This window comes from Hymenobacter siberiensis, from assembly GCF_018967865.2.
Taxonomy (GTDB): domain Bacteria; phylum Bacteroidota; class Bacteroidia; order Cytophagales; family Hymenobacteraceae; genus Hymenobacter; species Hymenobacter siberiensis.
Genome location: NZ_JAHLZY020000001.1, coordinates 3,616,479 through 3,731,821, shown reverse-complemented (window position 1 = coordinate 3,731,821; position 115,343 = coordinate 3,616,479). Strand labels below are relative to the sequence as shown.

At 61.5% G+C, this 115,343-nt stretch carries 101 protein-coding genes, 1 tRNA gene and 4 pseudogenes (2 of these 106 cut by a window edge); 72 read left to right on the top strand and 34 right to left on the bottom strand.

Annotated elements, in window-relative coordinates; translation table 11 throughout:
• Positions 1-2,244, bottom strand: the 5' portion of a protein-coding gene (locus tag KQ659_RS16540) for a PAS domain S-box protein (protein WP_216688189.1). The gene continues 573 nt to the left of window position 1, outside the view; 2,244 of the gene's 2,817 nt are visible here — the first part of the coding sequence; its start codon is at positions 2,242-2,244; the stop codon falls past the left edge of the window.
• A gap of 167 nt (positions 2,245-2,411) precedes the next feature.
• Positions 2,412-3,770, bottom strand: a complete 1,359-nt coding sequence (locus KQ659_RS16535; RefSeq protein WP_216688190.1) for a sigma-54-dependent transcriptional regulator — start codon at positions 3,768-3,770, stop codon at positions 2,412-2,414.
• Positions 3,771-4,181: 411 nt separating this feature from the next.
• Here KQ659_RS16535 and KQ659_RS16530 point away from each other — a divergent pair, with 411 nt between their 5' ends.
• From KQ659_RS16530 to KQ659_RS16450, 17 genes are all read left to right on the top strand, one after another.
• Entirely contained in the window at positions 4,182-4,385 is a 204-nt protein-coding gene (locus KQ659_RS16530; RefSeq protein ID WP_216680052.1) for a hypothetical protein, read from the top strand.
• A gap of 144 nt (positions 4,386-4,529) precedes the next feature.
• Positions 4,530-4,934, top strand: coding sequence for a T9SS type A sorting domain-containing protein (locus tag KQ659_RS16525; RefSeq protein ID WP_216688191.1), 405 nt, complete (start codon positions 4,530-4,532; stop codon positions 4,932-4,934).
• Positions 4,935-5,141: 207 nt separating this feature from the next.
• Complete coding sequence (locus KQ659_RS16520; protein ID WP_216680054.1) at positions 5,142-6,029, top strand: DNA/RNA non-specific endonuclease; 888 nt, start codon at positions 5,142-5,144, stop codon at positions 6,027-6,029.
• A gap of 356 nt (positions 6,030-6,385) precedes the next feature.
• A complete protein-coding gene (locus KQ659_RS16515; protein WP_216680055.1) occupies positions 6,386-6,595 on the top strand; it encodes a hypothetical protein in 210 nt (69 codons plus the stop codon).
• Positions 6,596-6,622: 27 nt separating this feature from the next.
• Entirely contained in the window at positions 6,623-7,660 is a 1,038-nt protein-coding gene (locus KQ659_RS16510; RefSeq protein ID WP_216688192.1) for an amino acid--tRNA ligase-related protein, read from the top strand.
• A gap of 117 nt (positions 7,661-7,777) precedes the next feature.
• Entirely contained in the window at positions 7,778-8,626 is an 849-nt protein-coding gene (locus KQ659_RS16505; RefSeq protein WP_216680057.1) for a dihydroorotate dehydrogenase, read from the top strand.
• Between the two features lie 174 nt (positions 8,627-8,800).
• Positions 8,801-9,580, top strand: coding sequence for an orotidine-5'-phosphate decarboxylase (gene pyrF, locus KQ659_RS16500; RefSeq protein ID WP_216688193.1), 780 nt, complete (start codon positions 8,801-8,803; stop codon positions 9,578-9,580).
• Between the two features lie 52 nt (positions 9,581-9,632).
• Positions 9,633-10,259, top strand: a complete 627-nt coding sequence (gene pyrE, locus KQ659_RS16495; RefSeq protein WP_216680059.1) for an orotate phosphoribosyltransferase — start codon at positions 9,633-9,635, stop codon at positions 10,257-10,259.
• Positions 10,260-10,415: 156 nt separating this feature from the next.
• Positions 10,416-13,457 (top strand): AIR synthase-related protein, encoded by a 3,042-nt coding sequence (locus KQ659_RS16490; protein ID WP_216688194.1) that lies wholly within the window; start codon positions 10,416-10,418, stop codon positions 13,455-13,457.
• A 4-nt stretch (positions 13,458-13,461) separates the two neighbouring features.
• On the top strand, positions 13,462-14,322 hold the full coding sequence (locus tag KQ659_RS16485; RefSeq protein ID WP_216680061.1) for a phosphoribosylformylglycinamidine synthase subunit PurQ: 861 nt from the start codon (positions 13,462-13,464) through the stop codon (positions 14,320-14,322).
• A gap of 21 nt (positions 14,323-14,343) precedes the next feature.
• The gene (gene purC, locus KQ659_RS16480; protein ID WP_216688195.1) at positions 14,344-15,762 is read left to right on the top strand and encodes a phosphoribosylaminoimidazolesuccinocarboxamide synthase; all 1,419 of its coding nucleotides are present in this window, start codon (positions 14,344-14,346) and stop codon (positions 15,760-15,762) included.
• A gap of 68 nt (positions 15,763-15,830) precedes the next feature.
• Positions 15,831-17,120, top strand: coding sequence for a phosphoribosylamine--glycine ligase (gene purD / locus KQ659_RS16475; RefSeq protein ID WP_216688196.1), 1,290 nt, complete (start codon positions 15,831-15,833; stop codon positions 17,118-17,120).
• Between the two features lie 31 nt (positions 17,121-17,151).
• Positions 17,152-17,835, top strand: coding sequence for a phosphoribosylglycinamide formyltransferase (gene purN / locus KQ659_RS16470; protein ID WP_226930013.1), 684 nt, complete (start codon positions 17,152-17,154; stop codon positions 17,833-17,835).
• Between the two features lie 92 nt (positions 17,836-17,927).
• Positions 17,928-19,427: an amidophosphoribosyltransferase gene (gene purF, locus KQ659_RS16465; RefSeq protein WP_216680065.1), complete on the top strand. Its 1,500-nt coding sequence runs from the start codon at positions 17,928-17,930 to the stop codon at positions 19,425-19,427.
• Between the two features lie 147 nt (positions 19,428-19,574).
• The gene (locus KQ659_RS16460) at positions 19,575-20,672 is read left to right on the top strand and encodes an AIR synthase-related protein (protein WP_216688197.1); all 1,098 of its coding nucleotides are present in this window, start codon (positions 19,575-19,577) and stop codon (positions 20,670-20,672) included.
• An 84-nt stretch (positions 20,673-20,756) separates the two neighbouring features.
• The gene (locus KQ659_RS16455) at positions 20,757-21,461 is read left to right on the top strand and encodes a DUF4262 domain-containing protein (protein ID WP_216680067.1); all 705 of its coding nucleotides are present in this window, start codon (positions 20,757-20,759) and stop codon (positions 21,459-21,461) included.
• An 80-nt stretch (positions 21,462-21,541) separates the two neighbouring features.
• Positions 21,542-22,372: an IS5 family transposase gene (locus KQ659_RS16450; protein ID WP_216678791.1), complete on the top strand. Its 831-nt coding sequence runs from the start codon at positions 21,542-21,544 to the stop codon at positions 22,370-22,372.
• A gap of 45 nt (positions 22,373-22,417) precedes the next feature.
• Here KQ659_RS16450 and KQ659_RS16445 read toward each other — a convergent pair whose 3' ends face one another.
• Complete coding sequence (locus KQ659_RS16445) at positions 22,418-23,908, bottom strand: nicotinate phosphoribosyltransferase (RefSeq protein WP_216680068.1); 1,491 nt, start codon at positions 23,906-23,908, stop codon at positions 22,418-22,420.
• Between the two features lie 109 nt (positions 23,909-24,017).
• Here KQ659_RS16445 and KQ659_RS16440 point away from each other — a divergent pair, with 109 nt between their 5' ends.
• Positions 24,018-24,734: a DUF1345 domain-containing protein gene (locus KQ659_RS16440; RefSeq protein WP_216680069.1), complete on the top strand. Its 717-nt coding sequence runs from the start codon at positions 24,018-24,020 to the stop codon at positions 24,732-24,734.
• 74 nt (positions 24,735-24,808) lie between these two features.
• Here the strand turns inward: KQ659_RS16440 and KQ659_RS16435 are convergent, their stop codons facing one another.
• Entirely contained in the window at positions 24,809-25,465 is a 657-nt protein-coding gene (locus KQ659_RS16435) for a response regulator (RefSeq protein ID WP_216680070.1), read from the bottom strand.
• Between the two features lie 419 nt (positions 25,466-25,884).
• Here KQ659_RS16435 and KQ659_RS16430 point away from each other — a divergent pair, with 419 nt between their 5' ends.
• Positions 25,885-26,517 (top strand): response regulator, encoded by a 633-nt coding sequence (locus tag KQ659_RS16430; RefSeq protein WP_216688198.1) that lies wholly within the window; start codon positions 25,885-25,887, stop codon positions 26,515-26,517.
• Here KQ659_RS16430 and KQ659_RS16425 read toward each other — a convergent pair.
• Complete coding sequence (locus KQ659_RS16425; protein WP_216680072.1) at positions 26,439-26,942, bottom strand: KdsC family phosphatase; 504 nt, start codon at positions 26,940-26,942, stop codon at positions 26,439-26,441. The genes KQ659_RS16430 and KQ659_RS16425 overlap by 79 nt on opposite strands.
• 221 nt (positions 26,943-27,163) lie before the next feature.
• Here KQ659_RS16425 and KQ659_RS16420 point away from each other — a divergent pair, with 221 nt between their 5' ends.
• From KQ659_RS16420 to KQ659_RS16405, 4 genes are all read left to right on the top strand, one after another.
• Positions 27,164-28,066, top strand: a complete 903-nt coding sequence (locus KQ659_RS16420) for a Cif family virulence factor (protein WP_216686068.1) — start codon at positions 27,164-27,166, stop codon at positions 28,064-28,066.
• Between the two features lie 248 nt (positions 28,067-28,314).
• A complete protein-coding gene (locus KQ659_RS16415) occupies positions 28,315-29,016 on the top strand; it encodes a DUF1223 domain-containing protein (RefSeq protein WP_226930011.1) in 702 nt (233 codons plus the stop codon).
• An 86-nt stretch (positions 29,017-29,102) separates the two neighbouring features.
• Positions 29,103-29,681 carry a sigma-70 family RNA polymerase sigma factor gene (locus KQ659_RS16410; protein WP_216688200.1) on the top strand — a complete coding sequence of 193 codons (579 nt, stop codon included), beginning with the start codon at positions 29,103-29,105 and terminating at the stop codon, positions 29,679-29,681.
• 9 nt (positions 29,682-29,690) lie between these two features.
• Complete coding sequence (locus KQ659_RS16405) at positions 29,691-29,945, top strand: anti-sigma factor family protein (protein WP_216680076.1); 255 nt, start codon at positions 29,691-29,693, stop codon at positions 29,943-29,945.
• A gap of 74 nt (positions 29,946-30,019) precedes the next feature.
• On the opposite strand, the gene KQ659_RS16400 is transcribed toward KQ659_RS16405, so the two are convergent.
• Both KQ659_RS16400 and KQ659_RS16395 read right to left on the bottom strand, forming a co-directional pair.
• Complete coding sequence (locus tag KQ659_RS16400) at positions 30,020-30,346, bottom strand: 2Fe-2S iron-sulfur cluster-binding protein (protein ID WP_216688201.1); 327 nt, start codon at positions 30,344-30,346, stop codon at positions 30,020-30,022.
• Positions 30,347-30,452: 106 nt separating this feature from the next.
• Complete coding sequence (locus KQ659_RS16395) at positions 30,453-31,469, bottom strand: NAD(P)/FAD-dependent oxidoreductase (RefSeq protein ID WP_216680078.1); 1,017 nt, start codon at positions 31,467-31,469, stop codon at positions 30,453-30,455.
• 524 nt (positions 31,470-31,993) lie between these two features.
• On the opposite strand from KQ659_RS16395, the gene KQ659_RS16390 reads away from it, so the two are divergent.
• The 7 genes from KQ659_RS16390 to KQ659_RS16360 all read left to right on the top strand — a co-directional run bounded on the left by KQ659_RS16390 (position 31,994) and on the right by KQ659_RS16360 (position 42,409).
• The gene (locus tag KQ659_RS16390) at positions 31,994-33,184 is read left to right on the top strand and encodes a hypothetical protein (RefSeq protein ID WP_216680079.1); all 1,191 of its coding nucleotides are present in this window, start codon (positions 31,994-31,996) and stop codon (positions 33,182-33,184) included.
• 75 nt (positions 33,185-33,259) lie between these two features.
• Positions 33,260-33,721 carry a hypothetical protein gene (locus tag KQ659_RS16385; RefSeq protein ID WP_216680080.1) on the top strand — a complete coding sequence of 154 codons (462 nt, stop codon included), beginning with the start codon at positions 33,260-33,262 and terminating at the stop codon, positions 33,719-33,721.
• An 82-nt stretch (positions 33,722-33,803) separates the two neighbouring features.
• On the top strand, positions 33,804-35,279 hold the full coding sequence (locus tag KQ659_RS16380) for a hypothetical protein (RefSeq protein WP_216688202.1): 1,476 nt from the start codon (positions 33,804-33,806) through the stop codon (positions 35,277-35,279).
• 51 nt (positions 35,280-35,330) lie between these two features.
• The gene (locus KQ659_RS16375; RefSeq protein ID WP_216680082.1) at positions 35,331-38,990 is read left to right on the top strand and encodes a hypothetical protein; all 3,660 of its coding nucleotides are present in this window, start codon (positions 35,331-35,333) and stop codon (positions 38,988-38,990) included.
• Between the two features lie 25 nt (positions 38,991-39,015).
• Complete coding sequence (locus KQ659_RS16370) at positions 39,016-40,233, top strand: hypothetical protein (protein WP_216688203.1); 1,218 nt, start codon at positions 39,016-39,018, stop codon at positions 40,231-40,233.
• A 12-nt stretch (positions 40,234-40,245) separates the two neighbouring features.
• On the top strand, positions 40,246-41,670 hold the full coding sequence (locus KQ659_RS16365) for a hypothetical protein (RefSeq protein WP_216688204.1): 1,425 nt from the start codon (positions 40,246-40,248) through the stop codon (positions 41,668-41,670).
• A gap of 7 nt (positions 41,671-41,677) precedes the next feature.
• Positions 41,678-42,409: a hypothetical protein gene (locus KQ659_RS16360; RefSeq protein ID WP_216680085.1), complete on the top strand. Its 732-nt coding sequence runs from the start codon at positions 41,678-41,680 to the stop codon at positions 42,407-42,409.
• Positions 42,410-42,422: 13 nt separating this feature from the next.
• Here KQ659_RS16360 and KQ659_RS16355 read toward each other — a convergent pair whose 3' ends face one another.
• The 4 genes and pseudogenes from KQ659_RS16355 to KQ659_RS16340 form a co-directional block, all read right to left on the bottom strand.
• The gene (locus KQ659_RS16355) at positions 42,423-43,235 is read right to left on the bottom strand and encodes a RodZ family helix-turn-helix domain-containing protein (protein WP_216688205.1); all 813 of its coding nucleotides are present in this window, start codon (positions 43,233-43,235) and stop codon (positions 42,423-42,425) included.
• Positions 43,236-43,783: 548 nt separating this feature from the next.
• Positions 43,784-44,734, bottom strand: a pseudogene (gene mgrA, locus KQ659_RS16350) (L-glyceraldehyde 3-phosphate reductase).
• A gap of 296 nt (positions 44,735-45,030) precedes the next feature.
• Positions 45,031-46,116 (bottom strand): class II fructose-bisphosphate aldolase, encoded by a 1,086-nt coding sequence (fbaA, locus tag KQ659_RS16345; RefSeq protein ID WP_216680087.1) that lies wholly within the window; start codon positions 46,114-46,116, stop codon positions 45,031-45,033.
• A 225-nt stretch (positions 46,117-46,341) separates the two neighbouring features.
• Complete coding sequence (locus KQ659_RS16340; RefSeq protein WP_216680088.1) at positions 46,342-46,755, bottom strand: T9SS type A sorting domain-containing protein; 414 nt, start codon at positions 46,753-46,755, stop codon at positions 46,342-46,344.
• A 345-nt stretch (positions 46,756-47,100) separates the two neighbouring features.
• On the opposite strand from KQ659_RS16340, the gene KQ659_RS16335 reads away from it, so the two are divergent.
• The 4 genes from KQ659_RS16335 to KQ659_RS16325 are packed head-to-tail and all read left to right on the top strand — an operon-like array spanning position 47,101 to position 47,992.
• A complete protein-coding gene (locus KQ659_RS16335) occupies positions 47,101-47,280 on the top strand; it encodes a hypothetical protein (protein ID WP_216688206.1) in 180 nt (59 codons plus the stop codon).
• A 54-nt stretch (positions 47,281-47,334) separates the two neighbouring features.
• Positions 47,335-47,523: a hypothetical protein gene (locus KQ659_RS16330; protein ID WP_216688207.1), complete on the top strand. Its 189-nt coding sequence runs from the start codon at positions 47,335-47,337 to the stop codon at positions 47,521-47,523.
• A gap of 45 nt (positions 47,524-47,568) precedes the next feature.
• Positions 47,569-47,700: a hypothetical protein gene (locus tag KQ659_RS21570; protein WP_262905497.1), complete on the top strand. Its 132-nt coding sequence runs from the start codon at positions 47,569-47,571 to the stop codon at positions 47,698-47,700.
• 55 nt (positions 47,701-47,755) lie between these two features.
• On the top strand, positions 47,756-47,992 hold the full coding sequence (locus tag KQ659_RS16325; protein ID WP_216680092.1) for a hypothetical protein: 237 nt from the start codon (positions 47,756-47,758) through the stop codon (positions 47,990-47,992).
• A gap of 8 nt (positions 47,993-48,000) precedes the next feature.
• Here KQ659_RS16325 and KQ659_RS16320 read toward each other — a convergent pair whose 3' ends face one another.
• From KQ659_RS16320 to KQ659_RS16275, 9 genes are all read right to left on the bottom strand, one after another.
• Entirely contained in the window at positions 48,001-48,609 is a 609-nt protein-coding gene (locus KQ659_RS16320; protein ID WP_216680093.1) for a tetratricopeptide repeat protein, read from the bottom strand.
• Positions 48,597-49,781 (bottom strand): tetratricopeptide repeat protein, encoded by a 1,185-nt coding sequence (locus tag KQ659_RS16315; RefSeq protein WP_216680094.1) that lies wholly within the window; start codon positions 49,779-49,781, stop codon positions 48,597-48,599. The genes KQ659_RS16320 and KQ659_RS16315 overlap by 13 nt, the downstream gene beginning before the upstream one ends.
• Entirely contained in the window at positions 49,778-52,171 is a 2,394-nt protein-coding gene (locus tag KQ659_RS21690) for an urea transporter (RefSeq protein ID WP_216688208.1), read from the bottom strand. Before KQ659_RS21690 ends, KQ659_RS16315 begins: the two co-directional genes overlap by 4 nt.
• Before the next feature lie 142 nt (positions 52,172-52,313).
• Positions 52,314-53,660, bottom strand: a complete 1,347-nt coding sequence (locus KQ659_RS16300; protein WP_216680096.1) for a type III PLP-dependent enzyme domain-containing protein — start codon at positions 53,658-53,660, stop codon at positions 52,314-52,316.
• A 237-nt stretch (positions 53,661-53,897) separates the two neighbouring features.
• Positions 53,898-54,977: an ATP-grasp domain-containing protein gene (locus KQ659_RS16295; RefSeq protein ID WP_216680097.1), complete on the bottom strand. Its 1,080-nt coding sequence runs from the start codon at positions 54,975-54,977 to the stop codon at positions 53,898-53,900.
• A gap of 9 nt (positions 54,978-54,986) precedes the next feature.
• Positions 54,987-55,265 carry a PqqD family protein gene (locus tag KQ659_RS16290; RefSeq protein ID WP_216688209.1) on the bottom strand — a complete coding sequence of 93 codons (279 nt, stop codon included), beginning with the start codon at positions 55,263-55,265 and terminating at the stop codon, positions 54,987-54,989.
• A 120-nt stretch (positions 55,266-55,385) separates the two neighbouring features.
• The gene (locus KQ659_RS16285; RefSeq protein ID WP_216688210.1) at positions 55,386-57,299 is read right to left on the bottom strand and encodes a T9SS type B sorting domain-containing protein; all 1,914 of its coding nucleotides are present in this window, start codon (positions 57,297-57,299) and stop codon (positions 55,386-55,388) included.
• Positions 57,300-57,457: 158 nt separating this feature from the next.
• Entirely contained in the window at positions 57,458-57,643 is a 186-nt protein-coding gene (locus KQ659_RS16280) for a hypothetical protein (protein WP_216680100.1), read from the bottom strand.
• A 53-nt stretch (positions 57,644-57,696) separates the two neighbouring features.
• Positions 57,697-58,875 (bottom strand): cytochrome-c peroxidase, encoded by a 1,179-nt coding sequence (locus KQ659_RS16275; protein WP_226930009.1) that lies wholly within the window; start codon positions 58,873-58,875, stop codon positions 57,697-57,699.
• A gap of 387 nt (positions 58,876-59,262) precedes the next feature.
• Between KQ659_RS16275 and KQ659_RS16270 the strand changes: the two genes are divergently transcribed.
• From KQ659_RS16270 to KQ659_RS16250, 5 genes are all read left to right on the top strand, one after another.
• Positions 59,263-60,375, top strand: a complete 1,113-nt coding sequence (locus KQ659_RS16270) for a sensor histidine kinase (protein ID WP_216688211.1) — start codon at positions 59,263-59,265, stop codon at positions 60,373-60,375.
• Entirely contained in the window at positions 60,354-61,151 is a 798-nt protein-coding gene (locus tag KQ659_RS16265) for a LytR/AlgR family response regulator transcription factor (protein ID WP_216680102.1), read from the top strand. Before KQ659_RS16270 ends, KQ659_RS16265 begins: the two co-directional genes overlap by 22 nt.
• 74 nt (positions 61,152-61,225) lie before the next feature.
• Positions 61,226-61,450 (top strand): DUF1153 domain-containing protein, encoded by a 225-nt coding sequence (locus tag KQ659_RS16260; RefSeq protein WP_216686085.1) that lies wholly within the window; start codon positions 61,226-61,228, stop codon positions 61,448-61,450.
• Positions 61,451-61,574: 124 nt separating this feature from the next.
• Complete coding sequence (locus KQ659_RS16255) at positions 61,575-61,757, top strand: transposase (RefSeq protein ID WP_216680104.1); 183 nt, start codon at positions 61,575-61,577, stop codon at positions 61,755-61,757.
• Positions 61,758-61,861: 104 nt separating this feature from the next.
• Positions 61,862-62,149 (top strand): IS3 family transposase, encoded by a 288-nt coding sequence (locus KQ659_RS16250; protein ID WP_216680105.1) that lies wholly within the window; start codon positions 61,862-61,864, stop codon positions 62,147-62,149.
• On the opposite strand, the gene KQ659_RS16245 is transcribed toward KQ659_RS16250, so the two are convergent.
• The 7 genes and pseudogenes from KQ659_RS16245 to KQ659_RS16215 all read right to left on the bottom strand — a co-directional run bounded on the left by KQ659_RS16245 (position 62,146) and on the right by KQ659_RS16215 (position 67,143).
• Positions 62,146-62,796 (bottom strand): IS630 family transposase, encoded by a 651-nt coding sequence (locus tag KQ659_RS16245; protein ID WP_216680106.1) that lies wholly within the window; start codon positions 62,794-62,796, stop codon positions 62,146-62,148. The two genes, KQ659_RS16250 and KQ659_RS16245, sit on opposite strands and share 4 nt — an antisense overlap.
• On the bottom strand, positions 62,793-63,257 hold the full coding sequence (locus KQ659_RS16240; protein ID WP_216688212.1) for a helix-turn-helix domain-containing protein: 465 nt from the start codon (positions 63,255-63,257) through the stop codon (positions 62,793-62,795). The genes KQ659_RS16245 and KQ659_RS16240 overlap by 4 nt, the downstream gene beginning before the upstream one ends.
• A gap of 66 nt (positions 63,258-63,323) precedes the next feature.
• Positions 63,324-64,565 (bottom strand): FG-GAP-like repeat-containing protein, encoded by a 1,242-nt coding sequence (locus KQ659_RS16235; RefSeq protein WP_226915914.1) that lies wholly within the window; start codon positions 64,563-64,565, stop codon positions 63,324-63,326.
• A 90-nt stretch (positions 64,566-64,655) separates the two neighbouring features.
• Positions 64,656-65,033, bottom strand: a pseudogene (locus KQ659_RS22155) (Ig-like domain-containing protein); the annotation flags it as partial.
• Between the two features lie 216 nt (positions 65,034-65,249).
• A tRNA-Arg gene (locus tag KQ659_RS16225) sits at positions 65,250-65,323 on the bottom strand.
• Positions 65,324-65,446: 123 nt separating this feature from the next.
• On the bottom strand, positions 65,447-66,163 hold the full coding sequence (locus tag KQ659_RS16220) for a TVP38/TMEM64 family protein (protein ID WP_216680109.1): 717 nt from the start codon (positions 66,161-66,163) through the stop codon (positions 65,447-65,449).
• Between the two features lie 80 nt (positions 66,164-66,243).
• The gene (locus KQ659_RS16215; protein WP_216688213.1) at positions 66,244-67,143 is read right to left on the bottom strand and encodes a DUF2167 domain-containing protein; all 900 of its coding nucleotides are present in this window, start codon (positions 67,141-67,143) and stop codon (positions 66,244-66,246) included.
• A 197-nt stretch (positions 67,144-67,340) separates the two neighbouring features.
• Between KQ659_RS16215 and KQ659_RS16210 the strand changes: the two genes are divergently transcribed.
• From KQ659_RS16210 to KQ659_RS16200, 3 genes are all read left to right on the top strand, one after another.
• Entirely contained in the window at positions 67,341-68,480 is a 1,140-nt protein-coding gene (locus tag KQ659_RS16210) for a cystathionine gamma-synthase (RefSeq protein ID WP_216680111.1), read from the top strand.
• Positions 68,480-69,004, top strand: a complete 525-nt coding sequence (locus KQ659_RS16205; protein WP_216688214.1) for a hypothetical protein — start codon at positions 68,480-68,482, stop codon at positions 69,002-69,004. The genes KQ659_RS16210 and KQ659_RS16205 overlap by 1 nt, the downstream gene beginning before the upstream one ends.
• A gap of 221 nt (positions 69,005-69,225) precedes the next feature.
• Positions 69,226-69,804: a maleylpyruvate isomerase N-terminal domain-containing protein gene (locus KQ659_RS16200; protein WP_216688215.1), complete on the top strand. Its 579-nt coding sequence runs from the start codon at positions 69,226-69,228 to the stop codon at positions 69,802-69,804.
• A gap of 66 nt (positions 69,805-69,870) precedes the next feature.
• Here the strand turns inward: KQ659_RS16200 and KQ659_RS16195 are convergent, their stop codons facing one another.
• Complete coding sequence (locus tag KQ659_RS16195) at positions 69,871-70,188, bottom strand: hypothetical protein (RefSeq protein WP_216688216.1); 318 nt, start codon at positions 70,186-70,188, stop codon at positions 69,871-69,873.
• Here KQ659_RS16195 and KQ659_RS16190 point away from each other — a divergent pair.
• The 7 genes from KQ659_RS16190 (at position 70,187) to KQ659_RS16160 (ending at position 79,804) form a co-directional block, all read left to right on the top strand.
• On the top strand, positions 70,187-70,402 hold the full coding sequence (locus KQ659_RS16190; protein ID WP_216680115.1) for a hypothetical protein: 216 nt from the start codon (positions 70,187-70,189) through the stop codon (positions 70,400-70,402). The two genes, KQ659_RS16195 and KQ659_RS16190, sit on opposite strands and share 2 nt — an antisense overlap.
• Positions 70,403-70,502: 100 nt before the next feature.
• Complete coding sequence (locus KQ659_RS16185) at positions 70,503-71,333, top strand: metallophosphoesterase family protein (RefSeq protein WP_216688217.1); 831 nt, start codon at positions 70,503-70,505, stop codon at positions 71,331-71,333.
• On the top strand, positions 71,333-71,968 hold the full coding sequence (locus KQ659_RS16180; protein WP_216680117.1) for a hypothetical protein: 636 nt from the start codon (positions 71,333-71,335) through the stop codon (positions 71,966-71,968). Before KQ659_RS16185 ends, KQ659_RS16180 begins: the two co-directional genes overlap by 1 nt.
• Positions 71,969-72,150: 182 nt before the next feature.
• Positions 72,151-72,375: a hypothetical protein gene (locus tag KQ659_RS16175; protein ID WP_216680118.1), complete on the top strand. Its 225-nt coding sequence runs from the start codon at positions 72,151-72,153 to the stop codon at positions 72,373-72,375.
• Positions 72,376-73,158 carry an MBL fold metallo-hydrolase gene (locus KQ659_RS16170; RefSeq protein ID WP_262905602.1) on the top strand — a complete coding sequence of 261 codons (783 nt, stop codon included), beginning with the start codon at positions 72,376-72,378 and terminating at the stop codon, positions 73,156-73,158.
• A gap of 684 nt (positions 73,159-73,842) precedes the next feature.
• Entirely contained in the window at positions 73,843-76,614 is a 2,772-nt protein-coding gene (locus tag KQ659_RS16165) for a TonB-dependent receptor (RefSeq protein ID WP_216688219.1), read from the top strand.
• 382 nt (positions 76,615-76,996) lie between these two features.
• Positions 76,997-79,804, top strand: coding sequence for a TonB-dependent receptor (locus KQ659_RS16160; RefSeq protein WP_216688220.1), 2,808 nt, complete (start codon positions 76,997-76,999; stop codon positions 79,802-79,804).
• 204 nt (positions 79,805-80,008) lie between these two features.
• Here the strand turns inward: KQ659_RS16160 and KQ659_RS16155 are convergent, their stop codons facing one another.
• Positions 80,009-81,025, bottom strand: coding sequence for an OmpA family protein (locus KQ659_RS16155; RefSeq protein WP_226915762.1), 1,017 nt, complete (start codon positions 81,023-81,025; stop codon positions 80,009-80,011).
• A gap of 375 nt (positions 81,026-81,400) precedes the next feature.
• Between KQ659_RS16155 and accD the strand changes: the two genes are divergently transcribed.
• The 7 genes from accD to KQ659_RS16120 all read left to right on the top strand — a co-directional run bounded on the left by accD (position 81,401) and on the right by KQ659_RS16120 (position 87,154).
• Positions 81,401-82,309, top strand: a complete 909-nt coding sequence (gene accD, locus KQ659_RS16150) for an acetyl-CoA carboxylase, carboxyltransferase subunit beta (RefSeq protein WP_216680122.1) — start codon at positions 81,401-81,403, stop codon at positions 82,307-82,309.
• Positions 82,310-82,421: 112 nt separating this feature from the next.
• The gene (locus KQ659_RS16145) at positions 82,422-83,168 is read left to right on the top strand and encodes an OmpA family protein (RefSeq protein WP_216688221.1); all 747 of its coding nucleotides are present in this window, start codon (positions 82,422-82,424) and stop codon (positions 83,166-83,168) included.
• Positions 83,169-83,351: 183 nt separating this feature from the next.
• Positions 83,352-83,630, top strand: coding sequence for a YMGG-like glycine zipper-containing protein (locus KQ659_RS16140; protein WP_216680124.1), 279 nt, complete (start codon positions 83,352-83,354; stop codon positions 83,628-83,630).
• A gap of 218 nt (positions 83,631-83,848) precedes the next feature.
• Complete coding sequence (locus tag KQ659_RS16135) at positions 83,849-84,565, top strand: OmpA family protein (RefSeq protein WP_216680125.1); 717 nt, start codon at positions 83,849-83,851, stop codon at positions 84,563-84,565.
• A 155-nt stretch (positions 84,566-84,720) separates the two neighbouring features.
• A complete protein-coding gene (locus KQ659_RS16130; protein ID WP_226915763.1) occupies positions 84,721-85,497 on the top strand; it encodes an endonuclease III domain-containing protein in 777 nt (258 codons plus the stop codon).
• 101 nt (positions 85,498-85,598) lie between these two features.
• A complete protein-coding gene (locus KQ659_RS16125) occupies positions 85,599-86,582 on the top strand; it encodes a radical SAM protein (protein ID WP_168671952.1) in 984 nt (327 codons plus the stop codon).
• Positions 86,583-86,638: 56 nt separating this feature from the next.
• Positions 86,639-87,154, top strand: a complete 516-nt coding sequence (locus KQ659_RS16120) for a gamma carbonic anhydrase family protein (protein WP_216680126.1) — start codon at positions 86,639-86,641, stop codon at positions 87,152-87,154.
• Between the two features lie 58 nt (positions 87,155-87,212).
• Here KQ659_RS16120 and KQ659_RS16115 read toward each other — a convergent pair whose 3' ends face one another.
• Positions 87,213-88,547 (bottom strand): hemolysin family protein, encoded by a 1,335-nt coding sequence (locus KQ659_RS16115; RefSeq protein ID WP_216680127.1) that lies wholly within the window; start codon positions 88,545-88,547, stop codon positions 87,213-87,215.
• 265 nt (positions 88,548-88,812) lie between these two features.
• Between KQ659_RS16115 and KQ659_RS16110 the strand changes: the two genes are divergently transcribed.
• The 14 genes and pseudogenes from KQ659_RS16110 to trxA all read left to right on the top strand — a co-directional run bounded on the left by KQ659_RS16110 (position 88,813) and on the right by trxA (position 109,277).
• Positions 88,813-91,032 carry a protein-disulfide reductase DsbD family protein gene (locus KQ659_RS16110; RefSeq protein WP_216686096.1) on the top strand — a complete coding sequence of 740 codons (2,220 nt, stop codon included), beginning with the start codon at positions 88,813-88,815 and terminating at the stop codon, positions 91,030-91,032.
• Between the two features lie 406 nt (positions 91,033-91,438).
• Positions 91,439-91,903: an Lrp/AsnC ligand binding domain-containing protein gene (locus KQ659_RS16105; RefSeq protein ID WP_168671949.1), complete on the top strand. Its 465-nt coding sequence runs from the start codon at positions 91,439-91,441 to the stop codon at positions 91,901-91,903.
• A 165-nt stretch (positions 91,904-92,068) separates the two neighbouring features.
• Complete coding sequence (locus tag KQ659_RS16100) at positions 92,069-93,172, top strand: glycosyltransferase family 9 protein (protein ID WP_226915764.1); 1,104 nt, start codon at positions 92,069-92,071, stop codon at positions 93,170-93,172.
• Positions 93,173-93,209: 37 nt separating this feature from the next.
• Entirely contained in the window at positions 93,210-94,448 is a 1,239-nt protein-coding gene (locus tag KQ659_RS16095; protein ID WP_216680129.1) for a M16 family metallopeptidase, read from the top strand.
• Positions 94,449-94,451: 3 nt separating this feature from the next.
• Complete coding sequence (locus KQ659_RS16090; RefSeq protein ID WP_216690634.1) at positions 94,452-94,898, top strand: YDG/SRA domain-containing protein; 447 nt, start codon at positions 94,452-94,454, stop codon at positions 94,896-94,898.
• Between the two features lie 85 nt (positions 94,899-94,983).
• Positions 94,984-95,619: an O-methyltransferase gene (locus KQ659_RS16085; protein ID WP_216680130.1), complete on the top strand. Its 636-nt coding sequence runs from the start codon at positions 94,984-94,986 to the stop codon at positions 95,617-95,619.
• Positions 95,620-95,707: 88 nt separating this feature from the next.
• Positions 95,708-98,632 (top strand): TonB-dependent receptor, encoded by a 2,925-nt coding sequence (locus tag KQ659_RS16080; RefSeq protein ID WP_216688222.1) that lies wholly within the window; start codon positions 95,708-95,710, stop codon positions 98,630-98,632.
• A gap of 230 nt (positions 98,633-98,862) precedes the next feature.
• A complete protein-coding gene (locus KQ659_RS16075; RefSeq protein ID WP_216680132.1) occupies positions 98,863-101,229 on the top strand; it encodes a LysM peptidoglycan-binding domain-containing protein in 2,367 nt (788 codons plus the stop codon).
• Positions 101,230-101,495: 266 nt separating this feature from the next.
• Positions 101,496-103,970 (top strand): annotated as a pseudogene (locus tag KQ659_RS16070) (DNA polymerase III subunit alpha); the annotation flags it as partial.
• Positions 103,971-103,982: 12 nt separating this feature from the next.
• A pseudogene (locus KQ659_RS21560) lies at positions 103,983-105,275 on the top strand (LAGLIDADG family homing endonuclease); the annotation flags it as partial.
• Between the two features lie 75 nt (positions 105,276-105,350).
• Positions 105,351-106,517 (top strand): helix-hairpin-helix domain-containing protein, encoded by a 1,167-nt coding sequence (locus tag KQ659_RS16065; protein ID WP_332875086.1) that lies wholly within the window; start codon positions 105,351-105,353, stop codon positions 106,515-106,517.
• Between the two features lie 58 nt (positions 106,518-106,575).
• On the top strand, positions 106,576-107,109 hold the full coding sequence (locus KQ659_RS16060) for a hypothetical protein (protein ID WP_216680134.1): 534 nt from the start codon (positions 106,576-106,578) through the stop codon (positions 107,107-107,109).
• A gap of 1,452 nt (positions 107,110-108,561) precedes the next feature.
• Positions 108,562-108,822 carry a T9SS type A sorting domain-containing protein gene (locus KQ659_RS22150; RefSeq protein WP_226915765.1) on the top strand — a complete coding sequence of 87 codons (261 nt, stop codon included), beginning with the start codon at positions 108,562-108,564 and terminating at the stop codon, positions 108,820-108,822.
• A gap of 125 nt (positions 108,823-108,947) precedes the next feature.
• A complete protein-coding gene (trxA, locus tag KQ659_RS16050; RefSeq protein WP_216680136.1) occupies positions 108,948-109,277 on the top strand; it encodes a thioredoxin in 330 nt (109 codons plus the stop codon).
• Between the two features lie 1,019 nt (positions 109,278-110,296).
• On the opposite strand, the gene KQ659_RS16045 is transcribed toward trxA, so the two are convergent.
• Both KQ659_RS16045 and KQ659_RS16040 read right to left on the bottom strand, forming a co-directional pair.
• On the bottom strand, positions 110,297-110,692 hold the full coding sequence (locus tag KQ659_RS16045; protein WP_216680137.1) for a hypothetical protein: 396 nt from the start codon (positions 110,690-110,692) through the stop codon (positions 110,297-110,299).
• Positions 110,693-110,868: 176 nt separating this feature from the next.
• On the bottom strand, positions 110,869-111,207 hold the full coding sequence (locus KQ659_RS16040; protein WP_216680138.1) for a hypothetical protein: 339 nt from the start codon (positions 111,205-111,207) through the stop codon (positions 110,869-110,871).
• Between the two features lie 199 nt (positions 111,208-111,406).
• On the opposite strand from KQ659_RS16040, the gene KQ659_RS16035 reads away from it, so the two are divergent.
• Complete coding sequence (locus KQ659_RS16035; RefSeq protein WP_216680139.1) at positions 111,407-111,862, top strand: hypothetical protein; 456 nt, start codon at positions 111,407-111,409, stop codon at positions 111,860-111,862.
• A gap of 152 nt (positions 111,863-112,014) precedes the next feature.
• A complete protein-coding gene (locus KQ659_RS16030) occupies positions 112,015-113,304 on the top strand; it encodes an aminopeptidase P N-terminal domain-containing protein (RefSeq protein WP_216680140.1) in 1,290 nt (429 codons plus the stop codon).
• Between the two features lie 203 nt (positions 113,305-113,507).
• On the opposite strand, the gene KQ659_RS16025 is transcribed toward KQ659_RS16030, so the two are convergent.
• On the bottom strand, positions 113,508-114,062 hold the full coding sequence (locus KQ659_RS16025; RefSeq protein ID WP_216680141.1) for a DUF4252 domain-containing protein: 555 nt from the start codon (positions 114,060-114,062) through the stop codon (positions 113,508-113,510).
• 159 nt (positions 114,063-114,221) lie between these two features.
• A protein-coding gene (locus KQ659_RS16020; RefSeq protein ID WP_216680142.1) for a hypothetical protein crosses the window boundary here: on the bottom strand, positions 114,222-115,343 show its 3' portion. The gene runs 474 nt beyond the window's last position; the window shows 1,122 of its 1,596 coding nt (coding positions 475-1,596); the start codon falls outside the window, past its right edge; its stop codon occupies positions 114,222-114,224.

The following is a 115,343-nucleotide window of genomic DNA, read 5'->3' as shown; positions in this document are numbered from 1 at the left end:
GTGTTGGCGCAGGGCGCGGGCGGCGGTTTCGCCATCCATGCCCGGCATCTGAATATCCATTAATACCAGGTCGAAGGTCCGGTGTTTAAAAAGGTTGATGGCGGCCAGTCCACTGGCTGCGGTGGTTACCTGCCAGCCCCAGTTGCGCAGCACGGTTTCGGCCAGCAGGCTATTCACCAGGTTGTCTTCTACCAGCAAAATGCGGCCGGCATCGGCCAGGGCAGGGGCCTCGGCCGGCGTTTTAGGTTCTGCCGGGCGGGCGGCGGCTACCGGCTGGAAGGCCAGCGTGAAGGCAAACGTACTGCCCTGGTTCACCTCGCTGGACACCTGCAGCACACCGCCCATGAGTTTCACCAGGCCTTCCGAAATACTCAGGCCCAGGCCCGTGCCGCCGTACTCGCGGTCGGTGCTGGCGGTGGCCTGGGTGAAGGGCTCGAAGATTTTATCCAGTGTTTCGGGCGCAATGCCCAGGCCGGTGTCGCTCACCATGAATTGCAGCCACACCGTGCCCGCAGGCTCGGTGTGCTGGCGGGGGCCGGGCACCACCCGGCAGCGCAGGTGGATGGTGCCGGTTTCGGTGAACTTGATGGCGTTGCTGACCAGGTTGAGCAGCACCTGGCGCAGGCGGTGCGCGTCGCCCAGCACGGGGCCGGGCAGCGTGGGCTTCTCGATGCGTAGGTGCAGGCCCTTTTCCCGGGCGCGGGGCCGCAGCAGAGCCGCGCAGCCGCGCAGCAGCTCTATGGGAGCAAAAGATATGGCCTCGGGCTGCAGCTTGCCCGCGCCGAGGCGGGCGGTGGTGAGCACGTCGTTCAGCACATTGAGTAGGTGCTCGGCCGATTCGCCCAGCAGCCGCAGGTAATCGTGCTGGCTGCGGCTGAGGGTGGTTTTCACCAGCACCCCCGTCAGGCCCAGAATGCCGTGCAGCGGCGTGCGGATTTCGTGGCTCATGTTGGCCAGGAAATCCTCCTTGGCCTGGGCATCAACCTGGGCTGTCGCAATGGCACCCTCTAGGGCCTGCTGGGTGCTTTTTAGCTCGGTAATGTTGCTGTCCACGCCCAGCACCTGGGCCGTGCCGTCGTCCTGCACAAACAGTCGCTTCACGCTGCTAAACCAGTTGACCCGGCCATCGGGGTTCGTGAAGCACTCCTCCTGCGTCAGGTCCTGGCCGGTGGTGAGCACCTGCAGGTCCTGCTGCCGGTAGCGGGCGGCGTCTTCCGTGGTTGGAATGTCTGGCTTGCCGGCGCGCACCAGCTCATCGGGCGTCATATTATACAAAGCGGCCAGCGACTTGTTGGCCAGCAGGTAATTGCCGTGCTCATCCTTTAGGTAGATGGGGTGGGGCAGGGCATCAATCACCTGCCGGAACAGGCGGTGCTGCTCAGTGAGCCGGGCGGTGGCAAGGCGGTGCTGCTCGTCGTCGGCCCGCTGCTCGCTAATATCCTCGGTCACGCTGATAACGCTGGTGGTTCGGCCCTGGGCATCGCGTCCAAAGGGCGCGTGGGCGCTGTGCAGCCAGCGGGTGGTGCCGTCGCGGTGGCGGGCCGTGTACTCCACGGCTCGTACCTCGCCATCGCGCAGTTGGGCCACGTCCTTCATGGTGCCCTGGTAGCATACCAGCGACTCGGTCGGCAGCAGGTGCGGGAGCAGGTGGCCGGGCGGGAAGGCTAGAATCTCTTCGCTGGTATAACCCAGCAGGGTTTCGATGCGGCGGTTAGTGTAGGTGGTGCGCTGCTGCTGCAGGTCGAACACCGCCACCAGGTTGGGCACCACGTCCAGCACCTGCCGCAGCTGGTGGCGGCTCTGGCGCAGCTCGTCCATGGCGGCGCGATGGCGGGTCACGTCTTCGGCACTGCCCATAATCTCCCAGACCTGGCCTTCGGGGCCCAGCACGCTGGCCCGCATGCGCAGGCGCAGCAGGTGCCAGCTGCCGTCGTGGTGGCGCACGCGGCAGTCCCAGATGGCGGTCTGGTGCCGCGCCAGCAGCTGCTTCATATCCGATTGCATGAGCTGCGCCAGGGAGTCTGGGTGCATTATCTGCTGGCCCAGGCTGGCGCCCAGCGCCAGCAGCGCTTGGGCCGTGTAGCCCAGCACGGTGTGGCAATGCTGGTTGCAGTGCACCAGCTGGCGGTGCCGCATGTCGTAGCTGAACAGGATGAGCGCCACCCGGTTGGCCAGTACCTGCCTTGGCACCACCCCCGGCAGGGCGGCGGCATTGCCGGCAGGTGCGAGCGGGGGGAGCTGCATCCTGCGTCCGGCCACCCGCCGGGCTGCTGACGCAGCGGCCCGGCGAGCCAGACGAGGATAACGAGAGCGACGCATTAAAAAAAGAGCTAAGCGTAAAACAATGTCGCAGGCAAAGGCAAAGCGCACCAACAAATCCGGCGAAAACCCGGCAGCCCCCTCGCCGGTATTTACCCGATGTGCAGCTCGCGTTGCCGTAACATACGGTAAATAGTAGATTTCCCGATGTTCAGGCGGGCCGCCACGGCCAGTACGTCGCCGTCCAGCTCATTGAGGCAGCTTTGCACGATGGCCGTGGTCTGCTCGCGCAGCGAAAGCTGGCTGCCGGGGCCAAAGGTGGCTTTGCCGGGGCGCAGGGGCAGGTCTTCGCCATGAATGAACTCGCCGTCGGCCAGCACGGTAGCCAGCTCCACCACGGCCTTCAGCTCGCGCACGTTGCCCGGAAACGGATGCGCCTTCAGCTGCTCGCGGGCCGAGTCGGTGAGCTGGCGTGGCGGCAGGTTGTTGAGCTGGCAGAAATCGCGCACGAATACCCCAGCCAGCAGCAGCACATCGGTCCCGCGCTGGCGCAGGGGGGGCAGCACAATGGGCAGGCCCAGCAGGCGGTAGTACAGGTCTTCGCGGAAGCGGCCGGCCTGCACCTCCGTCAGCAGGTCGCGATGCGTGGCCACAATCAGGCGCACATCGAACGGGATGGTCTGGTTGCCGCCCAAGCGGGTTACTTCGCGCTCTTGCAGCACGTGCAGCAGCTTGGCCTGCAGGCTCAGGTCGAGGTCGGCTATCTCGTCCAGAAACAGGGTGCCGCCGGTGGCTTCTTCCAGCCGGCCCACGCGGCGGGCCACCGCCCCGGTAAATGCCCCCTTCTCGTGCCCAAATAGCTCGCTCTCCACCAGCTCGCGCGGAATGACTGCCATGTTTACGGCCACAAATGGCAGGCACGCCCGGCTCGACTGAAAGTGAATTGCCTTGGCCACCAGTTCTTTACCCGTGCCGGTTTCGCCGCTCACGCTCACCGTGATGGTGGTGCGGGCCGCCTTGGTGATGAGGGTTTGCACGGCCTGCATCGACGCGTGCTCGCCGAAAATGGCCTGGCCGGCTCCGTGGCGCACCCCAATCTGCTGGCGCAGCTGGTTGTTCTCGCGGCGCAGGCTCACCTGCTGGGCTACTTTGCCCACCAGGTTCCAGAGGCGGTCGAGCGTGTTCTCATCCTTCACCAGGTAGTCGTAGGCCCCCTGCTGAAGCATGCTGACGGCGGTGCTCACGTCCTCCTGGCCCGATATCACCACTACTTCGGTGCCCTGCAGCCGCTCCCGAATCTGGCGCAGCACCTGCTCGCCCTTGGCATCGGGCAGCGAATAGTCGAGCGTGATAAAATCCGGCTTTTCGCCCAGCTGCTCCAGGCATGCCTGGGCCGTGGTGAAGCGCGAAACGCTGTGGTTCGGGTTCTGGCTGAGGCGGTGCAGGAGTAGCTCGCCATACCATTCATTGTCCTCGACTACAAAAATCTTGAAGGGTAGAGTAGGGCTCATGCAGCAGGTGGAAATAGGAACCTAAAATAATGTTGCATCAATCGAAAACAAACGGCTTACGAGCTTATTTCACGATAACTGAATAAAAAGTAATATTAAAAATGTTATATTACAAATATACGCAATAAAAAGCTAGGGCCATTGTGCCAAATGCACAGTTAGCGTTGCTATAGTTGAGCTAATATTCACAACGCATTGACCAATAACACGCTTTGAACAAGGCAAGTTGTGAGGAGGCTGTTGTAACTATTTGAGCAGCCAGTAAATCATTTCACCGAATCCTGGCGCTGGAAAGGGGCTTCCGATTCAGCAATCGACACATGTTTTTTTAAGCTCAACCAGAAAACGCTAACTACGCATTTGGTGCAATGACCCTATTCCTCAACGGCGGCCCTGGGCGTAAACATCAACGTGTTTCAGGCCTTTGCCGATAACCTGGCCGGGGGCATTATTACCACCATTGTGCCCCTGCCCGTGGAGCTGACAACCTTTGTAGGCAAGTGGAACAACGCCACCACCGACCTGAGCTGGACCACGGCCACCGAGAAAAACAGCAGCTACTTTGCCGTGGAGCGCTCCACGGGCGGCGAAACCGCCTTTCAGGCCGTGGGCTAGGTAGCGGCAGCCGGCAGCAGCACTAGCCCCCTCGGCTACAAGCTCCGCGATGCTGAAGCCGGCAACCTGGGCGTCAGCACCCTCTACTACCGCCTGCGGCAGGTTGATAACGGTAGCACCCAGTCCTTCTCGTCCGTAGTGGTGGTGGCGGTAGCCAAAGCAGTGGCCGTGCCGCAGCTCGAAACCTACCCCAACCCCGCCCCCGATGCCCAGGCCGTGAAGGTGCATTTTGTGAACATGCCGGCCGGGGGCGGCCTGGTGCAGACGTATTCGGAAATGGGCCAGCTGGTGAGCCAGCAGCCCGTGGGCCAGGTCACTACCGGTCTGGAATTGCCCAGGTTGGCTCCCGGCCTCTACCATGTAGTGCTACGCGATGCTGCCGGACAGCGGCTGGCTACGCAACGCCTGATAATTAGCGGCCAACAGCACACCGCAGGCCCTTTGCAGAAAGTCCCGTTGGCGCATTGCCAGCGGGACTTTCTGTTTTCCGTGAGGCTGATTGGCAGTCGTTTAGGCAGGCCCTGGCCCGCCGCCTTGCCAACCAACTAATACCGAAGTGACAAGGCAGAGCGCATATGTCTGAATAATAAACAGGTAAATTATGATTTTTAATTGTTGTAAAGCGAATGCCAAAATGTTGATGCTCTAATATTTAGGCAATTGGTAATGTAGCGTTAATATTACGGTGGTGGTGAGGCAATCCCAAAGAGGGAATTTTGCGGTCATCATTCAAAAACTCATTGCCTGCCTGTTTTTATGAAGCAAACCATTACCCGCATCAGCAGCGCCGCGCTGCTCCTGACCCTGGCCGCGTCGTGCTCGCGCACCGAGCAAGTAGCCCCCAGCCAGCAGCCCATTGCCGCCACCGTAAACCAGGATGCCACCCGCGACAACAACCTGGCCATGGGCAACCCCAGCGGCGCCGTGACCGACGCCACCAACTCGCCCAACAACTACCTGATGACCAAAACCCAGTATACCCTCTCGTACAGCCGCGATAAGGGCAAGCCGAACTGGGTGAGCTGGCACCTGAGCAGCGCCTGGCTGGGCACTACCGCCCGCCAGGATAATTTCGCTTCCGATGCCAGCCTGCCCAGCAGCTGGTACCACGTAGGCAGCACCAGCTACTCGGGCTCGGGCTTCGACCGTGGCCACAACTGCCCCTCGGCCGACCGCACCGGCTCGGTAGCCGACAACACGGCCACCTTTCTGATGACGAATATGATGCCCCAGGCCCCCATCAACAACCAGCAAACCTGGGCCGGCCTCGAGAACTACGCCCGTACCCTGGTGAATGCCGGCAACGAAGTCTACATCATTGCCGGCAGCTACGGCAGCGGCGGCACCGGCTCCAATGGCTACGCCACCACCATTAGCAGCGGCCGCATCACTGTGCCCAGCAATTGCTGGAAGGTGATGGTGGTGCTGCCCGAGGGCACCGGCGACGCCGGCCGCGTAACTACCAGCACCCGCGTTATCGCCGTGGACATGCCCAACAATAACTCCATCGGTACGGCCTGGGGCGCTTATCGCACCACGGTAAACGCCATTGAAGCCGCTACGGGCTATGATATTCTCTCGGCCGTGAGCACCACCGTGCAGAGCACCATTGAGTCGAACGTAGACACCGGCCCTACCAGCTGAGTTGTGGCCATAATTACAATTGTCGCCCGGTTTCTGGCCGATTAATTACAGTTATAGCAAGTAAGCCGGCCGGAAAGTAAAAAGCCCCTGAAATACCGTGTATTTCAGGGGCTTTTTACTTTCCGCTGAATGCAGATGAAGGCTACATATCCGGAATAAACAGTCAAAGTTACGGTACGTTGTCCTTGCAAAGCAATTAGTTACGAAGGCCCGAATTTTTTCCGAAGCAAAAAAGCAGAGTGAAGAGTGGGTCGATTAGCCAGTTAGGGCGAAAATGAAAGTTGAAAAATAAGTACCCAACAAAAAGGTAACATTACCAATGTTTGCCCGGCGTAAACATTCCGTAATTTTGCATCGTGCTTCAACCAAAACACCAGTTGATAGAGCGCGGGACCCTGCTCAACAGCGACCCGCGAGAGGACCGGAAGGTCTTTGCTGCCGTCGGTTTTACCGATTTTGCCGCCGCTATTTCCGCTGTTTTTTCTGGTTATTGCCCCGCCACCGTTTCGGATTCCGAAACGGTTTTTTTGTGCGTAGTTGGTTCGGTTTTCTCCCTAGCTTTTTAGTCTAAACCCGCTTTTAACTAATATCTTATGGACACCAACACCCTCGCCCCCAAGGTAGCCGCCGCTACCCTCTCCTCGGCCCACGCCGGCAACCGCAACCTGAGCACCGACCCCAAGCGCATGGCGGTAATCAAAGTATGGGATGCCATGATGCGCGGCGCCCGCAAGTACTGCGAGCAGGAAGGCTTCGTGACTGTACACAACATGCCCCACATTGTGGGCGTGACCGGTGCTTGCGAAAACACTGACACCCTGTTTACGCTGGACTGGTACGACGGCAAGAAGATGTTCCTGCCCCAGTCGAACCAGCTCTACATCGAAATGCTGACCCAGGCCGTGGAAGGCGGCCGCGTGTGCGGCGAAATCCAGAGCTTCCGCAAGGAGCTGAACGCTGATAATCGCCGCTTGGCGCAGTTCACCCTGTTCGAAATTGAGCACCTCGGCGACCTCGACGAACTGCTGGGCCACCTGAGCGGCATTGTGCGCACCGCCGCCAACGAAGTAGCCACCAAGTGCGCCAAGGAGCTGGCCCTGTTTGGCCGCGATGCTGAGGACATCAAAGACCTCACCTTTAAGCGCATGACCTACGCCGATGCCATCGAGCGCCTCAAGCCCGAAGGATTTCCCGAGCTGCAGTGGGGCGACGACCTGGGTGCTGCCGAAGAAAACCGCCTCACCGAGCTGGAGGGTCCCATCTTCATCACGCACTACCCGGCCGACATCAAGTTCTTCAACATGCGCAACAACGACGACGACCCCCGCGTGGTGAACTCGTCGGACCTGCTGCTGCCGCTGGCCGGCGAGTCGGCTGGTTCGGCCGAGCGGGAGTTCAACGGTGCCAAGCTGCGCCACAAGCTGGAAACCAGCTCGATGCTGGCCGGCCTCATCCGCCAGGGCATGAAGCTGGAAGACTTCGAGGGGTACCTCGGCTTCCACGAAGAGCACGACGTGAAGCTGCACTCGGGTGCCGGTGTGGGCATGGCCCGCGTGGCCCAGTTCATCCTCGGTCAGACGGACATCCGCGAGTGCGTGCCGTTCCTGATTAACCGCGACAACATTATCTAAATTCTGGCCATTAGCTGATGGCTCTTAGCTGTTAGTTTGTGGAAAATTCCGTTGGCTGTTAGTATCTTGTATAAAGAGCTAGTAGGCAACAGCTATTAGCTAACAGCTCAAATCAATATGAAACTCGGAGCCATAACGTTACAGAATGCGGTGTGCCTGGCGGCGGCCCCGTGGGAGCTCGGCGGCGAGGGTTACGAGCAGCTGGGGGCGATTTTTACCAAAACCGTGACCATGGAGCCCCGCGCCGGCCTGCCCGGCGACGAAGGCATCCTGCAGGTCGCCGACCAAACCCTGCTCAACCGCACCGACCTGCGCATCGAAGGGGCCGAAGGGCTAGTGCAGGAGCACCTGCCGCGCCTGCGCCGTTTCGGCGTGCCGGTATTTGTGAGCATTACGGCGCCGGGCGTGCCGGGCTTCCGTAAAATTGCCCGCTACCTGCAACGGGAAGTGGGCGAGCAACTGGCTGGGGTGGAGGTATACATTACCGTACCGGCCGGCGGCTCGGGGGCCGATATAACAGCCCGCTTCGTGCGCGAGGCCACCGAGGCCGTGCGCAACGAGCTGCGCGACGATGCGGCCGTGATTGTAAAGCTGCCGCCGTGGCCCGACCACATCCGGGGCTTGGCCCTGGCGGCGCAGGAGGGCGGCGCGACCGCCCTGGCTGCTACCAATACCTTGAAGGTATTGCACCTGCCCACCGACCGCGCTGCCGCGCCGCTGGTCGGTGGCCTCTCGGGCGAGGCGCTGCGGCCACTGGCCCAGCGCTGCGTGTGGGAGCTGGCCAATGACGAGAAACTGATGCTGCCCATCTTCGGTACGGGCGGCATTTTTACGCTGCGCGACGTGCAGGACTACTTGCGCGTAGGAGCGCAGGCCGTGCAGGTGGCCAGCGGCGAATGGTTGTCGCCGGGCCTCTCGGCGCGGCTGGCGACCGAGGTGGCGCAGATAGAAAATGTGGGAAAATGAGAAAAATGTGCGAAATATGGAAAATAAAGTTGATGACAGAGGCCAGTAATGGTTTCAGGGCCATCATGTTGCGTCCAGCAGGGCGGTTCAAAGATTTGTTGTCCGTGTGAAGAATTGGGCAGCCCCGGTCACACATTCCGCACATTTTCATATTCAACATATTAATAAATTTCTATGGAAAAGCTCATTGCCCGCGTTCAAGCCGCTAATTCCCTGCTCTGTGTCGGCCTCGACCCCACCGGTGACGATGTCACCGTGGCCCGCCGTCTGGGCGAAGTAATTGCCCAGGCCGCGCCCTACGCGGCTGCGTTCAAGCCCAACCTTGCGTTCTTTCTGAGCCGTGAAAACGGAGTGGCCCTGCTCCAGCAAACCGTGCGCGATATCCCGAAGGACATTCCGGTGATTCTGGACGGCAAATTCGGTGACATCGCCAACACGGCTGAGCAGTACGCCCGCTTCTCCTATGACATTGTGGGTGCCGACGGCGTGACCGTGAACCCCTATATGGGCGACGACACCATTCGGCCCTTCGCCCGGCCCGGCAAAATCGTTTTCTCCCTCGCGAAAACCTCCAATAAGCCCCAGCACGGCCTGCAGGACGCGGCCATGACGCGCGGTGGCTCCATCAGCGACTGGGCCGCCCGCCTGGCTAAGCTCATGGACGAGGAAATACCCGACTCGACCGTGGGCCTGGTAGTAGGCGCAACCGAGCCGGCCACCGTGGCCAAGCTCCGCGCCGCCTGCTCCGAGCAATGGTTCCTGGTGCCGGGCATCGGGGTGCAGGGCGGCGACCTTTCGGCCACGCTGCGGGCCGGCCTGCGGCAGGATGGCAGCGGCCTGCTCATCAATTCCTCGCGGGGAATCTGGCAGGCTCCCGATGCTGGAGCCGCTGCCCGGGAGCTTCAGGAACAAATCAACGAATTCCGGGCCGTAACGAGCCCGACCCACGCCTGAACTAAAAAGCCGCTTCACCGCGGCTTTTTGCATGTTAGTCTTTCTGAATCAAATGACTGAAACCACCCAAGCTCATTCGCCCATTGCCCTCGATGCCGAGCTGCTGACCGGGCAGCTGCATCAGGAAGATGCCTTGTTGCGTGGGCACTTCCGACTGTCGTCGGGCCTGCACTCCGATACCTACGTGCAGTGCGCCCGCTTCCTGCGCCGCCCGGAGCTGGCCGCACCGGCCGCCGCCGCGCTGGCTGGCCAGATTCAGGCTGCCGGCCTGCAGCCCGACGTGGTGGTAGGCCCCGCCATGGGCGGCGTGGTGATTGGCTACGAGCTGGCCCGGCAGCTGGGCGTGCCCGGCATCTTCACCGAGCGCGACGCGGACGGACAGATGGCCCTGCGGCGTGGCTTCACCATCGAGCCGGGTGAAAGAGTGGTTATTGCCGAAGATGTAGTGACGACCGGCAAAAGTACCCTGGAAGTAGCTAAGGTGCTGCGTGCTATGGGTGCAGAGGTGCTGGCCGTGGCTTCGCTGATTGACCGCACGGGCGGAAAGGGCGGGCTGGATTTCCCGCATTTCGCGCTGCTTTCGGTGCAGGCAGCGACCTTTGCCCCCGAGAGTTGCCCCCTGTGTGCTGCCGGCGTGCCGGTAGTGAAGCCCGGCAGCCGGCCGGAGAAAGCGTTTTGAGTACGTCATGTTGAGCGCAGCGAAGTCGAAACATCTCGCTTGCAACCACTAACCAATGATGTTACAACGATTGATTTACTGTCACAAGCGAGATGCTTCGACTCCGCTGCGCTCCGCTCAGCATGACGTTGTTTCGCTGACGTTCTGATTTTCTCAATGTCCGAAAACACCACCCACACCATTCAGCTTACCCTGAAACCCGGCCAGCACGACGGCGACGGCCAGCGCGTGGCCGAAGCCGCCGCCCGCCATCTCGGCCTGGCCACTGGCCGTGTGCGCAGCGCCGCCCTCTACACGGTGCGCTACCCGCTCAGCGAAACCCAGCTGCACGATTTCGCCACCCGCTGCCTCGCCGACCCGGTGCTGCACGACGTGCGCCTGAACGAGCTGACGGCCGCGCCCGGCTTCGCTACCTATATATTGGTAGCCCGCCGCCCCGGCGTGACTGACGACGAAGGCACCTCGGCCCAAAATGCCCTGGCCGACCTGCTGAACGAGCCGCTCGACGTGCACACGCAGCACATTTTCAGTAAGAAGCTCTATTTAATTGAAAACGACCTGCCCGAAGCTGACCTGCGCCGTATCGCGGAGGAGCTTCTTGGCAATAAGCTCATCAACTGGCTGGAAGTGGGGCGCGTGGCCGATGGTATCCGCGACTACACGCCGCGCCCCGGCGGCGGCGCCGAAGCCATCACCGAAGTCATTTCGCTGACCGGCCGTACTGATGCGGAGCTGGTGCAGCTCTCGAGGGAGAACATCTATGCGCTGAACCTGGAGGAGATGCGGGCCGTGCGCGACTACTTCGCCACCGCCGAAACTCAGGAGGAGCGGAAAGCCGTCGGCCTGCCCGCTGACCCCACGGATTGCGAGCTGGAAATCATCGCCCAGACGTGGTCGGAGCATTGCAAACACAAGGAGTTTTCGGCCCTCATCAACTACAAAGACCTGGAAACGGGTGAGGAGAAGCAGGTTGATTCGCTCTTCAAAACTTACATCAAGGACGCCACTTCCGAAGTAGACCGCCAGCTGCGCGCCAACGGCAACGACTGGTTGGTGAAAGTATTCTCCGACAACGCCGGCGCGGTGCGCATCAACGCCGACTCGCTGTTCGTGTGGAAGGTGGAAACGCACAACTCGCCCTCGGCGATTGACCCGTACGGCGGGGCCATCACGGGTATTCTGGGCAACAACCGCGACCCACTGGCCACCGGCATCGGCGGCGCGCGGCTGCTGTTCAATACCAACGTGCTGTGCTTCGGCAACCCCGAGTACGATGGGCCGCTACTGACCGGGCAGCTGCACCCGCGCCGCATTCTGGAAGGCGTGCGCAAGGGTATCGAAGACGGCGGCAACAAGTCGGGCATTCCAACGGTGAACGGCGCCATTGTATTTGATGACCGGTATGCTGGCAAGCCGCTGGTGTACTGCGGCACCGGCGCGGTGATGCCCATGCAGTTTGCGGGTAAGGATTCGTGGGAAAAGAATATCGATGCCGGCGACCGCATCATCATGGCCGGTGGCCGGGTGGGCAAGGACGGCATTCACGGCGCGACGTTTTCGAGCATCGAGCTCGATGAAACCGCGCCCGCCACGGCCGTGCAAATCGGTTCGCCAATCACCCAGAAGCTGGCAATGGATTTCCTGATGCTGGCGGCCCGGCGCGGCCTGCTGAAATGCAGCACCGACAACGGCGCGGGCGGCCTCTCGTCTAGCGTGGGCGAGCTGGCCGGCATCTCGGGTGGCGCGGTAGTGCAGCTGGAGCGTGTACCGCTGAAGTACCCCGGCCTGCGGCCCTGGGAGATTTTCGTGAGCGAGTCGCAGGAGCGGTTTACGCTGGTGGTCGAGCCCGGAAAAATGGCCGAAATCATGTCGCTGGGCCAGGAAATGGAAGTGGAGCTGACCGATATCGGCCACTTTACCTCGGATGGTTTCCTGGACGTGCGCTTCGATGGTGCGCCGGTGGCCCGCCTCAATATGGAGTTTCTGCACGAGGGCGTGCCGCGCAAAATTCTGGAAGCCGAGTGGACCAAACCCACCGCCGCTGAGCCCGAGATTCCGGCTACAACGGACTATACCGAAACGCTGACGCAGCTGCTCGGCTCGCTCAATATCTGCTCGCGCGAATCAGTGATTCGCCAGTACGACCACGAGGTGAAGGGCCGCACCATTGTGAAGCCCCTGATGGGCGCCACCGGCCAGGCCCCGCAGGACGCGGCCGTGGTGCGCTTCAATTTCGAGAGCTGGGAAGGCGTGGCCGTGAGTAACGGCATCCTGCCGCGCTACGGCGATTTGGACGCCTACCATATGTCGGCCGGCGCGTTCGACGAGGGGGTGCGCCAGATTATCGCGGTAGGAGGGAAGCTCCCGAACCTGACGCCCGGCGACGGGATTTTCTGGTCGGTGAACGACAACTTCTGCGTGCCCGACTCGGTGTACGACCCCATCAGTAACCCCGATGGCAAGCAGAAGCTGGCCAAGCTGGTGCGCATGTGCGAAGCCCTACGCGACGCCACGGCGGCCTACTGCATCCCGCTCACCAGCGGCAAGGACTCGATGAAGAACGACTTCAAGGCCGATGGCGTGAAGATTTCGGTGCCGCCCACCGTGCTCTACTCGATGACGGCCAAAATGGAAGACGTGCGCCGCGCCGTGACTTCGGATTTCAAGCAAGCAGACGACGTAGTGTACCTGCTCGGCGAAACTTACGACGAGCTGGGCGGTTCTGAGTTCTACGCCCTGCACGGCCAGCTTGGTGCGAATGTACCGAAGGTGGACTTCGCCCAAGCCAAGGCGCTGTACACCCTTATCGGCGAAGCCAACGACCAGCGCATCATCCAGTCCTGCCACGACCTGAGCGACGGCGGCCTCGCCGTAGCGCTGGCCGAAACCACGTTTGGCTACGGCTACGGGGCTGAAATCGACCTGCCCACCGTCGGTCTGCCGCTGGCGACGCAGCTGTTTTCGGAGTCGCACTCGCGCTTTCTGGCTACGGTAGCACCGGAGGATGTGGTGGCGTTCGAGCAGCTGCTCGGTAGCCGCGCCACCCGCCTCGGCCGCGTGACCCTGGATGGCCAGCTGACCGTGCGCCACGCAGGCCAGCCGGTTATTGCGGCTAACACCGCCACGTTGCGCGCTGCCTGGACCAACGGGCCGGTGAACCAGCTGCTGGGCGTGCCCTCTTCAACCCTTTCGCACTAATTCCATGGTTCACGCACTAATTCTGACCGGATTCGGCATCAACTGCGAAGAAGAATTCGCGGCGGCCTACCGGCTGGCCGGGGCCGAAGCTACCATCGTGCACCTCAACCAGGTGCTGCACGGACAGGTGAGCATCCACGATTTCGACATTCTGAACTTCCCCGGCGGCTTCTCCTTCGGTGATGACCTCGGCTCGGGCGTGGTGCTGGCTAACAAGCTGCGCTACCGCCAGAACGGTCCCAAGGGTCGCACCCTGCTCGATGACATCAAGCAGTTTATTGCCGACGGCAAATTCGTATTCGGCATCTGCAATGGCTTCCAGGTGCTGGTAAAGCTGGGGCTACTGCCCAATATGGGCGGCGACGTGACGCCCGAAGTGACGCTGACGCACAACGCCAGCGGCCGCTACGAAGACCGGTGGGTGACGCTCCGCGCCAACCCCTTGTCGAACACGCCTTTTCTCAAAGGCATTGATACGCTAGAGGTGCCCGTGCGCCACGGTGAGGGCCGGCTGGTGATTCCGGATGCCGCCACGCAGGCCGCCATCGAAGCGGCCGGGCTGAACTGCCTGACCTACGCCGATTTCGACGGCAGCGCCACCGACGTATATCCCTTCAACCCCAACGGTGCAGCCCTGAACTGCGCGGCCCTGACGGACCCCACGGGCCAGGTTTTTGGCCTCATGCCGCACCCCGAGGCCTTTTTGTCGGCCTACAACCACCCCGACTGGGCCCGCCGCCGCCGCCAGAACCCCGATGCCTCGGAAGAAGGGGAGGGGCTGCAAATCTTCAAGAATATCGTGGCGCACATCGCCCAAAAGAATGCCGCTACGGCCCCGACCATACAAATCGTCAATCAAAACTAGTCTCTTTCAGAAACGTCGCTAATGAACACCCTCACCCACTTCGCTTCTCCCCAACTCCCCCTGCTGCACCGCGGCAAAGTGCGCGACAGCCTGCGTGCGCCCAGCGGCGACCGCCTCATCATCGTGACCGACCGCCTCTCGGCCTTCGACTCGGTGCTGGAAACTGCCATTCCCCACAAGGGTGCGGTGCTAAACGGCCTGGCTAATTTCTGGTTCGAAAAGACGGCCCACATCATTCCTAATCACGTTATCAAGCTCATCGATGCCAACGCCATGCTGGTGAAGGAGGCCGAGCCCATTAAGGTGGAAATGATTGTGCGGAACTACATCACCGGCTCGATGCTGCGGGGCTACCAGAAGGGCCAGCGCACGTTCTCGGGCGTGACCGTGCCCGACGGCCTGACCAAGCACCAGCAGTTTCCGGAGCCAATTGTGACGCCGACGACTAAGGAAGAGTCGGACCGCGAAATCACCCCTGAAAACCTCGTGAGCGAAGGTTGGGTGAGCAAGGAGCTGTACGACCAGATGAAGGAAAAATCCCTGGCGTTGTTCAAAGTGGGCTCCGAGCAGCTGACCGCGAAGGGCATTATTCTGGTCGATACCAAGTATGAGTTTGGCCTGCTGAACGGCGAGCTGATTCTCATCGACGAGATGCACACGCCCGACTCGTCGCGCTTCTGGAGCGCCGAGGACTACGCCCAGAACCCCGAAACGGTCGAGCAGATGGACAAGGAGTACGTCCGTCAGTGGCTGATTGCCAACAAAAAGGACGGCCAGTACCCCCGCGCCCTCACCCCGGAAGTGGCCCAGGAAGCCAGCCGCCGCTACCTCGACATCTACGAGCGCATTGTGGGCGAGCCCCTGCCCACCGCCGAAACCGGCACCGCCGACGCGCCCCACACCGGCCGCCAGGACGCCCGCGCCCGCATGCTGGCCAACCTCGTGCAGGCCGGCCTCATTAAGGATGCTTGGGTGAACATCGTGATGGGCTCGCCCGCCGATAAGGAGCACTGCGAGAAAATCCGCCAGCAGTTTGAGGGCTACGACGTATTCACCCAGCTGCGCGTGACCTCGGCCCACAAAAACGGCGAAGCCATCGCCGGCATGGCCGACATCTGGAACAACAGCATTGAGCCCGGCGTCATCATCGCCGTGGCCGGCCTGAGCAATGGCCTTGGCGGCGCCCTGGCCGCCAACGTGAACGTGCCCGTGATTTCGTGCCCGCCCTACAAGGACTACGCCGAGCTGGCCATGAACCTGAACTCGTCGGTCATCATGCCCTCGGGCACGCCCAACCTCACCGTAGTGCGCCCCGACAACGCCGCCCAGGGTGCCCTGCGCGCCCTGAACCTGCCCCGCCTGCGCGAACGGCTGAGCCAGGATATTCTCGCCACCAAAGCCAAGCTGAGAGCGGCCGACGAGGAATTTAAACAACTCTAAACCCACGCCGCCTCGGCTCCTCCTCTCCCCAAGGAGAGGGGGCCGGGGGGTGAGGTTATGCCAGAACGATGTCAAACACTAAAACCCTTCTCCTCCTCGGCTCCGGCGCGCGCGAGCACGCCCTGGCCGAAAAGCTGACCCGCGACGGGGCCACGGTGCACGTGCTGCCCGGCAACGCCGGCATTCCCAATAGCCACCCCGAAATCGACCCGCTCGACTTCGAGGCCGTGAAAGCCTTCGCGCAGGCCCACGACGCCCGGCTGATTGTGGTGGGGCCGGAAGCCCCGCTAGCGGCCGGCATCACCGACTTTTTCGCGGGCTCCAATATCCAGGTGTTCGGCCCTACCCGCTCGGCGGCGCGGCTGGAAAGCTCGAAGGTGTGGAGCAAGGAATTCATGCGCCGCCACGGCGTGGCCACGGCGCAGGCCTGGACCTTCCGCAGCGACAACATTGCCGAAGCTCGCGCCAAAGCGGCTGAGCTGGGCGGGCATGTGGTGGTGAAATACGACGGCCTGGCCGCCGGCAAGGGCGTGTATGTGTGCTCGTCGCCGGAAGAAGCCGAAGCGGCGTTTGATGATTTGCAAACGAGTTACTCCGGCTGGTTTTCCTTCCTGCTGGAGGAAAAATTGACCGGTCCCGAAATCAGCATCATCGGTCTCACCGATGGCCGTGTTATTCGCTTGCTGGCCACTTCGCAGGACCACAAGCAGCTGCTGGCCGGCGACCTCGGCCCCAACACCGGCGGCATGGGCGCCTACTGCCCGGTGCCCTTTGCCGACGACAACGTGCTCGCCGCCATCCGCCGCGACATCGTGGACCCCACCCTCGGCGGTATCCAGCACGAGCAGTTCGACTTCCGGGGCTTCCTGTATTTCGGCATCATGCTCACGCCCACCGGTCCCAAGCTGCTCGAATACAACGTGCGTCTCGGCGACCCCGAAGCCGAAGTCCTGCTGCCAGCCCTCGACAGCAGCCTGCTGGCCCTCATCGAAGGCACCCTCAACGGCACGCTTTCCCGGCAGGGTGTGGTGCAGCGGCCCGGCGCTTTTGTGGGCGTGGTGCTGGCCTCGGGCGGCTACCCGGCTCCAAAATTCGCTACCGGCTTCCCCATCACCGGCCTCGATAAGTTGCCCATTGGTGTGCGCGCCTACCACGGCGCCACCCGGCGCAACGAGGCCGGCGAGCTGGTGACCAACGGCGGCCGCGTGCTCGTGCTCACCGCCCACGGCGTTGATTTGGCTGATGCGACTGCCCGCGCCTACGAAGCGTGCAGTATCGTTAGCTTCCAAGATATGTACGTGCGGCCCGACATTGCCCAACGCCCCGCGCCGGTGCTGACAGACAGTGTTGTAAATTGAGTATAGTATGATACCAGAAGCGCGCCTAAAAGTGACCAAGCTCCTTGATGCCTTTGCGCAAAGTGGTCTGGCGCCCCTCTCCCCCGGCGAGGGGCTGGGGGGGAGGCCTGCCCGCCTGGCTATCCTGCTGTCGGGGCGCGGCTCCAACATGCTGGCGCTGCTGGGAGCCACCAAAACTGGTGTGCTGCAAGGGCTGGCCGAAGTGGTGGTGGTGTTCAGTAACAAGCCCGATGCGCCCGGCCTTACCTTCGCCGCCGAGCAGGGCTGCCCGGTAGCCTCGCTGCCCAGCCAGGGCCGCAAGCGCGAAACATTCGATGCGGAAGCCGCCGCGCTGCTCCAGCAGTATCAGCCCGATTTGGTGGTGCTGGCGGGCTACATGCGTATTCTTTCGCCGGCCTTCATTCAGCCGTTTGCGGGCCGTATCATCAATATTCACCCCGCCGACACCCACCAGCACCAGGGCCTACACGCCTACGAGTGGGCTTTTAATAACCAGCTGCCCGAAACCAAAATCACCGTCCATCTGGTTGATGAGGGCCTCGATACCGGCCCCATTCTCGCTCAGCAAACGGTGGATTTGCGCGGGGCCGATACCCTGGCGGAAGTCGAGCGGCGCGGCCTGGCCGTGGAGCATGATTTATATGCCCAAGCGTTGGCTGAACTGATACAAAAAGGCCGTCATGCAGAGCGCAGCGAAGCATCTTTACCGCAGTAGTAATCAATGCGAATGCAACGAAGCGGTAAAGATGCTTCGCTGCGCTCTGCATGACAAACCCACCCTTATTTACAAATTAACAACCCCATCCCATGTGCGGAATAGTAGGTTTTCACGGTCCCGATAACGTCGTGGCTGATATGATTGTCGGCCTCACCGCCCTCCAGCACCGGGGGCAGGATGCGGCTGGCATCGCCACGTTCGACGACTCGTTCCACCTGCACAAGGGGCAGGGGCTCGTCAACGACGTGTTCAAGCCCAAGCACGTGAAGAAGCTGAAAGGCAACATCGGCATCGGGCATGTGCGCTACACCACCCAGGGCGCCAACGATTCTGACCTCGCGCAGCCTTTCACTACCAGCTACCCCTTCGGGCTGGCCATGGTGCACAACGGCAACGTAATCAACTTTCGCGACGTGGCCAAGCGCCTGCACGACAAGTACCACGTGCTGCCCAAAACCACCAACGACCTGGAGCTCATCATGTACACCTTCGCCTCGGAGCTGCGCGTGAAAGACCTCGACCACCTGTCAGTAGTGGATATTTTCGACGCCGTAGAAACCACCCAGGAGCTGGTGAAGGGTGCCTACGCCACCATCACGATGATAGCCGGGCATGGCCTGCTGGCTTTCACCGACCCGCTGGGCATCCGGCCGCTGGTGTTAGGGCGGCGCGACACGCCCGCCGGCCCGGTGTATGCTTTCGCTTCTGAAAGTACCTGCTTCGACTACCTCGATTTTGCCTTTGTGAAGAATGTGGGGCCGGGTCAGGCCATCTTCATCGACAACAATTTTCAGGTTCACTATAAAAATCCTTACGCCTCGCCCAAGGCGTTCTGTGCGTTCGAGCACATTTACTTTGCCCGCGAAGACTCCGTGATTCATGGCCACCTGGTGGCCCGCGAGCGGGTGCGCCTCGGCAAGCGTCTGGCTCGCAAGGTGGTCGATGCCGGCCTGAAGCCCGACATGGTCATCGACGTGCCAAGCTCGGGCTACTTCGCGGCCTCCGGGCTGGCCGAGGCCATTGGCGTGCCCTACCGCCGGGCGCTGGTGAAAAACAACCACATGGGCCGCTCCTTCATCGTGCCCACCCAGGCCGGCCGCGAGGACGTGGTGAAGAAAAAGCTAAACCCCATCCGCGAGTTTGTGGCGGGCAAGAAGGTGGCCGTGGTGGACGACAGCATTGTGCGCGGCACTACTTCGCGCCGCATCGTGCGGCTGCTGCGCGAAGCCGGCGCGGCCGAGGTATACTTCATTTCCAGCGCGCCGCCCATCGTGTCGCCCTGCATCTATGGCATCGACATGGCCATGAGCACCGAGCTGATTGCGGCCAATTATTCGACGGAAGAAATCTGCCGCTACATCGAAGCCGATAAGGTGATTTACCAGGATTTGTCGGATTTGGAGGAGCTTTTTGCCGAGGAGAAAGGCCACGGCGGCAGCTGCTTCGCCTGTTTCTCGGGCAAATACCCAACGGGCGACGTGACGCACTACCTCCGCCACATTCAGGAGGAACGCGCCAGCCACCGCGGCGATAAGAAAAAGGAAAAAAAGTCGGTGAGCGCCAAAGCCCCCGAGCCGACGGAGCATTAGTCTCACCTCACCCCCCGGCCCCCTCTCCTTGGGGAGAGGGGGAGCCTAACGACTTCTATCCTGAAATTCAACTTCCAACTTCAATTCGCGCCGCCTCGGCTCCCCCCTCTCCCCAAGGAGAGGGGGCCGGGGGGTGAGGTGAACCGCATGAACGACACGAAAAATAACCCCGCCGGCTACTCCATCGAAGAAGGCAACGCCGCCTCGCGCAACGCCTACAACTGGTCGAAAAAAACCTTCGTCAACCGCAAAGGCAAGCCCGGCGAGCCCGCCCAGGACCTCGACGGCGGCTTCAGCAACGAAATTCGTTTCGGAGCCGAGCGCCTTGGCATCAGCTCCGACGGTATCGGGACCAAGATTGAGGTGGCCGAGCGCCTGAACAAGTACGATACTCTCGGCTACGACCTCATCGCCATGACGGCCGACGACCTCATCGCCGCTGGCTTCGTGCCCACCAACCTCTCCAATATCATCGACGTGAACCACCTCGACTACGACGTGGTGGACCAGATGATGCGCGGCCTGCACGATGCTGCCAACTTCGCCCAGGTGGCCATCACGGGCGGCGAAATCGCGGAGCTGGGCAATCGCATCGGCGGCTGGCCCGGCGCGAAGATGAACTTCAACTGGTGCTCCACGGCCATCGGCGTGCTGCACCCCAGCCTGGCCCAGCCCCTGAGCGGCAAAACCGCCCAGGCCGGCCACGTGGTGGTGGCCCTGCGCTCGCCCTCGTTCCGCTCCAACGGCTACTCGCTGGCCCGCAAGACGCTGCAAAAGGTATTCGGTGACAACTGGCACGATGCGCCCTACGACGGCACCGACGACGGCCTATATCCCACCTGGGGCGACGCCATGCTCGCGCCTTCGCTCATCTACTCGCCCGGCGTAGCGGCCTTGCTCGATGCCGGCCTGCCGCTACACGGCGTGGCCCACATCACGGGCGGCGGTGTGGCCGATAACTTCCAGCGGGTGCTCAAAAATGGCCTCGGTGCGGTGCTGGATAATCTTTTCGAGCCTCTGCCCGCCATGCAGCGCCTCTGCGAAATCGGCGACATCAGCGCCGAAACAGCCTACCTCTACTGGAATATGGGCACCGGCATGCTCGTCGTAACCGAAGAAGCTTCTGCTGCTGCCGTAGTGGCTTCACTGCAGGCTAGCGGCTATGACGCGCAATTGGCTGGCCGCCTCACGGCTGAGAGTGGCGTGACGCTGCATGTGGGCGCGGGCGAGCTTCGGTACGCGTAAGACTTAATGACTCAATAGAAATCCCTGCTGTCTTGATTGACGGCAGGGATTTTTTGTGATAACGCCTAAGCTAGTTTTACTGCTATGTCGCATGAAGAACACAATACCCAAGCCGAAATCAACATCAAAAACGATATTGAAAAACATGGCTGGACGGTCTGCTTATTTGAAGCAGATACCGCCACGCCCGCATTTGCTTACACAATTGGTCTGTGGAAGAATTTTAATCATCCCGAGCTAATTGCCTTTGGTCTACCTCTCGATACGATGCACGCTATTTTGAATGATGCCGGTGACACCATCAAAGCCGGTAATCCTTTGGAAACGGCTATCAATAACTTCGATATTCTGGAGCTGCACCCGGTTCAGTTTCGGCAGGTTAGTGCAGATAATATTCCTGACTATTTCGGCTATGCCCAGTGGTTTTATGACTGCGAAGCCTTCCCCGCGCTGCAACTATTCTGGACGGATAAAGGCGGTAAGTTCCCTTGGGAGCCGGAGTTCGAGGAGAGCTACCAACTAGACCAACCTCTTCTGGGCCAGAAGCTTGACTTCAAATTTTTCGAGCCCCGAAACGCGGCCACCTTTATAGCTGAAGAAGTATTGAGCGGAGGACGACCTATTCTTTGGGTCTGGCACGATAGCGACGATGGTACTTGGTCGTTTGCAAATAAGTCAAGCGATAAAATGCTGATTGTCGGATTAGATGAGGCGGTAGCGCACGACCCTGCCATCAATAACTTATTCAACTTGCCAACAGACTACATAGCAACACGAGTGTCTGTTTAAAGACGAAGCTGTTTAGAAAGTCAAAGGACTCCCAAAAAAGCGCGAAATTTGAGGTGTAACACTCCTTTTTTCGCATTTTAATGGAAGTCCTGTCCAAAGATATGATTCGCCAATGGATTCTGCCCGCGCTCACCTTCTCCGCCCATGGCCGCCCCTCGGTCGTGGAGCCGGCCGAGTTGGTGGAAGCCATTCTCTACAAACTCAAAAGCGGCTGTCAATGGCGATTGTTGCCTGTTAAACAGTTTTTTACGGGCGCATCGCTGACCTGGCAGGGCGTGTACGCCCGCTTTAATGCGTGGCGCAAGGACGGGTCCTGGCAAGGGGTATGGCTCCGCTTGTTGCGCGAAAACGGGGCCCATCTGGACTGTTCCAGCGTCCAACTCGACGGCAGCCACACGCCCGCCAAGAACGGCGGGGAGGCCGTCGGCTATCAGGGCCGCAAGAAAGCCCGTACCACCACAGCCCTCTTCTTGGCCGATAACCGGGGACAACCGCTGGCCTGCGCCAGCCCGCAGGCGGGCAACCACCACGACACCCACCAGCTCAACGCCTTGTTCGGGGAAATCTGCGCCTCGCTCGAAGCGGCTAATATTCCCGTCGCCGGGCTGTTTCTGAACGCCGACAAAGCCTTTGACACCCAAGGCTTTCGTCAGGAATGCGCCCGGCGCGACATCGAGGCCAACATTCCCCGCAACCGCCGCGCCGCCGACTGGCAGACCGACGACGACACCTTTTTCGATCCCGAACTCTACCGCCGCCGCGTCGTGGTCGAACACGCCAACGCCTGGCTCGACGGCTTTAAAACCTTGCTCGTGCGCTACGAAACCAGCGTCGGCAATTGGCTGGCCTGGCACTGGCTCGCCTTCGTCGTCATCTTTTTGCGAAAAATTAATCAAAAGCCGACTTTCTAAACAGCTTCGACAAGTGGAAAAGGAAAAAACTCTGAAAAAAGTAATTTACGCCGAGCGCATCGGCCGCTTCTCCAGAATCAGACGGGTACGGTACTCGTAGAGGCCCATTTCGAGACCGACGGGGAATACGTGGGGATTCAGGAAGCGGCGCACCCCTGGGTCGAGGCTTTGCACTTCGCGCTGGGCGTGGGCGCGGCTCTCGGCTAGGGTGGGCAGGTCGAGCACGCGGCGGCCGCGCCGGAACACCGGCTCCAGCAGCTCGCGAAACTGGGTATCGGGCCGGATGGGCAGGCGGCGGGTGCTGTCGGCCGGGTCCACGAGCATGAGGTGGCTGGGCAGGCTCTCGGCCGTGTTGTACAGCATATCGGCGCGGGGCTTGCCGTACTCGTTCAGGTAGCGGCGAATTTGCAGGATGCCCGGGATGCTGGTTTTGGCCACCTGCTCGGAGAGCTTGATGGTGAAGTCCCAGCCCGAGTCATCGGCTTTGCGTAGGGCGGCCAGCTTGTACACGCCCCCCAGTGCGGCCTGGTTGTAGGCCGTTACGAGCTGGGTGCCCACGCCCCAGGTATCGATGCGGGCGCCCTGCTGCTTGAGGCTGGTGATGAGGTTTTCCTCCAAATCGTTGCTGGCCACGATGCGCGTTTCGGTAAAGCCGGCCTCGTCGAGCACCGCCCGCGCCTCGCGGCTAAGGTAGGCGAGGTCGCCCGAATCGAGCCGGATACCGGCTAACTCGTGGCCGTTAGCGCGCATCTGGCGGGCCACTTTAATGGCCTGGCGCACGCCCTCAATCGTATCATAGGTATCCACCAGAAATACCGAGTCGTCGGGAAATGCCTGGGCATAGGCCGAAAACGCATCCACTTCATTAGCAAACGACATCACCCAGCTGTGCGCGTGCGTGCCGCGCACCGGAATGCCGTAGCGCTGCCCGGCCAGTACGTTGCTGGTGGCATCGGCCCCGCCGAGGTAGGCCGCCCGGCTGGCTCCCAGGCCACCATCGAAGCCCTGGGCGCGGCGCAGGCCAAACTCCAGAATCTGGTCGGTTGGCCCGGTGGCCTCCCGGATGCGGGCCGCTTTGGTGGCAATCAGGGTCTGGAAATTGATGAGTGTGAGCAGGGCTGTTTCCAGCAATTGCGCCTGCAGCAGCGGCCCGCGCACCCGCATAATGGGCTCATTGCCAAATACAACGGTGCCCTCGGGCACGGCGTCGATGTCGCAGGTGAATTTCAGTTCGCGCAGGTAGCGCAGGAAATCGGGCGGAAACATCACCCCGCCTTTGCTGCCGCGCAGGCTGCCGAGGTATTCCAGGTCATCTTCCGAAAATTTCAGGTTCTCCACCCAATCAACGGTCAGGGCCAGCCCGGCGGCTACCGCGTACCCGCCCTGAAACGGGGCCTTGCGGAAGTAGAGGTGAAACACCGCCTCGCGGTCCTGCAAGCCCTGCTGCCAGTAGCCGTAGGCCATCGTAAGCTGGTATAAATCGGTGACGAGGGCAAGTGAGGGCGCGTAGAGGCCGGAGAGGGGAGCAGCATTCATAGAGCGAAATAACAGCGGAAAGATGCATTTGCTTACGGCGCGGCAACTATTCCGGCCACCAAGGGCTGCGGCGTGGGCATTGGCCAGGCCGCGCTACCTTGGCAGCCAAATGAATAAAACCAAGGCAACAGGCACCCGGCCAATGAGCTGGGCGCGAACAATGGATGTGCGCTGGCGGCTGGCCCTGGCGGTAATAATCGGCATTGCGGGTGCGCTGCTGGCCCCGCACCTGCTGGGCACCCTGGCCCGCGTGGTGGTGGGCTGGGTGGGCTTTGCTACCACCGACCTGGCGCTGATAATCATGGGCATGTGGCAGGCCGACACCGACGACATGCGCCGCGTAGCCGCCTCCGAAGACCTGCCCCGCACCCAGGCCTTCGTGCTGGTGGTGTGCGCGGCCATGGCCAGCCTGGGGGCCGTAGTGGGCCTGATGGGCTCGCTCAAAGGCATTTCGAAAGACCTGCGCGTACTGCACGTAGTGCTGAGCGTGGCCGCCGTAGTGCTGGCCTGGACGTTGGTGCACCTCGTGTTCACGCTGCGCTACGCCCACACCTATTACGACGCCGATGAAGACACCGGCCAGGACACCGGCGGCCTGATATTCCCCGACGACCAGGGCCAGGACCAGAGCCCCAAACTCACGCCCAACTACGTAGACTTCGCCTACTTTTCCTTCATCATCGGCATGACGGCCCAAACCGCCGACATTGGCATCGGCAACCGCGAGCTGCGCCGCGCCGCCCTGCTCCACGGCCTCATCGCCTTCATATTCAACACGGTCATCGTCGCCCTCACCATCGGCACCATCGGCGGAATGCTTAATTGAGTTAAGAGTTAAGAGTTAAGCTGTAATGGCTGTTGAAAGTCATTCTGCGACGAACTCAACTCCTAACTCCTAACTCAAGAAATCAGCCCCCGGCTCACGGCCAGCTTGATGAGGGCGGCGGTGTTTTTGGCCTGGGTTTTGGCGATGATGTTCTGGCGGTGGGTTTCGATGGTGCGCTTGCTGGTGAAAAGCTTGTCGGCGATTTCGCCGTTGGTCAGGCCCTCGGCAATTAGCTTGAGCACTTCCAGCTCGCGTGCCGTGAGGTCGGCCCCGGAGTGGCCTTCGGCGGTCGAGTCTTCGGTGCCCGGGCGTTGTACCACGGCCTTATAAAGCATGTTCAGGCCAATTTCGGTGCACAAAAACGGGTTGCCAGCTGCCACGGTGCGAATAGCGTGGGTGATTTCGCTGATGGCCGCGTTCTTGAGCACGTAGCCCAGCGCGCCGGCGTCCAGCATGCGGGCCACGTAGTTCTCGTGGTCGAGCATGGTGAGCACCAGCACGCGCACCTCGGGGAAGCGCAGGCGCAGCTCCGGCATGGTGGCAAAGCCGTCGAGTATGGGCATCTGCACGTCCATCAGCACCACGTCTACGGGCGTGGTTTCGAGCAGGGCCAGCACTTCGGCCCCGTTGCTGGCTTCGCCCACCACATCGAGGTCCGGTTCGGCAGAGAGCAGGGCCCGGATGCCATCACGCAGGATGGTGTGGTCATCGGCAAGAAGTAGTCGTGTCATAGCTGGAAGATATTTTGAACTAGGCAAAACGGCCGGCGCGCAACAAAGTTGGCAACTTGGAATGTACGAGACCCGGGGCTACGTATTAGTACTAAATCACCCGGATTAATCCGGCTTTTTGAAGGGATTCACACTGCTTTTGTTACAATACTTATAGTTGAGCTTAGCAAAAAGGGTAATTTCGGGTTGTTTATTCTCATTTTACTGATTTGTAGGTTGAGAATTTGATAAGGAAGCTGTTTAGAAAGTCCCCGAACGGTCATGCAGCGCGCAGCGAAGCATGACCGTTCGCATCCTCAGGCCCGTTCAACGATGCGAGCAAGATGCTTCGCTGCGCGCTGCATGACCGGTTGAGTACCTTTTGTGACTTTCTAAACAACTCCATCTTTCAGCTGCCTGCTCTACCTTTTTCTCCGTCCATGATTCGTTTGCTACTTACCGATGGCGATAGGCTCACCCGCGAGGAGCTGCGCATCGGGTTGGGAGCTGCCATAGGCCTCGAAATAGTGGGCGAAGCCACGACGGGCGAGGAGCTGCTGGCCCAATTGCCCATCCTGAGCCCCACAGTAGTGCTGCTCGACCTGAGCCTGCACGGCCCCGATGTCTTCGCGGTGCTGGCGGCCCTGCGCGAGCAGTACCCCCAGCTGCGCGTGCTTGCCCGGGGCGAGCTCACCAACGAGCGCTACGTGGCCCGGACCTTCGATTTGGGGGCCAACGGCTACATCCTTAAATCGGCGCTGCTGCCGGAGCTTTTGCACAGCCTGGGTACCGTGGCGGCCGGCCGGCCGTTTTTGTGTTCGGCCATCGGCCTGGCTTTGCTAAACCGGTTATATCTGGCCCGGCCCGTTGAGGGCACCGTTGCCCGCCTGAGCCTGGGCCTGAGCAAGCGCGAAATGGAGGTGCTAAGCCTAGTGGGCGAAGGCCTCACCAACGCCGAAATCGCTCTGCGCCTATTCACCACCTCACCACTTCACTATTTCACCGCTTGCGCTGCGATGATGAATTCGGCCAGCTCGCGGAAGCAGCCGTGGCCACCGGCCGTCTGGCAGTGAAAGTCGGCCACGGCGCGGGCAAAGGACGTGGCATCGCCGGGGCAGGCCGACAGGCCGACCAGGCCCAGAATCTCCACATCGTTGGTATCGTCGCCGATAAAGGCCACTTCTTCGGCCGTCAGGCCGGTGCGAGCCAGAATTTCGTGTAGGCAGGTGGGCTTGTCTTTTATGCCCAGGTGCAGCTCCTCAATGCGCAGCTTGGCGGCGCGGGTACGCACCGACGGCGACATTTCGCCCGTCATAATGCCCGTCAGGATGCCGTGGTTACGCAGGCGTTCCACGCCCATGCCGTCGCGGATATTGAACCGCTTCATTTCCTCGCCCCGCTCGGAATAGTACACCCCGCCATCGGTCAGCACGCCGTCGCAATCGGTGAGCACCAGGCGAATGCGGCGCGCTCGGGCAGTGAGGTCTGATAATTTCATAAAAACAAGGAAAAAAACGAATAAAGCAAGAGTGTCAAAAAGCCAAAACCGGCCTAGCTAGGCCAATAGGGCCGCAAGTTCGGTACAGAAAGGGGAAGTGTAAATTGTACCAAAAGTATAATTATACCGTACCGCGTACATTAGTAGCTGGAATTAACTTTACTTGTGACCTTATGAAGAATAAGTTGACTATAGCCGCTACGGTCGCCCTTCTGCTGCCAATGGCTGCCTTTGCCCAGTTGCCCCACGAGGCAGTAGTGGCGGCCGAAGTAGCATTTGCGACTCAAGCTACGCAAACAAGTACGGAAGCGGCGTTTCTGGCCAACAGCTCCCCCACCTCCCTGGTTACCGAAAACGGCAAGCTGGCCAACGCCCAGGAGGTGTGGCGTACGCTGCCCTCGCGCCCCGGCAGCAAGCTTACCTGGTACCCGGTGCTGGCCGATGCCGCGCAGTCGGGCGACTTGGGCTACACCACCGGCCCCTGGACCATGCTGCAAAACAACCGCCCGGTTTCGACCGGCGATTACGTGACCGTATGGCGCAAGCAGCTCGATGGGCGGTGGAAATTCGCGGTTGATATGAGCATTGAGCGCATTGGGGCCGTGCCTTCGCAGATGGCCACCGTGGCCCGGCCCCGCCTGATGGCCGCCGCGGCCACGCCCAGCACCGCGCCGTCCAATATTGTGCTCGAAGTCGATAGCAAATTTGCCACCGCCGAGCTCATGAAGCCCGGTGCCACCTACCAGCAATACCTGAGCGCCGAAGCCCGCCTCTACCGCTCGGGCCTGTCGATGATGCAGGGCGCGGCGGCTTCGGCCAACATGAAGTCCATCGACGGCGGCTACCTCTTCATTGCCAATACCGGCTACCTGGCCGCCGCCGGCGATTTGGGCTATGTGGTGGGCTCGCTGCACCGCCCGGCCAGCACCAACCACCCCGAGGAAAACGGCACTTTCCTGCGCATCTGGCGCCGTGAGGCCGATGCCAGCTGGCGTATTGCCCTGGAGATGTTCGACTTAGTGCCCATTGCCGGCGCGGCCGCAGCTGCTGCCCCGGCGGCCCCCTCGCCGGCCGTGCCGGCGGCGGGCACCACCGACCCGGTTCCCGCCAAGCGCGCCCAATAGTGCTGGCCCCCCGCGGCTTCCCAAGCGCAGCCTAATCCCTGATAAGCCCCCAGCGCGCCCCAGCGCGCCCCAGCGCGCCCCAGCGCGCCCCAGCGCGCCGGGGGCTTTTTTTGCATGGCGTGTAAGGCCGGTGCCCGTGCGGCGTCTGGCCGGGCAGGGGAGGTGGTGGCCGCGTCTGCGGCTGGTAGCCTTCGCGTTGGCTATTTTTGGTTGTTATGTAAGCATTACACTGGTTATTGGCCGTTCCGATGCTGGGCAGTTGGGCGGCACCGGTGCCGGCGCGGCCCGTGGGCCCCTTCGCGGGGGCCGGCCGGGTGCCCGTGGTGGTCGAGCTGTTCATTTCCGAAGGCTGCTCCAGCTGCCCGGCCGCCGATGCGGCCCTGCGTGAGCTGGTCCGGGCTCAGGCGGTGCCCGGTGTCGAAGTCATTGCCCTGGGCGAGCACGTCGACTACTGGAACCGGCTGGGGTGGAAGGATGGCTTCTCGGCTCCGGCCTACACCGCGCGGCAGCGGCAGTACGCCACCAGTTTCGGCACGGGTTCCTACACGCCCCAGGCCGTGGCGAATGGTCGCTGCGAGCTGGTGGGCAGTCGCTCTGCCGACTTGGTAGCCACCGTATCCAAAGCCGCCAAAGTGCCGCAGGCGGTGGTGTCGGTGGCAGTTTTGGGCAGTAGCGCACAGGTTCGGGTGAGCAGCTTGCCTGCCGGTACCGCTGCCACCGAGGTACTGCTGGCCATCATCGAGAGCGGGCTGGCTTCGCAGATTGGCTGCGGCGAAAATGCGGGCCTGCTGCTGGGCAGGGTAGGGGCCGACGGCTCCTTCACCGCCTCGCCGGCCCTCACCCTGGCTGCTGGCTGGAAGCGCCCCAATCTGCGGGTAGTAGCGCTGGTACAGGAAATTGCTTCGCGCCGCATTGTGGGCGTGGCCACTACGTCAGTAGTGAGTGAATAGTACGCGGACGGCAAAGTCGGCGCTACTGCTCACCAAGCGAAGCGTAATATTGTGGTGCGACTCAACCCGTCCAGTCGTCGCTCCGCATGACTCCAGCCACCCCCGTACCGGCCGAATGGCCTGCCCGCTTCGGCGACGAGCTTTACCGCTTTGCCCTGAGCCGCGTTTCCGATTCGGAGGTCGCCGAAGAACTGGTACAGGAAACCTTTCTCAGCGCCCTGGCCAGTCTGGTCACTTTCCGCGCCGATGCTTCGGAACGAACCTGGCTGTTTGTGATTCTGCGCCGCAAAATCATCGACCACTACCGCCGGCAGACCCGCGCCCCCCACGTCGGCCTCGATGCCCTCCACGACGGCGGGGCTACGGAAGCTGATTATTTCAACCCCGCCAACGGCCACTGGACCGGCCCGCAGGCCCCCGCCAGCTGGCTCCGGGCCGATGCCGCCCTGGAGCAGCAGGAGCTGCACGAAATCCTGCGCCTGTGCCAGGAGCGGCTCCCGCCGCAGCAAGGCGCCGTATTTGCCATGCGCTTCGTGGAGGAATTATCGGCCGAGGAAATTTGTCAGGAACTGGGCCTGACTGCGTCTAACTACTGGGTTATCGTGCATCGGGCCAAGCTGCAGCTGCGCCGCTGCCTCGAAAAACACGGCATGGGCAAAAACTAACTATTCGCTATGTTACGACTTATCAACTGCCAGCATGCCACCCTGCTCATCGAGCAGCGCCAGGACCCGGTAATGCCGCAGCGCGAGCGTGCCAGCCTGTGGCTGCACCTGCACCTGTGCCCCTATTGCAAGCGCTACTCCCGGCAGTCTATCCTGATTACCGAATGGGCCTGGGCCTCGGCTGCCGGCCGCGTGCAGGCTGGCCCGGGGTTGTCGGCTGCCGCCAAGGAGCGCATGCGCGAGCAGCTGGTGGCGGCCGGATAAGGTGTCATCTGAATACATAAAAAAGACCGTCATGCTGAGCTGACGGTCTTTTTTGTTGGTAATTAAAGGCTTTGCTAAGCGCCCGTGGGGGCCAGGCGCACCACCAGCCCATCCACGCAGGGCGTGAGGCGAATCTGGCAGCTCAGGCGCGAGCCTTCGTGCACCACGGGCAGGGTTTCGAGCATGTCGAGCTCGGCATCCTGGGGCTCGGGCAGGGCGGGGCCGGCCAGCACCTCCACGTGGCAGGTGGCGCACAGGGCCATGCCGCCACAAGTCGCCTGAATGTCGTAGCCATCAGCTTTGAGCACTTCCATCAGGCTCAGGCCCATGTCGGTGGGAGCAATTATTTCGCGGCGCTGGCCGGGCGCTTCCTCGACGTAGATGCGGATGTCTTCTTCCATATAGTGAGATGGTGAAATAGTGAGTGGTGAGAGGGCGAGCTTGACGTTCCAGCCGCGCTACCTGCGCAAACCGAACATCAAACTCGCCCTCTCACCACTCACCATCTCACATAGAGGGTGCCCCGTTCACGGTCGTGTACTTGAGGGTGTACTTCTTGTCGGGGAAAATGTATTTGAACGCGCCCTGGCACATCAGGGCGGCTTCGTGGAAGCCGCAGAGGATGAGCTTTAGCTTGCCGGGGTAAGTGTTGATGTCGCCGATGGCGAATACGCCGGGCAGCGAGGTGCTGTAGTCGAGCGTGTTCACTTTCACCGCGTCGTTCTCGATTTCGAGGCCCCACTCGCCGATGGGGCCGAGCTTGGGCGTGAGGCCGAAGAGGGGAATGAAGCAGTCGAGCGGCACGGTTTCGGCCTTGCCATCGTTGCCGGTGATGGTCACTTCCTTCAGCGTGCCGTTGCCGTGCAGGTGCGTAACGTTGGAGCTGAGCACGAGCCTGATTTTGCCGGATTCGTGCAGCTTCTGCACTTTCTCGGCCGAGTCGGCCGCGCCCCGGAAGGTGGTGCCCCGGTGCACGAGCGTGACGTCGGAAGCCACATTGGCCAGGAAGTTGGTCCAGTCGAGGGCCGAGTCGCCGCCGCCGGCAATCACGATTTTCTTGTCGCGGAAGCTCTCGGGGTCGCGCACCATGTAGTGCACGCCTTTGCCACCCTCGAAGTTTTCCAGGTTTTCGACGGCTGGCTTGCGGGGCTCGAACGAGCCCAGGCCGCCGGCAATGGCTACGGCCTTGCAGTGAATCTCGGTGCCATCGGTGGTGAACAGCTGGAACGAGCCATCGTCGAGCTTGGCAAACCGCTCCACCCGCTCGCCCAGCGTGAAGGTGGGGTGGAAGGGCTTAATCTGCTTCATCAGATTATCGACGAGGTCGCCGGCCAGAATCTCGGGAAAACCCGGGATGTCGTAAATCGGCTTCTTGGGATAAATTTCGGAGAGCTGGCCACCGGGCTGGGGCAGCGCATCAACCACATGGCAGCGGAGCTTGAGCAAACCGGCTTCGAAAACGGCGAACAGGCCGACCGGGCCGGCCCCGATGATGCAGATATCGGTTGAAATCGTGTTGGGCATAAGAGCAATAAGTGCCTTTAACCGGGCGTCGGGTTTGAGGCGGCCACAACGTAGGAGGCCGCTGGCGCAAAGGTACGGGGCGGGGTTGGGGTGGCCCAATTTGCCTTCTGCTTTATAACAGCGCGGCCGGTAAAAACGTTGGGCCGAAAGGCAGGTGGCGCAGGGGAGCTGAACGAAGTACGACTCCATCCCCACGTTGGATAAGGCCAGAAAATTTGGTCATTGGCCGGAGGGCGCGTAATAGCCGGGCGTGGAGCGCGTTGGAGTGGCTATCTTGTCTAACGGTCTGCGCCGGTTTTTTCTCTGGTTGGCAATAATAAGGTGATGGTCTTTATCCGAAAAGCAGTAGTATTGCCCCTCTTTCCCATTTTATAATCTATCCTGATTCGATGTCATTTTTATCAAGAGCTACCTTTCAAGTTAGTTTCGCATCGACAGGCCTGCTCCTGCTGAGTGCTTGCGGAGGGGCCTCTCCGCAGGAGAAAAGCACTGGTGGCCAGCCCACTGAAATAGCTTCGGAGACCGTGGCAAAGCTTGGCCAAATCAATGTGTTCGTTGATATGTCAGGTGGGATGCAGGGCTTCGTGCATCCGGTAGCGCCCGGCGCTTCGGGCAGCGGCTTTCAAAACACCGTGACCGACTTGCTCTCCGAAGTAAATGCACAAAAAACCAGGCAGCACATGCCGACAGGCTACTACTTCTTCAAAGAGAGCACGCCCGCCGATGCCCGCCTGCTGGTGCCGAGCAGCTACGATGAGATGACCAGTACCGTGAGCGGAGGGCTCAAAAACGCCGCCCGGGGCTCAGAACTTCCCCAGATGCTGCGTGAGGCCCTCAAACTACAGGCCCAGAAGCCCGGCACTGTGAGTCTGCTCATCTCGGACTTTATCTTCGCCCCAAAAGAGAAAGGACAAACCTGGAAAATCAAAACCTTCATCAAGGATGCGCTGAGTGAGGTGGATGCCAGTAAGCTGGCTATTTCAGTATTTGCCAATACCTCCGAGTATCGAGGTAATTTCTACCCCGGCAACCGCAGCGGAAAGCAGGCGCTGAACGGCGAGAAAATTCCGTACTACATCTGGGTCCTTGGCGACCCCGCGCTGGTGGCGCAAGTTGATGCCGGCCTGCTGGGCAAGCTGGCCGCCCAGCCCCAGGCGCACTATAACGTGCGCTTCCAGCCCGCTTACGCAGTGCTCGATTTTTATGAGCCGATGGTGGGGAAATGGACGGCGGAAAATGGCGCACCCGGCACTACGCCGGCGGTAACGTTTCGAGAAAAGCCCAACTTCCGGGAGCCGGCCGAATTGGTGCTGGGCCTCAACCTGAGCAAGCTGCCCCCCAGCCAAACCAATGAGCTGAGCCTGAAAACGCTACGCCTAGCCGACGGTGCCGGGCCGGCCACCTTGGTGCGGGCGTGGCCGCTGGCCCAGGAGCCCGCCGCGAAGTCGCAGCCCGCGTTCGCCAAGTACACGCATTTCGTGCAGCTCCGCTTCACGCAGGCCCCGCCCCGGACCACGCTGGCGTTGGAGCTGGCCCGCCCGCAACCCGCCTGGATTGCCGCCTATTCCGTGGCCGACGACAGCAACATCAAAAAAACCGGGGCTAAAACATTCTTTTTCAAAGAGGTGATGATGGGCGTGGAGGAGTATTTTGCCGGTGAGCCCGGTGCCCAGCGCGTATTCAGCCTGCCGGTGCAGGTGGAAACCCGCGACTAACCCGCGCCGCTGCTGCTGGCGGCTATCCATTGTTTTTCTCGTTTCGCCTTCGGGTGGCTTATTTCCTTTCCCTGTATGTTCCAAAAGCTTTTTACTTCCCTCTACGAAGCCTTGCTGGGCCTGCCCGAACCTGCCATGCTCACGGCCGCCTTCGAAAACAGCATTTTTCCCGGCGTAGGCTTGGCCACCTTGTTTGGCATTGGCCTGTTGGGAACACTATTTTTCTACCTAGTGCTGAACCGGCTGCTGACCACGGCGCTTTACCAAACCAAGCACTGGTTCTTGTTTCTGCTGTTGTTTGCCGCTTGCTCCGGGCTGCTGGCTTGGTTTCAGGCGCGGTCGGTGGTGTATGAGGTGCTGGCCACCAAGGGCGTGGTGATTCCGCCGGGCAGCGAGTCGGCGTACTCGCGCTACGTATTGGGCTTTGCCTTTGTGAATGTGCTATTTGGGGCGTTGTTTTTCGTGCTGTGGTCGTTCATCATCAAGGGGTTGTCGCCGAATGCGAAGGTGACGCCGGTGCGCTGGCCCAGCCGCTAGGCCGCCCGGCCAGATGGCCACGATTTTTTATTTTTCAGGAAAAGCCAGCAGCTAACCGCTGTCAGCTAACAGCTTATCAAAAATGCCCAAGCTATATATATTCGGTATTGGCGGCACCGGCTCGCGCGTTATTCGCTCGCTGACCATGCTATTGGCCGCCGGAGCCACCGTCGAAAACTGTGATAAGGTGGTACCTATTATCATCGACCCGGACGCGCAGAACGGCGACATGACCCGCACCGTGGAGCTGCTCAAAACCTACGAGCGCCTGCGCCGGCAGCTGAAACCAGCCCCCGCGCCGGGCGAGTTCTTTGCCACCGAAATCCAGACCCTGGCCGGTATGGCGGCCAGCGAAAACCAGCCACGCGATGCCCGCGTGAAGGAAACCTTCGCCTACAATTTCGGGGGCATGGACGAAAGCTACCGCGACTTCCTGCACTACGACGACATGCCCGTGGAAAGCCGCCACCTCGTGGACCTGCTCTTCACGCCCGCCAACCTGGCCAGCAAGCTCACCGTGGGCTTCAAGGGTAGCCCCAACGTGGGCAGCGTAGTACTGAACCAGCTGATGAGCTCGCCGGAGCTGGAGTTTTTCGCCAACTCGTTTGCCGAGGGCGACCGGGTGTTCTTCATCTCGTCCATCTTTGGCGGCACGGGAGCGGCGGGCTTTCCGCTGCTGCTCAAAAATCTGCGCAACCCCCGCACCACTCTGCCCCGCGCCGAACTGCTGAACCAGGCTCCGATGGGTGCCCTCACCGTGCTGCCCTATTTCAACCTGCTGGCCGACGATGGCAGCGCCATCGACTCCAACGGCTTCATTACAAAGACTAAAGCGGCCCTGGCCTACTATCAGAAGAACATCCAGCAGCTGAATGCTCTCTACTACCTCGGCGACCAGAGCACCGGCCAGCTGGCCAACCACGAAGGCGGCAGCCAGCAGCAAAACAATGCCCATTTCATTGAAATGGTGGGGGCCCTGGCCGTGCTGGACTTCATGCGCCAGCCCGCCGACTACCTCCAGCACAACCAGCCGCTGCACTACGAGTACGGCTTGGAGGAAGACGTCCGCCAGGTCACGTTCAAGGCGTTGGACCCCGGCCAGTCATTCCGGCAAATTGCCCAGCCCCTGACCCAGCTCCAGATGCTGGCGCTGTGGTGCCGCTACCACCTGCCGCACACCCAGGAAGCGCCCTACGCCAACCACCTGCAACTGCCCCGCGCCTGGCGCGACGAAGAGTTTTACCAGCAGCTCCAACGGTTTTTGCAGGACAATAACTTCGGCTTCGAGGCATGGCTGCGTGAGTTAGGTGCCAATGAGCGGGCGTTCCTGCCCTTCGAAGACCCGGCCATGGCCACGGAAAACTTCAACCGCGTAGTGGCGGGCCAGTCCACGGCTACCGGCTTATTCAACAAGGGGCTCACCCGCAGCTATTTGTTTGGTGAATTGAACAAGGCCATACCCAAGCCCGTGGCAACGGCCGATGGGCCAGCGGCCTTCGTACGGGCGTTCAGCGAAGTATTGAGTAAAGCCGTGGTGGAGAAAGTCCCCGGATTTTAAGCGGGCCACAACGCCATTCTCCCCTCCCTCATTTTCTAAAGGCATCATCCCGTGAGCAAGATATTACGCCTCCACAGCGGGGGCAACGAACAATACCGCGGTTGGCAGGAGTCGATTCAACTGACCGAAACCGTTATCGACCAGAATATTGTGGACCCGGCCGGCGGCAACGCCCGGCGCACGGCCACGGCCATTCCCACGCCGTTTGGCCAGCTGCATCTGCTGGAAACGGCTTTTAAGTTCGCGGCCGATAATCCGCTGGGTCAAAGCATGTACCACCGGCTGGTGAGCCAGTGCTGGGACCTGCTCGAATTCTTATTCTACGCCAAAGACACCGATGCCTACCGGTTGCGCTTCGTGCCCTGGAAGCGGGCCGAGCAGCTTCAGCAGCTCCAGGCCAACCCGCGCACGGCGCTGCTGGGCCGCACTCTTGATTTATACCTGGCCAACGACCGCCATTTTGAAGGTGTGGAGTCGCTGTTCCTCATCTTCGCCGAGCACAAGTCGGGGCAGGAGCGCCGCCTGCTGGGCGGAACTTCGCCATTTACGCTGGTATTTGCGCATCCGGCGTTGCAGCCGCTGCCCGTGGCCCGCAAGAACGGCCAGGGCCAGTATTTCGATCAGCTGGCCGTGCCGCTTAGTGCCCGCCCGGAGCCATTTCAAACCTACATCTACGGGCTATTTACCGTGGAGCGTGCCTTGCGCGACAAGTTTTTCGCCTACGGCGTATACCGCTATTTGCAGGCCCTCAACCCCAACCGCGTTAACCAGCTGGACGGCCAGGGCCTGACGGCCGAAGCCTTCGCCGCGCCTTACGAAAGCTGGCTCGATGATTATGGCAACGTGGTGCAGGTGCGCGGCGTGGGCTTGCGCCGCCTCAGCCAGGCCCGGCAGGCGGTGAGCAGCGACTGGTTTATCGTGCCCAATCCGGCGTTGCTTGCCGCGCACCCGCGCCTGCCGCTGGTGCTGCGGCCGGGCCTCGACCTGCGCCGGACCAACTACTTTGCCGGCACCCCCGGCGACGATACCGCCGTGGTGGGCTACGCCGCCCCCGCCGGCTACGAAAAGCTGGAAACCCGCGAGCTGCCCGGCCTGGGCGAGCTCTATCCGTACCTGACAGTGAACGACTTCCTGGAAGACGTGCTGGTGGAAGTGCCCTTCGCCGTGAACCGCGACAAATACCACTTCGGCGAAGTGCAGGCCGAGCCCGGCCAGACCCTGGACCAGCGCCCGTTTCGCTACCTGCTGCCCCTGAAAAGGGCGTACTTCGACTATTTTAAGCCCGAAGACCTGGCCCGGCAGCTGCGCCTCACGGTGTTCTCCAACCATGTGCAGGCCCGGCTTACCATCCCGGTTTCGGGCGGGCGCACGGTGGAGTATGAGCGGCGCTACGCCCTGCCCGGCCCCGGCCAGCCTGCCGAGCAGGCCGTGCCATCGGCCCCCAGCCAAAGCGCCGACAAGCCCTACGGCGGCGGCCGCGTAGCCGCCCGCCTGCAAATTGCGGTGTTTCCGTTTTATAAGTTCGTTGAACCCACGATGCAAGGGTACAACAACGCCTACTCGGTGATGTTGGCCGAGCAAGGCGAAACGGCGGCCGCGCCCGCGCAGCTGCGATTTCTCACGTACTCGGCCACGGGCGGGCCGCAGGAGTTGGGCGCGGCTGCGGGCGGCGCACTACGCGGAGTGGTGGCCCGTACCCGACAGGTGCGCTCGCCGCTGAGCCCGGCCAGTACTTATTACGAAGTGCGCGGTACGCATTTCGACTTGCTGGAAGTGAGTGTGTCCGGTGGCAGCGGATACGGCAGTCCGCCTGCCACGGGGCTGCTCGCCCCAAACTGGCGTACCGACGTAGGCGGCACCACGAAGTTCACATTTGCCGTGGATTTTGGCACCACCAATACCCACGTAGCCGTGGCCGCCAATGGTAACGTAGCCGAACCATTCACGATGGGTGCCGAGCGCGAGTTGCAAACCGTACTGCTGAGCCAGCCCGAAGCAGCCGGTGACTACGACCTGCCATCTCGCTACCAGGTGCGGGCTTTTCCGCGGGCATCGCTGCTACAGAACCGCGAATTCGTGCCATCTTTTGTTGGCATCCGGGGGGCCGAAGCGAGTTTTCCGATTCGCACGGCGACCTGTGAAACGCCCCGCTTCGCGGCCGAAGGCGAACCCCTTCTTTTCGGTGATGCTAACGTAGGGTTTTTCCTAAGCCGCGACAGCGAATTATATAGCCAGCCTGAGGACGGACGCTACGAGACGAACCTGAAATGGAACACCGACGGCGGTCCCAACGCGGATGCCGGTAAGAAGCGCGTGCGGCTCTATTTCCGCGAGCTGCTGCGACTACTCAAGCACAAAGCCGCGCTCAACGGCGGCGACCTGAACCAAGTGCGTCTGGTGTGGTCCTACCCCTTGAGCATGGATGTCGCCACCCAGTACTTTTTTAGTGAGGTATGGAGTGATGAATACAATAAGGCATTTGGCCGAATACCCAATGAAAGTCAGCTTGATAAAGTCCCGGAGTCGTTGGCTCCCTACCTGTATCTGCGGAAAATCGGTAAAATCGTGCCCACCCAGGAAGATAGTGTGGTGAATATTGACATCGGCGGCGGAACCACCGACGTGCTGCTGCTCGATGGTTTGCAGCCCGCGGCTACGTTCTCGTTCCGTTTCGCCGGCGATGTGCTGTGGGGGGATTTGGGGACAACTGCCGCCGATGGCAACCGTGCGCATAACGGCCTGCTGCTGGACTACCGGTCGCGCACCAAAAACGCTTCTATCAGCGATGAGGCGAAGAAGGCCAATGAGGTTTTTCTGGCGGCTCTCCGCAACAACAGCGTAGGCTCGGCCGACCTCGTGAGCCTGCTTTTTAACTTCGATGAGCAGCTTCAGTTCAGCCAGTACGTGCGCGAGGCCAAGCAAATGCGTGTGCTGCTGCTGCTGCACTACGCGGCCATTCTCTACCACGTAGGGCAGGTGTGTCGCGCCAAAGGGCTGAAACAGCTGCCACGCCACGTCACGTTCAGCGGCAAGGGGAGCACATACTTGCGCCTGCTCGACCTCAACGCCAACCTGAGCACCATCAAGCGGCTGGCCCAGCGGGTGCTGGAGTTTGCCAGCGGCTTGCAAGTGCCCGCCGACTTTTCGCTGACCCTGGTAGACAATGCCAAGGAGGCCACCGCCAACGGCAGCGCCTTGCGCTGGGACGAAAGCGGCGGTCAGGAGTTGGAGCGCACCATGCGCCAGGCCAGCCGCGACAGCGGAGCCGAGCTGGGTGAAATGCTCGAAAAGCTCCAGTTCGTGCTGCCTGGCAACGAGCAGTTCGCGCCGGCCGATGAAACCGCCGCGCCCGCGCCCGATGCCGTCGCCCTCATCCGCCGCCCCACGCTGCTAAGCGAGGCCGGCGACCTGCGCGAGGGCGTGCTGGCCAATGCCCGCCACCTGCTCGACTTCCTTACCCAAGACCGCGAAGATGGTGTGCAGGACCTGCTGGCCCGCCTCAACATCGAGCTGGATGCTGATTTCGTGCGCGACTTCCTCACCAGCCGCTTCAAAGACAGCCTCAACACGGGCTACAATGCCCTGGTGGCCGCCAGCAAAAAGCCCGGCGACAAACTACCCGAATCCTTATTCTTCTTCGCCTTCCGCGACGCGCTGTTCAAGCTGTCGCAGGAGCTTTACCGGAAATATTATGCTGCGCAAACAGTTTAAGCGGGTCATTTGGTTGGCAGTAATCGTGGCTGCTTTTGGGACAGGAGCCGCCCAAGGACAAGGAAGACCATCGGAAGCGAAGGCTGCCGCTAGCACCGTTACCGCATCGTCACGGGCGGCCATCTGGGCCGCTACGGCCGAATATGTTTATAAGGACGACCGTGACCTTAATAAAATTCAGCCAGACCTGCTAAAAACCATTAAAAACAGCAGTGTTGTAGCTTTCAACCACAGTATCGACGAAGCCGTGATGCTGGAAAACAAGCAGCTGGCGGGGCAAAAGCGTCTACTGAAGTTTCAGGAGCTGGTCAAAACGATTCAGGCACAACCACTCGACCCCAACGACCCGGCCGTGCTGGTCAAAGCTATTGTGGGCAAGCTCGATGACAATAAGGAACGCATGGCCGACCCGGCGCGGGCGCAGCAGCTTGAATTGCTTACCCAACGACTCAATCAGCTGGCAAACGGAGCCGTGCCCACGGTTCCAGCCGCTGCTGCTCTGTCGCAGCCGGCTGCTGATAACCCCATGAATCAAGTGGCGGCCAGCTCGAATGTTCCAGCTGCTAATGAGTCAGTTGCGCTAGTAGTTGCCCCGGTTTCTGCGCCCGCCCCGCCAACCAATTCCTTGCTGTGGCTGGCATTGGGCCTGGCAGGATTGGGCCTGCTGGGTATCGCATTACTGTGGAATAAGCTGGGTAATACCAGGGAGGAAATCGCAACCTTGCGGCGCACGTTGGAGGTCAGCAGCCCTAAAGCTACTGGCGGCAATGGCACCTCACCGGCGGGTATGACTGCTGCTATTAAACAGGAAATTACCCGGCAAATCGAACAGCGCGTGGCTGAGAAGCAAGCCAAAGTAGCAGTCGCGCCGTTACCGTTACCTCCCGTGGTAGCGGCATTGGCACCGGCAGCTCCAACTCCCTGCCTGCGCGCGCAATACGCCAACGAAGCGCCGTTCAACAACTCTTTCCCGGCGCGAGCCCTGAGCGACCAGCCGGGCACGTACAGCATGTTCCTTATCGAAAGCAGTGAGCAGCAGCCCGAGCAAGGCACGTTTGCCGTGACGGGCAACCTGGCCAGCCACGTGCGCGACCACCGCAGCGTGCTCGAACCCGTGTGCGAGTACGTGAGTGGCTACCCGCTGGGCAGCGAGGCCCGCGTCATCACCGTGGAGCCCGGCATGGTGCGCCGCCGGGGCGACGACTGGGAAGTGGTGCAACGCGCCAAAGTGCGGTTTGAATAGCAGTTTTTTATTGTGATGGAGGTTCTAGAGTGGTTGGTGCTGGTCATCATCATTGGTTTTCAGGGACGAGCTTTCTGGCAGGGAAAGCAGGCCAGCACGCAACTGGCCACGCTTTTCCCGCCCAGTATGGCCCTGCGCCTGACGCGCCACCAGGATGAAGCCACCGGCCAACTAGTTGACGTGCTGCTGGTGACCGGGGCCACGCCCGATTTTGAGTTGGTGGAGCGCGATACCAACGCCTACCTGCTCAAAAATAAGGGCACCGCCGATTTCGATATTCTGCAGAGCATTGCCGAGCGCCGCGCCGTGGCCCTCGATTCGGAGGTGCAGTCGGGCACGTCGGCCCCGTTGTTTATTGGGCTTATGGGCACGTTTCTGGGCGCTATCCTGGGCTTGGGCGGCTTGCTGGCGGGCAGTGGTAAGTTCGATGAAGTGGGGATTCAGGGGTTCCTACGGGGCGTAACGGTGGCCATGATTGGCAGCCTGTTTGGGCTGGGCCTCACGCTGTGGGGCAACACGCTCTACAAAGCCGCTCGGCGGCAGAGCGAGCAGCGCCGCAACGATTACTACACGTTTTTGCAAGTGCAGCTGCTGCCCATTCTGCACTCCGACATGGCCGGCAGCCTTGGCACGCTCAAGGCCGTGCTGGACTCCTTCAATCAGGAATTTCTGAGCAAGATTTACGAGTTCGGCCCCATTGTGGGGGCGCTGAACGAGAACATTACCGTACAGAAAGATTTCCTGACGGAGCTGCAAAAAGTAGGCTACACCCAGATGGCTAACGCCAGCATCCGGGTGTTCGACAAGGTGGCGGAAAGCGCCCACCACTTCGAAAATTTCCTGGCCTACCAGCAGGAGCTGAACCAGACCCTGCGCAACGGCCAGCAGGTGGCCACCACGCTCACCAGCCTGCTGAGCCGCCTCACAGGCCTCGAAGAAGGCCTGAACCAAGTGCCGGCCCTGGTGCAGCAGCACGCGGGCACCGTCGAGTCGCAGTTGCGATTCTTCAGCCAGAACCAGGCCGAGATGGACCGCCTGGCCCGGCAGGGCGAGGCCTTTATGGACGAGAGCTACCACAAGCTGGCCCAGGTGATGCGCCAGCGCATGGCCGTGCTCACCACCGAAGCCGACCAGGCTGCCGGCGTACTCGAAGACCATTTTCGTAAGCTGAATAACGACAACGTATACGAGCGCATCGTGCAGTATCTGAGTCCGTTCAGCGAGATGCCGGCCCAGCAGCGCGCCCTCAACCAATTGCAGGAAAAGCAGGCCACCCAAACCGCCCGCGCCCTGCAGCAGCTGGAACTGCGGATTGCCGCCGATGCCGCCCTCCAGCAAGCCCTGGTGCAGCAGGTGACGCGTACCAACGCCGTGCTCGAACTGCTCACCCAGCGCACTTGGCTCCAAAAAATGCTCGGCCTCACGCCGAAGAAATAGCCCGCCCGTGAACCAGGACCGCAACAATTTTTTCTGGCCCAGCTACGTGGACCTGATGACGGCCTTGTTTCTGGTCATGCTCGTGCTGTTTGTGCTCAGCTACAAGATGTTTCAGGACAAGGAAGCGAGTCTGATAGCTGCCAAGGCGAAGCTGGAGGTGCAGCTAAAGGAAAAGAAGAAAATTGATGAAATAAAAGAAGCCCTGAAGCGGCTGGACGACCCGCGCTATTTCTTCTACAACAAAGCATTCAAGCGCTACGAGTTAAGCTTCAAAATTGCTTTCGCGGCCAATAGTTCGGAACTCCCCGAAGCCGATAAGCCGCGTTTGATTGATGCCGGACGCTTCTTGCTACGCCAGCTGAGTACGGTGAATGCGCCGGATAGTATTCAGTACCTGTTGGTGATTGAAGGCCGCACTGCCCGGTTCAACCAGCGGCTGCCGGATGGTTCCTATTCCTACGATACCCCAAAGAATTATGATGGCTCCATAACCCGTCAAATCAGCTATTTGCGGGCTCTGGCGGTGTATCAGCTGTGGCGCGATGCCGGGATTGTATTTCCGGCTCCGCGCTACGAAGTAATGCCTGCTGGTAGTGGTTTTGGCGGCGTGAACCGTTATAAAAACGAAGAGGAAGACCTGAACCGGCGTTTCATCATTCAGATTCAGCCCAAAATCGGTTCCTTGGGCCAGACATCCGATATGTCAGCCGCTCAAGCCAGCACGCCGCCAGCTGATTAGTCCAGTTGAGCCCCTACTCAAACACATTCTCCAGCATTCTCTCCTGTCGTAGAAACGTAATGCGGTAGTCGGCGTCGAATTTGACCCGCACTTGGGTACGCAGGCGCTGGTAGCGACCTTTCGAGACCCGAAACAGCCGGCATGCCTCACTGTACGTTGCCATACGGCTGCCATCCTGCGCGGGCGCGCTCACCCGCAGCGTGCCGGGCTCCACTTGGTAAACGGCCTTCTTGTTATCCGGAAAAAAAGTCTGGGTAATGGTGGCGTTGATTTGGGCTGGCGTGAGGTGCTGCTGAATGTAGAGGCGTTCTACCTGCGGGGCAAAGTAGTTTTCGGCGTTCAGGGGTGGGGCAAATAAGTCGGCGTAATAGCCGGCCAGTACCGTGCGGATTTTTTGCGTGGCATCGTCGTCATCGGGCTCGGGCGCGGCGGGCACGGGGGCGGGTATGGTAGTATTGGTGGCAGCAGCGGGGCTACTCTCCGGGGCGGGCGCATCGGTGGCTTCCTCCGTATCTGGGGTCGTAGCCGAGGCTTCTGCCGGGGCTGTTTCGGTGGGTGCATCAGCTATGGCGCTGGAATCCGTGGTGGCAACGGTGGGCGCGGCTACCCGCACGGTTTCCGGGGCCGCGACTATGGCGGCTTCGGGCTCGGGGATGCGGGCCGGGGCCGCCTCTTCGGTGGACGCGGGCTGCGGGCCGGTCAGGTTTTTGTCGGGGTGGTTCTGGTCTACATACAAGTAGAGGCCCACCCCGAGCAGGCCCACGCCGCCCAATGAGGCCAGCAGCGTCGTTAGTGCATTGCGGCGGGGTGGAGCGGCCGGTTCCACTTCCGAAGTCGGAACGTAAACCGGTGGGGGCGCAACCGGTGGTGCTACCGGACGGATAATTGGTTGAGCTACCACCGGCGGCGCTACCCAAGCTGGTGGTGATGGGCTGGTTATCGGCGGTTGTGGCTGCGGTGCCGCCGCATCGGGCGGTGCTGCCACCGGAGCCGGCAAAGGCAGCGGAGCGGGTGGCGGCACCGGGGGCACTGGCGGGCTCTCGAAAAGTGACAGTAGCGAGGGTAGCTCGGTATGGTCAGTATTTTCCGGCCCGGTACTGATGGATGGGGCGACGACGGGTGGCGTGTCGCCTAGGTGCAATCGGGCTGCGAGGGTAGCAAAAAGCGCCGGCGAAATGGCTTTGGACTGCAAGGCGGCCTCTAGCTGTTGTAATTCGGTAGGGGCAGCATTGGCGGTTGGGCCGTCGGTGTTGTCGGAAGGGTTTATCATCGCAACAAAAATACGCACCCGCCCCGCCGTTGGCACTGGTAACTGCTGCCGTTGTACTGTTGATGCATGAATTGTTCAACGGCGGGCGGGGCCAGCCCCGCACCCTACAAAATCTCCTCAATCGTCGCCAGCTCCTCCGCGCTGAACGCTAGGTTTTTCAGACACTTTAGCGAGTCGTCGAGCTGCTCCGGCTTGCTGGCACCGATGAGGACGGATGTTACCCGCTCGTCCTTCAGCAGCCAGGAGAGGGCCATTTGGGCGAGGCTTTGGTTGCGGGTTTTTGCCAGGTCGTTGAGGCGGCGCACCTGGTCGAGGCGCTCGGGTGTGAGGTTGTTTTCGGTGAGGAAACCCACGCCTTTGGCCACGCGGGAATCGTCGGGGATGCCGTGCAGGTACTTGTTGGTGAGCAGGCCCTGGGCCAGGGGAGAGAAGGGGATGCAGCCCACGCCCTCATCGCCCAGTAGGTCGAGCAGGCCGTCTTCGACCCAGCGCTCAAACATGGAATACTTGGGCTGGTGGATGAGGCAGGGCGTGCCCATCTCGCGCAGCAGGGCGAAAGCTTCGGCGGCCTCGGCGGGCAGGTAGTTGCTCAGGCCCACGTACAAGGCCTTGCCCTGGCGCACGATGAGGTCGAGGGCGGCCATGGTTTCGGTCAGGGGCGTGTCGGGGTCGGGGCGGTGGTGGCAGAAGATGTCGACGTACTCCAGGCCCATGCGCTTGAGGCTCTGGTCGAGGCTGGAAACGAGATATTTCTTCGAGCCCTAATCGCCGTAAGGGCCTTCCCACATGTGGTAGCCGGCTTTGGTCGAGATGATGAGCTCGTTGCGGTAGCCGGCGAAATCTTCGCGCAGGATGCGGCCAAAATTCTCCTCGGCCGAGCCGGGCGGCGGGCCGTAGTTGTTGGCCATGTCGAAGTGCGTAATGCCCCGGTCGAAGGCGCGGTGCAGGATGGCGCGTCCGTTTTCGAAGGTGTCGACCCCGCCGAAATTATGCCACAGGCCCAGCGAGAGGGCCGGCAGTTTCAGGCCACTGCGGCCGCAGCGGCGGTAAGTCATTTCCTGGTAGCGGGTAGGGTTGGCTTGGTAGGGTATGATGGGGAGATGAAGAACGACAAACTCCCCTCCTTACCAAGGAGGGGACGTGGCCGCGTAGCGGACACTGGGGTGGTGAGGTCGTTGAACGACTTGCGGCGGGTCCCGAAACGCCAACGACACCCGAACATAGCACAAAGGCCTCGTTCGGGTGTCGTTGGCTACGCCGACCTTCGGTTCAACGAATGCAACCACCCCAATTTTCGCGTTGCGAAAATGTCCCCTCCTTAAAAAAGGAGGGGAGTGGGACGTTCAACCGGCTAGTAGCGGCGGTTGATGCAGTTCAGGTCCTCAAATGCCGTTTTCAAACGGGCCGAGAACGTCTCTTCGCCTTTGCGCAGCCACACGCGCGGGTCGTAGTACTTCTTGTTGGGCGAATCGGCTCCGCCGGGGTTGCCAATCTGGCCCTGCAGGAAGCTTTCGTTCTTCACGTAGTAGTCCTTGATGCCTTCCCACAGCGCCCATTGCAGGTCAGTGTCGATGTTCATCTTGATGGCGCCGTAGCTGATGGCCTCGCGAATTTCCTCCTGCGACGAGCCCGAGCCGCCGTGGAATACGAAGTCGATGGGCAGGGCTTCGGCGATGTTGTGCTTCTGGCGCAGGAACTCCTGCGAGTTGTGTAGAATCTTGGGCTCCAGCTTCACGTTGCCGGGCTTGTACACGCCGTGCACGTTGCCAAAAGCGGCCGCGATGGTGAAGCGCGGGCTGATTTCGCTCAGCTGCTCGTAGGCAAAAGCCACTTCCTCGGGCTGGGTATAGAGCTTGGAGGAATCCACGTCGGAGTTGTCCACGCCGTCTTCCTCGCCGCCGGTCACGCCCAGCTCAATCTCCAGCGTCATGCCGATTTTGGCCATGCGCTCTAGGTAGCGCTTGCAGATTTCGATGTTTTCCTCAATCGGCTCTTCCGACAAGTCCAGCATGTGCGAGCTGTAGAGGGGCTGGCCGTGCGTCTGGTAGTATTTCTCGCCGGCATCGAGCAGGCCGTCAATCCAGGGGAGGAGCTTTTTGGCGGCGTGGTCGGTGTGCAGCACCACGGGCACGTCGTAGAGCGCGGCCATAAGGTGAACGTGGTGAGCGCCCGAAATACCACCCGCGATGCTGGCCCGCTGGCCGTCGTTGCTCACCGACTTGCCGGCGAAGAACTGCGCGCCGCCGTTCGAGAACTGCACCATCACGGGCGAATTCACTGCCTTGGCGGTTTCGAGCACGGCATTCACGGTGTTGGTGCCGGTCACGTTCACGGCGGGCAGCGCGTAGCCGTGGGCCTTGGCATTCTGGAAGAGGGCCTGCACTTCGTCGCCGTGCAGCACACCGGCGCGCAGGCCGGTAAGAGTTTGGTCAGCCATAAGAAAAAGATATGCGGCGGAGCCGCGATGGGAGTTGGAAGCGAGTGGAAAAGTAAGCCGCCGCCCGCAGTGGCCCAACGGCAAAGTACGGGCGGCGCAGCCTAACCTGAAAGGTTTCGGCCAAACGAATGCGGCCTTGGGCCCCAAGACCCAAAAAAAGAGGCCGACCGTTGCAGCGGTCGGCCTCGGGGCTTCACTTCTAAGCCCACTCACTTCCAGTTGTTTTTATTCGATGGTCATCTGCTTCGCCTGCTGGTATATCCCGAACCGGTTGCTGACCTGTAGTCGGTAAATATAGTCGCCAGCCGGTAATCCCAGGCCCTCCAGATTGATTTTTATATTTTGCGACCCGGCGTTACGGCCTTTGCGTGCTACGCCTGCCATTTTGCGGCCCAACTGGTCGAATAAATCGAGGTGGACATCGGCATCCCCGGGCAGGGTGAAGGGAACGGTTGTTACGCCGCGGTGCGGGTTGGGGTAGTTCTGCTCCAGCACAAACTGGCCCTCTGCTACCGGGTCTGCCCCGAGCTCATCGCCGGGCTGGTAGGACCAGGGCACCACGCCGGGCGAAACGGCGTAGCCGCTGCCCAGTAAAATCGTGGGGTGGCGTGAGGTGACGTAGCCGGTGGCATCAGTCATGGGAACAGGGTATTAGTAAGATGAGAAAAAGGCGGCGCTTGGGGTAGCCTATGGGCGAAGTGGAGGGGGCTGACCAAAGATACCCAGTAGGGTTGGCAGCAAAGATAATAAATCGACGAATTAGTTTAAAAAGTCGGTGAATATCAGCTCTGAAGCTCCCAGTTGTTCTGCTTTAAGCCAAGGTACTCCGGTGTGGATAAGCTGGCCAAACCGGGAAGTAGTCGGTGTGGCAGCACGGTTGGGCGATTGGGTTTGAGGCCCCGGCTCCGACCGAACACCTTTGATGCATGAAACCGGCCCGCCGCCGGCGTTTTTTTTCGCTTCCAATAGCCCGCACCCATGCAAATGCCGCGCCTCCTCCGCCTCCTCGTGTGCCTGCTCGCCCTCGCCGAAGCCCGGCCCGCCGCCGCGCAAATGCGCGACGCCGAAAGTGCAACCCCGCGCGTGCCCGTATCCTTCGCCGATGGCCCGGCCAGCATCCCGGTGGCGGTAGTGGCGGCGCTTTCAGTGGCGCAGTATCACTAGCTGCTGCGCGACCTCACCACCACGCTGTAACTCCAGCCCCAGCAAGTGGTGGCGGTGCGCCAGGCACTGGCCGCCCGCCTGGCCGCAGCCCATCCGGCCTCCTCAGCCACTACCGCCACGCCGGAGGCCGCCGACCAGGTCCTGCGGGCGCAGCTCACGGCCATACAGGTGCTGCGGCTGGAGCAGTGGCAGGCCGCCCAACCCGACGACCAGCGCATCAGCCTGCTGGCCGCCGGGCGGTAAAGATTTAGTATTGCCACTCCCCTTAATCATCCCATTTTTTTTGCCGTGCAGCGCTTCGAAGACGAATTTGACACCCAGCTCCGGTCACTATTGAAAGCCGATGAATATGCCCGGCTGCAGGCCAAGCCGGCGGCCCAGCGCCGGGCGCGCCGTCCCGGCCGCCGGCCAGCCAACTGAGCAGCTGGCAGCCCGCGCCAGCCATGCCGCTGTTATCGCCTTATCCCTTACGAGTATGAAAAAGCAGGCCTATCGTATTTTGCGCCGCATTTTCCGGCGGCACTTCATTGCGCCGTCCTGCCTCATACCGCGTCGCCGGCTGAGTGCCGTGTTTGCCAGTGAGGTGGAGCGCAACGAGCTGTACTGCGAGGTAGAGCAGGCGTGCTACGTGCAGCTCGACGATGCCGAGCTGCGGCGGGCCGAAACGTTTCAGGCGCTGGTGGCCTACGTGGTGCGCTGCCTGGCGGCGTAGGGGCCGCGCTAGAGGCGGCGCAGGCCGGCGGTGGCGGCGGCATCGCCGGGCCGGATGAGCAGGGCCTTGGTGTAGAGGGCGCGGGCTTCGGCTTTCTTGCCGAGGTTGAGGTAGGCCCAGGCCAGGGAGATGTTGGAATCGTAGTCGAACGGGTAGAGATTGACGACGTGCTCGAAGTAGCGGGCGGCTTGGCTGTAGGCCTTGCGGTTGAGGTAGATAACGCCGGTCCAGTAGTTGGCCTGGGTATTCTGGGGGTCTACTTTGAGAATGGTTTCGTAGGTGCTCAGCATCTTCTCAATCTGGCCTAGCGCGTTCAGGGGCTTGATGAGGCCGAACTTGGGCTCGATGGCGTAGGGGCGCTGCTCCACGGCCTTCTGGTAGTGGGCGGCGGCGGCGGGGTAGTTTTTGGCTAGGAAATAGAGCCAGCCCAGGCGCAGGTTCTGCTCGTAGGTGCCGGTGTAGATGCTTTTGATGGGCGCAATGGCGTCGGCGTAGTCGGCCTTGGCCTCGGCGGCGTAGCTGGTGGCAAAGGCGGCAGTCTGGTCCGGAGCCTGGGCGGCGGCCGGCACAGCATACACGAGGGCAGCGGTGGCGAAAGTCAGCTTTACCAGGTCCATGCGAGGGCGGTACTAAGAGATTGCAAGTTATACAGGGAGCCGTTGATGGCATCGCGGCGGCGCTCCAGGCCGTAGCTCAGGCGCAGCGAGAGCCGCTCGGGCAGCAAAATAAGCAGGCCGGTACCGGCGCGGGCCTGCAAGGGGTCGAGTAGATTGTACACGTATAGTCCATCGAGCTCGGCCAGCACCGGCACCTGGCCCAGGCCGCCGTACACATCGAGCCAGGCGCGGCGGTGCAGCCGCCCGCCCGCCCCCAGCAGCGCATGCGGGTGGCTGCGGCCGTTGGAGCGCACCACGCTGGCCTGCCCGAAGCCATACAGGCGCAGGTTGCCGAGCGGGTACACGGTCAGGCGCAGGTTGGTTTGGGCGCGGGCAGTATCGGTGAGGGTGCCCACGTACTGGCCCAGCTGCGCCGTCCAGTGGGGGCGGGCGTAGGCCAGGGCGGCATAGCCAAGGTGGCTGCTGCTGGTTTCGAGGCGGCCAAAATCGCTGTCGAGGAAATGGTAGCCGAGCAGTGCCCGCCAGCGCGGCGCCAGCTGGCCGGCCAGCTGGGCGTAGTACCCGTTCTGGCGCACGGGGTAGGAGGTGCCACGGCCGCGCTGCTGGCGGTCGGGCAGCTCAATGTTCTGGCCGAAGTAGCTAATGCTCTGGCTCAGGCTGAGGCGGGGGCTGAGGCGGGTGCCCACGCCCAGGCGCAGGAAGCCGGCCGGTCCCCGATGCTCCTGGCGGGTGGTCTGGCCACTGGCCTCCACCTCCACCCGGCTCAGCAGCTGGAAGCCGTTGAGATGCAGTGGGCGGCGCAGCGAGTCGGGCAGGTCGCGCGCCACCAGGGCGGCGGGGCCGGGCTGGTTCAGGCTGAGGTAGGCCAGGGCCAGGCCGTAGCGGGCGGTGATATCAACCGGGTTTTCGCGCAGGGCGCGGCCGTAGTGCCAGGTGGCCTGCGCTGGGCGGTCGCGGGCCAGGGCGGCCTGGCCCAGCCGGCGGCGCAGGGCCGGGTAGTCGAGCCCGAGGCGCAGGGCGGCGCCTCCCACCGAGTCGAGCGCGGCCCAGCGGTACTGCCCGGCCAGGGCCTGGGTCAGGCTGTCGGTGGTTTGATAATCGGGCACCGGGGCCTGGGCGTGGGCGGCGGTGGTTCCGGCCAGCAGTACCAGCAGCAGGGCTAATTTCCTCATGCGTCGGCTACTGAGCAGGTGAGGGTGACGCTGCCGGTGGCACGGCGCACGCGCAGCTCGGCGAGCCGGCCTTCGGTAAAAAGCAGCTCGGCAGCCTGTACCTCGCGGGCGCGGCCAAAGCCTGCCACCACCACACGGCTGCGCAGCCGCACCGGACCGCCGGGCCAATGGCCGGCCGTGGCGGGTAGTTCCTCGGCCCAAAAAGTGGGGCGCAGGAAACGGTAAAATGGGGCCAGCACATCCTGCGCCCAGGTAAGAGCCGGGTTGTGCACCACGGTCAGCGGAAACTCGTCGTGCACGACCTGGCCCGGCAGGCCGGCCAGCGGCACCCGGTAGGCGGCCTGGTAAAGCAGAAAGAGCCACGAGCTTTCATCGCCATAAAAAGCCGTGCAGTAGAACACCGACTCATCGCCCCCGAAGTAGAGCACCGCTCCCGTGCGTTGGCAGCGCAGATAGGTCAGGTTGTAGGCATCGGTGAATACTTCCCAGCGCTGGGCCGGGGCGGTGGGCGCGGCGGCATCGCGCACGTCCAGCGCGTAGCCGGGGGGCAGGCGCAGGGCCTGGCTCAGAGTGCGGTTGAAGGTGGGCGGGCGCACGATTTCGCCCGCCACGGGCACGGCAAAGTGCCGGAGCTGCGGCATTTGGGAAGCAGCAAAAGCAGGGGTTTCGGCCGGGCGTGTTGTTCCATCGGGGGCGTAGCTCATCCTAGCCGGCGAATCCAATGCAGCATTTGCTTGCCCATAAATGCTTGCTGATAAATTTATTGACTGAGCAAGCTGCTGCCTGAGCTTCCGCGACGGCGGGGTTGGCTGTGCGGGAATACTGGCCGCGCTCACCCCCGCCGCTGCCACGAAATACGCCAACGGGTAGGCCAGCGTGCGCGAACCCAAGTAGGGAGTGGCCTGCACCTGGAAGTGCAGGTGCGGCTCGGGCGAGCGCCCCGAGCTGCCGCAGGTACCAACGATGTCGCCGCGCCGTACGTAGTCGCCCACCTTCACCGGCACCGAGTGGGCGCGCAGGTGCGAAAGCTGGGTGAACAGCCCGGCCGCATGGCGGATTACGACGGTATTGCCCCAGTTCTCGCGGGTGTTCACCTCGCCGATGGCATTGTCTTCGATGTGCTGAATGACTTCCTGCACCACACCGTCGGCGGGGGCCAGCACGGGCTTGTTGTAGGCGTAGTAGTCGCTCAGGGCGCGGCCGGTGCCGTGGTAGGTGCGGCCGTCGGCGTCAGTGATGGCGAAGTCCAGAGCCTGGCCCCAGTCGCCGAGGTGGGTAGGGCCACCGTCGGTGTAGCCCTGGGTGCAGGTCCACGCGCCCAGGAAGGGCAGGGTGAGGGGCACCGCGCCCTGGTGGGCCAGCCGCACCCGGGCCGTGGCGTAGGCGTAGAGGTTGCGCTCGGGCGAGTAGCGCTGGATGGGCGTGAGCACCAGTCCCGCGCCCGGCCGCTCGCGCAGCAGTAGCACGTAGAGGAACAACAAAGCCGTGGCGCAGTAGGGCAGCGACAGCGCCGGCAGTCCCAGCCGGTCCAGCACCGTAGTGCAGCCGGCTAGCACCACCACCGTCACGGGCACGCTCAGTAAGGCCCACCCGTAGCTGGCCGCCGAGGGAATGACGAACACGCCGCCCACGGCCACGGCCGCCACCACGTAGTTGGCCCCCAGGTTATAATCGGGCGGCCCGCTGCCCGCCGGCCCGGTGAGCAGCAGCAAGCCATATGCTCCCAAAAAGCCCAGCACCGATAGCGAAAACGCAATGCGCGAGTGCCACAGCAGCCCCATCGCCACCAGCAGCCCGCCCAGCGCACTGTCCTGAAATAGCACCGCGCTCAGCGCCCGCAGGTACGTAGCCAGCAGCGGCGGCCAGGGCCAGTCGCCCACCCATTGGGCGGCCGTGGCCAGCCGGGGGCCGCCCAGGGCGTAGGCATCGTTCAGCCAGTAGATGCCGCTTTCGGCCGCCGGCAGGTGCAGCAGCGGCCCGGCTCCCAGCAGCAGCACCCACACCGTGCCCACAAACGGCACCGACAAAAACGGCAGTCCCCGCCCGCCCAGCCAGCCGCCCAGGGCCACGCTCAGCAGCAGGGCCAGGCCCGCGCCCACCACCACCAGCCCCGCCAGCCCCCAGCCCGGCGCGAAAAACGAGGCCAGCCCCAGCCCGGTAAGCAGGGCGTTGAAACTGTAGGCACCGCTGGCGGTCCATTCCTTATTGAAGCCGCCCAGCTGCGCCCCGGCCACCGCCAGGCAGGTGCTGACCAACCCCGCCGCCCCCACCACCGGGTGCCCAAACGACACTAGCAGCAGCACCGCTGCAAAGCCCCGATGCTGCGAAAAGAACAGCATGGCGTAGCTGTGCAGCACGGCGCGAAGGAAGGATGTAAGGGTAGGAGTCATAACGGCGCGGCTGGCGTAACCTCACCCCCGACCCACTCTCCAAAAGAGAGGGGCACCGGAAATACTTCGGTTACGGGTCGTCAGGCTCCCCTCTCCTGGGGAGAGGGGCCGGGGGTGAGGTTTTCGGGGAGGGCGATGAAAGTTAAGGAAGCAGGTGCGCCGGCACCCGCTCCAGCTGCTGCAGGTACTCCAGCGTTTCGGCGGCTCTTATTATATGCACCGCGCCGGCCTCGTCAATCATCACTACGTTGGGCCGCAGGTTGATGAACTGCTGCCACTGGCTCATGTTGTATGCGCCCACTTTGTGCACCACCACGGTATCGCTGGGGGCGAGCAGGGGCAGGGCGATGCTGTTGCGGAGCTGGTCGATGTTCATACAGAGGGGGCCGTAGAGCACGGTGGGCTCGGTTTGGTCCGAGAATTCGCGGGTGGGGCTGATGTGGTGGTCGTACCAAAAGGAGGTGAAGAGCAGGTTCACCCCGAAGTCGAGGATGGTGGCGCGGCGGCCGTCGGCCAGGCGCTTGTTGGCTAGCACCGAGCCGATGAGCGAGCCCGCGTCGTCCACCAGCGCCCGGCCGGCTTCCAGCACCAGCAGCGGCAGCTCATCGGCCGGGAAGCCTGCGCCGAGCAGGGCCCCGGTGATGGCTTCGGCGTATTCGTCGAGCGGCGGCACGGTATCGGCGGCGGGAAGGTAAGCGCCTTTCAGGGTGTTGGTGGAAGGGAAGCCGCCGCCCAGGTCGAGGTACTGCACGGCCGTGTTCAGCTCGCGCCGGCAGCGCCGGGCCAGCGCTGCCAGCTTGGTGGCCGCCACGCCATACGCCTTGGGCTGGAGCACATAAGTTCCGATGTGGCAGTGCAGCCCCACCAGCGCCAGCCGCCCCGAGGCCACCACGCGGCCCAGGGCCTGCCAGGCCTCGCCATTCTCCAGGTTGAAGCCGAACCGGTCCCACTGCGGGTAGATGCCCGCGTCGAGATTCACGCGCAGGGCCACGCGGGGCCGGCTGGCGCGGCCGGCGGCCACGTCCAGCAGCAGGTGCAGCTCATCGGCATTGTCGAGGTGAATGACGGCATCGACCGCGCAGGCCCGCTCCAAATCGGCGCGCCGCTTGCCGGGGCCGTTGAAGAGAATGTGCGGGCCGGGCACGCCGTTCAGCAAAGCCTTTTCCAGCTCCATGCCGCTCACTACCTCCGCCCACGCGCCCTCCTGGTGGAAGGTGCGGCACACGGCGTTCAGATAGTTTGTTTTGTACGACCACGCCAGCTGCACCGCCGGGTAGCGCGTGCCAAAGGCCCGCACCGCCGCCTGGTAGCTGCGCCGCAGCTGCCGCTCGCTCAGCACAAAGAGCGGCGAGCCGAACCGGGCCACCAGCTCCGCCACGGCTACGCCATCGAGGGCGGCCGTGGGTGCGGCCCCGGCGCGCGGCCCAAACTTGTGCAGCGCGCCGGCCGTGAGCTTGCGGAGGGTAGGACGTTCGTAGGGGCGTTTCATGGATGGATAATAATGCGCCAGCGGACAACTCCCCTCCTCGGCTGAGGAGGGAATGCTGGCGCGAAGCGACAGCTGGGGTGGTTGAATCGTTGAACGACTCGCGGCCGCACCAGCCGGGCATCGTTTGGGCGTGATTCGGCCGCACCAGCCGGGTGTCGTTCGGGTGTCGTTCAACGCGGTCAACCACCCCCGTTGCCGCTACGCGGCAATATCCTCTCCTCAGCCGAGGAGGGGAGCTCAAAGTTCACCCAGCGCGGCCACTTGCTGGAATTCGGTGTGGTCGGTAATCAAATCCCAGGCGTAGCGCACGAACATCTTGCCCACGGCATAGCCTTCCATCATCGGCACGGGTAGGGCCAGGGCCAGGCGGAGCAGGGCGGCGGGCTGGTTTTGGCCGGCGGCGGCCGTGAGGTATATCCAGGCCGGGAAGCGGGGGTTGATTTCGAGAATCACCAGCTCATTCGTGGCCGTGCGAATCAGCTCTAGCTCGAAGCCACCGCGCCAGCGGGTGGCCTCGGCAAAGCGGCGGGCCAGGGCCAGCAGGGCCTCATCCTCCAGGGTGATGCCGGCCCAGGCTTTGCCCCGGTCCGTGATGGTGAGCTTGCGCATGGGCACTGCGCTCAGGGCGCGGCCGTGCCCGTCGCCCAGCCCGGCAATGTTGATTTCCTGCCCCGCCACAAACTGCTGTGCGATGAGTGGCATGCCCCACAGCCCGCTCAGCCGCGCAAACGCCTGCTCGGCCTGCGCCAGCGAGTGCACCACGGCGGCATCGTAGTAGCGGCCCTTCAGCACCAGCGGCCAGCCCAGGGTTTCGGCGGCAGTCGTTATTTCAAAAGCGCTGTGCAGCGGCCGGCTGGCGGGGGTGCTGAAGCCGTGCGCAGCCCCGAAGGCGGCAAGGTTCAGCTTGTCGCGGGCGTCGAGCTGGGCCAGCGTGGGCAGAAACGTGTGGATGCCCAGCGCCCGTAATTCTGGCTCCAGCTTGATGAAGTTGAACAGCTCGGCATCGAAGTTGGGGATGAGCACGGCCACTTCCTCCCGCTCGCGGATGTGGGCCAGCCGCGCCAGTAGCGCCGCCGTGCCCGCCGCCGGGTAGGGCAGCTGGTAGGACTTATCCACCAGCTCACGCAGGTAAATGCCCGGCTCCAACGCCTCGTAGCTCAGCCCGATGATGCGCAGGTCGAAATCCGTGCTCTCGCGCAGGGCGCGGATAACGGCCACGCCCGGGCCGGGGCTGTCGGTGGCATTAAGGCCGGTCACGGCCACGGTGAGGCGCGGCCGGGTGTTGGAAGCGGGAAGCGGGGAGTGGGGAGTGGGCATTGGCGCAGGTTACTTTTTGTTGCCCGCTCCCCGCTCCTCGCTTCCCGCTTCCACCAGCAGGTTGAAGTCGCGCAGCTGGGCCAGCAGGTCGTCCCAGTCCTTTTCGAGCTGGCCGGGGGCTACGTCGTAGCACTCCAGAATGCCGGCCTTGATGGCCGCCGCGTCCAGGCCGGCCTTGGCGCGGGCCAGGATGTCGGCCGCCAGCGGGTTGGCCGCGAAGGAGTCGCCGGTGGCGGGATTAAAGATGAATCCGGCCTCGCTGGTGGCAATGTTGGGCTTTAGCTTCATGGGAGGGGAAAAGTAGGTAGAAGTAGCGTTGGCGCTGGTTTTTATAAAGGCCGTCATGCAGAGCGCTGCGCTCTGCATGACGGGTAATGAAATGACGGGTAACCAAGCATTGCCACCCCGCTACGGAATCACCTCCACCCAGCCCTTAAACTTGCGGCCGTCGGTGTAAGTAGCCAGGTAATAATACAGCCCGCCCGCGCCCTGGCCGCCCCACTGAAACTCGCGCTCTGCCGAAGCAAATATCTGCTGGCCCCAGCGCGAGAAGATTTTGATACCCGCAAATTTATTATCGCAGAAGTCCACCGGCAGGTCGGGCATCCGCAGAAAGTCGTTCAACCCGTCGCCGTTCGGCGTGATGACGTTGGGCGGGCGGAAGGCTGTCAGCTCCGTCACCGGCACCACCTCGAAGCGGATGGTCCGCTCCTGCGGCAGCGGTACGCAGGGGCCGGTTTCGGTCAGCTTGAAGTGCACCACCAGGCCATTGCTGGTGCCGATGGCCGCCACGGCGGCGCAGGTGGGCTCCCAGGCGAAGGTTCCATTGGCCAGGCCCGCGCCATTCTGGGCCGTGAACTGCATGCCCATCGCCGCGAGGTCGAAGCCCTCGCCCACGGCCGCGAGGGCCAAGGCGTTGCGGTTGGCATCGGTGCCGGTCAGGGTGGCGGTGTAGCGCAGGCCCAGCGTCACGCGCACCACCGTGGGGGCGGTATCTACGGTGGGAGCCGGGGCGGGCGGGAAGCTGCTACTGAGCACCGGGGCCGCGTTGGTGCCCTGCGTGGCGGTGAAGGCTACGCGCACGGTATCGTGCTTGGGCAGACTGCACCCGTTATCGGCCACAATGAGGTCGAGCAGGTACACCTTGCCCTTGGTGTCGGCGCAATCGGGGAAGCAGAGGGTGGCGGTGAGAGTGTCGGGGGCGCCGGCGGCCCGCACCGTGCCGCTGGTACTAGTGGTGAAGGTGGGCGCGGGCACCGTGAAATTGACCGGCCGGGTGCTCATGGTAAGCACCGAGTTGGGGTCGGAGTCGGTGTAGCGAATGGTGAGGCATCGGTTGCCGCCGGGCAGCAGGCGTAGCGTATCGCGGCCGGGGCGGTACAGCGTGGCGCTGTTGGCGGGGTGCACCTGGAGCCTGGGCGCCAGGTTGGTGGGGCAGTTCAGCACATAAAGCTGGAAGTCGCGCCGCGTTTCGCCGATTTTCACGCCCTTGCGAAACTCCGCGCAGCGCACCCCGAACACGAACAGGCCCAGGTTGGTGGCCCGCACCGTGAGGCGGCCGGTGCGCGCGTTAATGCCCAGGGCCGACGTGCCCGGAATCTGGTTGGCGGCGCTCAGGCTCGGGCTCCAGGTGATGGGGGCGTAGGGCGCGGCGCTGGGCAGGGGCGCGGTGTTGCCCACGGCCGCCGAGGCGTGGCCATTCAGCGGCGTCACCATATCGTAGGCGAGCGAGTCGCCGTCGATGTCCTGCCCGCCGAAGTCGTAATAAAACAGCTCGCCCCGGCATGCATAGTCGCCCAGGGGCGGGAAAATGCGCGGCGTGGAATCAATAAAAGCCGCGCCCGAGCGCACGACGGCCGGAAACTCGAGGTAAAAGGTCTGGGCCGCGCCGGCCGGGTTCATAATGTTGCTGATACTGATGTTGCGGCAGCAGCGCTCCACGGCCACGTAGTAGCCGCCGGGGTTGGCGTAGGTGTTGATATCCAGGGTGATATCTTTGGTATATACTAGCTTGCGGGTGCTCAGCGAGCCCACGGCGCAGGCCGGGTTGGTATATTGTACGAAGGTATTGCTGGTGAGCGGCAGCGTCACGTTCACCACTCGCTGGTTGGTGGCTTTCACAAAAATGCTGGCTATAAGGCTTTGGTCCAAGGCCAGCGGGTTGCCGTTGATGGCATCAAAATACAGGTTGAGGCTGAGCGTGTAGGTGCTGCCGGACTTGTACTGCAAATCCAGCTCGCCGCCCACAATGTGCGTGGCCGAAGCCGCCAGCGGCAGCAGCAACAGCAGCAACAGCAGTCTAAGCGAGCGGAGGGTTTTCATGGTAGTAGTGAAGATAATAAATCGGCCGGCAGCAGCTGAAAAACCTCGCCCCCGGCACCTCTCCAAGATAGGGGTACCACGCGACTTTCAGCGCGGGCTAACGTCAGGTTCCCCTCTCTTTTGGAGAGGTGCCGGGGGCGAGGTACCCCTGTGCCGGGTTAGTTAGCGCCCGTGCCCGTACCGGTTCCCGTCGTAGTCGTGGTCGTCGGCGGAGTGGCCGTCGTGATTTTCTTGGTGCAGCCGCCGTTGGGGCCCACATTGTCTTTCTCGCAGCCTGAGAAACTGCTCATGGAGCATAGCAGCGCCGCGGCGCTGGCAAAACGTAGGAGGTTAGTGAAGCGCATAAAAGTTGGTTGGGGAAAAAGGGTTGAAAAATGGAAAAATAATGAAAGGAAGGCTAGTGAATGTTGCCGCCCACGGCCAGGCCGCTGGGCACGGCGGCGGGCACGGTGCGGTCGTAGCTGGTGGCGGTGAGGGATTGCAGAAAGGCGATGATATTCTGCGGATTGGTCACGCGGCCGGGAAACAGCGGGTCGCGCTGCCCCAGGCTCACGTGCGGGTTGGCTGTGGCCGGTGCCCCGGGCGGTGGCGCGTAGAAAGCCAGCACCGCCTGCAGGTTGGGCAGCGTGCCGCTGTGCATGTAGGGCGCAGTGAGGGCCACGTTGCGCAGGCTGGGCGTGCGGAAGGCGTAGCTGCCATTGGCCCCCGCATCAGAAGCCGGGTTTTTGCTATTATCGGCCACGCCGAGGACGTGCAGCTGGTAGTCGCTGAGCATCGGGCCGCTGTGGCACTTGGCGCAGCCGCTGGTCACGAAATCGTTCAGCCCCTGCACCTGCTGGGCCGTGAGGGCACTTTTGTCGCCGCGCATGTATTGGTCGAAAGGCGCATCGGTGGCCAGCAGCGTGCGCTCGAAGCAGGCAATGGCCTTGCCGATATTGGCCGCCGAAATGGGCGTGGCCTCCGCGAACGCGGCGCTGAACAGCGGCCCATATGCCGCAATGCCGCGCAGCCGCGCCACCACCGAATCGAGGGCCACGCCCTCGGTATACTGGTGGCCGCGCATCTCCTCCAGCGTAGCCACGGGCATCAGCGACTGGTTTTCAAGTGACTGCGCCCGCAAATCCCAGAACATGGCGGCCGTGGCGGGCTGGTAGCTGCCATCGGTCGCCATGCCGTTGAAAGCGGCGTTGAGCACGGTGGGCGAGTTGCGCTGGTTGAAGGCAATGTCGTTGGGGGCGCGGAAGTGGCGGGCGGTGCCCAGGCCCTGGCCGTTGCTGCCGATGCTGAGGTCGAGGGCGTCGGCGTAGCCGCTGGCGGGATGGTGGCAGCTGGCGCAGCTCACGTCCTTGCCGCCCGACAGCACGGGGTCCCAGAACAGGGCGCGGCCCAGCGCGATTTTGGCCGCGCTGCTCGGGTTGCTGGCCGGGGCGGTGGCCTCCTGCGGCAGGGCCGTGATGGCGGCGAGGTCGGCGGTGGTGGGCGTGCTGGGTTCGCGGTCTTTCTGACAGGCCACTACCAGCAGCAGCGCGGCGGCGGCCATCATCGAAGCAAGTCGGGGAAGCAGGGTCGAGGCCATGAAGAAAGCAGGGGGGAGGAGCGGAGGAGTAAGCGGCAATCTGCCAGCCAATAGGCAGCGGGTTTGGCTCAAATTTGCGGCTCCTTAATAACTGGGGCCAACTGTAATCGCCGAGCTACTGTCCCGCGTCGCCCATTCGCCTTTTTAGCCCCCCCAAACGGCGCGGTCAATTGGGGCCACGCCGCACCAGCGGCCTATAGTGCCGACTGGGCGATATCCACCCCCTGCTGGCCGATACAAGGCCCGGGCACCCAAGGGCGAGTTGTAGCTTTGGAGAGAGTTAAAAGTTGGGAGTATAAGAGCTAAAAATGGGGGTTGAGGACTGGCCGCCGTTCGTTCTCGCTACGCAACGCTTCACTTTTAACTCCTAACTCCCAACTCCCAACTATGCCCATACTCCTATTTCGTTCGGCTTCCACACTGCTACTGCACGCTCTGGTCTGGGGGCTGGTGGCGGTGTTGCTGGTGGCCCAGCAGCCCGACTACCCCGGCCCCAAGCCCACCGAGTTCTGGCTGACGCAGGCCGTGGTGTTTGGCCTGCTGGTGGGCGTGTTTTACCTGAACGTGGCGTGGGCCGCGCCGCGCCTGCTGTATGGCGGCAAAGGCTGGGCCTACGTGGTGCTGAATGCCGCGCTGGTGCTGGCGGTGCTGGCCATTCATCAGCAGGCAGAGCAACGCCTGGGGGTGCCCGAGCTGATTTCGGCTGCCCGCGAGGCCGTCCTCAACCCGCCCAATCCGTGGTCGGCGCCGCGCCCGTACCCGGTGCCGGGCCTGGAGGAAGGTAGCCTGTTCGTCAATTCCGGGGTGCTGCTGCTGGCGCTGCTGGTGCTGGGCATTGCCACCAGCCTCGCGGCCATGCAAAAGGGCCAGCGCGACGCCGAAAGCAGCCTGGAGCTGGAGCGCCGCCAGGTAGCCACCGAGCTGAGCCTGCTGAAAGCCCAAATCAACCCGCACTTCTTCTTCAACACCCTCAATAACATCTACGCCCTCACGCTGCTCGACGCCGACCAGGCCCGCGCCGCCCTGCACCGTCTCTCGCGCATGATGCGCTACGTGCTGTACGAGTCGCCGGCCGGCCACACCTGCCTGAGCCAGGAAATCAGCTTCCTGCGCGATTATGTTGAGCTAATGCACCTGCGCCTGACCAACAAAGTGCAGGTCAGCTTCGAGATGCCCGACCCGCTCAGCCCCGACCCGTTCATCGCGCCCATGCTGTTCCAGCCGTTTGTTGAGAATGCGTTTAAGCACGGCGTGAGCGCCACCGCGCCCAGCCGCATCAGCATCGAGCTGCGCCAGCCCACGGCCCATACCGTGGAGCTGTGCGTGCGCAACACCGTGTTCCCCGACCGGCCCGCCGACGACGACGATGAGCCCGGCGGCATTGGCCTGGCCAACACCCAGCGCCGCCTCGATTTGCTCTATCCCCACGCCCACACCGTGCGCGTAAACCCCCACAACGCCGCCAACGAATACGAAGTATGCCTGCACCTGAATCTATAATCCCCGCCGTTGCCGCCGCCCCGTTCGTCATCAACTGCGTAGCCGTCGACGACGAGCCCCTGGCCCTGGGCCTGGTGTGCTCCTTCATCGAGCAAACCCCGTTTCTGCGCCTTGTGGGCCGGCACGAAAGCGCCGTGGCCGCCCTGCGCTCGCTGCACGAGCGCCCCGATGCCCAGCTGCTGTTTCTTGACATTAAGATGCCCGACCTCAGCGGGCTGGAGCTGGCCAAGGTGCTGCAGCACGGCCCGCGCATCATCTTCACCACCGCCTTCAACCAGTACGCCCTGGAGGGCTTCCGCGTCGATGCGCTCGATTACCTGCTCAAGCCCTTCGACTACCAGGAGTTTCTGCGCGCTGCCCTCAAGGCCAGAACCTATTTCGAAATGAAGCAGGCCAGCGAAATCCCCGCGCCCGCCACCACCCCACCAATCCCCCAACCCGCCAATCCACCAGAGGACGACTACATCTACCTCAAAGTGGAGTACCAGCTGGTGCGCGTGCCCCTGGCCGACATCGTGTACGTGGAGGGCCTGAAGGACTACGTGAAGGTGCACCTGGCCAGCCAGACGCGGCCGCTGCTCTCGCTCACCAGCCTGCGCGGCATGGAGGAAAAGCTGCCCGCCGGCAAGTTTCTGCGTATCCACCGCAGCTACATCGTGGGGCTGGGCCACATCCAGTCGGTGGGGCGCGGCACGGTGCAGATTGCCGGCGAAACCCTGCCCGTGAGCGACGGTTACCGCGAGGGCTTCGACCAGTTTTTTAGTCGCTGGAAATAAACTTCCGGGCCCGTGCGCCAATCCAACCAATGTTCACGCTGCGTTAATAGTAGCGTCACTACCTTGGCTGCATTATGACTGAGAATCAGCCCGATTACTTCGATACCGATGACCGCCCCCAACCCGCTGACTATGCGAGTGCTGCCGCCGAGCGCAAGCTCAGAATCTGGGCCGTGCTCAACGCCGTGGAGCAAGGCCTGATGGATGCCGTGGAGGCCTGCGCCGCCTACGGCATCAGCCCCGCCGAGCTGGAAGAACAGCGCGCCGACTGGCTCGATTTCGAGTCGGGCCGCCGCTGATTGCCGGCCGGGCTGGAATTAACTTTTAAGCCTCTTTGTATGAATTGTAAGCTTCCCCCGAAAGTGAGCCAATCAAAAATAGAGAGAAGTAGTAACTTTTCACTTCTTCTATTTTTAACTGTTCATGAAAAAAAGTCGCTTTAGTGAAGCCCAGATTCCGGGAATTTTACGCCAACAGGACCAAGACCAGACAGTGGTCCAGATTTGCCGGGAACACGGCATCAGTGAGCCCACCTTTTACGCGTGGAAAAGCAAGTTTGGGGGCATGAGCGTGAGCGAGTTGCAGCGCCTCAAGCACTTGGAATAGGAAAACCGCCGCCTCAAACAGCTCTACGCCGAGTTGAGTCTGGAACACCAGGTTATCAAGGAGGTATTGCGAAAAAAGTAGTCACCCCCACGGCCCGGCGCGCCGTGGCCCATTACGCCTGTGGGCGGGGGCTGAGCCAGCGCCAGGCGTGTGCACTCGTGGGCCTGGCCCGCAACAGCTACGCCCCGCCACCGGGCGGGGGCCGTGGGGGACTCCAGCCCGCCGATGCCGAACTCGTTGCCCGGCTGCGGGCACTGGTGCAGCGGCACGGCGGCTGGGGCTTTTGGAAATACTACTACCGCCTGCGCAAGCTGCGGGTCGTGGTCAATCACAAGCGTGTATGGCGTATCTATCAGCTACTGAATTTACAACTAGTGGTCAAAAAACATTAAATAGTCGGGTATAATCGGTTTAATTTAATGCGGGCATCAGCGGTTTTGAATTGCCAGTTGCGCGGTTTTAGGTTGGCATTTTGCTTGTTTTTCCACCGTTTGACGACCGCCTGCACGGCTTCTTTGCTCGAAAAGGAGCGGTCAAGCACTTGGCGCGTGAGGACGGAGAATTCAATTTCGGCCATATTCAGCCACGACCCGTGGACGGGGGGGTAAATGATTTCCATCCGCTGCACATAGGCCCGGGCGACTTCCGGTGGGAAGTGGGCGTAGAAGTTGCTGATTCGGTGCGTACTCAGGTTGTCCATCACCCAGCGCACTTTTTTCGCTTCCCGGTAGGTCGTGTCCATTAGCCGGGCCACAAACTGCACCCACGTGGCGGCTTTGTGGTCGTTCTCCACGGTCAACTCGCGCCAACCGCGCAACGGTTCGGTGGCGACGAACAACTCCACCACGCCCCGGCGCACGTATTCCGAATCGCGGTGTGGCTGCCCGTTGGAAGCAGTAAATTCTTGGTAATCGAGTAGTTGTTTAGGCGATTCGTCCAGGCACACAACGGGAAAATCCGCGTCGTAGGGCTGCTCGTACACGTCGAGCACCTGCTCCATCTGGCACACAAAGGCTGCGTTCTCTTCGGCCGGAATCACCCACTGCGTGGGGCCCTGAAAAGGCTTAAGTTCGTTTTTTTTAGCAGCCGCGCCACCATTGTGGTCGAAATATGCTCGACCACCTGCAACTCCACCAGCCGGTTGGCCAGCATCCCCAACTGCCAGCGCGGGTGGTCGTCGGGGGGGCTTTGGCAGAGCAAGACCGTCAGATGGGTTTCTACCCGACCGTCTATCTTTTTGTCAGAGCGCGTTTTACGTACTTTCGGCTCGAACATCTTCAGGCCTTCCTCGCAGAACTGACGGCGTACCCATTCCACCGTGCGGGTGCAGATACCCAGCACGGCAGCCAGTTCCAGGGCCGGGCGGCGCCCGGTCTGCTCGTCGCTGTTCAACAAAATTTGAATGTCCCGAAGTTTAGCCGAATGGGCTTTATACTTCTTCTGCCACCCCTCTAGGGTCTGGCGTTCGTCGGCGGTCAGGTAAAGGCGATAAAGGGTCATAACGAAGGACTTAGTCATCCTTAATCCGATACGACCAATTAAAGTTTTTGAACCACTAGTCCGCCTTTACTCCACGAATAGGCGGCGCACCTGCCCGCCAGTGCGCACCAAGTACACCCCTGCCGGTAACCCGGCTGGTAAGACTAGGTGGGCCGCGCCTTGGGCGTTGGACTTGGTGATAAGCACTTCTCGGCCCAACCCGTCAAGCACGGTGATTGTGGTGTTCGGGGCACCCCCGGTTATTCTAGCAGTACCATGGGTAGGGTTGGGGAATAGGTCCAGCTCAGTGGCTGAGCTGTTCGGAGAGCTGGATAGCGGGCCCGTGCCGCCATTCAAATACACGTTAATTGTGGCGTTAGAGGCAGCATTGACGGTCAAAAAATCTAGGTCGCTGTCGCCGTCTAAGTCAGCAAGGAGTAGGTTGCCATTGCCAATGCCTCCGGCAAGGGTCATGTTTTGGGAGCCTCCAAAGAGGCCGCTGCCGTTGTTTAAACGGATGCTCAAGTTGCTGCCGAAGCCGGAAAGAAGGTCGGCGTCGCCATCGGCGTCTACGTCGCCCACTGCTAAACTAAATGCGTTAATTCCACTCACATCCTGGTTGCCGCTGAACGTGCCTGTGCCGTCATTAAGACGCACACTTACGTTTGAGGAATAAGAATTAGCTGCCAGAATGTCTAAGTCGCCATCACCGTCCACGTCACTTATCGCCACTTGGCCGGGGCCACTTCCCACGGATAAATCCTGAGTTCCGCTGAATGTGCCCGAGCCGTTGTTCAGCCTGATGCTTATCGTGCCCGGTCCGTTCCTGCTTGCGTTGGCTACAAGCAGGTCCAAGTCGCCATCGCCGTCCACATCGCCCATAACAATGTCCGCTGGCTGGTTGCCCACCAGTACACTGGTAGGGGCCCCGAACGTACCAGTGCCATTGTTGAGCTGCACGCTCGCCAAACTATTCGCGCTGACCGTGAGCAGGTCCAAATCACCATCGCCGTCCACATCGCCAAGTACGAGCCGTTGAACGTCAGAACCGCCTGCTTGGATGGTTTGTGCGTTAGTAAACGTACCAGCCCCAACGTTCAGCAATACGCTCGACTGATTGAAAAAGAGGTTACCAGCTACGGCGTCCAAGCTACCGTCGCCATTTATGTCACCCACGGCCACACTGCTAGGGTTAAACCCAACAGATGTGCGCAGGGGGCTTCCAAATGTGCCGGTTCCGTTATTGAGTCGTACGTCTACGGTTCTGCCTTCAAAATTGGCGGTGACGATGTCTAGGTCACCATCGCCATCCATGTCGCCAACCTTCACGTTGCGGATAGAATTAAGTGAGGCATCTGTCCCCCGAAAGCCTGCCACAAAAGAGCCCGTGCCCGTACCACCCACCGCTGTAGTAAACTGCCCAACTAGCGCCCTCGCCAAGGAGCCTCCGTTGCTCGTCGCAAGAGTAGACACGGTAAATTGCACCGTTTCGCCTGGCCGGAAATCATAAGGCGTCGGTGCGAAGCTGAGGTTACTCCCATTTACTACAGCTGGTGTAGCGCCACGCGAACGCAGCCCGCCACGCTGGTTGCTGAATACTTTCAACGCTCCAGCCGAGGCCGCTGTCAGTGGCTGGGTAAAAGTAACGGTGAGTGGGGCGGTGCGTGATGCTGCCTTAGCGTTGGCCATCGGTACGATGGTCGAAATGGTAGGAGCCTGGGCAAAGGCTACCCCAGATGGGGCGAGTAGCAAGGCAGAACAGAGCGCCCGAATGGCGCGGGGGTAGAGATGGTTCACGCTAGAAGATGTTGTTATTGGAAAAATTGCCTGCTCCAGCCGACAATCTCATCAAATGTAGCAACTTCATCAAAACAACTTTTCGAGGCTGCGTAAGCCAGGCCCTGAAAATTGCTCTTCGTTGAGCATCAACAAAGTTTTGTCCCGTGAGCCGTCCCGCAGAAAGAAAAAGACCCTGCAACTTGCTAATAATTAGCTGGTTGCAGGGTCTAATAGTGGTCGTGTAAGGAGTCGAACCTTAAACCTTCTGATTCGTAGTCAGATGCTCTATCCAATTGAGCTACACAACCCTTTTCCCGTGTTGGGAGCACAAAGGTAAGAGGATAAAAAGCGCCTGTGCAAACCACGCGCCCATTTTTCCTCAATAAAAATGTGCAGATGGCAGCAAGTGACTAATAATCAGCTGGAGATTTTTACTGATTTCCGGTGCCGCCTTGGCGCAATACCCGATTCAGGGCTTGGTTGAAGACAAAATAGAGGCCGAATAGCGAGGCCGCCACCAGCCCCACCAGCACCAGTTTGCTGAGGGTGCCTTCGTCGGGGTCCTTCAGCAGGGCCAGCACGTCGGAGGCTTCCGTGCCCAGCCAGTAGAAGAACAGGCTGCGCGGCAGCATGCCCAGCACCGAAGCGGCCAGGAAGCGCTTGCGCGGCACGCCCACAATGGCCAGCACAAACGTCATGAGGGCAAACGGCAGCACGGGCGAGAGGCGCGTGAGCAGGATGAGCTGCCAGCTCTGGTTTTGCAGCTCGCCCAGCACGGCCTCGGCCTTGGGAAACAGATGCAGGAAGTGGCGCAGCTTGCCGTGGTCGAGCCGCTTGGCCAGCTCGTAGCCGATGGCGGCCGCCAGCGCGTAGGCCAGCACCATGCCCGGCAGCCCCGCCCACCCGAAATAGTAGCCCGTGATGATGGCCACGAACGTGGTAGGCGTGAGGGCAAAGGCCATGGTGAAGGCAATAACCACGAAATACAGCACGACCTGGCCGGCGCTGAGGTGCTCCAGCAAATCCTGCTTTTCGTAGAGCAGCGTTAGCAGCGAGGCCGAACCCAGCAGGGGCACGGCCACCAGCAGGAACATGGTGAAGAACGTGGAGAAGTTTTTCTGGAAAAGCTCGCGCAGCAGTCGGAACATAAGGAAGGCCGAAACCCCGCCAGTTGGCAGCGGGGCTTCGGCCTGCAAGTACGGTGGAAAGCGGGGGAGCGACGAAATATTTACGCCTCGGGGGTTTCTTCGGTGGGCTCGTCGTCGGGGGTGGGGCCGCCGGCGGGGGCCAGCTTTTTGCCGGTGAAAAAGCGCTTGGTGCCCGCCCAGGCCCCGCTGAGCGCCAGCAGGCCCAGCTTCCAGAACTTCAGTATCACGGCAAACAGGCCCACTTTGGCCAGCACTTTGCCCGCAATCAGTCCGCCGATGCCGTAGGCGGCCACCTCGTCGAGGCCGGCTTTGAAGTCGGTGTACTGCTGGCCCTTGGCGAAGCTCACGGCGCTGAGTAGGCCCGGAATGCTGGCCTTGATGTCGGCCAGCTGTTGCTCGGAGCCCACGGCATTCAGAATGAGCACACCCTTGCGGCCGAGCACGCGCAAGTTGTAGTTCAGCGTGTTATTGGGGCTGTTGCCGAAGTTCAGGGTTTTGGCCCAGTGCAGGGTGTGCGTGGTTTTGTCGTAGTAGGGCGAAGAGGCCCAGCCCACCAGCGCCACGGGCTCGTAGCCGGCGGCGGTGCGCTCCTTGTTGGCATCCACCATATCGTCGCGCATTTCCTTCAGCAAGTCGTCGTAGTTGATGTCGTCGGCATCGTCGTCCTTCACATGGCCCGAGGGGTCATATTCGATGACGTAGGCCCAGCTGTTTTCATCCAGTGGATTCAGCTTGCTGGGAAACAGCATGCCCAGCGAGCCGCCGTCGGGGTTGTGCCAGTAGCGGGTGAGTACCGTGCGGCTCTGGGCCGAGTCGAGGTAGCGAAAACCGCTGGGCACCTCAATCTCGCTGATGCCGCCGGGCAGCGTGACGTGGCCCTGCTGGTAGTGCAGGGCGTGGTTCAGCGAATCGATGTAGAAGGTGCGGCGGGCGGTCGAGTCGGCGGCCGTGAGCAGTGGTTTGGGCGTAGCCTGGGCCACCAGTGGTAGCCCTAGGTAGCCAGCGCGAGTAGAAAATGCTTCATGTAGGAGCAGGGGAAAAGGGGGGAATGAAAGGAATTGAAAAAATCAGCAGGTAAGATAGGCACGGCCGTCGAGCCGGCAACCGGGGCCGTTTCCGATTAATCGCCGACCTTTGCCGGCGGCCCATCCGGCCGCTCAACTTCTACAGCCCACCCATGAAATTCGCCACCAAAGCCATTCACGCCGGCGTGCACCCGGACCCCGCCACCGGCGCCATCATGACGCCCATCTACCAGACTTCGACCTACGTGCAGTCCTCGCCCGGCAAAAATATGGGCTTCGAGTACTCGCGTACCCACAACCCCACTCGCTCGCAGCTGCAGGCCGCCGTGGCCGCCCTCGATAACGGCAAGCACGGCATCGCCTTCGCCTCCGGCATGGCCGCCATCGACTGCGTGATGAAGCTGCTGAAACCCGGCGACGAAGTCATTTCGACCAATGACCTGTACGGTGGCAGCTACCGTCTCTTCACCAAAGTGTACGAGCCTTATGGCATCAAATTCCACTTCGTGCCCATGCATGATATGGAAGCCGTGAAGGCCGTGGTGAGCGAAAAAACCAAGCTGATTTGGGTGGAAACGCCCACGAACCCGCTGCTCAACATCATCGACATCGCCGCTGCCTCGGCCGTGGCCAAGGAGTGCGGTGCGCTGCTGGCCGTGGATAACACCTTCAGCACGCCCTACCTGCAAACCCCGATGGACCTCGGGGCCGATATCGTGATGTACTCGCTGACCAAATACATGGCCGGCCACTCCGATACCGTGATGGGTGCGCTGGTGGTGAACGACGACGAGCTGCACGAGCGCCTGAGCTTCTATCAGAATGCCTGCGGTGGCACGCCCGGCCCCCAGGACTGCTTCCTGGTGCTGCGCGGCCTCAAAACCCTGCACATCCGCATGCAGCGGCACTGCGAAAACGGCCGCGCCGTGGCCGAGTACCTGCGCCAGCACCCCAAAGTGGAGAAAGTGTACTGGCCCGGCTTCGAAAACCATCCCAACCACGCCATCGCTGCCAAGCAAATGCGCGATTTCGGTGGCATGCTTTCTTTCATCCTGAAGGGTGATAAGCAGGAGGATGCCATCGCCGTGCTCGAGAAATTCCAGTACTTCACCTTGGCCGAAAGCCTGGGCGGCGTGGAAAGCCTGAGCGGCCACCCCGCCACCATGACGCACGCTAGTATTCCGGCCGAGCAGCGCCGCAAGTCGGGCCTCAGCGACTCGCTCATCCGCCTGAGCGTGGGCATCGAGGATGCCGAGGATTTGATTGCCGATTTGGCCCAGGCCATCGGGTAATGCGGAATTTTTCAATTGCGGCCGCCCTGTGTGGGCTGCTGGGGCTGGCGCTGCCAGCGGCGGCCCAGCAGCCCGCCCCAGCCCCCGCCGGGCCCACCAGCCGGGCCAACCTGATACTGGTGCAAACTGCCGCCCGGCCCGATTCGGTGCTGGTCGGTTTGCGCACGTATCTGGTAAACAACGGCTTCGTGCCGGACACGCTGGACCCGGTGCGCGGCCTGCTCACGACCCGGGTGCTGGCGGAGGGCGAGCTGCTGGCCGAACAGATGAAAATCCGGGCCGTGCGCACGGCCGCTGGGTGGAGGCTCACGGGCGTTTACCTCATGGGTGGGCCAGGCGGCAGGAATTTTACCGCGTTTCCAGCTCTGAATTTTGGCCTGAACGATGCCCCGGCGAAAACGGCTTTCCGACAGCTGGATGGTGCTGCCCATGCCATTCCCGGCGGTACCCTGAGCTACGGCCGGGCCAAAGTGCCGTTCGGGGCGTTTACCAAATGGCAGGACGCGCTGAAAATGCCTTGGTGAATGACTATTTAAACGCTTGTGTCTTGCGTCCGCTCATCCGCTTGAGCATATGCATCGTAGAAGCCGAGAACTTGATTGCGGACCTGGCCCAGGCCATCGGGTAATTTGGACAAAACAAGCACGTCATGCCGAGCGTAGCCGAGGCATCTCGCGTGTAGTAGTAATTCTTTTCTTGCGATTGGATTTACTATTGCACGCGAGATGCCTCGGCTGCGCTCAGTATGACGTTCTCTTTTTTTGCTTGCTCCTGCCTGTCATGCCGCCCACCATCCCCAATCATCACCCTGCCGCTCTTCCCGGAGCTGGACCGCCTGCTGCTGGAGCTGCTGCCAAGTCTGACGCCCGCCGACTGGCAGCGCCCTACTCTGGCCCGCGAGTGGACGGTGCAGGACGTAGCCGCGCACTTGCTCGATGGCAACCTGCGCACGTTCTCCATGTTGCGCGACGGCCATTTTGGCGAAGCCCCGGCTGATACCAGCTACGCCGGCATTGTGGCCTACCTCAACCGGCTGAACGCCGACTGGGTGCGAGCCGCCCGCCGCCTCAGTCCGGCGGCGCTGATTGAGCTGCTGGCGCAGTCGGGTTGCGAATACACGGCCTATCTGAACACGCTTGACCCGTGGGCCCCGGCCGCTTTTGCGGTAGCCTGGGCCGGCGAAAGCGCGTCGCTGAACTGGTTCCACATGGCCTGCGACTACACCGAGAAATGGCACCGCCAGCAGCTCAATCAGCACCGCTGTGGGCCAGACCGCGCCGCTGATGCAACCGGCATTTTTTTCAGCCATTTATTGAGACAATGATGCGGGGTTTGCCGCACGCGTACCGGGCAGTAGCTGCGCCGGTGGGCACGCTGGTCCGAGTGGTCGTCACGGGCAATGCGGGTGGGCACTGGGAGGGAGCTGGCCCGCACGGCTGGAGGCTGGCAGCTGCAGCCGCCCGGGGGCGCCACCCCGGCCGCCATCGTCGCGCTGGCCCCGGCCGATGCGTGGCAGCTGTTCACCAAAGGCCTGAGCGCACCAGAGGCCCGGGAGCAGGCTCAGGTAGCCGGCGATGCGGCCCTGGCCCTGCCTAACCCTGCGCATGGTGGCCGTGATGGGGTAGGGGAAAGCGGGCTGGCACCGGGCGGGGGCAATCTGCAGCCGGCGGCGCGGCGTACGTGTGCCGCCTACTGCCAAACTACTCATGATGTCGCTGCACCCGCTGCTGTTGTTTCTGATTTTTTGCTGCAGCGGCTGCGCCGTGCAGCTCCCGGCCGCCGCTACCGGCGCAAAAGCAAAAGTGTCTGGCGAGTCGTTTCTGGCGCTGGGCTACTCGTCCACCATCGGCGCGGGCGTGGAGGGTGCGGCCTGTTCGCCCGCGCCGCCGCCGCAGTGCAGGAATCGGGCAGGCAAAGGTTAAAAGTGAATTAATTTCCAACCCTTACCCGGAAGAATCAGTTTAAAGAGGATTATGTGTTAATTCTGTTTTTATTGGTCGGTCCTGGGCCGGTTTTATCATTATGCTTTTCCTTCCTAATCTGCGCCGCTGGAGGCACGTGCTGCCCGGCATCGCACTGCTGGGATTAGCCGGCTGTAACCTCATTGAGTTCAGCCCCAACGACCACCGCGTCCCCGAAGAATTCACCAACCTCACCGAAAAGAACCTGGCCAAGCTGCAAGCCCGGCCCCTCGCGCCCGGCGATTCGCTGCGCTTCATCTTCACCGGCGACTCGCAGCAGTTTTACGACGAGGCCGAGGCCCTGGTGGCCAGCGTGAACCAGCAGCCCGGCATCTCCTTCCTGGTGCTTGCCGGCGATATTTCCGATTTCGGCCTAGCCCGCGAAATGCAGTGGATGGATGAAAAGCTGCGCCGCCTCACGGTGCCCTACGTCACGGTTATCGGCAACCATGATTTGGTGGGCAATGGCCGGCCTACCTACCAGCACATTTTCGGGGCCTTCAACTACTCGTTTGTGTATGGCAACACCAAGTTCATCATGGTGGACACCAACGGCCGCGAATATAATTTCGACGGTACCGCCCCCGACATGGCCTGGCTGAAACCCCAGCTGGCCAATTTCGACGGCGCCCGGCGGCAGGTGGTGATTTCGCACGTACCGCCTACCAACGACGACTTCGACCCCGCCCTGCGCACGCCCTACGTGCAGGCCCTGCACGAAGCCCCGAACCTGGTGTTCGAGATGAACGGCCACAACCATTCCTACAGCATCACGCAGCCTTATAACGACGGCGTAACCTACGTTAATTCCGACGCTTTTTCGGAACGGCGCTACCTGGTGGTCACCGTGTGGGGCGACAAGCAGTTTCGCATCAAACGCGTCAAGTTCTAATGAAAGAGCTCCTGTTCTCCGCCCTTTTGCTGGTTGCTGGTGTTCCGGCCTTCGCCACCCCGCCCGATACCGCCGCCGTCCGTATTCCCCCCGCTGCCCGTCGCGTCGAGCGGCCCTGGTACCGCCCCGCCCACCTGGCCTTGCAAACCGGTGGCGGCCTGGGCATGGTAGCCGCCGGGGCCGGCTACGAATTCTCAAAAACCCATCTCGAAACTGATATTCTTATCGGCTACGTGCCAAAGTATTACGCCGGCTCCACGCTGAGCCTGGCTTCGCTGAAGTTCATGTATTCGCCCTTCCACTTGCCGGTGGGCGATAAATTCCAGGTGGTGCCCCTCACCGTGGGCGCGTATTTTAGCTACACCCACGGCACCATCAACGACGAGCTGAAGGGCCAGTACGCCAGCGACTACTACTGGTTTTCGACCGATACCCGCTATGGGCCGCTGCTGGGCAGCCGCGTCACGTTTCTGGCCCCGCCCGTGGCGGCCACCGGCCAGCCGCGCAAAATATCCCTGTATTATGAGCTGGGTAGTAACGATTTGTACCTTGCTAGCTACCTCAATAACCGCAACGGCGGCCTGGGCTTCGGCCAGCTGCTGACCTTGGCGCTGGGCATAAAAGCCGATTTTTAGCCTCGCCCGTAAAGGCAGAATCTTCAGGCCGTGCTTTCCCAGAGTCGTTGCGCCGGTCTGACCGCCCTAGGCGGTCAGACCGGCGCAACGACTCTGGGAAAGCACGTTCGGGGCTCCCACCTTTAGCACAGCTTTCCGGTCCTTCATCAAACATTGCGGCCGCTGCTTCGTCTGTGCTCGCGATGAAACCAGTAGCCTCCGCCCGCCTGCAAGCCGTTCGCACCGGCAAAATCTACCAGAACGCCGTGCCCACGCGTGTTGGCCCGCCCTCCGGCTACGGCGTGCTCCTCAAGCGCTGGTTGTGTGAAAAGGCTGAGCGGGAGCCCCAAAAGCCCCTTGGTCCTTTCCGGGCCGATGTTGCTGCCCTGGCGGCCCCCGTGTCGGCCACGGCCCTGCGCGCCACCTAGCTGGGCCACAGCAGCATGCTGTTCGAAATCGATGACCGCCGCATCCTCGCCGACCCTGTGTGGAGCGAGCGGGTGTCGCCGTCGCAGCTGGTGGGGCCGAAGCGGTTTTTTGTCCCGCCGCTGGCTTTGGATAAGCTGCCGAATCTGGACGCCGTCGTCCTCTCGCACGACCATTACGACCACCTCGACCCCGCCGCCATTCGGGTGCTGGGCCGCACGGGCGTGCCGTTTTTCTGCCCACTGGGTGTGGGCGCGCACCTGCGCCGTTGGGGCGTACCCGCCGTCAGCATCACCGAGCTGAGCTGGTGGGAATCGGCCCGGTTGGGCGACGATTTTACGCTGGTGGCTACGCCGGCCCGGCATTTCTCGGGTCGGGGCCTCACCAGCAATAATACGCTATGGGCCTCCTGGTGCCTGCTCGGGCCAACGCACAAAGTGTTTCTTGGCGGCGATTCCGGCCCCTTCGAAGAAGGCTTCCGGCAGATAGGGGAGGCCTACAGGCCGTTCGATTTGACGATGCTGGAAATCGGCGCTGCCGACCCCGCGTGGGCCGATATCCACCTGGGCCCCGACCACGCCTTCGCGGCCCACCGGCTGCTGGGCGGCTGCCCGCTGCTGCCGCTGCACTGGGGCACGTTCAACTTGGCCTTTCATGCCTGGCGGCAGCCCGTGCAACGCCTGCTCGAAGCCGCCGGGCCCGAAGTACCGCTGCTGCTGCCCGCCCCCGGCCAGCGCATGGACGTAGCCGCCGGTCCACTGAATTCGCAGTGGTGGGAGCGGTAGTGCAGCCTTAGTAGTTGGTTATGACGGGTTTTTTTAGCGTCTGTCATCCTGAGCTTGCGAAGGACCTTATCACGGCTGGAACGTATTTGAACCTGGCTATTCGACCGTGACAAGGTTCTTCGCAAGCTCAGAATGACAGGATTTTTGAATTACCAGACGGATGCGAAAAACATTTGCCGCGCCCGTCGCTTATACCCACTCGATTCCGGCCGCTGCCGTGGCCCGGCAATCTGACTTTATGCTTATCTCGTGATACAATTCCTCGCAGCCGCCCCCTTATCGGGCAATCGGCTGGCCTCTCCCAGCTTTTCCCCGAACCTTGCCAGCTTGCCAGCGTTCATGCGCGTGGCCGTGGTAGGATGCTGTTGCTGTTGTTGTTAGGATAGGGTGTTGGCTGGGAGTGCCTGAGTGCCTTGCCCGGCTGAATGCCAGTCCAGAAAAGTGCGGGTGTCTGATTCCAACGTAGCAACTGCCGCGTTGCTGGCGGGCCAGTCGCGTAACCCGTTTGGGTGTTTCTGGTATATGCTATTTGTGAAATTTATGGGTGCCTTGCCGGGCAGAGCTGCTTCGTGGGTGGCTCTCGCCAGTCGACACCGTGGCTTTTCTTTTTTTTGGGTTAATCCGGCCTAAACCCCATTCTCTGGGCTGCCGGAAACCTGTTTTATTTCCCTCTCTTTTTTACTGATGATACACCCCACAACTACCCGCATCGGGCTGGTGGCGCTGCTCCTGTGGCTGACCGCCGCCACCACCTGGGCCCAGAACCTCACCGTAACCGGCCGCGTGCTCGACGCCACCGGCCAGACCCAGCCCGGCGTGACCGTGCTCCAGCAAGGCACTTCCAACGGCACCAGCACCGACGGCGACGGCCGTTTTAGCCTCAACAACGTGCCCGGCACCGCCACGCTGGTGTTTTCTGCCGTGGGCTCGCTCACGCAAACCGTGCCGTTGAACGGCCGCACCACCCTCGAAATTCGCCTCGCCGCCAACCAGACCGAGCTGAACGAAGTGGTGGTCACCGGCTCGCGCGCCACCGAGGGTCGCTCCAACATCCTCACCACCTCGCCGGTGGACGTGATTTCGGCCCGCGAAATCAAGGCTTACGCCCAGACCGACATCACCCAGATTCTCACCTACATCGCGCCCTCGTTCCAGAGCACGCGCCAGACCGTGACCGACGGCACCGATTTCGTGGACCCCGCCACCCTGCGCGGCCTGGGCCCCGACCAGGTGCTGGTGCTCGTGAACGGCAAGCGCCGCCACACTTCGGCCCTCGTCAACATCAACGGCACGCCCGGGCGCGGCTCGGTGGGTACCGACATGAACGTGATTCCGCCGGCCGCCATCAAGCGGATTGAGGTGCTGCGCGATGGCGCGGCGGCCCAGTATGGCTCCGACGCCATTGCCGGCGTCATCAACATTCAGCTGAAGGACGACACCACCGGCATCAGCGTGAGCAGCACTGCCGGCCAGACCACCAAGAGCGACGGCCAGCTGTTTCAGGCCGATGCCAACCTGGGCTTCGGCCTCGGCCACCGGGGCTTCGTGGACGTGAGCGGCCAGTTCTCGAACCGCAGCTACGTGGACCGCAGCGGGCTCGATACGGCCCCGCTCATCTACCTGGGCACCAGTGGCGGTAACTACCCCGCCGGTCTCACCGACCAGCAAAAGCTCGACCTGAAAGCCCGCGATAATGCCCTGGTGGCCCAGAATGGCTTTAATCGCCGCGACATCCGGGTGGGCGGCGCCGATACCCGCACCTACGGCAGCTTTGTGAATGCGGCCTACACACTGGTCCCCAGCATCGGCCTTGAAGCGTATTTCTCGGGTGGCCTCACGCGCCGCACGGGCTCGTCGGGCGCGCTCTACCGCCTGCCCACGGCCGTTACCCAAACCGATGCCAGCATCTACCCCAATGGCTTCCTTCCCTTCATCAATAGCACCGTGAACGACGGCTCGGCCATCGTGGGCCTGCGCGGCAAGGTATTCGGCTTCGCCGCCGACCTCAGCAATACCTACGGCCGCAACGCGCTGAAATACAACATCAGCAACACCCTCAACGCCTCGCTGCCGGTAGGTACCAGCCCCACCAGCTTCTACGCCGGCGAGCTGGCTTTTCAGCAGAATACCACCAACCTGGGCTTCACCCGCAAGTTCAGCGAAGTGGGCCCGCTGGCCACGCTGAACGTGGCGTTTGGTGGCGAGTTTCGGGTTGATAATTTCCAGATTAATGCCGGTGATGTAGGCTCCTATATCCTTGGCGACCGCAAGGTGAACGGCAGCCCCGCCGCCGCCGGCTCGCAGGGTTTTGCGGGCTACCGGCCGACCGATGCCCTGAACCAGAGCCGCAACAACGTGTCGGGCTACGTCGATTTAGAAAGCGACCTCACCGACAAGCTGCTGGTGGACGTGGCCGGCCGCGCCGAGCGCTACTCCGATTTTGGCTCCAATGTGAGCGGCAAAGTGGCCGCCCGCTATAGCATTCTTGATGGCTTGGCGCTGCGCGGCGCGCTCAGCAACGGCTTCCGGGCCCCCTCGCTCCAGCAGCGCTACTTCACCAACTCCAGCACCCAGTTTACCAGCGGCGAACTACGTGAAGTGCTGACTACCAGTAATGACGACGCCATTACCAAAGCCTTCGGCATTGGCTCGCTGAAGCAGGAAAAGTCGACCAACTACAGCCTGGGCCTCACGGCCCGCCTCTTCAAAGCCATCACCCTGACGGTGGACGCCTACCAGATTGACATCCGCGACCGCATTGTGCTCAGCTCACAGTTCAGCCGCGGCAACCCGGCCGTGGCTGCCATCCTCACCGCCAACCCGCGCCCCGGCCAGAACCCGGTGCAGGGCGTGCAGTTCTTCGCCAATGCCGTGAACACCCGCACCCAAGGCATCGACATTGTGGCCAATGAGCGCCTGACCCTCGGCCCCGATAGCCGCCTGACCCTGACGGCCGCCGCCAACTTCAACGAAACCACGGTGCGCAGCTTCAACAGCTCTGCCACCATCGACAACAACCCCAGCCTGCAAAACACGCTGTTTGACCGCGCCCAGCGCGCTCGCCTCGAAAACGGCCAGCCCCGCAGCAAAATCAACCTCAGCGCCGACTACGGCTACAAAATCTTCGGCCTGAACCTGCGCACTGTGCGCTTCGGCGAGGTGCAGACCAAAGACGCCGACCCCACCCGCTCCTACATCGACCAGACTTTTTCGGCCAAATGGGTGACCGACCTCACTATCAGCGCCCAGGTTATCAAGAACATCGGCTTGAGCATAGGCGTGAACAACCTGTTCAACGTGTACCCCGACCGCCTCTACCAGGACCCCAACAATAACGAGCAGAGCCTGACCTACACCACCCTGGACGGCACCAACCGGGGCCGCTTCCCCTACGGCTCCAACCAGTTCGGCTTCAGCGGCGCGTACTATTTCGGCCGCGTGAATTTCACGCTGTAATCCGGCCTTATTTTTTGCCAAAAAGCCAGCTCCGCGTCCGGGGCTGGCTTTTTGCTGCCTGGTCCCAGGATGCTAAAATGGTGAGGCTTGTTGGGAATTTCTGTTGAATGGCTATTTATACTCGTCACGAAGTGGATTGTGAAAAACGCAGTAGGGTGCGGGGTCGTACCCGGTAGGGCCTGCCCCCGCCCCCTACTTTGGGACGAGTATAATTCAGCTGATTATGCTAATGCCATAATTTGTATTGTATTTTTCAGAAAAGTCCCTCACTTCTACGGTCTCCGCCTATGCTAACCGGTTTAGAAGCCCGGGAAGTGGCTGTCACTAAGAATGGGGGCCTTCAAACGCAGCAGCTTTTCTATTTTCACTAAAAAAATTCTGTATGAAAAACCTTCTACTGTTTCTCTTTCTGCTGCTGGGTGCGACTGCGGCCCAGGCCCAAAAGATTGCCGTAAGCGGCCGGGTGGTGGGGGCCTCCGGCGAGGCCTTGCCCGGCTCCACGGTGCTGGAGCGCGGCACCTCTAACGGCACCAGTACGGGTGCCAACGGCGAGTTTTCACTCTCGGTCAATCCCGGGGCTACTATCACGGTGCAGGCCATTGGCTACACCACCCAGCAGATTCCGCTCAACGGCCGCAACAGCCTCAATGTGCGTCTGCTGGCTGCTGCCCAGGACCTGAACGAGGTGGTGGTAACGGGCTCGCGCGCTACCGAGGGCCGCTCCAACATCCTGACCACTGCGCCGGTGGATGTGATTTCGGCCCGCGAAATCAAGGCCTTTGCCCAGACCGACGTGGCTCAGATTCTGTCTTATCTGGCACCCTCGTTCCAAAGTGCGCGCCAGACTATTTCCGACGGCACCGACCATATTGACCCCGCCAGCCTGCGCGGCCTCGGCCCCGACCAGGTGCTGGTACTCGTGAACGGCAAGCGCCGCCACAATTCGGCCCTAGTGAACATCAACGGCACGGTGGGCCGCGGCTCGGTGGGCACCGATTTGAACGTGATTCCCACGGCCAGCATCAAGCGCATCGAGGTGCTGCGCGACGGCGCAGCGGCCCTCTACGGCTCCGATGCCATCGCCGGCGTGATTAACATCCAGTTGAAGGACGATTCCACCGGCGTGACGGCCAGCAGCACCGCCGGACAGACCACCCAGAACGATGGCAGCGTGTTTCAGGCCGATGCCAACGTGGGGGTTGGCCTGGGCGGACGCGGCTTCTTGGACCTGAGCGGGCAATTCCAAAATCACGACTACTTCAACCGCGGCCTAGCCGACACGGCCCCGCTCATTTACTTAGGTAACAACAGTGGCCAGTACCCCGGCGGCACCGCCGCCGACACCGAGCAGAAGCGCCGCGACCTCAAGGCGGCTGATGATAAAATAGTGGCCGACCGCGGCTACGACCGCAACAACCTGCGCGTGGGCAGCGCCGCCACCCGCAACATTGGGGGCTTCCTGAACGCGGGCTACCGGCTGGGCGGTGGAGTAGAGGCCTACGTGTCGGGCGGGGCCACGTACCGCACGGGCAAGTCGGCCGGCTTTGCCCGCCTGCCCAACCAAGCCACCCAAAGCGACCTGACCGTTTTCCCCGATGGCTTCCTGCCGTTTATCAACACGACCATCAACGACCAGTCGATTATCACGGGGCTACGCAAAACCATTGGCGGCTTCGCGGTCGACGCGAGCAATACCTTCGGCCGCAACCAGGTGCGCTACGACATCAGTAATACCGTGAATGCCTCGCTGCCGCAGGGCTTTGCCCAACAGCAGTTTTATGCCGGCACGCTCACCTTCATGCAAAACACGACCAATCTGGGTCTGGCGCGCAAGTTCACCGAGCTGGGCCCGCTGGCCACGCTGAACGTGGCCTTTGGCGGCGAGTACCGCCGCGACCAGTTTCAGATTGAGGCCGGGGAACGTAATTCTTATATCAACGGCGGGCGCCTGATTGGCACCACGCCCACGGCGTCGGGCTCGCAGGTGTTTCCTGGCTATCAGCCCTCCGACGAGGTAATCAGAAGCCGCACCAACGTGGCTGGCTATGTGGACCTGGAAAGCGATATAACCGAAAAGCTGCTGGTGCACGCCGCCGGCCGCATCGAGCGCTACTCCGATTTCGGCAGCAGTGCCAGCGGGCAGCTGGCCGCCCGCTTTAGCATCGTGGACGGGCTGGCCCTGCGCGGCTCGCTGGGCAACGGCTTCCGGGCCCCCTCGCTGCAACAGCGCTATTTCACCAACGTGAGCACCCAGTTCATCAGCGGCGTACCCAACCAGGTGCTGACGGTGAACAACGAAAACCCCATCGTGCGTAACAGCTACACGGTGGGCGGCACCGGCCAGCAGGGCTTCGGGGTGGCTCCGCTGAAGCAGGAAAACTCGCGCAACTACAGCCTGGGCCTGACCGGCCGCGTGGCCCAGGTAGTCACGCTGACCGTGGATGCCTACCAGATTGACATTGACGACCGCATTGTGCTGTCGTCGGCCTTTACCCGCACCAACGCTATTGTGAACACCATTCTGGGCACGCTGCCCGTGAGCCGGGTGCAGTTCTTCGCCAATGCCGTGAATACCCGCACCCAGGGCATCGACATTGTGGCCAACAGCCGCCTTCCGCTGGGCGAGAAAGGCCGCCTGGCCTTGACGGCTGCCGCCAACTTCAACGAAACCACCGTGCGCAGCTTCAACAGCACGTCTACGACCATCAACAACGATGCGACCGTGGGCACCAGCAACCTCCAGAACACGCTGTTTGACCGCCAGCAGCGTGCCCGCCTCGAAAACGGCAACCCGCGCAGCAAAATCCTGCTCTCGGCCAACTACACCTACGGCATCTTCGGCCTCGAAGCCCGCAGTGTGCGCTTCGGCGAGGTGCAGACCAAGGATGCCGACCCGGCCCGCTCGTTCCTCGACCAGACCTACTCGGCCAAGTGGATTACCGACCTCACGCTCAGCGTGCAGGTCATCAAGCAGGTGGGCGTAGCCGTGGGCATCAACAACCTGTTCGACGTGTACCCCGACCGCATCATCCAGAACCCGCGCAACGACCCCAACAACTTCTCCGTCGACCCGGCCCAGAGCTACAGCTCTTCGCTCGATAACACCAACCGGGGCCGTTTCGTGTACAATGCCAGCCAGTTCGGCTTCCAGGGCGCATTCTACTTCGGCCGCGTCAACGTGGCTTTTTAGTCCAGGGGCTCAGCGAAATTTCTAATCCAAAAGGCCCGCTCGACTTCAGCGCAGGCCTTACCCAAGTCGTTGCTCCGGTCAGACCGCCCTAGGCGGTCTGACCGGTTGAAGTGAGCACGATTCCGGCCTAGCGACAACCGGTTAGACCGGAGCAACGACCCAAAAGGCCGAGCGGGCCTTTTGGGTCGTTGCTAGCGGCGTGGGCTACTTGCCCGTGGCCGCCGTAGCCGAATTGCTGTCCAGAATCTTAAACAGCTCGTTTAGCTTGGGCGTGAGGATAATCTCGGTGCGGCGGTTCATGGCCTTGTTCTGGGGCGAGTCATTGGCCGCCACGGGCACGTACTGGCTGCGGCCCGAGGCCGTGACGCGTTCCGGGGCCACGCCGGCGGTGGTGAGCAGGCGCGCAATTTCGGTGGCGCGCAGGGCGCTCAGGTCCCAGTTGTCGGTCATGCCGGCCGTGCCCGACCGGATGGGCACGTTATCGGTGTGGCCTTCCACCACCACGTTCACGTCTTTCTGCTCCTGGAGCACGGTGGCCAGATTTTTTAGCGCCTCCTGGCCCTTGGGGTCCACTTTCGTCGAGCCCGATTTGAACAGCAGCTGCTCCGACAGCGACACGTACACCTTGCCGTCCTTCAGCTTCACCTGCAGGTCGCTGCTGTTGAAGCTGAGCAGGGCCTTGCTCACGCGGGCCTTCAGGTCGTCCACGGCTTTGTCCTTTTCGGCCAGGGCTTTGGTGAGCTCGGTTAGGCGAACCTCGCGGGTTTTGAGGTCGACGGCGAGGCGGTCGTTATCGGCTTTGCTTTTCTGCAGCGTGGTTTCCAGGGAGCCCAGCTCGGCTTCGCGGCGGGCCAGGTCTTTGGCCACTTTGTTGTAGTCGGAGGACTTGTTGGCCAGCTCGCGGTCGCTGTTTTTCAGCAGCTTGTCGTAGCTGTTGTTCAGCTCGTTGTAGAGGCTGCGGGTTTTGCGATAGGCATTGCCGGTTTCGGCCGAGTCCGTTACGAGGCGCTTTTGGGTGAGGTGCAGCTGAGCCAGCTCGTCGCTGGCCTTTTGCAGCTCCGCGGTAGCGCCGCGGTACTGCCGCTCGGCGGCCGCTTTGCCATCGGCATCGGCCCGCTGGCGGGCGCTAAGGTCGTCGTATTTCTTGGCCGTTACGCAGCTGTTCAGCACCGGGGCGGCCAGCAGGTAAAGGCCCAGCAGGGCAGGGGAGAAGGTTTTCACGGGGATAAAAAGGCGCAGCGCCGGGCCATCGGCGGTCGGACTGCCCGGCCGCGTTGGCCCGGCAAGGTAGCGCTTAACCCGCGCTCAGCCTAGCAAAATACCACTCCGGACAGGTTTTGGAATCGATGCTGGAAACACCGCGAACGAAGCCCATTCCCGCCTCCGTTTGGGGCTGGGTGCCGCGCCAAAGCAGCGGCCTTGCCCGCGCCAAACCACGCCAGCCCGCTGCCACCAAGGATTTTGCGAAAGATGGCAATAGTTATGGCTTATCTTTGATGCCCTGTAATTTGCCGCTGCACGCCCGAAGCCGGCGGCTTTTCCATCTAAAAATTCAAGCTGACAGCCCCGTGCTGGCAGCTGTTAGTTAAACGAAATATGGCCTGGTTCAAGCGCGTAGAAAAGGGCATTGTGACCCCCACCGACCAGAAAAAAGAGACTCCCGACGGCCTCTGGTACAAGTGCCCCGAGTGCAAAACCGTGGCCACTATGGCCGAGCACAAGCGCCTGCTGCATGTTTGCGGCAATTGCAGCCACCATGGCCGCATTGATGCCATCGACTACTTCGAATTCCTCTTCGACCAGGGCGGATTCACGGAGCTCGATGCCAACCTCACCTCCGGCGACCCGCTGCACTTCGTGGATACCAAAGCCTACCCGCAGCGTGTGGAGGCCACCGAGCGCAATACCGGCCTGAAAGATGCCGTGCGCACCGCCCACGGCCTGAGCGCCGGCCAGCCGCTGGTGGTGGCGGCCATGGATTTCAAGTTCATCGGCGGCTCGATGGGCTCGGTGGTGGGCGAGAAAATTGCCCGCGCCATCGACTACGCCCGCCAGACCCGCACGCCGTTTCTGATGATTTCGCGCTCCGGCGGGGCCCGCATGATGGAGGCCGGCTACTCGCTCATGCAAATGGCCAAAACGTCGGCCAAGTTGGCCCTGCTCTCCGAAGCCGGCGTGCCCTACGTAAGCTTGCTGACGGACCCCACCACGGGCGGCGTCACGGCCTCGTTTGCCATGCTGGGCGATTTTAACATTGCCGAGCCCGGCGCGCTCATCGGCTTTGCCGGCCCGCGCGTCATCAAGGAAACCATCGGCAAGGACCTGCCCAAGGGTTTCCAGAGCGCCGAGTTCGTGCTGGAGCACGGCTTCCTCGACTTCATCGTGGACCGCCGCGAGCTGAAGCAGCGCCTGGCCAACCTGCTGGGCATGCTGCAGCCCGCGCCGGCCGCCGCCGCCAGTGCCCCCGCGCCGCGCCGCGCCGCTACCAAGGCCCACCAACAATAAAAAAAGGCACTTTTCGTTTTCGGCACACTTCTTGAAAAATCCGCTTCCAGCCCCGGAACGGGTTTTTCCGTATAAGGGCTGAACACAACTTCACCAACCCCCTCATTTTCACATGAACACCTCCAAATCCCTTCTTTCTGTATTGATGGCTTTCGTGCTGCTGTTTAGCTCCTGCGCCACTTCGCAGCAAGCCAGCTCCACGCAGCCCGATCTTTCGACCAACAACGGTACCGGTGCCCGCAAAAGTGGCATGAGCAAAACCGTTAAAGGTGGCCTGCTGGGCGCTGGTGGTGGTGCTATTCTTGGTGGCGTAGTTGGTGGCTTGCTGGGCGGTGGCAAGGGCACGGCTATCGGGGCCATCGTAGGTGCTGCTGCGGGTGGTACCACGGGTGCCATCATTGGTCGCAAAATGGATAAGCAGGCCGAAGACCTGCAAAAAGACATGCAGAACGCCAAGGTTGAGCGCGTGGGCGAAGGCATTAAAATTACCTTCGACTCGGGTATCCTCTTCGATACCAACTCGGCTACGCTGCGTTCGGCTTCGGAATCGGACATCACCAAGATGGCTGCCATTCTCCAGAAATACCCCGATACCAACGTGCTGGTGGAAGGCCACACCGATAACTCGGGTTCGGATGCCATCAACCAGCCCCTGTCGGAGCGCCGGGCCCAGGCCGTGGCCAACTCCACCATCGCCAAAGGTGTTTCGTCGAGCCGCATCACCACTCAGGGCTACGGCTCGACCCAGCCCGTGGGCGACAACACCACGGCCGAAGGCAAGCAGGCCAACCGTCGCGTAGAAATCGCTATCTACGCCAACGAAAAGATGAAGAAAGCGGCCGAGCAAGGCCGTTTGTAAGCAGTATTTGTCGGGCCACTGCTGCCCGGTATGCAAAAAAAGGTCGCTCCACCGGGGCGGCCTTTTTTTTGTGAATGCGGAAGCCTTGGGCGCGCAAACAGACGCATTTTCTTCAGCAACCCTGCCCGCCTGGTATGCGTTGAAATCCCGTAATCCCTCCCATAAACTTTAACCTCCTGAATTATGAAATCCCTGCGTGTAGTATTCGCTTTGTTTTTAATGCTGTTCGTGCTGGCCGGCACCAGTGCGCAGGCCCAGACGCCCAAAAAAGGTTGGAGTAATAAGGCCAAAGGCGCGGCCATTGGCGGCGGTGCGGGTGCCGTGACGGGTGCCGTGATTGGCGGCGGTAAAGGGGCCATTATTGGCGGGGTAGCCGGCGTGATTGGCGGCGGCCTGATTGGCCGCAACAAAGACAAGAAAAAAGACCCGGCCCGCTACAACGCTTACCACAAAAAGAAGTAATTCGGCCGCGCTACGCCGATAGGCTATCGCGCTTATAAAAGGCCCTGCCACCCGGCAGGGCCTTTTTTGTGGTTGAACGAGCCGGCTAATGAGTTGGGAGGGCCAAAAGGCGCGCTGGCCCCGAGGAGTTTGGCAAGGTGGTTGCAAATGGCGTACTTGCCGGCCTGTTCGCACACCGCGATTTTTGCTGGTATTTTTTATCCAAACCTTTTTTTAACATGAAATTTCTTCGTTCATCCATTGCGTTTCTGTTCGCCCTGCTGCTGCTGGTAAACAATTTTGCGCAAGCCCAGACCTCTACCGTTTCGACTGCCAAGCCGAAGGGCATGAGCAAAACCCTCAAAGGCGGCCTCATTGGTGGCCTGGGTGGTGCCGTAGTTGGTGGCGTGGCCGGCCGCCTGATTGGCGGTAAGTCGGGCACGGCCAAAGGGGCCATCATTGGGGCTGTAGTAGGTGGTACGGCGGGTGCCCTCATCGGCCGCAAAATGGATAAGGCGGCCGCCGAGCTGCGCCGCGACCTGGAAGGCGCAACTGTAGAGCGCGTGGGCGAAGGCATCAAAATTACCTTTGCATCGGGCATCCTGTTCGGCACCAACTCGTCGAACCTGACCCCGGAAGCTGCCGGCAACATCGACCAGCTGGCCACCACCCTCAAGAAGTATGCTGATACCAGCGTGGTGGTGGAAGGCCACACCGATAGCTCGGGCTCAGATGCCATCAACCAGCCCCTGTCGGAGCGTCGGGCCCAGGCCGTGTCGAACGAGATTCAGGGCCAGGGCGTAGACTCGGGCCGCATCACGGCCACCGGCTACGGCGCTACCCAGCCCGTGGGCGACAACGCTACCGCCGCCGGCAAATCGGCCAACCGCCGCGTAGAAGTAGCCATCTTCGCCAACGACAAGATGCAGAAGGCCGCCAAAAAAGGCCAGCTGTAATTGTCAGAACCGCAGATTTATCGGATGACACGGATTGGTCGGATTTTGTAGCTGACCAAAAACGTAAGCCGAACCGTAGTGAGATTGAAAAAAGCCGCCTACCCGGGCGGCTTTTTTGCGTTTGATGAAAATCGTCCACGAAATCCGACCAATCCGTGCCATCCGATAAATCCGCGGTTCTGACTTCTTCGCCGGCCGAGAAAGCCTTGGCCGACCACCAGATACTCGACTATTTCTACGGCCATCTGCCGCCCGAGCCGCGCCGCACACCTATGCGTGAGCTCATTTCCACCGTGCTATCGCACCGCACCACTCACGCCGATGAAGAGCTAGCCTACGACCGCATGCTGGAAGCTTTTGGCGACTGGACCGGGGTGGAGGCTGCCCCCACGGCCGACCTGGCCCACGCCATCCGCACCACGCGCTGGCCCGATACCCAGGCCCCGCGCATTCAGGAAATTCTGCGTCGCATCCGGGCCGAAACGGGCGGGGCGTTCGACCTGGACTTTCTGGCCGACTGGCCCACGGAACGCGGCCTGGCCTGGCTCACGGATATGCCCGGTATCGGCCTGAAAACGGTTTCGCTGCTACTGCTCTTCAATTATCATAAGTCGGTGCTGCCCGTCGATACGCACGTGCACCGGGTAGCGCAGCGGGTGGGGTTTTTGGGCCCCAAGGTATCGGTCGAGAAGGCGCACAGCGTGCTGCTGGCCCTGCTCCCCAATGATGCCGAAACACTGTTTAACTTCCACAAGCACAACTACTGGCACGGGCAGCAAATCTGCTTTTTCCTGAAGCCGAATTGCGCCCGCTGCCCACTGAAAGGGTTTTGCAATTACTATGAAGAGCATTTTGGCGAAGCCACGGCCGAGGCGCTGGCGGCCACGCCAACGCAGTGGGATGCCGCCGCCTGGGGCAAGCTGCCGCATTGACCTAGCTGTTAGCTTTTAGCTGTTAGCTTCGTTGTGGCGCTTGGAGGAGGCCGGAACATAAAAAGCTGATAGCTAAAAGCTAATGGCTAACAGCTAAAAATATGCGTCTCGTTAAGCACCCCGTCCTTTGCAATTACTACGTCACTTACCGCTGCAATGCGAAGTGCGCGTTTTGCGATATCTGGGAGAAGCCCTCGCCCTACATCACTCTGGAGGATGTGGACCGCAACCTGCGCGACCTCAAGCGGCTGGGCGTTTCGGTGATTGACTTCACCGGCGGTGAGCCGCTGTTGCACCGGCAGCTGCCCGAGTTTCTGGGACTGGCGCGGGAGCTGGGCTTCATCACTACCGTCACGACCAACGGCCTGCTTTACCCCAAAAACGCCGAAAAGCTGCGCGGCAAGGTCGATATGCTGCATTTCTCGCTCGACTCGGCCGACCGCGACACTCACGACCTGGGCCGGGGCGTGGCCTGCTACGATTTCGTGCTCGAAAGCATTCGCGTAGCCAAAGAGCTGGGCGAGCGGCCGGATATCCTCTTCACCGTATTCCGCAAAAACCTGGCGGATTTGGAGGCCGTGTACCGCGACATTACCCAGCCCAACGGCCTCGTGCTCATCCTCAATCCCGCCTTCGAATACGGCGACGTGGAAACCGGTGAGCAGCTCACTCCCGAGGAGCTGGACTATCTCTCGGCCTTCGGCAAGCGCAAGGGTGTGTACCTGAACGAAGCCTTCATCGAGTTGCGGCGCGATGGCGGCAACCACATTGCCGCGCCCGTGTGCCGGGCCGCCAGCACCACGCTGGTCATTTCGCCCAGCAACGAGCTGGTGCTGCCCTGCTACCACCTCGGCGAACAGAAATTCCCCATTGACGGCAAGCTGTTCGACCTCTACAACGCGCCCGAAACCCAGCGCCTGGCTGCCCTTGAAGGCCGCCTGCCCGCCTGCGAGGGCTGCACTATCAACTGCTATATGCAGCCCAGCTTCGCGGTCGAAACCAGTAAATATTTCTGGCAGGCGCTGCCGAGTACGCTGAAGTATAACTGGGAGAAGGGGACGTGGAAACGGCTGCTTGTGAGGTAATCTTTAGCTTGCCGTCTCATTGCCGATACGGCAAGCTAAAGCTTACCTCACAACTCATGCCCGCTCTAATTCTCCCTGTTCATGGCATCTCGCCCACCATTCCCGCCGACTGCTTCGTTGCCGATAACGCCACCATCATCGGCGATGTCGTCCTTGGCTCAAAATGCACCGTCTGGTTCACGGCCGTGATTCGCGGCGACGTGCACCGCATCCGCATCGGTGACGAAACTAATATCCAGGATGGGGCCGTGCTGCACTGCACCTACCAGCAGGCCCCGCTCAACATCGGCAGCCGCGTTAGTATCGGGCATCGGGCGATGGTGCACGGCTGTACCGTGGAGGACGACGTGCTCATCGGCATGGGAGCCATCGTGATGGACCACGCCGTGGTGGGCACCGGCTGCATCGTCGCGGCCGGGGCCGTGGTACTCGAAAATTTCGTGTGCGAGCCCGGTTTTCTGTACGCGGGAGTGCCCGCCAAAAAGATTAAGCCCGTGACGGAGAAGCAGCGCGAGGGGCTGAAGCGCACGGCTGCTAATTACCAGACTTATGCCAGCTGGTTGGAGAATTAAAAATAAAGAATTAAGAATGGCCCTCCTGTATCGTCAGGAGGACCATTCTTAATTCCCTTTACACCTCGTCGCTTAGCTCGCCGCGCGGAGCCTCGCGCTCGGCGTGGGTGGTCACGCGGAGTTGCACCAGCTCCACGGCGCGGCGCGAGCGTTGCAGCACGCGGAACTCGTAGGGGTCGAGCACGGCCACGTCGCCCACTTCCGGGATGCTGCCGTAGATGACGTTGAGCAGGCCGCCCACGGTTTCGTAGTCTTCGCCCTCGGGTAGGGGGAAGGGGAGGTACTCGTTGGCGTCGGAGATGGGGGTGGCGGGGTTTACGCGGTACTCGTCTTCGGCCACTTTTTCCACCACGGGCACCTCGTTGTCGTATTCGTCCTGGATTTCGCCCACCAGCTCCTCCATAATGTCTTCGATGGTGACAATGCCGGACACGCCGCCGAACTCGTCGCTCACAATGGCCATCACAATGTGCTTGCGCTGAAACTGGCGCAGCAGGCGGTTGATTTTCTTGGTTTCGGGCACAAAGTAGGGCGGGCGCATGATGCGGGCCAAATCCACGGCCTCGCCGCGCCGGATGATGGGCAGCAGGTCCTTCACGTTGAGCACCCCCACGATGTTGTCGATATTGCCCTCGAACACCGGCATGCGCGAAAAGCCTTCGCTGAATACCAGGTCTAGAATGGTTTCTTCGGGCGCATTCACCTCCAAGGCCGAAAGCTTGGTGCGGGGCACCATAATCTGCTTCACCATGCGGTCGTTGAACTGAAAAACATTTTCAATCAGCTCATGCTCAGAGTCTTGGATTTCGCCGCTCTCTTTGCCCTGGTCGATGAGCAGGCGTAGCTCTTCGGCCGTATGAATCTCGGCCCCGTGCGTCGATTTCACCCCAAACATGCCCAGCAGGCCGTTAGAAAGCACGTTCAGCAGCCAGATGGCCGGGAAGGTAATGATGTAGAAGAAGCGCAGCGGTGCGGCAATAACCAGCGTGGTGGCCTCGGGCTTCTGAATGGCCAGCACCTTGGGAGCCTGCTCGCCAATAACGATGTGCAGCACCGTGATGGTAGCAAACGACGCGAACAGGGCAATGGTGTGCACGGTTTCGGGTGCGATTACCAGCCCGAGCTTGTGAATAATGGCCAGCAGCACCTCCGCCACCACACTTTCGCCAATCCAGCCCAGCCCCAGCGATGCCAGCGTGATGCCCAGCTGGGTGGCCGAGAGGTAGGCATCTAGGTTGTGGAGCATGGTCTTGGTGAGCTGCGCCAAGCGGTTGCCCTCCTGTGCTCGCAGGTCAATCTGCGAAAGTCGAACCTTGACCAGCGCAAACTCGGCGGCCACAAAAAATCCGTTTACCAAGACCAGTAAAACGGTGAAAAGTATTTTTAAACCCATGTCGGCGGCCCCGCGACGCGGTCGGTCTGGAAGCCTTTGTAGGCCAAAAGTACGCAGTTTGGCGCAGGTGGTTGGCTTGCTGAACTTTTAACTCATCGGTTTGTCATTCAACGAGGCTTAATTTTGTGCTCTGAAGTAGGTGTAAGCTATGGCCGGGTGAAGCGACTACCCGTGGCCTCCAACCGGGGTAATTGCAACGAGAGCGGCTCTTTGCCGGTTAGAAAGAAGCCAGGCGTGGCCAACCACAACGCGTCATTCAAATACAATGAAGAATTTTCGGATATTAACTGCAGCGCTGTTTTGGCTGGCCCTGATGGGCCCCGCCGCCGCTCAGATTCTCACGCCTACCCACCTAAGCACCGCCCTGAGCAAGCCCACCGCCAAAGTAGGCGAGGAGGTCGAATTAATTATCAACGCCCGCATCGACGACAAGTGGCACCTCTACGCCTCCGATTTCAGCGATGAAGTCGGCCCCGTGGTGTTCACGCTCAAATTCAAGCCCAGCCCGGCCTATGCGCTGGTGGGCAAGCTCCAGGCCATCAAGTCGCACCACGAGCAGGACGAGATTTTCAAGGGCGAAGTCGCCTTCTGGGAAAAAACCGGCCAGATGCGCCAGCGTATCAAAATACTGCAGCCCGGCGCGCTCAGCATCGTGGCCGATGCCGACTACCAAAGTTGCACCACCGTGGACGGCAAATGCGTGCCCGGCAGCGAAACCCTGAAATTCGGCCCGCTTACTGCCATCGGCGCGGCTGCTCCGGCTAAAGCCACCGGGGCCATGCCGCCCGCTGCCATGCCCACCACAGCGGCGGTAGCGGCTGCCCCAACTGCTGCCGCCCCCGCCGCTGTGCAGGCGGCCGACCCTGCCGGTGATACGGCTGCCCAGGCAGCCACTGCGGCAGTTGTGCCCGCCCCAGCCACCAGCGCCACCCCCGAAGCCACGGCCGCGCCCGCGCCCGCCGTGGCCAGCGTAGCCCTCGCCGCCGACCCCGTGAACAAAGCCGGCGGCCTGTGGGCCTTCGCGCTGCTGGCCTTCACCTTTGGCCTGGCCGCGTTGGTTACGCCCTGCGTGTTCCCGATGGTACCAATGACGGTTTCGCTTTTCACCAGCGGCAACGACAGCCGCCAGCGCGGTATTTTCAAGGCGCTGGTGTACGGGGCCAGCATCATTGGTATTTATGTGCTGATGGGCGTGCTCGTATCGGTGCTGCTGGGCGAAGACGGCCCTAATCTCATTGCCACGCACTGGATTCCAAACCTGATTTTCTTCATCGTTTTTGTAGTGTTTGGCCTGTCGTTTCTGGGCTTGTTTGAAATTACGCTGCCCCACCAGATTGTGAATTCGGTGGATGCGCAGGCTGATAAAGGCGGCTGGGCCGGCATCTTCTTCATGGCTCTTACGCTGGTGGTGGTGTCATTTTCGTGCACCGCGCCCATTGTGGGCAGCATTCTGAGTATGGCCGCGCGCGGCGAGCGCATCACGCCTATTGTGGGCATGCTGGGCTTCTCGCTGGCGTTTGCGCTGCCGTTCACGCTGTTTGCCATCTTCCCTTCGTGGCTGAAAAGCCTGCCCCGCTCGGGTGGCTGGCTAAACACGGTGAAGGTGGTGCTGGGCTTCATTGAGCTGATGCTGGCCCTGAAATTCCTGAGCACCGCCGACCTGGCCTACCACTGGCACCTGCTCAACCGCGACGTGTACATCGTGCTCTGGATTGTGCTTTCGGCGCTGCTGGGTTTCTACCTACTAGGCAAGTTCCGCCTCTCGCATGACTCGCCCCTCGACCACCTCAGCGTGGGCCGCCTGCTGATGGCCGTGCTGGCCTTCGCCTTCACCGTGTACTTGGTGCCGGGCCTGTTTGGGGCGCCGCTGCCGCTGCTGGCCGGCTACCTGCCGCCCCAGAGCAAGCACGACTTCTCCCTGGCCACGGCCGAGGGTGGGGCCGCGCCCGCCATGGCAACCAGCACTGCCGGGGCCGCCGCCCGCGAAACGCCCCGCTTCGGCGAGTTCCTGGAACTGCCTCACAACCTCGACGGCTATTTCGACTTGGAGCAGGCCAAGCGCGTGGCCCGGTTGCAGCACAAACCCATTTTTATCGATTTCACCGGTCATGCCTGTGTGAACTGCCGCAAGATGGAAGCTACGGTGTGGAGCGACCCGCAGGTACTCACCCAACTCCGCAACGATTACGTGGTGGTGGCGCTGTACGTGGACGATAAAACCGAGCTGCCCCAGAAGGAGTGGTACACCTCCACCCACGATAACCAAATTAAAACCACCCTCGGCAAGCAAAACGCCGACCTCCAGATAACGCGCTACGGCATCAATGCCCAGCCGTACTATGTGATTCTCGATGCCGACGATGCAACCAGCCAGCCCCTGGTAACGCCTATTGCCTATGAGCCCGACGTAGCGCAATTCAGCGCTTTCCTGCAAGCCGGCTCGAAGCAGTACCGTACGCAGCGGGTCCCGGTAGCGGCCCGCTAAAAATCAGTTGAGCAATTCCGTGGCGGTAGCACACACAATCCCCGGACGAGTTAAAGCACGAAGAGGCGGCCCCCACCCAGAGGCCGCCTCTTACAAATGTGAGGTGCGCACCCACCCAGATGCGCAGCCCCGTTTTCCCCTCTTCTCCTCCGTATCCAACCACGGCCGTAACAAAAGGAAGTTTCCTTTTATGAAGAACTTAGCGAATGGCATGGTCGAGGTATCGGCCTTGTTTCAAGCACTAGTACGTTCTTACTTAGCACCGTGGCCTTCTGCCTAGGATTATGACAAATGTAAGATGTATGGTTAGATGATGCAAATAATTCTTTCATCTAACTCGAGCTTTGCAATAAATTTAATTTTAAGCGTTTAATTCAACACTCTCTCCAACTCCTTTCCGCAAAAAATGGCCAGAAATTACGAACTTGATGACACCGACCGGAACATCCTGAACTTACTGATTCAGGATGCCAAAATGCCGTACACCGAAATTGCCCGCAAAGTCAATGTTTCGGGCGGCACGGTCCACGTGCGAATGGCCCGGCTGGAAGAGCTGGGAATTGTACAGGGCGCTACCCTGCGCATTGATTACCAAAAGCTAGGCTACGGCGTGAGCGCCTTTCTGGGTATTTATCTGCTGAAAAGCTCGGTGTATACCAGCGTGGTGCAGCAGCTCCGTGAAATACCGGAGGTTGTGAGCATTCACTTCACCACCGGCGCCTACGGGGTTTTTGCCCGTTTGGTGTGCCGCGATACCCAGCATCTGCGCGATGTGCTCCACGACCGCATTCAGCCGATTGACGGTATTGAGCGCACCGAAACCCTTATTTCGCTGGAAGAAGTAGTGAACCGACCCACGCAACTGACGTAGCTGCACCGGCTGAGATTGAGCAGCAGCAGCAGCAGCCAGGATATGCGGCATTGGCCAGGCTTGGATAGCCTTGGTCGGTGCCGCATATCTGCTTTTTAATCCCTGCGTGCGTGCAGCTTGCCGCCGCAAGCACGCGACGTGCCCGCGCCGCTGTAATTTTGTGCCGTGCCCACGACTCCTGCCCCGCCCGCCACGCTACTCATTCAAACCGCCTTCATCGGCGACGTTATTCTGATGACGGCGCTGCTGGAATATCTGCATCAGTCCGAGCCCGCCACGCCTGTCGATGTGCTGGTGCGCCGCGGCAACGAGGGCCTGCTGGCCGGCCATCCGCACGTCCGCAACGTACTGATTTGGAATAAGAAATACCGCAAATACGCCGCGTTGTGGGACTTGTTGGGCCAGATTCGGGCGGCGCACTACGGCCGCGTCGTGACCCTGCAGCGCTTTGCCAGCACGGGCTTTCTCACGGCGTTTTCCAAAGCCCGGGAGCGTATCGGGTTCGCCAAAAACCCGTTGAGCCGGTTTTTCACGCGCCGCGTGCCCCACCAGATTGGCGACGGCACCCATGAGGTGACGCGCAACCTGCGGTTGGTTATAGTTAAAAGTGAAGAGTTAAAAATTAAAAGCGAAAAAGCAGCCGGTAAATCCGCAGAGGTTTTAACTTCTAACTCTTCACTTTTAACTCTCTACCCGCCCCGGCTCTATCCCTCGGCCGCCGATGAAGCGGCCATTGCCCCGTATGCCATGGCCGGCCCCTACATCTGCCTGGCCCCGACCTCGGTGTGGTTCACCAAGCAATACCCCGAGGAGAAGTGGCTGGAGCTGCTGGCCGCCCTGCCCCAGGGCGTGCGGGTGTACCTGCTGGGCGGCCCGCCCGACGTGGCCGCCTGCGAGCGCCTGGCCGCCAGCAGCCGCGCCAACGTGACCAGCATTGCCGGCAAAATCGGCCTGCTCGCCTCCGCCGCCCTCATGCGCGGGGCGATGATGAATTATGTGAACGACTCGGCTCCGATGCACCTGTGCTCGGCTGTGGGCGCACCCGTGACGGCCGTTTTTTGCAGCACAGTGCCAGCGTTCGGGTTCGGGCCGCTGAGCCCCGTTTCGTTCATCGTCGAAACCCAGGAGGCGCTGGCCTGCCGGCCGTGCGGCCTGCACGGCCACGCGGCCTGCCCGTTGGGGCACTTTCGCTGCGCCTACGGCATTGAGGTGGGGCAACTACTGGCTACGCTGCCGGTTATATCATCCGAAAGCCGGCTGTTATCCTGAGCTTGCGTGACTGCCCAGCCGTACCTTTGCCCTACTTATGCTCGATTATCACATTCACGAATATCCTAACGGTATCCGCCTCTTACACAAGCAGGTACTGCATACTAAAATAGCGCATTGCGGGTTTTTACTCGATATCGGCTCGCGCGATGAGGCCCCGCACCAGCAGGGCCTGGCCCACTTTTGGGAGCACATGGCCTTTAAGGGTACCGAAAAGCGCAAGTCGTTCCACATCCTCAACCGCCTCGAAACCGTGGGCGGCGAGCTGAACGCCTACACCACCAAAGAGAAAATCTGCTTCTACGCTGCGCTGCTCAGCACGCACTTCGAGCGGGCGTTTGAGCTGCTGACCGACCTCACGTTCAATTCCATCTTTCCGGGCCGCGAGGTGGAGAAGGAGCGGGGCGTGATTCTGGAGGAGATGAGCATGTACCAGGACGCCCCGGAAGATGCCATCATCGACGATTTTGATACCGTCGTATTCGGCGACCACCCGCTGGGCGTGAACATTCTGGGCACCCGCGAGAGCGTGAGCCGCTTCCAGACGGCCGATTTCTACGCCTTTTTGCAGGAGCAGCTGCGGACCGACCGGCTGGTATTCAGCTCGGTGAGCAACCTGCCGTTTGAGGCGGTGAAAAAACTGGCCGATAAATTCCTGGCCCCGCTGCCGGCCCGGCTGGGCCCGCGCACCCGCCGCCCCGTGGGCAGCTACGAGCGCAAGTCGCAGACCGAAACCCGGCCCATCTCGCAGGCGCATTGCCTGCTGGGCGGCCCGGCGTATTCGCTGAACGACGCCCGCCGCATCCCGTTTTTCATGCTGAACAACATCCTCGGCGGCCCGGGTATGAACTCGCGCCTCAACCTGGCCGTGCGCGAGAAATACGGCCTCGTGTACACCATCGACAGCACGTATTCGCCCTACACCGACACCGGCCTGTTCGGTATCTACTTTGGCACCGAGGGCAAGCAGGTGAAGCGCACGCTGGGCCTGGTGCAGAAGGAGCTAAAATTGCTGCGCGAAAAATCGCTGACCACCAACCAGCTGCACATCGCCAAGCACCAGCTCATGGGCCAGCTCGCCATGAGCGAGGAAAGCAACGGCGGCCTGATGCAGCTCCTCGGCAAAAGCACGTTGGACCTGGGCCGCGTGGAGCCGCTGAGCGAGATTTTTGGTAAAATCGAGCAGATTTCGGCCGCTGAGCTGCAGGAAATGGCCAATGAAGTGCTGACCGAGGAGCACCTTAGCGTGCTGCAATACGTGCCGGAAGGGAAGTAATGGCTGCCGCCGGTTTTTGGCCACGTAGGCACCTACCGGCCGGGCGACACCTTTCACAACCGCATCGAGCTGGCTTTTAGTGGTGTGCACCGGCCGCGCCGGGCGGGCGTGTGCGGCACCCGGGCGTTGGTGGCCGAAAGCATCGTGCTGGCCGGGCAGTATGAGGACGACGAATTTGGTGAGCCCGAAATCCGCTACTCCGGCAACGGCGGGCGCGACCCCAAAACCGGCCGGCAGGTGACCGGCCAGCTGGCGGTTGGCACCAATCTGGCCCTGCTCAAAAGCCAGGAAACCGGCCGGCCCGTGCGCGTGCCCGGCAAGGTGCCAGGCGAGTACGGGCCGGATGTTTATCGCTACGAGGGGCTGTGCCGGGTGGTAGAGGCGCGCTTTGGGCCGGGGAAATCGGGGTACAACGTTTTGTCTTTCGCCTCCGGCCGTTTTTGTAGTTAAAATTTCTCGCCGAGGTACGCGGAGGTCGTCTCCGCGTACCTCGGCGTTTTCCTCCGCGAACCTCAGCGAGAAATCCGAATAGCCCATGACCACCGACCGCTACGCCGAACTCCACACCGCGCCCGAGCCGCCGCTCCTCGCCCAGCTCACCCGCGAAACCCACCTGCAGCTCCTGATGCCGCGCATGAGCAGCGGGCACGTACAGGGCCGTATGCTCAGCCTGCTCAGCCACCTGGCGCGCCCGCGCCGCATTCTCGAAATTGGCACGTTTTGCGGGTATGCCACGCTGTGTTTAGGTGAGGGGCTGGCAGCTAACGGCCTGCTGCACACCATTGAAATTGACCCGGAGAAGGAAGCCCGCATCCGGCGCTACGTGGCAGCGGCCGGCCTCACGGAGCAGGTGCGGCTGCACATTGGCGCGGCGCTCGACGTTTTGGCCGGCCTGGTCGATGAAGTGTGGGATTTGGTCTTTATTGATGCCGACAAGCGGAATAATGACGCTTATTTTGAAGCAGTGATTGACCAGGTGCGGCCCGGCGGGCTGCTCATCGTTGATAATGTGCTGTGGGGTGGCAAGGTGCTGCCCACGCACGCGTTGAAAGCCGGCGACAAGGACACGGCCCTGGTGCGGGCTTTCAACGACAAGATGGCCCGGGACCCACGGGTGGAGCCGGTGTTTCTGCCCCTGCGCGACGGCTTGCTGCTGCTGCGTAGGAAGTAGCCGCCGCCCGCGTTGACCCACCAGGCCAACTCTCAGCCGCAGAATACCGAATACCGTCAGACACCGCTACCCTGTTTTAACCAAGTATATGCGGCATTTTGCGGTCTTGTTTTTCCTGCTGATTGGCTTACAGGCGGCCCGGGCCCAGGCCCCCACCACAGTGAGTGGGCGCGTGACGGACGGCAAGGACCAGTCGGCCCTCATCGGGGCCAACGTGCTGCTGATTCACCTGCCCGACTCGGCCAAGAGCGGCGCGGCGGCCGATGCCGAGGGCCGGTTTCAGTTTGATAACGTGGCCGCCGGGCGCTACGTGGTCGATGCTTCTTTTGTGGGCTACCAGAAAACCCGGCAGGCCGTGACCGTGGCCGGCGCGCCCGTGCAGTTGGGCATGCTGGCCCTGCAAGCCGGCGGCGTGCAGCTGAAGGGCGTGGTGGTGACGGGCGCCGCCGCCCAATCGGTGCAGAAGGGTGACACCACCCAGTTCAACGCCCGCGCCTTCAAAACCAACCCCGATGCTACCACCGGCGACCTCATCGATAAGCTGCCTGGCGTGAGCCGCGGCACCGACGGCAAGGTGCAGGCTCAGGGCGAAAACGTGCAGCAGGTACTGGTGGACGGCAAGCCGTTTTTCGGCAACGACCCCGACGCGGTGCTCAAAAACCTGCCCGCCGAAATGGTGGACAAGGTGGAGGTATTTGACCAGCGCAGCGAGCAGAGCCGCTTTTCAGGCTTTGATGACGGCAACACGACCAAGACCATCAACATCGTGACCAAGGTGGAATTTCGCAACGGCACCTTTGGGCGGGTGGTGGCCGGCGCGGGGCCGGACCGCTACAAGGCCAGCGGCAACGTAAACAAGTTCAAGGGTAACGAGCAGATGTCGGTGCTGGCCCAGAGCAACAACGTGAACGAGCAGAACTTCGGCACCGAAGACCTGCTTGGCGTGGTGGGCAACTCGAACCAGGGCGGCGGCGGGCGTGGCGGCCGGGGCAGTGGGGGAGGCAGCGGCGGCAACGGTGGCAACGCCGGCGACTTCCTGGTGAACCAGAGCGGCGGTATTACCAAAACCAACGCCGTGGGCCTGAACTACTCGAATTCCTGGAACAAGAAAACCGACCTCGCGGCCAGCTACTTCTTTAATCGGGCTGATAATACGCTGAACAGCAATGTTAACCGGCAATATGTGCTGCCGGTCGGCACCACCTATACCCAGAACGCCACCACCAGCAGCCTCAACACCAACCAGCGCTTCAACCTGCGGCTGGAGCACAAGATTGACTCGGCCAACTCCATCCTGTTTCGCCCGCGCTTCAGCTACCAGCTGAACGATGCCAACAGCACCGTGGACGGCCTCACGCGCCGCGCCGACACCACGCAAAGCAAAATAAACAGCCACTACGGCTCCAACAACAAGGGCCTGAACACGGGCGGCGACCTGCTGCTGCGCCACCGTTTTGCCAAGGCCGGCCGCACCGCCAGCCTCAGCATCGGGGGCACCTATACGCAGCGCAACAGCAATACCACGCTGCAAACCATCGACACCGGCTCGCGCCTCAACAACCTCAACCAGGCCAGTGACCTTACGCAGCACGGTGGCAGCATCAACGCCAACCTCGCGCTCACCGAAGCCCTCACCAAAAAGGACGTGTTGCAGGGCAACTACGCCATCAGCTATGCGCCCAACAACTCCAGCAAATACACCTACGACGTGCTCACCGGCGACACCCGCCAGCAGAACGATGGCCTGAGCAACGTGTTTCAGAACTATTATCTGACGCAGTCGGGCGGGCTCACCTACCGGCACATCACGCCCAGGTACCAGGCTAGTTTCGGGCTGGCCGGGCAGTATTCGGAGCTGTACAGTGATGCGCAGTTTCCGCGCCCCAGCATTGGGCGCTACTACTTCGTGAATGTGCTACCGACGGCCAACTTCAACTACAAATTCACACGGCAGAAGAACCTGCGCCTGTTCTACCGCACCAATACCAACGCCCCCAGCGTGAGCCAGTTGCAGGCGGTGGTGAATAACTCTAACCCCTTGCAGCTCACCATCGGCAACCCCACGCTGCGCCAGGAATTTCAGCACTCGCTCAACATCCGCTACTCGGTCTCTAACCCCGAAGTGTCGAGCAACTTCTTCGCGCTGCTGTCGGGGGCTTATACCCAGAACCCGATTTCGAACCGTACCATCGTGGCCGCCCGCGACACTATTGTGACGCCCGAAGGCTCGCCCGCCGTGCGCCTGCCCGCCGGTGGCCAGCTCATTCAGCCCATCAACCTCAGCCAGCAGTACACGGTGCGCTCGCTGGTGAGCTACGGCCGGCCCATCAAGGCCATTAAAACCAACGTGAACCTGAGCGCCAATGCCGGCTACACCCAAACCCCCGGCCTGGTAAACGGCGGCCTGAACTACGCCCGCGTGCCCACCTTTGGGGCCGGCCTCACGCTGAGCTCCAACATCAGCGCCAACCTCGATTTCACGGCCTCCACCACCTCGAACCAGAATTACGTCATCAATACCCTGCAAACGCGGCTCAATACCAATTACTTCTCGCAGGTGACGCGCTTCCGGCTGAACTGGATTGTGGGCCCCGGCATCAATATTGCCACCGATGTGCTGCACCAGGCTTACTCGGGCCTCTCGGCGGGCTACAACCAGCAGTATATCCTCTGGAATGCCAGTCTGGGCAAGAAGGTATTTCCCGGTCAGCGCGGCGAAATCCGGCTGTACGCCTTCGATTTGCTGGGCCAGAACCGCTCCATCCAGCGCAACGTGACCGATGCCTACTACGAGGACGTGCAAACCACCATTCTCCAGCGCTACTTCATGCTGATGTTTACCTACAACATCCGCAGCGGCAACGTGATAGCCCCCACGCCGAGCGAAGGCGGCGGGCGCGGCGGCTGGCGTGGCGAAGGGCGTGGCGAAGGGCGTGGCTTCAGCCGTCCGGACGGTGGCGGCGACCGGCCCGGTGGGGGCGGGGGCCCGCCGCCCGGCGGTGGCCCGCAGTAAGGGCCGGATTTTCCGGAGCGAAAGCAATAAAATGCCCGTTATGCTGAGCGCAGTCGACCCATCTTTACCACGATAGTAGCTACTTGCTTCCTCGGTAAAGATGGGTCGACTGCGCTCAGCATGACGTTTCTCTGTCTCATGAGCGTCCCGCTGTTTGTGCAAAAATCAGGTTCTTTGTAACTTCCGGGTCGAAAGCTGCTGCGGTAGCTGCTGCCGGCCCGGGGTTATTTATGCGAAATTCGATTCTGCTGCTGGGGATTTTACTAACGCTGACGGGCGCATTGGCCGCCCAGTCGCTGGCCCCGCGCCCGCACCCCGACGTGCCCGCCGCCATGGACGTGGCCGGCATTCACCTCGTGCTCAGCGAAGAAGCCCAGCGCCTGGTGCAGCAAAAGGCCGACGGCCTGTGCCGCCACCAGCCCTCTTTCCAGGCGCGGGTTGATTTGGCCGATGCCTCATTTCCCATCATCGACCGGGTGCTGAAGGAAGAAGGCGTGCCGCTCGATTTCCGCTATCTGGCCCTTCAGGAAAGCGCCCTGCTGGGCAATGCGCGCAGCAACCACGAGGCCGTGGGCTACTGGCAGCTCAAGCAGGAAACTGCCACTGGCTTGGGCCTCAGCGTGAACGATGCCGTGGATGAGCGCCAGCACCTCACCACCAGCACCCGCGCCGCCGCCCGCTACCTCACCCGCAGCAACGCCAGCCTGCACAACTGGATGAACGCCCTGCTGAGCTACTACACCGGCCTGGGCGGCGTGAAACCCTACACCTTGCCCACCGACGCGGACGCCACCGAAATGGCCATCACCGAGGCCACTTCGCCCTACGTGCTGATGTTTCTGGCCCAAAAAATCGCCTTCGAGCCATCCTGCGGCCTCAACCCCCGGCCGAAGCTGCTGCTCCAGGAGTTCCCCGCCGTGGCCGGCCAAACGCTTTATGCCCAGGCCCTCACGCTGCACGTCGACTCGGGCGCGCTGACCATCCACAACCACTGGCTGCTGGCCGCCACCGTGCCTGCCGATAAAGCCTACACGCTCATCGTGCCGGTGGGCGACGTGACCCAGGCCGCCGGCATTGTGGCCAACCAGCGCCTCCAAAGCCGGGGCCAGCTCCTGAATGCCCCCACCGTGGCCGCCAACACCGCCGAGGTGCGCCTCAACAAGCTGCGCGCGCTCATCGCCCTGCCCGGCGAAACCATGGCCGACCTGGCCCGGCGCGGCCACCAGCGCCTGGGCGAGTTCCTGAAACACAACGAGCTATCGGCCTTCGACCAGGTGGTAACGGGCCGGCCTTATTTCCTGGAGAAAAAGCGCGACGTGGCCGCCGTGCCATACCACGTCCTCTCGCCCGGCGAGCGCATTTTTGATGTGGCCCAGAAGTACGGCATCCGCCAGAAGGCCATTTACAGCAAAAACCGCATGGCCCGCGTCGAGGAGCTGCGGCCCGGCCGGGTGCTGTGGCTCCAGCACACCCGCCCCCGCGAAACCGCCATCGAATACCGCACCCTGCCCGAAGGCGCGGCCCTGGAGCGGCCCAGCGTAGCCACCACGGCCGCCGAAACGGAGACAGATATATTGGTCGACCAGGCCAACGAAGCCCTGGCCGCCCGCCGCACGGGGTCTCCTGGCGATGGCAAAGTGAAGGTCAAAATCAAAGTGAAAAATGAGTCCGGCAAAACCAAGCGCGTCACCATCGAAAGCACCGACGGCTGGGGAGAAGCGCTGGAAACGGCTACTACCGCTGCGGCGACGCTGCCAGCGGTAGCGCCCGCTTCGGTGGTAGCTGCTCCGGCCCCGGCGCGCCCGGCTCCGGCCCCCGCGCAGCCGTCGTTTGCTAAAAGAACCTACCTGCCGCCGCCCGCTGCCGCCCCGGCCCCCGCGCCCCTGGCCGATGAGCCGCGCCAGCCCGACTCGACCGTAGCGGCCCCCGTGGCCAGCCGCCCGGCGGTAGCGGCCCGGCCTGTGCCTGTAGCTGCGCCTGCCGCGCCCGTTTATTCACCAAAGCCAGCTCCGGCCGTAGTGGCCGCGCCGATTGCCGCTGCGCCCCGGCCCGAAGCTGCCCTGGTGCCCGCCGCTGTCGTGTCCGCGCCAAAGCCCGCCGCTGTTGTGGCCGTGCGCGCCATTCCCGGCGACGCAAGGCACCGCGTGGAAGCCCGCGAAACGGTGTATTCCGTGGGCCGCCTGTATAATATTGCTCCCGCTACGTTGATTGCCATCAATCAGCTGGCTCCGCCTTATGGCCTGGTTACGGGCCAGGTGCTAACGCTGAAAGATGCTGAGCAGCAGCCAGCTCCGGTGGCTAAAGCGGCACCTGTAAAAGCGCCCGCGCCAATGCCCGCTGCGCGTGCTGCCGGGCAAATAAACCCGGCGCTGTTGTACGTACCCAAAAAAGCGAATCTAACGGCGGTAGCTACCGCCGCGCCATCCGTGCCGGCTGCCGAAGCGGCTGTGCAGCACATCGTTATGAAAGGCGAAACGCTGTATAGCATCGCCCGGCGCTACCAGGTAACCATCGCCGACCTGCAAGCTTGGAACAACAAGCCCGATGCCTCCGTGAAGCTGGGCGAAGTGCTGCGCGTGCAGGCTGCTACGAAATAAAAGAGCACGAAAAGGGGGTTGGCTTTCGGCGCGCGAGCCGAAATAAATGCAGCTATCAGGGAATCAGGCAGCAGGCTTTGGGCATTTGGCAATGCCCGCTGGTCGGGGGTATCTTTACTAAAACCAGCCACTGAAGCTGTTTAGAAAGTCCCCGAACGGTCATGCAGAGCGCAGCGAAGCATGACCGTTTGAGTGCCTTTTGTGACTTTCTAAACAACCCCACTGTTAATTAATAATTAGTAATTATTAATTAGTAATTAAAAGATATGCCCGTTTTCTCGCACCTTCACAGCCATACGCAATACTCGCTGCTCGACGGCCAGGCCAGCATCAGCAAGCTGATGAAGAAGGCGCAGGCCGATGGCATGCCCGCTGTGGCCCTCACCGACCACGGCAATATGTTCGGCGCGTTCAACTTCGTGGCCGAGGCCAACAAGTATAACGTGAAGCCCATCGTGGGCTGCGAGTTCTACCTGGTGGAGGACCGCCACAAAAAGTCGTTCAGCAAAGAAAAAGGGGAGAAGGACAAGCGCCACCACCAGCTGTTGCTGGCCAAGGACCAGGCCGGCTACCACAACCTGAGCAAGCTGTGCTCGCTGAGCTTTATTGAGGGCGTGTACTCCAAGTTTCCGCGCATCGACAAGGAGCTGCTGGAACAATACCACGAGGGCCTCATTGCCACCAGCTGCTGCATCGGTGCCGAGATTCCGCAAACCATTCTTTTCAAAACCGAAGCCGAGGCTGAAGAAAAGCTGAAGTGGTGGCTCGATATGTTCGGCGAGGACTACTACATTGAAATTCAGCGTCACGGCCTGATGAATTTCGATGGCACCGGCAAAAGCCAGGAAGACGTGAATCAGGTGCTGCTGCGCCTGGCCCGGAAACACAACGTCAAAGTCATCTGCACCAACGACTCGCACTACGTGGACCAGACCGACTACGCGGCCCACGACCTGCTTCTGTGCGTGAATACCGGGGAGGAGCGTAGCAATCCGATTGGGGATATTCGCACCAATTACTATACCCTGATGACCGGCAAGGGCGAGGTGAAATACGACCTGCTGGAGAACCTGCGCCGCGACAACTCCCGCGACGAAAAAGCCCAGCGCCAGCTCCGCCGCATCGACGAGGAGCTGCAGAAGCCCAAGCCGCACACCCGTTTCGGCTTCGCTAACGACCAGTTCTTCTTTAAGAACCAGGCGCAGATGAACGAGCTGTTCATTGACGTGCCCGAGAGCGTGGACAATACCAATGAGATTGTCGGCAAAATCACGCCCCCCAAGCTGGCCCGCGATATCCTGCTGCCCAACTTCCCCATTCCCGCGCCCTTCGCCAACGCCGACGAATTCCTGCGCGAGCTGACCTACGTGGGCGCGTTTGGCCCCAGTGCCGGCAACGGTACCGTGACGATGACCAAGCCGCCGCGCTATTCCGACCGCACGCCCGAAGTGGAGGAACGGCTTGATTATGAGCTGCGCATCATCCAGACGATGGGCTTCGCGGGCTACTTTCTCATCACCCAGGACTTCATCAACCACGGCCGCAACATCGGCGTGGCTGTGGGGCCGGGTCGAGGCTCGGCCGCCGGCTCGGCGGTGGCCTACTGCGTGGGCATCACCAATATCGACCCCATTAAGTACTCGCTGCTGTTCGAGCGTTTCCTGAACCCCGAGCGCGTGTCGATGCCCGATATCGACATTGACTTTGACGACGTGAACCGTCAGAAAGTCATCGATTACGTGGTGGAGAAGTACGGCAAAACGCAGGTGGCCCAGATTATCACCTTCGGCACCATGGCCGCCAAGTCGGCTATCAAGGACGTGGCCCGCGCCATGGAGCTGCCTCTGCCCCAGACCAACGACCTCACCAAGATGGTGCCCGACAAGCCGGGTACCACCCTGGCCGGCGCTTTCGCCGAGAATCTGGAGCTGGATATGATTCGGCGGGATGAGTCGCCCGACAACCTCAAGGGCCAGATTCTGCGTCTGGCCACGCAGCTGGAAGGCTCGGTGCGCAACACCGGCATCCACGCGGCCGGCGTGATTATCGCGCCCGACGACATCACGAAGTACATCCCCGTTTCGACTTCCAAGGACTCCGACCTGCTCATCACGCAGTTCGACGGCAAGGTGATTGAGAGCGCCGGGATGCTGAAAATGGACTTTCTGGGCCTCAAAACCCTGACGGTGATTGTGGATGCCATGCGCCTGATTGAGCGCAACCACGGCGTGAAAATCGACATCGACGAAATTCCGCTCGATGATGAGAAGACCTACGCGCTGTACCAGCGCGGCGATACCATCGGCACGTTCCAGTTCGAGTCGGAAGGGATGCGGCAGTACCTCAAGGACCTGAAGCCGACCAACATCGAGGATTTGATTGCGATGAACGCCCTGTACCGGCCCGGCCCCATGCAGTTCATCCCGAACTTCATCAACCGCAAGCACGGCCGCGAGGAAGTGGTGTACCCGCACGAGCTGCTAAAACCCATCCTGGAATACAGTCAGGGCATTATGGTGTACCAGGAGCAGATTATGCAGACGGCCCAGATTCTGGCCGGCTACTCCCTGGGCGGAGCCGACCTGCTGCGCCGCGCCATGGGTAAGAAGGACATGAAAAAGATGGCCCTCGAGCGCGAGAAATTCATCGAAGGCTCAAAAAACCTGCACGACATTCCGGCCAAAAAAGCCAACGAAGTGTTCGACGTGATGGAGAAATTCGCGGAGTACGGCTTCAATCGCTGCTTAACGGGTGATGCGGTCGTGTTCGATGCCCTCACCGGCCGGCGCTGGACGATGGCCGAAATTCATACGCAGCGGCCCGCCGACCTGCACGTACACGCCCTGACCGAGGCCGGCACCCTGCGTGTGCAGCCCGTGACCGATGTGTTTGCCAACGGCACCAAGCCCGTATTTGAGGTGCTGACGCGGCAGGGTAAGCGCCTGCGGGCCACCGCCAATCACCCGTTGCGCACGCCGACAGGCTGGACGCTGCTGGAAAACCTGGCTCCCGGCGACCGCATCGCAGCCCCGCGCCAACTGCCCGTTGCTACCGCCGCCACCTGGCCCGCACATGAGCTGATTGCGCTGGCCGGCCTGATTTCGGAGGGCAACACCTGCCACCCCAGCTGCTTGTATTTCTTCGGCAACCAGTTCGACTTCGTGGAGGACTTTGCGGCGGCCATCGGGCAGTTTCCCGACACCGTGGGCCGCATCTATCAACGTGCCGATTCGAAGCGCTATGAAGTGTGCGCCAGCACGGGCCGGCAAAGCCACGCGGGCAGCGGGCCGCGCCGCTGCGGGGCTTATGCCTGGGCCGAAAAGCTGGGGCTAACGGGCAAGAAAGCCACCGAAAAGTTTGTGCCCGCGCCGATATTTGCGCTGTGTGACAGTAACCTAACACTGTTCTTGGGCCGCCTGTGGGCCGGCGACGGCTTCATTGCTAACCACAAAGAGCGGACGCCGTTCTACGCTACGTCCTCGCGCCAGCTGGCCGACGATGTGCAGGCCCTACTGCTGCGCGTGGGCATCCAGAGCGGTATTCACGCCAAGCAGTTCAAGTACCGCGACACGTTGCGGCCCGGCTACACGGTGCGCCTGATAGGCACGGAGGCCGTGGAGCGGTTTGCCGACCTGATTGCCCCGCACTGCCTGAGCCGCGAGGCGGCCGTGGCCACGTTGCGCACCTACTTGGCCAGTATGCAGCGCGGCCTGACCAGCAAAGACACCGTGCCGCACCGCTACGCCCGGCAGCTGGTTGCCACGGCCCGTGAAGGCCGTGGCCTCACTTGGCGGGAAGTGGGGGCGCAGTCGGGCGTGAGCATGAAGGAATTTATCGGGCAGGGCAGCCAGGCCAAGCAGGCATTCCGGCGCAGCACCCTGGCCCTGCTGGCCGATTTTTTCCAGTCGGAAGCTTTGAGCCAGGTCGCACATAGCGACATTTTCTGGGATGAGGTTGTGAGTATCACGCCGGCAGGTGAGGAGCCAACCTACGACCTGACCGTGGCCGAGGACCATAACTTCGTGGCTAACGGACTGATTGTACATAACTCCCACTCAGCGGCTTACAGTGTGGTGGCATATCAGACTGGATATTTAAAAGCGAACTACCCGGCCGAGTACATGGCCGCCGTGCTCACCAACAACATGGGCGACATCAAGAAGGTGACTTTCTTCATCGAGGAAGCCCGCAAGCAGGGCGTGCCCGTGCTCGGCCCCGACGTGAACGAAAGCCTCCTGAAATTCAACGTGAACCAGGAAGGGGCCATCCGCTTCGGCATGGGCGCGGTGAAGGGCGCGGGCGAGCTGGCCGTGGAAAGCATGGTGCAGGAGCGCGAAAGCAGTGGCAACTACTCCGATATTTTCGACTTCGCCAAGCGCGTGAACCTGCGCACCGTGAACAAGAAAACCTTCGAAAGCCTGGCCCAGGCCGGCGCGTTCGATGGCTTCGACAAGCACCGCCGCCTCTATCTCGATGCCCCGGCCGGCGACCAGAACCTCATCGAAAAGGCCATGAAAGTGGGCCAGCAGCATGCTGCCGCTAAGGAATCGGCCCAACACAGCCTATTTGGCGCGGGCGCTTTCGGGGCCGTGGCTGCGCCCATGCCCAAAATCCACGAGATGGAGCCCTGGAGCAAAACCGAGCAGCTGCGCCGCGAAAAGGAAGTGGTGGGCTTCTACCTTTCGGGCCACCCGCTCGATGCCTTTAAGCTGGAGCTGGATGCTTATTGCACCTGCGGCCTGGAAAAGGTCGACGAAATCAAGAACAAAGAAATTACCGTGGCGGGCCTGATTAACAACGTATTATTCAAGACCACTAAAACCGGCCAGCCCTTTTGCACCTTCACCCTGGAGGACTACGAGACGAGCATCAACCCGGCCCTGTTCCGCGACGACTACACTAAGTTTGCCCCGCTCATCAACCCGCGCAACTACCCCAACGAGCAGGTGCCGCCCATGTACGTCAAGCTCAAGCAGGAGCTGCGCCGCCACACCCAGGACCAGTGGGACCTGCGCATCCTGACCATGGAACCGCTGGCCGACGTGGCCGAAAAGCGCAGCAAAGGCGTGCGCGTGCGCCTCGACCTGCGCACCGTCACCGCGCCCATGCTTGACCGTCTCGAAGAAGCCATCGAACATGCGCCCGGCAGCAAGCGGCTCGAAATCCAGTTTGTGGAGCCGCACGAGCACCTGGCAGTGGATATGTTCTCGCGCCGCTTCCAGATTGAACCCAAAACCTTCATCGAAAAGATGAGAGAGCTGGATATGGAAGTTTGCACCCTGATATGAGCGGTTGCATGATTGCGGAATAGTAACTTGCCGCCTGATTTCTACCCAATCAGCTAAAATGCGACACCACTTACTGAAACAGTTGAGCCTGCTGGCACTGCTGTTGCTGGGCGGCCCACTGGCGGCCCGGGCCCAGGCTACCGGCCCATGCCCGGCCACTGGCATTAGCACCGACCCCAGCCAGCCCACTAACCTGCTTCGGCCCGACCGCCGCAACGCGTTCTTTAACTGGTATGCGCCCGGTGGTACTGGCTCCAGCGCCAACCGGCTGTACCAGCTCTATGGCTTCGACCCGCATAGTGGGCAAGGGCTGGCGTACGAGCTCTACACGCCTTACCAGCAGTCGGACAACCCCATGCTAACGTCCCTGCTCGGGGCTGGCGACCTGCCCGCCAACGGTTGGGAGCTGCTGGCTTATAACCTCGGCTACACCGAGCACGGGCAGCCTCGGGCCGGTGGGGCGGCGCTGCCCTACGTGGTGCTCTACCACCGCTTTACGGGCACAATGCGGGTGTTTGCCACGGAGGCCAACCGGCAGCGGGACCTATCAATCATTCTATTAGCCTGCGCTTTGCCAGCGGCCAGGGATTAGCTATGAAATCGGGTTTGCTAAACCGGGTGGCGGCTCCGGCTACCGCCTTGCTCGATGCTCCGGCTGGCGTGGCGGTCGTGCTCACGGGCGTTGGGCAGCATTTGAACCAATCAGGTAAGTGGTTTTTTGCTGATTTTCCGCTCGACTATGACCCGTGCACCTGTTTATTTCGGTCGGAGCTGGAGGTGGAAGTAGCCGGTATCGACCCCCGGGTGCCCGGTAATCCCACGGCCGTGTACAACCTGCCCAGCGTGAACGTTGCAGGGCCTATAAGCGGCCTGGTATTGTCGCCTTACGGGGCTGGTAACGTGCAGAGCTCTACGCTGCGCGGCCTGCCCATGCTCGGCTACGTGGGCCAGGTACCGGGCGCATTTCTGACAACGGGCTATACCAGCAGCGCGGTGGCCAGCCAGCAGCGCAACGTGCGCGACTGGCTGCAGGCCCGAACGCACGACGCGGCCTTGGCCGTGGCCCTCGACTCGGCCGCATGGTACTGGTTCAAAGCCCGCGATGCCGATGCCAGCACCGGCAGTCGACGCTTCCTCAGCCCCGGTTTTCTGCAAAATCCGCGCACCGAGCGCCTTACCAACGGGCTCGATTTTCTGACCCTCGGTGGCCTCAGTGCCAACCTGCCCGGGCCGGGCGTGCCGCAGGTTTCTCAGCCCAGTGCCTTTGCCCAAACGGGTACCCGCCTACGCGGGTATTCCACGCCCAACGTATCATTGGGCACCATTCGCCTGGCTACCCCGGGGGCTGCGGCGGGGGCCGATTCGAGCCGCTACCCCTACTACAACGAAGCGCTGGGCGTGCTGAGCCTGTTGCGTCGCCCCGTGGTGGAACGTAGCATCGAGCCCGTTCGCGACGCGGCCGGGCAGCCGCGCCTGCGCTACCGCTTCCGCCTGCCCGCCGACCTGGAATACGCGCTGAACCCGGCCGCCGGCCTGGAAGTGACTGATTTCTGGGCTGCCCTGGTGGTGGGGGGCAATACGTATCCCGGCACGCCCGCACCCGGCAACTTTGGCACCTACGAAGCCCCGGTGCCCCTCACCGATGACCCGGCCGGCCCCATGCAGCATTTGGTGCGCACCGACTATGTGAGCGCCGCCTGCCTGGCCGGGCGCGTGTTTACCCTGGACGGCCCCGCGAACTGCGCGGCCGGTTTCCTCCCCGACAGCGCTGTGAGCGTGAAAATATGGGTGCAGCTGCGCCGGCCCGGTGTGCCGGCCGCTCAGCCGGTGCTGCTGGTGGCCCGTTACCCAGCCACCCTGGTTGAGGTGCCGGACCTGGGGCCGGCTCCGGTGGCGGCACCTTGCACGGGGCTGCTTGCGCCTCAGCCCAACCATGCCGTGGCAAGCCTGTGCCTCAGCTCGACCTATGCCGAGGCCATGCGCCTGAGCCCGGTCGTCGGCTGCACCGGTGGCTTCGGCTCCCGCCGCTGCTGTTGCATTGGCAATGAGCGTGTTTCCCAATCCGGCTGCCGGGCCGGTATCGGTACGACTTGTGCTGCCCGAAGCCCGGTGCATCCGCCTGCGCCTCTACGATGGCCTGGGCCGGCTGGTGGTCGTGCCGCTGGCTCCCACACCGTATCCGTCCGGTTCCACTACTTTTGTGCTGAGCAGCCTGCCGCGCCTCGCGGCAGGGCTTTATTTCCTGGTGCTGGACGCCGATAACCAACGGTTGGCAACTACGCAGCTGGTGATAGTAACAGAATAAACCAGGCTTGGCCCACCCCACTGAACTTTCCTCCGGCCCCGCTGTTTTACCATACTATCTGCTACCTTGCGACCCCGTTGGCCGTATACGCCAGACTATTCTAATTAACCTCAACCCAAATTGAAATGGGACACAAAGCAATTGAGATAACCGACGCCAACTTTGACGAAATCATCAGCGGCGATAAGCCCGTACTGGTCGATTTCTGGGCCGAATGGTGTGGCCCCTGCCGCATGGTAGGCCCTGTAGTGGAAGAGCTGGCCGGCGAATACGAAGGCAAAGTCATTGTCGGCAAAGTTGACGTTGATGCCAACCCCCAGATTTCCATGAAGTTCGGTATCCGCAGCATCCCGACGCTGCTGGTATTTAAAAACGGTCAAATCGTTGATAAGCAAGTAGGCGCCGTGCCCAAGCACGTACTCGCCCAAAAGCTGGAAGCCCAGGTAACGGCTTAATCGCCACCGCTTGACGCTGAAAAAGCCCTTTGCCGCACTGGCAAAGGGCTTTTTTGTGGCCGGCTGTTACAGCCGGTCTTAATCAGCTGCTGGTACGTCGGTAACTCCTGAGCCAGGAGTTTCAATAGGTTTTTGGTTGCTCGTTTCTCGCCCTAAAATGCAGCTTACAAGCGTTCAACGAGCAACCAAGCTAGTTAATCCAAGTTGCGAAGTACCTCAACAGCCGCGTAGCGGCGACAGGTTTGTAGCAGGGCGGTGGACAAAAGAGGGAAAGCCACGTAGCGGCGACAGAAAAACGGGGCGATTCTGTCACCGCTACGCGGCTTTTCCCGGTTTATCCCTCTTTTTCTACAAACCTGTCGCCGCGCTGCGGCTATTCCGCAGCTTGGGTTAGTTAAGCGTGCGGGTGCAACGCCGTTTGCGGGCCTGCGAGGCGTGCAGGGTCTGCCGCTTCAGCTGCTGCTGATGCAGCTGCCAGTCCAGCTTGCCCGGGGAGGTAACTTTCCGAGTGGCTTCCAAGCCCAACAGTGCCAGTACGGCGCGGTTGAGCTTGGAAGCCGTTTTGCGGGTGGTGCGGGCATTATTACGGGTTATGAGGGCGGCTTTTTGGGCGGCTGCTGCGCGTACCCGCGCGGCCTTGCGCTAGATTTCGGTGGGGCTGTCGGCGGGCGACGAAGCCGGGCGAGCTACCGTAGGAGCATTCCCCGACAGCAAGAACAGCCCGCTGCCTGCCAATAGCGAGTAGCAATACGTTTTCATGGGATACAGCAATGGGTGACACAAACAGTGGGGCAGTATTGCCAACACGCCGCCCAGGCCCCCAGAGTAGCCCGGCACAACTGGCTCAGTCAATTATATGATAAAATATATATTATTAAATAAAATAGCAAATAATTTATAGCAAGTCTGTGAGGCATGGCTGGAGCCGGGCAAGACAACTACTGAAAACCAGTAGACAGCAAAACACCCTTTACCATGGCGGCAAAGGGTGTTTTGAGAAACCCAGGTGAGTACGAATACTACTCGTGGGTGCGGTGGCGATGGGCGCGGGCGGCCATGCGGGCCCGGGCCTTCAGCTGTTTCTGGTGGCTGTGGAGCTGGCGGCGCAGGCGGGCCGGCGAGGTTACAGCTTTGCTCTCTTCCAGGCCCAGAAAGACGAGCATGGCCCGTTGCAGCTTACCCGTGACCTTGCGGGATTTGATGGCTAGGCGCTGCATTTTGGAGGCTTGCTTAGCCGATTTAGCAGCAACAACTTTTTCACGGGCGGCAGTCTGTTTCTCGCGGGCGGCGGCTTTGCGCTGCACATCGGCGGGCGTATCGCTCAGGCTGTGGCGGGTGGGGGCCGCGGTGGCGGAAGCCGGCCCGAGTAGAAATAAAGCGCTGATGGTTAGGATAGAGTAGAGAATGTGCTTCATATATAAGGCGGCAGGAAGTGGGAGTATACACCGGTCTGGTTTAGGCGGCTGTGTGATTGATTGCACTAAAGTAGTATTATATTTTAAATATCAAACATAATTTAATAAAAAATCCCTGCATCTGACAAAAGATGCAGGGATTTTCGTGACGAAAAGGGGCCGTATTACCGACGCGCTTAGCGCTCGGCGCGGGGCCGTTCCTGGCCGTCGTGCTTCTGGCGGTAGATGGCGCGGTTGGCCTTGGTTTCATCCTTGCGGATGTCCTGGCGCTCGTCGCGGGTTACCACGCCGTCGGCGCGGGCTGCGCGCTTGTCCTGCCGGATATCGGCTTCGCGGCTTTTGAGGCGGGCAGCTTCGGTGCGGGTCAGCTCGCCGGTGGCCACGCCCTGGCGGATGCGGGCGCTTTCGTTGCGCTGGCGGGCATTGATGCCGGGCATAACGACCTGCGCTGCGGAAGTGTAGGAAACGGCCAGAAAACCAACAGCGGCCAGGAGCGAAAACAAGGACTTTTTCATGGGAATAAAAAACAGTGATAGGGGAAAAGATGCGGGTTGGAGGCCCGGCGGCTGGGAAGGTTTAACGCGTGCCGTAAGGGAGAAAACGAGGTTGGCAGGAGGCGTAAAAAAATAGCTGCATTGGTATCCAACCACGCGGCCCGAAACCCCGTAAGAGGCGAATTATCACACCATTCAGCTTATTCTCACTCCCAATCTCATGAAACGCATTCTCGGATTCCTCGTTTCCCTCAGCTTGCTTGGTAGTTCGGTGGCCCATGCCCAAACTGCTACGCCGGCCGGCACCCAGATGAGCACTAGTTCGTCGAAAATGACGACGACCAAAACCATGCAGGCCCCCGCCACCAGGACCACGGTAAAATCATCGACGATGAGCAACCCGGCGGGCATGACCAAGTCGAGCACCACGACCAGGGGTGCGGCTGTGACCAGCAAATCGAGCACGATGACCACGCCCTCGGGCATGACCAAATCGTCGACGGCCACCAGCAGCACCAAAATGAAAGCCGATGGCACGCCCGATATGCGTTACTCGGAGAACAAATCGACCAAAACCACCAAGATGCGCACCGGCCCGATGAAGGCCGACGGCACGCCCGATATGCGCTACCATGCCAACAAAACGACGGTGAAAAAGACCTCAACTAAAATGTAAGGCCCAGCTGTTTGCTATTTTAAAAGGCCCTTGCTTCTCGTAAGCAAGGGCCTTTTTGGTTTTTAGCCCCAGCTAAAGCCCGCTTGTGGCTGCCGCCCATGCCGGCTGCCGGCTACCTAACTTGCGGCCCCATTCCAACTCAACTCCCGCCCATGCGCTACGCTCCCCTTGCCCCCGAGCTTTTTATTGAAAACCGCCGCCGTTTCCGTGAGCTGTTGCCGCCGGCTTCGCTGGCCATTTTCCAGAGCAACGATGTGATGCCGACCAACGCCGACGGTACCATGGCATTTCGCCAGAGCAACGACCTGTTCTACCTCTCCGGCGTAGACCAGGAGGAAAGCATCCTTGTTATTTTCCCCGATGCGCGCCTGCCTCAGCACCGCGAAATCCTGTTTTTGAAGGAAACTTCCGAGCACATTCTTATCTGGGAAGGCTATAAGCTGACCAAGGACGAGGCCCGCCAGAACTCCGGCATCCCCACCATTATGTGGCTGGAGAGCTTCAAGTCGGTGCTGCCCGCGATTATGAACGAGGCCGAAAACGTGTATCTGGCCTCCAACGAGCACATTCGGGCCGTGGTGGAAGTGGAAACGCGCGATGCCCGCTTCATTAAGAGCCTGCAGGCGCAGTACCCGCTGCACACCTACCGCCGGGCGGCGCGCTTGCTGCACCAGCTGCGTGCCATCAAGAGCCCCGAGGAAATCCGGGTAATGCGTGAGGCTTGCGACATTACGGGCAAGGCGTTTCGGCGCTTGCTGGGCTTCGTAAAGCCGGGCGTGTGGGAGTTTGAGATTGAGGCCGAAATCGTGCACGAGTTTATGCGCAACCGCAGCCGGGGGCCGGCCTACGGCAGTATTGTGGCCAGCGGCAAAAATGCCACCGTGCTGCACTACACCACCAACGACAACCAGTGCCAGGACGGCGAGGTGATTCTGCTCGACTTCGGGGCTGAATACGCCAACTACGCCGCCGACCTTTCGCGCTCAATTCCGGTCAATGGCAAGTTCAGCCCGCGCCAGCGCCAGGTGTACGATGCCGTGCTGAACGTGATGGATTTCGCCAAAACGCGCCTCGTACCCGGCACCGAAATCGAAGAATACCACCGCCAGGTAGGCGAAGCCATGGAGCAGCAGCTCATCAAGCTCGACCTGCTGAATGCCGCCGACGTGAAAAACCAGGACCCCGCTGCGCCGCTCTACAAGAAGTACTTCATGCACGGCACCAGCCACTACCTCGGCCTCGATGTCCACGACGTGGGCTATAAGTACCGCACCTTCGAAGCCGGCATGGTGTACACCTGCGAGCCCGGTATCTACATTCCCGAGGAAGGCCTGGGTATCCGCCTGGAAAATGATATCCTGCTCACTGCCAATGGCAATGAAGATTTGATGGCCAATATTCCGATTCAGGCCGATGAGATTGAGGCCTTGATGAGAAAATAATGTGAAGAATTGAAAAATGTGGGAAATATGAGAATAGGGTAAGCTAGTTGTACAGCGCCCAAGAATATTGGAGTTGTTTAGAAAGTCACAAAAGGTCCCCGAACGGTCATGCAGAGCGCAGCGAAGCATGACCGTTCGGGGACTTTCTAAACAACTCCATTTTCACATTCCCCACATTCCCCACATTTTTCAATTCTTCACATTCATTTACCGGTGGCCTGCACAATCTGCGGCAGGTATTTGCTCAGGGCTGCTACCTGGGCACTGGTGAAATTGCCCTGTACCGACACTAGCACGAACGAATCGGCTACGTCGGGCAGGGTGCCGAGGGCGGCAAACTCCGAAATGCTGTTGCCCGAGCCGCGCGTAGACACGGCGTAGTTGCTGCCGCCGAAGCCGGCGGTGGTGAGGGCGTCATACTTGTTACTTTGCAGAATGCCCGATGCTTCGCTACGCAGTCCCTGGCTGGCCAGCTCCTTGGCCGAAGTGGTGGTGGGCGCAAAGCTAATAACCTTGGCCGAGCGAATGCCGGTGATGGCGTTGGTGAGGTCGGAGCCGCCGAGGAACTTGGCTGCTTTCACCAGGGCCAGGCGCTGGAGCAGGTCGGCCGACCATTCGGTGGTTTTGAAGCCTTCGCGGCCGTTGTATTTCGAGAAAAACGAAGAAACGGTGCGCGAAGGACTGCCGGGGCCACCGGCGCGGCAACCCGACAGCAGTAAGAACAGGATGAGGACCGGGAAGCGGAGTTTAGTAATCATGCGGCAAAGGTAGGGGAGGCGATTGGGCTACAAGTGCAGGCATTTGTCATCCTGAGCGGAGCGAAGGACCTTATCACGTTGGCAGGGGTTTGAAATTACTGCAAACTGTTCTTATGTGATAAGGTCCTTCGCTCCGTTCAGGATGACAAACGATTTTTCCTAAAACACCACCGAATTCAGGAAAAAAACGTCGCGGTCTTTGCCACGCTCCACGCGCACGTGCTGGTAGCCCGTGGCCACGAAGCGGCTGCCGAACCAGGGCAGCAGGTCGGCCTGATAGGTATCGGTGGCGTGTTCGGCTCCGTTGTCGTTGGGGCCGGCCCCGAGTTGGACGGGCACCTGCTGGTCGTTGGGCGACGACTCGGCCCCGTTCACCAGCTTATAGCGCAGCTTTTCCTCGTCGAGGTAGGCCAGCACCAGGCGGCCATCGGGCAGGATTTGCAGGCGCACGGCTTCTTCGAGCTCGGAGCGGCGCAGGTTTTCTACCACAAAAGTATTGTCCCAGAGCAGGTTGCCGGCACGGTCAAACCCGCATACCAGGGCGTGCGTGGTTTCGTAGCCATCGAATATCCGGGAGCTGCCGTAGGGCGAGCCATACTGGTTGCCGATGCCGCTATTGAGCGGGCCGGTGTAGCTGCCGTAGCTGTTGTAGCGGTAGTGCGGGTAGTACACTTCGGCCACCAGCACGTAGCTGCCGTCGGGCTGGGGCCGCAGCTCGTGCAGTAGCAGCCGGTAGTGCCAGCGCAGGGGCGGCACCGCGCGGGCAATGCGCCGCTCGGTGCGCAGCCGCAACCGGGCCTGGCGGCTGGGCTTGAGGTAGTCGAAGAAATGCTTGAGGTGCAGGAAGTCGTAGAACCGCAGCGGGGGCTTGATGCCGGTGTTGGCCCCTAGGCGCAGGTCGGTGGCAAACAGGCCCTGCGCATAAGTGGGGTCACGGAGCGAGTAGGTGCCCATGAGCAGGCGGGCCGTGGTGTCCTGCAGCGGCGTGAGCTGGGCCGTGATGAGGCTGCGCTCGCTCTCGGCCTGCACAAATTCGGAGCTCACGAGCTGGCCCTTATCGGTGAGCTGCTTGAGGAGCAGGCGGCTTTTGCGGCCGTTGGTCTGGCTCAGCACGTACTCGGCGCGGCGGGTGGCGGCATCGGCCACGAAGGTGAGCTGCGTAGGCAGCGGCTCGTACACGGAGGGCAGGTACTGCATCTGGCCGGTGGCCACGTCCAGCAGCAGCGCCGTGACGTGGAGCTGGTCGTTCAGCAGTACCGTGGCAAACAGGCGGCCATCGAG

Coding starts and splice junctions, on each gene's coding strand:
- KQ659_RS16320 (WP_216680093.1), bottom strand. CDS start 48,609: ATGGACCTGGTAAAGCTGACTTTCGCCACCGCTGCCCTCGTGTATGCT.
- KQ659_RS16450 (WP_216678791.1), top strand. CDS start 21,542: ATGGAAGTCCTGTCCAAAGATATGATTCGCCAATGGATTCTGCCCGCG.
- KQ659_RS16300 (WP_216680096.1), bottom strand. CDS start 53,660: ATGAAACGCCCCTACGAACGTCCTACCCTCCGCAAGCTCACGGCCGGC.
- KQ659_RS16210 (WP_216680111.1), top strand. CDS start 67,341: ATGAAATTCGCCACCAAAGCCATTCACGCCGGCGTGCACCCGGACCCC.
- KQ659_RS16440 (WP_216680069.1), top strand. CDS start 24,018: ATGAATAAAACCAAGGCAACAGGCACCCGGCCAATGAGCTGGGCGCGA.
- KQ659_RS16035 (WP_216680139.1), top strand. CDS start 111,407: ATGAAACGCATTCTCGGATTCCTCGTTTCCCTCAGCTTGCTTGGTAGT.
- KQ659_RS16270 (WP_216688211.1), top strand. CDS start 59,263: ATGCCCATACTCCTATTTCGTTCGGCTTCCACACTGCTACTGCACGCT.
- KQ659_RS16490 (WP_216688194.1), top strand. CDS start 10,416: ATGTCCGAAAACACCACCCACACCATTCAGCTTACCCTGAAACCCGGC.
- KQ659_RS16030 (WP_216680140.1), top strand. CDS start 112,015: ATGCGCTACGCTCCCCTTGCCCCCGAGCTTTTTATTGAAAACCGCCGC.
- KQ659_RS16410 (WP_216688200.1), top strand. CDS start 29,103: ATGACTCCAGCCACCCCCGTACCGGCCGAATGGCCTGCCCGCTTCGGC.
- KQ659_RS16045 (WP_216680137.1), bottom strand. CDS start 110,692: ATGAAGCACATTCTCTACTCTATCCTAACCATCAGCGCTTTATTTCTA.
- pyrE (WP_216680059.1), top strand. CDS start 9,633: ATGACTGAAACCACCCAAGCTCATTCGCCCATTGCCCTCGATGCCGAG.
- fbaA (WP_216680087.1), bottom strand. CDS start 46,116: ATGGCTGACCAAACTCTTACCGGCCTGCGCGCCGGTGTGCTGCACGGC.
- KQ659_RS16445 (WP_216680068.1), bottom strand. CDS start 23,908: ATGAATGCTGCTCCCCTCTCCGGCCTCTACGCGCCCTCACTTGCCCTC.
- KQ659_RS16295 (WP_216680097.1), bottom strand. CDS start 54,977: ATGCCCACTCCCCACTCCCCGCTTCCCGCTTCCAACACCCGGCCGCGC.
- KQ659_RS16025 (WP_216680141.1), bottom strand. CDS start 114,062: ATGATTACTAAACTCCGCTTCCCGGTCCTCATCCTGTTCTTACTGCTG.
- KQ659_RS16265 (WP_216680102.1), top strand. CDS start 60,354: ATGCCTGCACCTGAATCTATAATCCCCGCCGTTGCCGCCGCCCCGTTC.
- KQ659_RS16455 (WP_216680067.1), top strand. CDS start 20,757: ATGTCGCATGAAGAACACAATACCCAAGCCGAAATCAACATCAAAAAC.
- KQ659_RS16175 (WP_216680118.1), top strand. CDS start 72,151: ATGAAACCAGTAGCCTCCGCCCGCCTGCAAGCCGTTCGCACCGGCAAA.
- KQ659_RS16400 (WP_216688201.1), bottom strand. CDS start 30,346: ATGGAAGAAGACATCCGCATCTACGTCGAGGAAGCGCCCGGCCAGCGC.
- KQ659_RS16395 (WP_216680078.1), bottom strand. CDS start 31,469: ATGCCCAACACGATTTCAACCGATATCTGCATCATCGGGGCCGGCCCG.
- KQ659_RS16510 (WP_216688192.1), top strand. CDS start 6,623: ATGGACACCAACACCCTCGCCCCCAAGGTAGCCGCCGCTACCCTCTCC.
- KQ659_RS16535 (WP_216688190.1), bottom strand. CDS start 3,770: ATGAGCCCTACTCTACCCTTCAAGATTTTTGTAGTCGAGGACAATGAA.
- pyrF (WP_216688193.1), top strand. CDS start 8,801: ATGGAAAAGCTCATTGCCCGCGTTCAAGCCGCTAATTCCCTGCTCTGT.
- KQ659_RS22150 (WP_226915765.1), top strand. CDS start 108,562: ATGAGCGTGTTTCCCAATCCGGCTGCCGGGCCGGTATCGGTACGACTT.
- KQ659_RS16380 (WP_216688202.1), top strand. CDS start 33,804: ATGCCCAAGCTATATATATTCGGTATTGGCGGCACCGGCTCGCGCGTT.
- KQ659_RS16205 (WP_216688214.1), top strand. CDS start 68,480: ATGCGGAATTTTTCAATTGCGGCCGCCCTGTGTGGGCTGCTGGGGCTG.
- KQ659_RS16425 (WP_216680072.1), bottom strand. CDS start 26,942: ATGAAATTATCAGACCTCACTGCCCGAGCGCGCCGCATTCGCCTGGTG.
- KQ659_RS16505 (WP_216680057.1), top strand. CDS start 7,778: ATGAAACTCGGAGCCATAACGTTACAGAATGCGGTGTGCCTGGCGGCG.
- KQ659_RS16195 (WP_216688216.1), bottom strand. CDS start 70,188: ATGAGTAGTTTGGCAGTAGGCGGCACACGTACGCCGCGCCGCCGGCTG.
- KQ659_RS16340 (WP_216680088.1), bottom strand. CDS start 46,755: ATGACTGATGCCACCGGCTACGTCACCTCACGCCACCCCACGATTTTA.
- purC (WP_216688195.1), top strand. CDS start 14,344: ATGAACACCCTCACCCACTTCGCTTCTCCCCAACTCCCCCTGCTGCAC.
- KQ659_RS16290 (WP_216688209.1), bottom strand. CDS start 55,265: ATGAAGCTAAAGCCCAACATTGCCACCAGCGAGGCCGGATTCATCTTT.
- KQ659_RS16125 (WP_168671952.1), top strand. CDS start 85,599: ATGCGTCTCGTTAAGCACCCCGTCCTTTGCAATTACTACGTCACTTAC.
- KQ659_RS16065 (WP_332875086.1), top strand. CDS start 105,351: ATGGCCGCCGTGCTCACCAACAACATGGGCGACATCAAGAAGGTGACT.
- KQ659_RS16520 (WP_216680054.1), top strand. CDS start 5,142: ATGAAGCAAACCATTACCCGCATCAGCAGCGCCGCGCTGCTCCTGACC.
- KQ659_RS16325 (WP_216680092.1), top strand. CDS start 47,756: ATGAAAAAGCAGGCCTATCGTATTTTGCGCCGCATTTTCCGGCGGCAC.
- KQ659_RS16435 (WP_216680070.1), bottom strand. CDS start 25,465: ATGACACGACTACTTCTTGCCGATGACCACACCATCCTGCGTGATGGC.
- KQ659_RS16275 (WP_226930009.1), bottom strand. CDS start 58,875: ATGGCCTCGACCCTGCTTCCCCGACTTGCTTCGATGATGGCCGCCGCC.
- KQ659_RS16085 (WP_216680130.1), top strand. CDS start 94,984: ATGACCACCGACCGCTACGCCGAACTCCACACCGCGCCCGAGCCGCCG.
- KQ659_RS16240 (WP_216688212.1), bottom strand. CDS start 63,257: ATGACCCTTTATCGCCTTTACCTGACCGCCGACGAACGCCAGACCCTA.
- KQ659_RS16040 (WP_216680138.1), bottom strand. CDS start 111,207: ATGAAAAAGTCCTTGTTTTCGCTCCTGGCCGCTGTTGGTTTTCTGGCC.
- KQ659_RS16335 (WP_216688206.1), top strand. CDS start 47,101: ATGCCGCGCCTCCTCCGCCTCCTCGTGTGCCTGCTCGCCCTCGCCGAA.
- KQ659_RS16260 (WP_216686085.1), top strand. CDS start 61,226: ATGACTGAGAATCAGCCCGATTACTTCGATACCGATGACCGCCCCCAA.
- KQ659_RS16140 (WP_216680124.1), top strand. CDS start 83,352: ATGAAATCCCTGCGTGTAGTATTCGCTTTGTTTTTAATGCTGTTCGTG.
- KQ659_RS16160 (WP_216688220.1), top strand. CDS start 76,997: ATGAAAAACCTTCTACTGTTTCTCTTTCTGCTGCTGGGTGCGACTGCG.
- trxA (WP_216680136.1), top strand. CDS start 108,948: ATGGGACACAAAGCAATTGAGATAACCGACGCCAACTTTGACGAAATC.
- KQ659_RS16405 (WP_216680076.1), top strand. CDS start 29,691: ATGTTACGACTTATCAACTGCCAGCATGCCACCCTGCTCATCGAGCAG.
- KQ659_RS16485 (WP_216680061.1), top strand. CDS start 13,462: ATGGTTCACGCACTAATTCTGACCGGATTCGGCATCAACTGCGAAGAA.
- KQ659_RS16420 (WP_216686068.1), top strand. CDS start 27,164: ATGGCTGCCTTTGCCCAGTTGCCCCACGAGGCAGTAGTGGCGGCCGAA.
- KQ659_RS16180 (WP_216680117.1), top strand. CDS start 71,333: ATGAAAGAGCTCCTGTTCTCCGCCCTTTTGCTGGTTGCTGGTGTTCCG.
- KQ659_RS16185 (WP_216688217.1), top strand. CDS start 70,503: ATGCTTTTCCTTCCTAATCTGCGCCGCTGGAGGCACGTGCTGCCCGGC.
- KQ659_RS16120 (WP_216680126.1), top strand. CDS start 86,639: ATGCCCGCTCTAATTCTCCCTGTTCATGGCATCTCGCCCACCATTCCC.
- KQ659_RS16385 (WP_216680080.1), top strand. CDS start 33,260: ATGTTCCAAAAGCTTTTTACTTCCCTCTACGAAGCCTTGCTGGGCCTG.
- purF (WP_216680065.1), top strand. CDS start 17,928: ATGTGCGGAATAGTAGGTTTTCACGGTCCCGATAACGTCGTGGCTGAT.
- KQ659_RS16135 (WP_216680125.1), top strand. CDS start 83,849: ATGAAATTTCTTCGTTCATCCATTGCGTTTCTGTTCGCCCTGCTGCTG.
- accD (WP_216680122.1), top strand. CDS start 81,401: ATGGCCTGGTTCAAGCGCGTAGAAAAGGGCATTGTGACCCCCACCGAC.
- KQ659_RS16430 (WP_216688198.1), top strand. CDS start 25,885: ATGATTCGTTTGCTACTTACCGATGGCGATAGGCTCACCCGCGAGGAG.
- KQ659_RS16220 (WP_216680109.1), bottom strand. CDS start 66,163: ATGTTCCGACTGCTGCGCGAGCTTTTCCAGAAAAACTTCTCCACGTTC.
- KQ659_RS16200 (WP_216688215.1), top strand. CDS start 69,226: ATGACGTTCTCTTTTTTTGCTTGCTCCTGCCTGTCATGCCGCCCACCA.
- KQ659_RS16075 (WP_216680132.1), top strand. CDS start 98,863: ATGCGAAATTCGATTCTGCTGCTGGGGATTTTACTAACGCTGACGGGC.
- KQ659_RS16145 (WP_216688221.1), top strand. CDS start 82,422: ATGAACACCTCCAAATCCCTTCTTTCTGTATTGATGGCTTTCGTGCTG.
- KQ659_RS21690 (WP_216688208.1), bottom strand. CDS start 52,171: ATGACTCCTACCCTTACATCCTTCCTTCGCGCCGTGCTGCACAGCTAC.
- purD (WP_216688196.1), top strand. CDS start 15,831: ATGTCAAACACTAAAACCCTTCTCCTCCTCGGCTCCGGCGCGCGCGAG.
- KQ659_RS16095 (WP_216680129.1), top strand. CDS start 93,210: ATGCTCGATTATCACATTCACGAATATCCTAACGGTATCCGCCTCTTA.
- KQ659_RS16060 (WP_216680134.1), top strand. CDS start 106,576: ATGCGACACCACTTACTGAAACAGTTGAGCCTGCTGGCACTGCTGTTG.
- KQ659_RS16460 (WP_216688197.1), top strand. CDS start 19,575: ATGAACGACACGAAAAATAACCCCGCCGGCTACTCCATCGAAGAAGGC.
- KQ659_RS16080 (WP_216688222.1), top strand. CDS start 95,708: ATGCGGCATTTTGCGGTCTTGTTTTTCCTGCTGATTGGCTTACAGGCG.
- KQ659_RS16255 (WP_216680104.1), top strand. CDS start 61,575: ATGAAAAAAAGTCGCTTTAGTGAAGCCCAGATTCCGGGAATTTTACGC.
- KQ659_RS16110 (WP_216686096.1), top strand. CDS start 88,813: ATGAAGAATTTTCGGATATTAACTGCAGCGCTGTTTTGGCTGGCCCTG.
- KQ659_RS16285 (WP_216688210.1), bottom strand. CDS start 57,299: ATGAAAACCCTCCGCTCGCTTAGACTGCTGTTGCTGCTGTTGCTGCTG.
- KQ659_RS16415 (WP_226930011.1), top strand. CDS start 28,315: ATGCTGGGCAGTTGGGCGGCACCGGTGCCGGCGCGGCCCGTGGGCCCC.
- KQ659_RS16115 (WP_216680127.1), bottom strand. CDS start 88,547: ATGGGTTTAAAAATACTTTTCACCGTTTTACTGGTCTTGGTAAACGGA.
- KQ659_RS16105 (WP_168671949.1), top strand. CDS start 91,439: ATGGCCAGAAATTACGAACTTGATGACACCGACCGGAACATCCTGAAC.
- KQ659_RS16315 (WP_216680094.1), bottom strand. CDS start 49,781: ATGAGGAAATTAGCCCTGCTGCTGGTACTGCTGGCCGGAACCACCGCC.
- KQ659_RS16165 (WP_216688219.1), top strand. CDS start 73,843: ATGATACACCCCACAACTACCCGCATCGGGCTGGTGGCGCTGCTCCTG.
- KQ659_RS16190 (WP_216680115.1), top strand. CDS start 70,187: ATGATGTCGCTGCACCCGCTGCTGTTGTTTCTGATTTTTTGCTGCAGC.
- KQ659_RS16280 (WP_216680100.1), bottom strand. CDS start 57,643: ATGCGCTTCACTAACCTCCTACGTTTTGCCAGCGCCGCGGCGCTGCTA.